General features: G+C 71.6%; 121 protein-coding genes (2 of these 121 cut by a window edge). 60 read left to right on the top strand and 61 right to left on the bottom strand.

Translation table 11 applies throughout. The annotated features are described in order from the left end of the window. The 6 genes from JOD64_RS29380 to JOD64_RS29405 form a co-directional block, all read right to left on the bottom strand. Positions 1-195, bottom strand: partial view of a maleylpyruvate isomerase family mycothiol-dependent enzyme gene (locus tag JOD64_RS29380; RefSeq protein ID WP_204945233.1) — the 5' end (the start) only. Its footprint begins 597 nt before the window's first position; only the first 195 of its 792 coding nucleotides appear in the window; it begins with the start codon at positions 193-195; the stop codon falls past the left edge of the window. A gap of 111 nt (positions 196-306) precedes the next feature. Further along, entirely contained in the window at positions 307-1,803 is a 1,497-nt protein-coding gene (locus JOD64_RS29385; RefSeq protein WP_204945234.1) for an MFS transporter, read from the bottom strand. Positions 1,804-1,836: 33 nt separating this feature from the next. After that, positions 1,837-2,466, bottom strand: a complete 630-nt coding sequence (locus JOD64_RS29390; RefSeq protein WP_204945235.1) for a TetR/AcrR family transcriptional regulator — start codon at positions 2,464-2,466, stop codon at positions 1,837-1,839. 140 nt (positions 2,467-2,606) lie between these two features. After that, a complete protein-coding gene (locus JOD64_RS29395; RefSeq protein ID WP_307813786.1) occupies positions 2,607-3,521 on the bottom strand; it encodes a Gmad2 immunoglobulin-like domain-containing protein in 915 nt (304 codons plus the stop codon). After that, positions 3,518-4,966, bottom strand: coding sequence for an ATP-binding protein (locus tag JOD64_RS29400; RefSeq protein ID WP_204945236.1), 1,449 nt, complete (start codon positions 4,964-4,966; stop codon positions 3,518-3,520). The genes JOD64_RS29395 and JOD64_RS29400 overlap by 4 nt, the downstream gene beginning before the upstream one ends. 14 nt (positions 4,967-4,980) lie before the next feature. After that, the gene (locus JOD64_RS29405; RefSeq protein WP_204945237.1) at positions 4,981-5,661 is read right to left on the bottom strand and encodes a response regulator; all 681 of its coding nucleotides are present in this window, start codon (positions 5,659-5,661) and stop codon (positions 4,981-4,983) included. 217 nt (positions 5,662-5,878) lie between these two features. Between JOD64_RS29405 and JOD64_RS29410 the strand changes: the two genes are divergently transcribed. After that, the gene (locus JOD64_RS29410) at positions 5,879-6,235 is read left to right on the top strand and encodes an L-rhamnose mutarotase (protein WP_307813788.1); all 357 of its coding nucleotides are present in this window, start codon (positions 5,879-5,881) and stop codon (positions 6,233-6,235) included. Positions 6,236-6,300: 65 nt separating this feature from the next. Here the strand turns inward: JOD64_RS29410 and JOD64_RS29415 are convergent, their stop codons facing one another. After that, positions 6,301-6,870 carry an AMIN-like domain-containing (lipo)protein gene (locus JOD64_RS29415; protein ID WP_204945239.1) on the bottom strand — a complete coding sequence of 190 codons (570 nt, stop codon included), beginning with the start codon at positions 6,868-6,870 and terminating at the stop codon, positions 6,301-6,303. Positions 6,871-7,114: 244 nt separating this feature from the next. Here JOD64_RS29415 and JOD64_RS29420 point away from each other — a divergent pair, with 244 nt between their 5' ends. Together JOD64_RS29420 and JOD64_RS29425 are read left to right on the top strand one after the other, a co-directional pair. Further along, the gene (locus JOD64_RS29420) at positions 7,115-8,296 is read left to right on the top strand and encodes a snapalysin family zinc-dependent metalloprotease (protein WP_204945240.1); all 1,182 of its coding nucleotides are present in this window, start codon (positions 7,115-7,117) and stop codon (positions 8,294-8,296) included. 181 nt (positions 8,297-8,477) lie between these two features. Next, the gene (locus JOD64_RS29425; RefSeq protein ID WP_204945241.1) at positions 8,478-9,152 is read left to right on the top strand and encodes a hypothetical protein; all 675 of its coding nucleotides are present in this window, start codon (positions 8,478-8,480) and stop codon (positions 9,150-9,152) included. Between the two features lie 25 nt (positions 9,153-9,177). On the opposite strand, the gene JOD64_RS29430 is transcribed toward JOD64_RS29425, so the two are convergent. Further along, entirely contained in the window at positions 9,178-10,023 is an 846-nt protein-coding gene (locus tag JOD64_RS29430; protein WP_204945242.1) for a DUF3152 domain-containing protein, read from the bottom strand. A 137-nt stretch (positions 10,024-10,160) separates the two neighbouring features. Between JOD64_RS29430 and JOD64_RS29435 the strand changes: the two genes are divergently transcribed. Next, positions 10,161-10,661 carry a SigE family RNA polymerase sigma factor gene (locus JOD64_RS29435; protein WP_204945243.1) on the top strand — a complete coding sequence of 167 codons (501 nt, stop codon included), beginning with the start codon at positions 10,161-10,163 and terminating at the stop codon, positions 10,659-10,661. Continuing rightward, on the top strand, positions 10,658-11,413 hold the full coding sequence (locus JOD64_RS29440) for a hypothetical protein (protein ID WP_204945244.1): 756 nt from the start codon (positions 10,658-10,660) through the stop codon (positions 11,411-11,413). Before JOD64_RS29435 ends, JOD64_RS29440 begins: the two co-directional genes overlap by 4 nt. A 40-nt stretch (positions 11,414-11,453) precedes the next feature. On the opposite strand, the gene JOD64_RS29445 is transcribed toward JOD64_RS29440, so the two are convergent. Further along, positions 11,454-14,285 (bottom strand): ATP-binding protein, encoded by a 2,832-nt coding sequence (locus tag JOD64_RS29445; protein ID WP_204945245.1) that lies wholly within the window; start codon positions 14,283-14,285, stop codon positions 11,454-11,456. A gap of 205 nt (positions 14,286-14,490) precedes the next feature. Here JOD64_RS29445 and JOD64_RS33640 point away from each other — a divergent pair, with 205 nt between their 5' ends. Next, positions 14,491-14,907 (top strand): hypothetical protein, encoded by a 417-nt coding sequence (locus JOD64_RS33640; protein WP_275581607.1) that lies wholly within the window; start codon positions 14,491-14,493, stop codon positions 14,905-14,907. Here JOD64_RS33640 and JOD64_RS34030 read toward each other — a convergent pair. Then, positions 14,821-15,093, bottom strand: a complete 273-nt coding sequence (locus JOD64_RS34030; protein ID WP_204945246.1) for a transposase — start codon at positions 15,091-15,093, stop codon at positions 14,821-14,823. The genes JOD64_RS33640 and JOD64_RS34030 overlap by 87 nt on opposite strands. A gap of 8 nt (positions 15,094-15,101) precedes the next feature. On the opposite strand from JOD64_RS34030, the gene JOD64_RS29460 reads away from it, so the two are divergent. Together JOD64_RS29460 and JOD64_RS29465 are read left to right on the top strand one after the other, a co-directional pair. Further along, on the top strand, positions 15,102-16,331 hold the full coding sequence (locus JOD64_RS29460) for an RNA-guided endonuclease InsQ/TnpB family protein (RefSeq protein WP_204945247.1): 1,230 nt from the start codon (positions 15,102-15,104) through the stop codon (positions 16,329-16,331). 93 nt (positions 16,332-16,424) lie between these two features. Next, the gene (locus JOD64_RS29465) at positions 16,425-17,183 is read left to right on the top strand and encodes a M28 family peptidase (protein ID WP_372434259.1); all 759 of its coding nucleotides are present in this window, start codon (positions 16,425-16,427) and stop codon (positions 17,181-17,183) included. Between the two features lie 64 nt (positions 17,184-17,247). Here JOD64_RS29465 and JOD64_RS29470 read toward each other — a convergent pair whose 3' ends face one another. Then, on the bottom strand, positions 17,248-17,946 hold the full coding sequence (locus tag JOD64_RS29470) for an SDR family oxidoreductase (protein ID WP_204945248.1): 699 nt from the start codon (positions 17,944-17,946) through the stop codon (positions 17,248-17,250). A 150-nt stretch (positions 17,947-18,096) separates the two neighbouring features. Here JOD64_RS29470 and htpG point away from each other — a divergent pair, with 150 nt between their 5' ends. Continuing rightward, entirely contained in the window at positions 18,097-20,025 is a 1,929-nt protein-coding gene (htpG, locus tag JOD64_RS29475; protein ID WP_204945249.1) for a molecular chaperone HtpG, read from the top strand. 58 nt (positions 20,026-20,083) lie between these two features. On the opposite strand, the gene JOD64_RS29480 is transcribed toward htpG, so the two are convergent. Together JOD64_RS29480 and JOD64_RS29485 are read right to left on the bottom strand one after the other, a co-directional pair. After that, positions 20,084-20,737, bottom strand: coding sequence for a response regulator (locus JOD64_RS29480; protein WP_204945250.1), 654 nt, complete (start codon positions 20,735-20,737; stop codon positions 20,084-20,086). Beyond that, the gene (locus tag JOD64_RS29485; RefSeq protein ID WP_307813792.1) at positions 20,737-21,900 is read right to left on the bottom strand and encodes a sensor histidine kinase; all 1,164 of its coding nucleotides are present in this window, start codon (positions 21,898-21,900) and stop codon (positions 20,737-20,739) included. Before JOD64_RS29485 ends, JOD64_RS29480 begins: the two co-directional genes overlap by 1 nt. A gap of 109 nt (positions 21,901-22,009) precedes the next feature. Between JOD64_RS29485 and JOD64_RS29490 the strand changes: the two genes are divergently transcribed. Further along, on the top strand, positions 22,010-23,440 hold the full coding sequence (locus JOD64_RS29490) for a nitrilase-related carbon-nitrogen hydrolase (protein ID WP_204945252.1): 1,431 nt from the start codon (positions 22,010-22,012) through the stop codon (positions 23,438-23,440). 37 nt (positions 23,441-23,477) lie between these two features. Continuing rightward, positions 23,478-24,140 (top strand): ThuA domain-containing protein, encoded by a 663-nt coding sequence (locus JOD64_RS29495; RefSeq protein WP_204945253.1) that lies wholly within the window; start codon positions 23,478-23,480, stop codon positions 24,138-24,140. Positions 24,141-24,220: 80 nt separating this feature from the next. On the opposite strand, the gene JOD64_RS29500 is transcribed toward JOD64_RS29495, so the two are convergent. From JOD64_RS29500 to JOD64_RS29540, 9 genes are all read right to left on the bottom strand, one after another. Continuing rightward, the gene (locus tag JOD64_RS29500) at positions 24,221-24,580 is read right to left on the bottom strand and encodes a hypothetical protein (protein ID WP_204945254.1); all 360 of its coding nucleotides are present in this window, start codon (positions 24,578-24,580) and stop codon (positions 24,221-24,223) included. Positions 24,581-24,703: 123 nt separating this feature from the next. Further along, on the bottom strand, positions 24,704-25,891 hold the full coding sequence (dinB, locus tag JOD64_RS29505) for a DNA polymerase IV (RefSeq protein ID WP_307813795.1): 1,188 nt from the start codon (positions 25,889-25,891) through the stop codon (positions 24,704-24,706). 768 nt (positions 25,892-26,659) lie between these two features. Then, positions 26,660-27,550: an NmrA/HSCARG family protein gene (locus JOD64_RS29510; RefSeq protein WP_239559719.1), complete on the bottom strand. Its 891-nt coding sequence runs from the start codon at positions 27,548-27,550 to the stop codon at positions 26,660-26,662. A gap of 84 nt (positions 27,551-27,634) precedes the next feature. Then, complete coding sequence (locus JOD64_RS29515; RefSeq protein WP_204945256.1) at positions 27,635-28,075, bottom strand: MarR family winged helix-turn-helix transcriptional regulator; 441 nt, start codon at positions 28,073-28,075, stop codon at positions 27,635-27,637. A 250-nt stretch (positions 28,076-28,325) separates the two neighbouring features. Further along, positions 28,326-28,826 (bottom strand): hypothetical protein, encoded by a 501-nt coding sequence (locus JOD64_RS29520; protein ID WP_204945257.1) that lies wholly within the window; start codon positions 28,824-28,826, stop codon positions 28,326-28,328. Further along, positions 28,823-29,413 (bottom strand): CDP-alcohol phosphatidyltransferase family protein, encoded by a 591-nt coding sequence (locus JOD64_RS29525; RefSeq protein ID WP_204945258.1) that lies wholly within the window; start codon positions 29,411-29,413, stop codon positions 28,823-28,825. Before JOD64_RS29525 ends, JOD64_RS29520 begins: the two co-directional genes overlap by 4 nt. Beyond that, on the bottom strand, positions 29,410-29,637 hold the full coding sequence (locus JOD64_RS29530) for a hypothetical protein (RefSeq protein ID WP_204945259.1): 228 nt from the start codon (positions 29,635-29,637) through the stop codon (positions 29,410-29,412). The genes JOD64_RS29525 and JOD64_RS29530 overlap by 4 nt, the downstream gene beginning before the upstream one ends. Continuing rightward, entirely contained in the window at positions 29,638-29,979 is a 342-nt protein-coding gene (locus JOD64_RS29535) for an ArsR/SmtB family transcription factor (RefSeq protein WP_204945260.1), read from the bottom strand. Positions 29,980-30,061: 82 nt separating this feature from the next. After that, positions 30,062-30,499: a VOC family protein gene (locus tag JOD64_RS29540; RefSeq protein WP_204946319.1), complete on the bottom strand. Its 438-nt coding sequence runs from the start codon at positions 30,497-30,499 to the stop codon at positions 30,062-30,064. A gap of 95 nt (positions 30,500-30,594) precedes the next feature. On the opposite strand from JOD64_RS29540, the gene JOD64_RS29545 reads away from it, so the two are divergent. Continuing rightward, entirely contained in the window at positions 30,595-31,569 is a 975-nt protein-coding gene (locus tag JOD64_RS29545; RefSeq protein WP_204945261.1) for a helix-turn-helix transcriptional regulator, read from the top strand. Here JOD64_RS29545 and JOD64_RS29550 read toward each other — a convergent pair. The 4 genes from JOD64_RS29550 to JOD64_RS29565 form a co-directional block, all read right to left on the bottom strand. Further along, a complete protein-coding gene (locus JOD64_RS29550) occupies positions 31,464-32,045 on the bottom strand; it encodes a GNAT family N-acetyltransferase (RefSeq protein ID WP_204945262.1) in 582 nt (193 codons plus the stop codon). The two genes, JOD64_RS29545 and JOD64_RS29550, sit on opposite strands and share 106 nt — an antisense overlap. Beyond that, entirely contained in the window at positions 32,042-32,563 is a 522-nt protein-coding gene (locus JOD64_RS29555; protein ID WP_204945263.1) for a GNAT family N-acetyltransferase, read from the bottom strand. Before JOD64_RS29555 ends, JOD64_RS29550 begins: the two co-directional genes overlap by 4 nt. Before the next feature lie 82 nt (positions 32,564-32,645). Continuing rightward, entirely contained in the window at positions 32,646-34,220 is a 1,575-nt protein-coding gene (locus JOD64_RS29560) for an FMN-binding glutamate synthase family protein (protein ID WP_204945264.1), read from the bottom strand. A gap of 117 nt (positions 34,221-34,337) precedes the next feature. Next, positions 34,338-35,468 (bottom strand): peptidoglycan recognition protein family protein, encoded by a 1,131-nt coding sequence (locus JOD64_RS29565; RefSeq protein WP_204945265.1) that lies wholly within the window; start codon positions 35,466-35,468, stop codon positions 34,338-34,340. 213 nt (positions 35,469-35,681) lie between these two features. On the opposite strand from JOD64_RS29565, the gene JOD64_RS34035 reads away from it, so the two are divergent. Further along, positions 35,682-36,770 carry a mechanosensitive ion channel family protein gene (locus JOD64_RS34035; RefSeq protein WP_204945266.1) on the top strand — a complete coding sequence of 363 codons (1,089 nt, stop codon included), beginning with the start codon at positions 35,682-35,684 and terminating at the stop codon, positions 36,768-36,770. A gap of 212 nt (positions 36,771-36,982) precedes the next feature. Beyond that, complete coding sequence (locus JOD64_RS29575; protein ID WP_204945267.1) at positions 36,983-38,272, top strand: MFS transporter; 1,290 nt, start codon at positions 36,983-36,985, stop codon at positions 38,270-38,272. Between the two features lie 44 nt (positions 38,273-38,316). On the opposite strand, the gene JOD64_RS29580 is transcribed toward JOD64_RS29575, so the two are convergent. From JOD64_RS29580 to JOD64_RS29610, 7 genes are all read right to left on the bottom strand, one after another. Then, positions 38,317-38,703: a VOC family protein gene (locus JOD64_RS29580; RefSeq protein WP_204945268.1), complete on the bottom strand. Its 387-nt coding sequence runs from the start codon at positions 38,701-38,703 to the stop codon at positions 38,317-38,319. Positions 38,704-38,733: 30 nt separating this feature from the next. Next, positions 38,734-38,955: a hypothetical protein gene (locus tag JOD64_RS29585; protein ID WP_204945269.1), complete on the bottom strand. Its 222-nt coding sequence runs from the start codon at positions 38,953-38,955 to the stop codon at positions 38,734-38,736. Between the two features lie 130 nt (positions 38,956-39,085). Further along, the gene (locus JOD64_RS29590; protein ID WP_204945270.1) at positions 39,086-39,505 is read right to left on the bottom strand and encodes a YchJ family protein; all 420 of its coding nucleotides are present in this window, start codon (positions 39,503-39,505) and stop codon (positions 39,086-39,088) included. A 47-nt stretch (positions 39,506-39,552) separates the two neighbouring features. Beyond that, positions 39,553-39,705: a hypothetical protein gene (locus JOD64_RS29595; protein ID WP_204945271.1), complete on the bottom strand. Its 153-nt coding sequence runs from the start codon at positions 39,703-39,705 to the stop codon at positions 39,553-39,555. A gap of 187 nt (positions 39,706-39,892) precedes the next feature. Continuing rightward, on the bottom strand, positions 39,893-40,993 hold the full coding sequence (locus JOD64_RS29600; RefSeq protein ID WP_204945272.1) for a magnesium and cobalt transport protein CorA: 1,101 nt from the start codon (positions 40,991-40,993) through the stop codon (positions 39,893-39,895). Between the two features lie 108 nt (positions 40,994-41,101). After that, the gene (locus JOD64_RS29605; protein ID WP_204945273.1) at positions 41,102-41,713 is read right to left on the bottom strand and encodes a class F sortase; all 612 of its coding nucleotides are present in this window, start codon (positions 41,711-41,713) and stop codon (positions 41,102-41,104) included. Positions 41,714-41,800: 87 nt separating this feature from the next. Further along, positions 41,801-42,286: a hypothetical protein gene (locus JOD64_RS29610; RefSeq protein WP_204945274.1), complete on the bottom strand. Its 486-nt coding sequence runs from the start codon at positions 42,284-42,286 to the stop codon at positions 41,801-41,803. Between the two features lie 379 nt (positions 42,287-42,665). Between JOD64_RS29610 and JOD64_RS29615 the strand changes: the two genes are divergently transcribed. The 5 genes from JOD64_RS29615 to rnhA all read left to right on the top strand — a co-directional run bounded on the left by JOD64_RS29615 (position 42,666) and on the right by rnhA (position 48,520). After that, positions 42,666-43,937, top strand: a complete 1,272-nt coding sequence (locus JOD64_RS29615) for an MFS transporter (RefSeq protein ID WP_307813799.1) — start codon at positions 42,666-42,668, stop codon at positions 43,935-43,937. A 63-nt stretch (positions 43,938-44,000) separates the two neighbouring features. Then, entirely contained in the window at positions 44,001-45,236 is a 1,236-nt protein-coding gene (locus JOD64_RS29620) for a lycopene cyclase family protein (RefSeq protein ID WP_204945275.1), read from the top strand. A 64-nt stretch (positions 45,237-45,300) separates the two neighbouring features. Continuing rightward, positions 45,301-46,047 carry an ABC transporter ATP-binding protein gene (locus JOD64_RS29625; RefSeq protein WP_204945276.1) on the top strand — a complete coding sequence of 249 codons (747 nt, stop codon included), beginning with the start codon at positions 45,301-45,303 and terminating at the stop codon, positions 46,045-46,047. Position 46,048: 1 nt separating this feature from the next. Further along, positions 46,049-47,950, top strand: coding sequence for an FtsX-like permease family protein (locus tag JOD64_RS29630; protein ID WP_204945277.1), 1,902 nt, complete (start codon positions 46,049-46,051; stop codon positions 47,948-47,950). Positions 47,951-48,046: 96 nt separating this feature from the next. Next, positions 48,047-48,520 carry a ribonuclease HI gene (rnhA, locus tag JOD64_RS29635; protein ID WP_204945278.1) on the top strand — a complete coding sequence of 158 codons (474 nt, stop codon included), beginning with the start codon at positions 48,047-48,049 and terminating at the stop codon, positions 48,518-48,520. A gap of 7 nt (positions 48,521-48,527) precedes the next feature. Here the strand turns inward: rnhA and JOD64_RS29640 are convergent, their stop codons facing one another. From JOD64_RS29640 to JOD64_RS29650, 3 genes are all read right to left on the bottom strand, one after another. Beyond that, positions 48,528-48,686, bottom strand: coding sequence for a hypothetical protein (locus tag JOD64_RS29640; RefSeq protein WP_239559722.1), 159 nt, complete (start codon positions 48,684-48,686; stop codon positions 48,528-48,530). Between the two features lie 141 nt (positions 48,687-48,827). Then, on the bottom strand, positions 48,828-49,715 hold the full coding sequence (locus tag JOD64_RS29645; protein WP_307813802.1) for a pentapeptide repeat-containing protein: 888 nt from the start codon (positions 49,713-49,715) through the stop codon (positions 48,828-48,830). Positions 49,716-49,786: 71 nt separating this feature from the next. Continuing rightward, positions 49,787-50,884 (bottom strand): DUF5919 domain-containing protein, encoded by a 1,098-nt coding sequence (locus JOD64_RS29650; protein WP_204945281.1) that lies wholly within the window; start codon positions 50,882-50,884, stop codon positions 49,787-49,789. Positions 50,885-51,065: 181 nt separating this feature from the next. Here JOD64_RS29650 and JOD64_RS29655 point away from each other — a divergent pair, with 181 nt between their 5' ends. Beyond that, on the top strand, positions 51,066-51,674 hold the full coding sequence (locus JOD64_RS29655; RefSeq protein WP_204945282.1) for a hypothetical protein: 609 nt from the start codon (positions 51,066-51,068) through the stop codon (positions 51,672-51,674). 19 nt (positions 51,675-51,693) lie between these two features. Here JOD64_RS29655 and JOD64_RS29660 read toward each other — a convergent pair whose 3' ends face one another. Beyond that, positions 51,694-52,500 carry an SDR family oxidoreductase gene (locus JOD64_RS29660; protein WP_204945283.1) on the bottom strand — a complete coding sequence of 269 codons (807 nt, stop codon included), beginning with the start codon at positions 52,498-52,500 and terminating at the stop codon, positions 51,694-51,696. Between the two features lie 69 nt (positions 52,501-52,569). Here JOD64_RS29660 and JOD64_RS29665 point away from each other — a divergent pair, with 69 nt between their 5' ends. Next, complete coding sequence (locus JOD64_RS29665) at positions 52,570-53,988, top strand: RtcB family protein (RefSeq protein WP_204945284.1); 1,419 nt, start codon at positions 52,570-52,572, stop codon at positions 53,986-53,988. Between the two features lie 52 nt (positions 53,989-54,040). Here the strand turns inward: JOD64_RS29665 and JOD64_RS29670 are convergent, their stop codons facing one another. Then, on the bottom strand, positions 54,041-54,466 hold the full coding sequence (locus JOD64_RS29670) for an archease (RefSeq protein ID WP_204945285.1): 426 nt from the start codon (positions 54,464-54,466) through the stop codon (positions 54,041-54,043). A 97-nt stretch (positions 54,467-54,563) separates the two neighbouring features. Between JOD64_RS29670 and JOD64_RS29675 the strand changes: the two genes are divergently transcribed. Continuing rightward, complete coding sequence (locus tag JOD64_RS29675; RefSeq protein WP_204945286.1) at positions 54,564-55,166, top strand: MBL fold metallo-hydrolase; 603 nt, start codon at positions 54,564-54,566, stop codon at positions 55,164-55,166. On the opposite strand, the gene JOD64_RS33310 is transcribed toward JOD64_RS29675, so the two are convergent. Both JOD64_RS33310 and JOD64_RS29685 read right to left on the bottom strand, forming a co-directional pair. Further along, the gene (locus JOD64_RS33310) at positions 55,078-55,635 is read right to left on the bottom strand and encodes a B3/B4 domain-containing protein (RefSeq protein ID WP_204945287.1); all 558 of its coding nucleotides are present in this window, start codon (positions 55,633-55,635) and stop codon (positions 55,078-55,080) included. The genes JOD64_RS29675 and JOD64_RS33310 overlap by 89 nt on opposite strands. A 7-nt stretch (positions 55,636-55,642) precedes the next feature. Then, positions 55,643-56,254: a LysE family translocator gene (locus JOD64_RS29685; RefSeq protein WP_204945288.1), complete on the bottom strand. Its 612-nt coding sequence runs from the start codon at positions 56,252-56,254 to the stop codon at positions 55,643-55,645. 62 nt (positions 56,255-56,316) lie between these two features. Between JOD64_RS29685 and pdxR the strand changes: the two genes are divergently transcribed. Beyond that, entirely contained in the window at positions 56,317-57,798 is a 1,482-nt protein-coding gene (gene pdxR, locus JOD64_RS29690) for a MocR-like pyridoxine biosynthesis transcription factor PdxR (protein ID WP_204945289.1), read from the top strand. A 148-nt stretch (positions 57,799-57,946) separates the two neighbouring features. Next, entirely contained in the window at positions 57,947-58,978 is a 1,032-nt protein-coding gene (locus JOD64_RS29695; RefSeq protein ID WP_204945290.1) for an extracellular catalytic domain type 2 short-chain-length polyhydroxyalkanoate depolymerase, read from the top strand. Between the two features lie 41 nt (positions 58,979-59,019). Here JOD64_RS29695 and JOD64_RS29700 read toward each other — a convergent pair whose 3' ends face one another. The 3 genes from JOD64_RS29700 to JOD64_RS29710 all read right to left on the bottom strand — a co-directional run bounded on the left by JOD64_RS29700 (position 59,020) and on the right by JOD64_RS29710 (position 62,130). After that, complete coding sequence (locus JOD64_RS29700) at positions 59,020-60,441, bottom strand: DUF6297 family protein (protein WP_204945291.1); 1,422 nt, start codon at positions 60,439-60,441, stop codon at positions 59,020-59,022. Further along, entirely contained in the window at positions 60,438-61,055 is a 618-nt protein-coding gene (locus JOD64_RS29705; protein ID WP_307813804.1) for an ABC transporter ATP-binding protein, read from the bottom strand. The genes JOD64_RS29700 and JOD64_RS29705 overlap by 4 nt, the downstream gene beginning before the upstream one ends. A gap of 103 nt (positions 61,056-61,158) precedes the next feature. Next, positions 61,159-62,130: a helix-turn-helix transcriptional regulator gene (locus tag JOD64_RS29710; RefSeq protein ID WP_204945293.1), complete on the bottom strand. Its 972-nt coding sequence runs from the start codon at positions 62,128-62,130 to the stop codon at positions 61,159-61,161. 44 nt (positions 62,131-62,174) lie between these two features. On the opposite strand from JOD64_RS29710, the gene JOD64_RS29715 reads away from it, so the two are divergent. Genes JOD64_RS29715 through JOD64_RS29735 form a run of 5 tightly spaced genes read left to right on the top strand, consistent with a single transcriptional unit; the run spans position 62,175 to position 66,199 of the window. Further along, the gene (locus JOD64_RS29715) at positions 62,175-62,654 is read left to right on the top strand and encodes a hypothetical protein (protein WP_204945294.1); all 480 of its coding nucleotides are present in this window, start codon (positions 62,175-62,177) and stop codon (positions 62,652-62,654) included. Next, on the top strand, positions 62,654-63,115 hold the full coding sequence (locus JOD64_RS29720) for a hypothetical protein (protein ID WP_204945295.1): 462 nt from the start codon (positions 62,654-62,656) through the stop codon (positions 63,113-63,115). The genes JOD64_RS29715 and JOD64_RS29720 overlap by 1 nt, the downstream gene beginning before the upstream one ends. 10 nt (positions 63,116-63,125) lie before the next feature. Continuing rightward, positions 63,126-63,656, top strand: coding sequence for a PH domain-containing protein (locus JOD64_RS29725; protein WP_204945296.1), 531 nt, complete (start codon positions 63,126-63,128; stop codon positions 63,654-63,656). Between the two features lie 60 nt (positions 63,657-63,716). Beyond that, positions 63,717-65,243, top strand: a complete 1,527-nt coding sequence (locus tag JOD64_RS29730) for a flavin-containing monooxygenase (RefSeq protein WP_204945297.1) — start codon at positions 63,717-63,719, stop codon at positions 65,241-65,243. Positions 65,244-65,287: 44 nt separating this feature from the next. Next, positions 65,288-66,199: an SDR family NAD(P)-dependent oxidoreductase gene (locus JOD64_RS29735; protein ID WP_204945298.1), complete on the top strand. Its 912-nt coding sequence runs from the start codon at positions 65,288-65,290 to the stop codon at positions 66,197-66,199. Between the two features lie 12 nt (positions 66,200-66,211). Here JOD64_RS29735 and JOD64_RS29740 read toward each other — a convergent pair whose 3' ends face one another. The 3 genes from JOD64_RS29740 to JOD64_RS29750 all read right to left on the bottom strand — a co-directional run bounded on the left by JOD64_RS29740 (position 66,212) and on the right by JOD64_RS29750 (position 69,383). Continuing rightward, positions 66,212-67,672, bottom strand: a complete 1,461-nt coding sequence (locus JOD64_RS29740) for a cryptochrome/photolyase family protein (protein ID WP_204945299.1) — start codon at positions 67,670-67,672, stop codon at positions 66,212-66,214. Positions 67,673-67,755: 83 nt separating this feature from the next. Continuing rightward, a complete protein-coding gene (locus tag JOD64_RS29745) occupies positions 67,756-68,943 on the bottom strand; it encodes a low temperature requirement protein A (protein ID WP_204945300.1) in 1,188 nt (395 codons plus the stop codon). Positions 68,944-68,963: 20 nt separating this feature from the next. Beyond that, positions 68,964-69,383, bottom strand: a complete 420-nt coding sequence (locus JOD64_RS29750; protein ID WP_204945301.1) for a hypothetical protein — start codon at positions 69,381-69,383, stop codon at positions 68,964-68,966. 184 nt (positions 69,384-69,567) lie between these two features. Between JOD64_RS29750 and JOD64_RS29755 the strand changes: the two genes are divergently transcribed. Together JOD64_RS29755 and JOD64_RS29760 are read left to right on the top strand one after the other, a co-directional pair. Continuing rightward, entirely contained in the window at positions 69,568-70,656 is a 1,089-nt protein-coding gene (locus tag JOD64_RS29755; RefSeq protein ID WP_184186362.1) for an S-(hydroxymethyl)mycothiol dehydrogenase, read from the top strand. Continuing rightward, a complete protein-coding gene (locus JOD64_RS29760; RefSeq protein WP_204945302.1) occupies positions 70,653-71,282 on the top strand; it encodes an MBL fold metallo-hydrolase in 630 nt (209 codons plus the stop codon). The genes JOD64_RS29755 and JOD64_RS29760 overlap by 4 nt, the downstream gene beginning before the upstream one ends. Positions 71,283-71,371: 89 nt before the next feature. On the opposite strand, the gene tsaA is transcribed toward JOD64_RS29760, so the two are convergent. Then, complete coding sequence (gene tsaA / locus JOD64_RS29765) at positions 71,372-71,800, bottom strand: tRNA (N6-threonylcarbamoyladenosine(37)-N6)-methyltransferase TrmO (RefSeq protein WP_204945303.1); 429 nt, start codon at positions 71,798-71,800, stop codon at positions 71,372-71,374. Between the two features lie 434 nt (positions 71,801-72,234). On the opposite strand from tsaA, the gene JOD64_RS29770 reads away from it, so the two are divergent. Beyond that, on the top strand, positions 72,235-72,960 hold the full coding sequence (locus JOD64_RS29770; protein WP_204945304.1) for a hypothetical protein: 726 nt from the start codon (positions 72,235-72,237) through the stop codon (positions 72,958-72,960). Between the two features lie 66 nt (positions 72,961-73,026). Here JOD64_RS29770 and JOD64_RS29775 read toward each other — a convergent pair whose 3' ends face one another. After that, positions 73,027-74,397, bottom strand: a complete 1,371-nt coding sequence (locus JOD64_RS29775) for an alpha/beta hydrolase family protein (protein WP_204945305.1) — start codon at positions 74,395-74,397, stop codon at positions 73,027-73,029. 445 nt (positions 74,398-74,842) lie between these two features. Between JOD64_RS29775 and JOD64_RS29780 the strand changes: the two genes are divergently transcribed. The 4 genes from JOD64_RS29780 (at position 74,843) to JOD64_RS29795 (ending at position 78,628) form a co-directional block, all read left to right on the top strand. Next, the gene (locus JOD64_RS29780) at positions 74,843-75,154 is read left to right on the top strand and encodes a MazG-like family protein (RefSeq protein WP_204945306.1); all 312 of its coding nucleotides are present in this window, start codon (positions 74,843-74,845) and stop codon (positions 75,152-75,154) included. 1,011 nt (positions 75,155-76,165) lie between these two features. Next, complete coding sequence (locus JOD64_RS29785) at positions 76,166-76,753, top strand: hypothetical protein (RefSeq protein WP_204945307.1); 588 nt, start codon at positions 76,166-76,168, stop codon at positions 76,751-76,753. A gap of 188 nt (positions 76,754-76,941) precedes the next feature. Beyond that, positions 76,942-77,916 carry a pirin family protein gene (locus JOD64_RS29790; RefSeq protein ID WP_204945308.1) on the top strand — a complete coding sequence of 325 codons (975 nt, stop codon included), beginning with the start codon at positions 76,942-76,944 and terminating at the stop codon, positions 77,914-77,916. 43 nt (positions 77,917-77,959) lie between these two features. Next, entirely contained in the window at positions 77,960-78,628 is a 669-nt protein-coding gene (locus tag JOD64_RS29795) for a hypothetical protein (RefSeq protein ID WP_204945309.1), read from the top strand. A 321-nt stretch (positions 78,629-78,949) separates the two neighbouring features. On the opposite strand, the gene JOD64_RS29800 is transcribed toward JOD64_RS29795, so the two are convergent. Both JOD64_RS29800 and JOD64_RS29805 read right to left on the bottom strand, forming a co-directional pair. Continuing rightward, on the bottom strand, positions 78,950-79,564 hold the full coding sequence (locus JOD64_RS29800) for a DUF1345 domain-containing protein (RefSeq protein ID WP_204945310.1): 615 nt from the start codon (positions 79,562-79,564) through the stop codon (positions 78,950-78,952). A gap of 90 nt (positions 79,565-79,654) precedes the next feature. After that, positions 79,655-79,927, bottom strand: a complete 273-nt coding sequence (locus JOD64_RS29805) for a DUF2795 domain-containing protein (protein WP_204945311.1) — start codon at positions 79,925-79,927, stop codon at positions 79,655-79,657. Positions 79,928-80,085: 158 nt separating this feature from the next. Here JOD64_RS29805 and JOD64_RS29810 point away from each other — a divergent pair, with 158 nt between their 5' ends. The 7 genes from JOD64_RS29810 to JOD64_RS29840 all read left to right on the top strand — a co-directional run bounded on the left by JOD64_RS29810 (position 80,086) and on the right by JOD64_RS29840 (position 84,700). After that, a complete protein-coding gene (locus tag JOD64_RS29810) occupies positions 80,086-80,496 on the top strand; it encodes a DUF2267 domain-containing protein (protein ID WP_204945312.1) in 411 nt (136 codons plus the stop codon). Positions 80,497-80,714: 218 nt separating this feature from the next. Continuing rightward, complete coding sequence (locus JOD64_RS29815) at positions 80,715-81,740, top strand: TerC family protein (protein ID WP_204946321.1); 1,026 nt, start codon at positions 80,715-80,717, stop codon at positions 81,738-81,740. Between the two features lie 71 nt (positions 81,741-81,811). Next, positions 81,812-82,411 carry a sulfite oxidase-like oxidoreductase gene (locus JOD64_RS29820; RefSeq protein WP_204945313.1) on the top strand — a complete coding sequence of 200 codons (600 nt, stop codon included), beginning with the start codon at positions 81,812-81,814 and terminating at the stop codon, positions 82,409-82,411. Positions 82,412-82,418: 7 nt separating this feature from the next. Next, complete coding sequence (locus JOD64_RS29825) at positions 82,419-83,180, top strand: ferredoxin reductase (RefSeq protein ID WP_204946322.1); 762 nt, start codon at positions 82,419-82,421, stop codon at positions 83,178-83,180. 35 nt (positions 83,181-83,215) lie between these two features. Further along, positions 83,216-83,509 (top strand): DUF6510 family protein, encoded by a 294-nt coding sequence (locus JOD64_RS29830; RefSeq protein WP_204945314.1) that lies wholly within the window; start codon positions 83,216-83,218, stop codon positions 83,507-83,509. 77 nt (positions 83,510-83,586) lie between these two features. Next, positions 83,587-84,237, top strand: coding sequence for a hypothetical protein (locus JOD64_RS29835; RefSeq protein WP_204945315.1), 651 nt, complete (start codon positions 83,587-83,589; stop codon positions 84,235-84,237). 1 nt (position 84,238) lies between these two features. Then, on the top strand, positions 84,239-84,700 hold the full coding sequence (locus JOD64_RS29840; protein WP_204945316.1) for a hypothetical protein: 462 nt from the start codon (positions 84,239-84,241) through the stop codon (positions 84,698-84,700). A 1-nt stretch (position 84,701) separates the two neighbouring features. Here JOD64_RS29840 and JOD64_RS29845 read toward each other — a convergent pair whose 3' ends face one another. Together JOD64_RS29845 and JOD64_RS29850 are read right to left on the bottom strand one after the other, a co-directional pair. Next, on the bottom strand, positions 84,702-84,998 hold the full coding sequence (locus JOD64_RS29845; RefSeq protein ID WP_204945317.1) for a hypothetical protein: 297 nt from the start codon (positions 84,996-84,998) through the stop codon (positions 84,702-84,704). 114 nt (positions 84,999-85,112) lie between these two features. Continuing rightward, positions 85,113-85,457, bottom strand: a complete 345-nt coding sequence (locus JOD64_RS29850) for a winged helix-turn-helix transcriptional regulator (protein WP_204945318.1) — start codon at positions 85,455-85,457, stop codon at positions 85,113-85,115. 71 nt (positions 85,458-85,528) lie between these two features. Here JOD64_RS29850 and JOD64_RS29855 point away from each other — a divergent pair, with 71 nt between their 5' ends. Then, the gene (locus JOD64_RS29855; RefSeq protein ID WP_204945319.1) at positions 85,529-86,293 is read left to right on the top strand and encodes a group II truncated hemoglobin; all 765 of its coding nucleotides are present in this window, start codon (positions 85,529-85,531) and stop codon (positions 86,291-86,293) included. 21 nt (positions 86,294-86,314) lie between these two features. Here the strand turns inward: JOD64_RS29855 and JOD64_RS29860 are convergent, their stop codons facing one another. The 3 genes from JOD64_RS29860 to JOD64_RS29870 all read right to left on the bottom strand — a co-directional run bounded on the left by JOD64_RS29860 (position 86,315) and on the right by JOD64_RS29870 (position 88,659). Further along, a complete protein-coding gene (locus JOD64_RS29860) occupies positions 86,315-86,722 on the bottom strand; it encodes a pyridoxamine 5'-phosphate oxidase family protein (protein WP_204945320.1) in 408 nt (135 codons plus the stop codon). 221 nt (positions 86,723-86,943) lie between these two features. Beyond that, the gene (locus tag JOD64_RS29865; protein ID WP_204945321.1) at positions 86,944-87,693 is read right to left on the bottom strand and encodes an SDR family oxidoreductase; all 750 of its coding nucleotides are present in this window, start codon (positions 87,691-87,693) and stop codon (positions 86,944-86,946) included. Between the two features lie 54 nt (positions 87,694-87,747). Next, positions 87,748-88,659: a TIGR03620 family F420-dependent LLM class oxidoreductase gene (locus JOD64_RS29870; RefSeq protein WP_307813808.1), complete on the bottom strand. Its 912-nt coding sequence runs from the start codon at positions 88,657-88,659 to the stop codon at positions 87,748-87,750. 130 nt (positions 88,660-88,789) lie between these two features. On the opposite strand from JOD64_RS29870, the gene JOD64_RS29875 reads away from it, so the two are divergent. The 10 genes from JOD64_RS29875 to JOD64_RS29920 all read left to right on the top strand — a co-directional run bounded on the left by JOD64_RS29875 (position 88,790) and on the right by JOD64_RS29920 (position 100,610). After that, positions 88,790-89,398 (top strand): TetR/AcrR family transcriptional regulator, encoded by a 609-nt coding sequence (locus JOD64_RS29875; RefSeq protein WP_204945323.1) that lies wholly within the window; start codon positions 88,790-88,792, stop codon positions 89,396-89,398. Between the two features lie 93 nt (positions 89,399-89,491). Next, positions 89,492-90,211, top strand: a complete 720-nt coding sequence (locus JOD64_RS29880; RefSeq protein WP_204946323.1) for a VOC family protein — start codon at positions 89,492-89,494, stop codon at positions 90,209-90,211. 158 nt (positions 90,212-90,369) lie between these two features. After that, positions 90,370-90,897, top strand: coding sequence for a GNAT family N-acetyltransferase (locus JOD64_RS29885; RefSeq protein ID WP_307813810.1), 528 nt, complete (start codon positions 90,370-90,372; stop codon positions 90,895-90,897). A 113-nt stretch (positions 90,898-91,010) separates the two neighbouring features. Continuing rightward, positions 91,011-92,690, top strand: coding sequence for a S1 family peptidase (locus tag JOD64_RS29890; RefSeq protein ID WP_204945325.1), 1,680 nt, complete (start codon positions 91,011-91,013; stop codon positions 92,688-92,690). Then, a complete protein-coding gene (locus tag JOD64_RS29895; RefSeq protein WP_204945326.1) occupies positions 92,687-94,963 on the top strand; it encodes a serine/threonine-protein kinase in 2,277 nt (758 codons plus the stop codon). The genes JOD64_RS29890 and JOD64_RS29895 overlap by 4 nt, the downstream gene beginning before the upstream one ends. Positions 94,964-94,993: 30 nt before the next feature. Next, positions 94,994-96,424, top strand: a complete 1,431-nt coding sequence (locus JOD64_RS29900) for a vWA domain-containing protein (RefSeq protein ID WP_204945327.1) — start codon at positions 94,994-94,996, stop codon at positions 96,422-96,424. Next, the gene (locus JOD64_RS29905) at positions 96,421-97,518 is read left to right on the top strand and encodes a GlnX family signal transduction membrane protein (protein WP_204945328.1); all 1,098 of its coding nucleotides are present in this window, start codon (positions 96,421-96,423) and stop codon (positions 97,516-97,518) included. Before JOD64_RS29900 ends, JOD64_RS29905 begins: the two co-directional genes overlap by 4 nt. 35 nt (positions 97,519-97,553) lie before the next feature. Next, entirely contained in the window at positions 97,554-98,903 is a 1,350-nt protein-coding gene (locus JOD64_RS29910; RefSeq protein WP_204945329.1) for an ABC transporter substrate-binding protein, read from the top strand. Positions 98,904-98,926: 23 nt separating this feature from the next. Beyond that, positions 98,927-99,247 (top strand): CU044_2847 family protein, encoded by a 321-nt coding sequence (locus JOD64_RS29915; protein WP_204945330.1) that lies wholly within the window; start codon positions 98,927-98,929, stop codon positions 99,245-99,247. Positions 99,248-99,308: 61 nt separating this feature from the next. After that, positions 99,309-100,610 (top strand): NAD(P)/FAD-dependent oxidoreductase, encoded by a 1,302-nt coding sequence (locus JOD64_RS29920; protein ID WP_204945331.1) that lies wholly within the window; start codon positions 99,309-99,311, stop codon positions 100,608-100,610. Between the two features lie 24 nt (positions 100,611-100,634). On the opposite strand, the gene JOD64_RS29925 is transcribed toward JOD64_RS29920, so the two are convergent. The 3 genes from JOD64_RS29925 to JOD64_RS29935 all read right to left on the bottom strand — a co-directional run bounded on the left by JOD64_RS29925 (position 100,635) and on the right by JOD64_RS29935 (position 103,680). After that, positions 100,635-101,735, bottom strand: coding sequence for an AI-2E family transporter (locus JOD64_RS29925; RefSeq protein WP_204945332.1), 1,101 nt, complete (start codon positions 101,733-101,735; stop codon positions 100,635-100,637). A gap of 58 nt (positions 101,736-101,793) precedes the next feature. After that, on the bottom strand, positions 101,794-102,588 hold the full coding sequence (locus JOD64_RS29930) for a spermidine synthase (protein ID WP_204945333.1): 795 nt from the start codon (positions 102,586-102,588) through the stop codon (positions 101,794-101,796). A 114-nt stretch (positions 102,589-102,702) separates the two neighbouring features. Further along, positions 102,703-103,680 (bottom strand): DUF2267 domain-containing protein, encoded by a 978-nt coding sequence (locus JOD64_RS29935; protein WP_204945334.1) that lies wholly within the window; start codon positions 103,678-103,680, stop codon positions 102,703-102,705. 199 nt (positions 103,681-103,879) lie between these two features. On the opposite strand from JOD64_RS29935, the gene JOD64_RS29940 reads away from it, so the two are divergent. Next, complete coding sequence (locus JOD64_RS29940) at positions 103,880-104,194, top strand: hypothetical protein (RefSeq protein WP_204945335.1); 315 nt, start codon at positions 103,880-103,882, stop codon at positions 104,192-104,194. Between the two features lie 126 nt (positions 104,195-104,320). Here the strand turns inward: JOD64_RS29940 and JOD64_RS29945 are convergent, their stop codons facing one another. Continuing rightward, the gene (locus JOD64_RS29945) at positions 104,321-104,653 is read right to left on the bottom strand and encodes an STAS domain-containing protein (protein ID WP_204945336.1); all 333 of its coding nucleotides are present in this window, start codon (positions 104,651-104,653) and stop codon (positions 104,321-104,323) included. A gap of 220 nt (positions 104,654-104,873) precedes the next feature. Here JOD64_RS29945 and JOD64_RS29950 point away from each other — a divergent pair, with 220 nt between their 5' ends. The 5 genes from JOD64_RS29950 to JOD64_RS29970 all read left to right on the top strand — a co-directional run bounded on the left by JOD64_RS29950 (position 104,874) and on the right by JOD64_RS29970 (position 109,290). Beyond that, positions 104,874-106,640 (top strand): PP2C family protein-serine/threonine phosphatase, encoded by a 1,767-nt coding sequence (locus JOD64_RS29950; protein WP_204945337.1) that lies wholly within the window; start codon positions 104,874-104,876, stop codon positions 106,638-106,640. Next, complete coding sequence (locus JOD64_RS29955; protein WP_204945338.1) at positions 106,637-107,674, top strand: cobalamin B12-binding domain-containing protein; 1,038 nt, start codon at positions 106,637-106,639, stop codon at positions 107,672-107,674. The genes JOD64_RS29950 and JOD64_RS29955 overlap by 4 nt, the downstream gene beginning before the upstream one ends. A 118-nt stretch (positions 107,675-107,792) precedes the next feature. Next, positions 107,793-108,140, top strand: a complete 348-nt coding sequence (locus JOD64_RS29960) for an STAS domain-containing protein (protein WP_204945339.1) — start codon at positions 107,793-107,795, stop codon at positions 108,138-108,140. A 68-nt stretch (positions 108,141-108,208) separates the two neighbouring features. Beyond that, entirely contained in the window at positions 108,209-108,655 is a 447-nt protein-coding gene (locus JOD64_RS29965; protein WP_204945340.1) for a response regulator, read from the top strand. 113 nt (positions 108,656-108,768) lie between these two features. Beyond that, positions 108,769-109,290 (top strand): ATP synthase subunit B family protein, encoded by a 522-nt coding sequence (locus JOD64_RS29970; protein WP_204945341.1) that lies wholly within the window; start codon positions 108,769-108,771, stop codon positions 109,288-109,290. 18 nt (positions 109,291-109,308) lie between these two features. On the opposite strand, the gene JOD64_RS29975 is transcribed toward JOD64_RS29970, so the two are convergent. Together JOD64_RS29975 and JOD64_RS29980 are read right to left on the bottom strand one after the other, a co-directional pair. Then, a complete protein-coding gene (locus tag JOD64_RS29975; RefSeq protein WP_204945342.1) occupies positions 109,309-110,163 on the bottom strand; it encodes a hypothetical protein in 855 nt (284 codons plus the stop codon). A 493-nt stretch (positions 110,164-110,656) separates the two neighbouring features. Further along, positions 110,657-110,682: the end of an OsmC family protein gene (locus JOD64_RS29980; RefSeq protein WP_030332593.1), read on the bottom strand. 400 nt of this gene lie beyond the right edge of the window; 26 of the gene's 426 nt are visible here — the last part of the coding sequence; its start codon lies off the right edge, out of view; it ends in the stop codon at positions 110,657-110,659.

Here is a 110,682-nt window from a genome sequence, read left to right on the forward strand (position 1 = left end):
GGTGCGGGCAGCGTCCAGCGACGCCAGGTTGATCTCGGCGCCGCTGCCCAGGTGGCTCAACACCTGGGACACCTGCCACTCGCTGGCTCCCGACGGCCGGAGCAGGTCGTCTTCCTTGAGGTCCCGGACGAGCGCGGCGAGCTCTTCGTGGCCCGCACGCAGAGCTGTGATGATCTGGTCAGCAGGGGTCGACATGGATCTCCTCAAACGGACTTTCGACGATGGTCGGGACGTTACCGGAAAGCGGCCGCCGGCCGGCCCACCCCAGGGTCGGGGCGGGGCCGGCCGGCGAACGCGTCAATCAGGTCAGCCCATGTGCACGGTGTTGCCGGTCGGGATGTCCTCCTTGCGCACCTTGACCAGGATCAGGGTGGCCAGTCCGGCGAGCACGATCAGTGCCGCGCCCCAGGCGAACGCCACGCGGTAGCCGTGCACCAGCGCCTCGACCTGGTTGACCGGGTTCGGCGCGCGGCCGACCAGGTACGCGGCGACCGCGCTGGTGTACAGGGTGTTCAACAGCGCCGTGCCCAGGGAGCCACCGATCTGCTGGGTGGCGTTGAGCGTGGCGCTGGCCGCGCCCGCGTCGTGCTCGGGCACTCCCACCAGGGCGAGGCTGGACAGCGGCACGAAGGTGAAACCGAGACCCATACCGAGGATGACCTGGGCGGGCAGCAGGAGGGTCAGGAACGAGGTGTCCACGTCGATCTGGGTCAGCACCAGCATGCCCACGGCGGCGAGGACGGCGCCGCCGACCATCAGCGGCTTGGCACCCACCCGTGGCATCAGCTGGCTGGCGCCACCGGCGGCGATCAGCACACCCGCGGTGACCGGCAGCGACGCGAGCCCGGCTTCGAGGGGCTTGTACTGCAACACCACCTGGAAGTAGAAGGTCAGGAAGAGGAACGCGCCGAAGAGGCCGGCACCGATCAACGTCGACGTGAGGTACGCCCCACCCCGGTTGCGGTCCAGGATGATCCGCAGCGGGAGCAGCGGGTGGTTGGAGCGCAGCTCGATCACCACGAAGGCGGCGAGCAGAATCACGCCCGCGGCGATGAAACCGAGCGTCGCGGTGGCGTCCCAGCCGTCCTCGGCGGCCTTGGTGAAGCCGTACACCAGGGAGACCAGGCCGGCGGTCACCACGATCGCGCCGGGCACGTCGTAGCGGGTGTTGCCGTGTGCCCGGCTCTCGGGCACCAGCGGGAGCGCGAACGCGATGGCGATGGCGGCGACCGGGATGTTGACCAGCAGGCACCAGCGCCAGTCGGCGTACTCGGTGAGCACACCGCCGAGCAGCAGACCGACCGCCGACCCACCGCCGGCGATCGCGCCGTACACCGCGAAGGCCTTGGCCCGCTCGGTGGCCTCGGTGAACAGGACGGTGAGCAGCGCCAGCGCGGCCGGGGCGAGCAGCGCGCCGAAGGCACCCTGCAGTGCGCGGGCGGCGAAGAGCATCTCACCGGTGGTGGCGAGGCCACCCAGCGCGGAGGCGAGCGCGAAACCGGTCATGCCGACCAGGAAGGTGCGCTTGCGCCCCCAGTAGTCGGCGATGCGGCCGCCGAGCAGCAGCAACCCGCCGAACGCCAGCGTGTAGGCGGTGATGACCCACTGCCGGTTCGCGTCGGTGATGCCCAGGTCGACCTGGGCCTGCGGCAGCGCGATGTTCACGATGGTGGCGTCCAGGACGACCATCAGCTGCGAGACCGCGATGACCGCCAGCGCGATCCAACGCCGCGGGTGCGGCGCGCGTGTCGTCGACGTCCCGGCGCCGGGTGCGCCGGGTGCGGTCGAGGTGGTTCCGGGCATGGTGAAGCCTTCCGTGTTGCGAATGTCGGTGAATCAGGCCTGAGACGGGCGGTCGGGCTGGTAGCGGAGCACCGGGATCAGCACCTGGTCGACGACCTGGGTGAGGAACGCGTCGTCGGCGGGTAGGCCGTGCGCGACGATGCGGGACATGGTGAGCGCGGGCGCCAGATCGTGGAACAGCTCCCGTTCACCTGCCTCCGGCGGGATCTCCCCGCGGGCGGCGGCACGGACCAGGATGGCGGTGCTGGCCACCCGTCCGGCCGGCAGCACCTGGTGGCGCACCAGGCGTTCCAGCTCGGGGTTGGTCCGCATGGCGAAGGTCAGCGCTTGCATCAGGTCGCAGTCGGCCACACAGATCGCGACCGTGGCGCGCAGCAACTCGATCAGGTCGCCGCGCAGGGAGCCGGTGTCGGGCGGGTTGTGCACGCCCACGTGCCGGTCACGCAGGGCGGCGACGACCAGCTCGGCCTTGCCGTCCCAGCGCCGGTAGATGGTGGCCTTGCTGACGTGGGCGCGGGCGGCGACGGCGTCGATGGTCATCCGGTCGAAGCCGACCTCGCGCAGCAGGTCGATTACCACTGCGAACAGGTCGCTGTCGGTGCACCGTGGCACCCGGGCTGCCGGAACCCCGGCACCCGCGCCCACCTGCTGACCACCCAGCATTTCCGAACCCCCCCGCGAAACGATGTCGTACTGACACTAGTTCGCGGCCGCCCGAACGTGCAGGTTTTCGTGAGTTGCGTCGCACTGAGTTAACGAAACGATTGCGTTTCCATCGGGGGTCCGGCAGGTAAACCTGGTGGTCAACCACCGGGCGCGAGGAGCACCGGCACCGCCATCGTGTTGATCCGCGTGCCGTCGCGGGCGGACACCTCGTACACCTCGACCGTGCCCTTCTGCTCCCGGACGGTGCGCCAGCCGACCGCCACCCGGTAGCCGCCCCGGCAGCCGCTGCCGCAACTGGCGGTGCCGAAACCGGTGGCCACCTCCCGGCCGGCGGCGTCCAACACCCGGACGCTCACCGTGGCCTCGAACACGTCGGCGGTGCCGGTGACGACGAGAGGGGTGGACACCCGCTCACCGGGAATCGGGCCGGTGACCACGATCGGCGGCAGCAGGTCCGCGTAGTCCGTCCGGTCGACCGGGGCGGCTCCGTCGACCCGGACCTGACGCACGGTGGGGAACTGGGTGAGCGTCCACACCACCTGCGCCTCGCGCAGCCGCCGCTGCGCCGGGTCGTCGGCGGACGGGACCCGCAGCGTCGCCAGGCCGTCGGTGATCCGGGTGACCTCGACGCCGGCCGGGACGAGGGTGGTCAGCCCGGTGGCGGCCTCCGCCGCTGTTGGCCCGGCGGCCAGCTCGGTCAGCGCCAGCCGGGACGTCGCCACGGTCGCCGGCCGCGCCCGCCTGGTCGGTACGAGCTGCCCGGCACGCACGAACCACAGCTCGACGGTGACCGTCTCAGGGGTGGTGGTGCCGGCCGGTGCCGGCGGGGTTGTCGTGGGTGCCCGGGGTAGGTCCGATGGTGGTGTGGAAGTCGGATCCGGACGTCCGGACGGCGGGGCGCTCGACGGTGTGGCGTTCGACGGTGCGACGCTCGGCGGCGCGGCGGTGGGTGCGGGGCCGAGCGCACCGGAGCGAGGGCCGCCACACGCGGTGCCGAGCAGCGCGGCGACGAGCACCGGCGCGATCGCACTGGCAACACCTCGCCGGCTCACCGCACACCGCCCGCCGCCGGGCCGACGCTGGTGTCCCGTTGCTCGCCGTCGTCGCTCGGTGGTTCGGCGGGACCACGGGCCGGCAGCTCCAGGCGGAAACGGGTGCCGGTGCCGGGCCCGCTGCGTACGCTCAGCGCCCCGCCCAGCAGGGCGGTGTGTTCCCACGCGATGGCCAACCCGAGGCCACTGCCCGGTGCGGAGCGCGACGGGTCGACCTTGTGGAACCGGTCGAACACGCGGGGCAGGTGCTCGGCTGGGATGCCCGGCCCCTGGTCGCTGACCTCGAAGACGACCAGCGGGTCCGCATCGGTCACGGTGGCCCGGATCTCCCCGCCGCCATGCTCGATCGCGTTGGTGACCAGGTTCGCCAGCACCCGCTCCAGGCGACGCGGGTCGGTGCGGAGCGTGACCTGATCTCCGCCGACCCGCACCCGCTGCGACCAGCCCCGCGTGCTGACGATCCCGTGCAGCAGCGCCGCCGCGTCGACGGGCCCGACGGCCGGCTGCTCGCGCCCGGCGTCCAGCCGGGAGATCTCCATCAGGTCCTCGACCAGCCGGCGCAGCCGGACCACGTCGCCGACCAACAGTTGGGCGGCCGGTCGGGCGTCGTCGGGCAACTGGTCGAGGTGCTCGCGCAGCAGCGACGCCGCGGCCACCAGCGCGGTCACCGGGGTACGCAGCTCGTGCGCGACGTCGGCGGTGAACCGCCGCTCGCGGGCCTGCGCGGCCGACAGTGCGGCAATCTTCGACTCCAGTGCCTCGGCCATCTCGTTGAACGACGCCGCCCAGACGCTGAACTCGTCGTGCCCGCGTACCGGCAGGCGGGTGGCGAGCAGGCCCTCGGTTAGTGCGCGGGCCGCCCGGCTGGCTCGACCCACCGGCTCCAACGTGCGGCGGGCCAGCGCATGACCCACTCCGGCGGCGAGCAGCACCACGAGCACCCAGCCGGCCACCAGCGCGGTGCGCAGCTGGCCCAGGTCGGTGGCGACGTCGTCCTCCACGGTGAGCACGTACAGCTCGGCCGTCGAACCGGGAATGCGCCCACCGACGACCAGCAGCCGAGGACGTTGCGCCGGCGCGGAGCGCTGGAAGCCGAGTTGCCCGTCCGCGACCGTGGCCCGCAACCGGGTGCCCAGCACCGGGGCGTACGCAGGGTGCGAGGGACGGCTCGGGCCGTCGACGAGCACCACGTGCCGGCCGCTGGCCTCGAAGCTGCTGAGCAGTTCCGTGCTGCGTTTCTCGGTCAGCGGCAGGAACTGCCCGGCGAGGACGAGTTGGTAGCGGGCGTCGGCGGCGGCCTCGTGCAGCGACGCGTCCCACCAGGACTGTCGCAACAGCAGCCCGGTCCCGCCGGCGAGCAGCCCGGCCGAGACCCCGGCGACCAGAACGAACGCGATCGTCAGCCGGCGCCGCAGACGGCCCGGGGTCACCGCGCGTCCGGCCATCGCCGACCCTCCCGTCAGCCCGTGGACAACTTGTAGCCGGCGCCGCGCACCGTATGGATCAGCCGTGGCCGCGCCGGGTCGTCCTCGATCTTGGCGCGCAGCCGCTGCACCGCCACGTCGACCAGTCGGGAGTCGCCGAGGAAGCTGTGGTTCCAGACCAGGTCCAGTAGCAGCTCCCGGGTGAAGACCTGGCCGGGTCGGCGGGCCAGTTCCAGTAACAGGCGGAACTCGGTGGAGGTCAGTGCCACCTCCCGGCCGTGCCGGTGGACCACGAAGCTGCCCGGGTCGATCGTCAGGCTGCCGACCTCGATGATCGTCGACGCGACCGGCGCGTTCACCCTGCGCAGAACCGAGCGGACCCGGGCCACCAACTCCGGCAGGTCGAAGGGCTTACGCAGGTAGTCGTCCGCGCCGCACTCCAGCCCCACCACCACGTCGATCGTGTCGGTGCGCGCGGTCAGCATCAGGATCGGCACCTGGCTGGTGCGCCGGATCTCCCGGCAGACCTCCAGGCCGTCCAGACCGGGCAGCATGACGTCGAGGACGATCAGATCGACCGGGTGGGATCTCCATGCCGCGAGGGCCTGCCGCCCGTCGGCGGCGGTGTCGACCCGGAAGCCGGCGCGGCGCAGACCGAGGGCGGTGACCTCCCGGATGGAGGTGTCGTCCTCGACCACCAGCACACGGCCCTCCATCACCCGAGGGTAGACCCGTCGCCACGCTGCGCAGTCCTGGCGAAACGGTCGGTGTCGACGGCCCGGCCGGCCCCTCTGCCGGGCACCGTCCACCCGGTACCGACGAGTGAGCTTCGGCAACCCTGAAGGCGAAAACCAGCGACGGCGGAACTAACCTCACTCGGTCCGCACCAGCTCAGTTCACACGAGAGGGCCCGACGTGCAACGTCATGGCTGCGTGATCCGACTCCGCCCGGAACAGCGGGAAACCTACCTGCGGTTACACGCCGCCGTCTGGCCGAGCGTCGAGCAGACGCTACGCGAGGCGAACTTCCGCAACTACACCATCTTTCTGCACGGCGACCTGCTCTTCGGCTACTACGAGTACGTGGGCGACGACTACGACGCCGACCTGCGGTTCATCGCCGCGGACCCGCAGACGCAGGAGTGGTGGAAGCTGACCGACCCGTGCCAGGAGTCGATCGCCGAGCCCGGATCGGGGGACTGGTGGGCCCCGATGCGGGAGATCTGGCACCTGACCGACGAGACGGTCGCAGAGGCACCTGACCAGGCCCGACAGGCCGCCAACAGCTGAGGCTCGCCCGGCCGGACGGCAGTCACCGTCCGGCCAGGCCCGCCCGGGACGTGGCATCGCTGTCGTCACTCCTGCCACTGGTGGGCGACGTCGAGCACGATCCGACTGTGTGTCCCGGGTCCGGCGAGCACGAAGGTGCGGAACGGCAACCGCGCACGTACGCCGACCGCGAAGGTGCTGTAGCCCTCGAAGCTGCCGCCGAAGACGACGTCGCGCAGCGTCGGATAGCGCAGCAGGTTCGCGACGTGCGCACCGACCGCGTACGGCACGGTGCCCTGGTGGGCGTCGTCGTACGCGGGGGCCCGCAGGGAGACCCGCAGCAGCGCGCCCCCGGCGGTGTACGGCGACAGCGCCAGTCCTTCGCCCTCGGTCCAGGTCTCGCCGTAGGCGACCGCGTAACCGTCGACCGGGCCGGCGAACTCGAACACCACCCGGTCGTAGCAGTCGTGCCGACCGGTCCGCACGTCGATCAGCGGGGCGCTGCTCAGCGCACCGGCCGACTTCTCCGCGCTGCCCCAGGTGATCCCGCAGTAGGCCGACCCGGTCGTGGTGCCCGCGGCGCTGCTGCTGCCCGCGCCGGCGATCAGCCCGGCGAGTACGACCGCCAACGCTGTCAGTGCGCTCCTGATCCTCATCGTGGTTCCTCCGTTGCGTCTCGGGGCCACGTCACGGCAGCGCTGCCGGTGACCCTCTGCTGTCACCGTGGTCCTGCGTCGGCACGGGCACTTCGCTGCGGTGTAACCGCTGGGTAACAGCCGTCGACCTCGCCGGTATGACGCTTCCGCTATGCCGAACATCGATCGCCGTCACATTAGCATTCACGTACATCGATGACCGGTGGCCGCCACTGGCCGCCGGACGACCTCAGGGGAGTGCGTGATGTTCCGACCACAACTGAGACGCGCGGCGCAGGCCGTGCTGGTGGCGGTGCTGGTGGCAGCCGGTGTCCAGCTCGCCACCGGCGCCCCGGCCGCCGCGGTGCGGACCGTCTACTACGACGCGAGCCGGACCGGCGAGTTCCGCACCAACTTCGACCAGGCTGCGCAGATCTGGAACAGCCGGGTCAGCACCGTCCGGCTCCAGCCCGGCACGCCGGCCAGCATCACCATCTACGTCGACGACGGCTGGCCCCGGGCACAGCCGACCGGCCTCGGCTCGGGACGGATCTGGATGGGCCGCACCGCCGTCAACCAGGGGTACGACCGCAACCGCATCGCCGCCCACGAGATCGGCCACATCCTGGGCCTGCCGGACCGACGCACCGGCCTCTGCTCCGACCTGATGTCCGGCAGCAGCGCGCCGGTCTCCTGCCGCAACGCGAACCCCAGCTCCGCCGAGGCGAGTCGGGTGAACGCGCTGTTCGCCGGCACCCTGGCCGCGCCGGCCAGCACGACGTACACCTGGAACGGCGCCGCCGACGTCGGCCCGACGGTGGTCGGCGGCCGGCCGGCGACGGAGAACTACCCGTTCATGGTGTACGTCTCCGGCTGCACCGGCACGCTGATCACGGGCAACTGGGCGGTCACCGCCAAGCACTGCTCGACGCCGTCGTCGGTGCGGGTGGGCAGCGTCAACCGCAGCAGCGGCGGGACGGTGGTGCGGGTGACCCGCGCGGTCAACCACCCGAGCGTCGACGTCAAACTGCTGCAACTCGCCAGCTCGGTCGCGTACGCCCCGGCACCGATCCCGAGCACCTCCGGCGCGGTCGGCGCCGCCACCCGGATCATCGGCTGGGGTCAGACCTGCGCCCGCCCGGGCTGCGGATCGGCCCCTGCGGTCGCCAACGAATTGGACACGTCCATCGTGGCCGACAGCCGGTGCTCCGGCATCAACGGCCCGTACGAGATCTGCACCAACAACACCAACGGCAACTCGGGCGCCTGCTACGGCGACTCGGGCGGCCCGCAGGTGCGCCGCGTGAACGGAGTGTGGAACCTGATCGGCGCGACCAGTCGGGCCGGCAACAACAACTCCACCTGCGCCACCGGCCCGTCCATCTACGTCGACCTGCCCTCGATTCGATCCTGGATTTCCACCCAGGTCGGCGGCCTGCCCGTCTGATCCACCAGGGACACCGGGGCGGAACGCTCCAGCAGGGACACCGGAGCGGGGACGCTCCACCAGGGACACCGGGGCGGGGACGCGAGCACGGGGCGTCCCCGCCCCGGCCCGGCGGGGTTACCCACGCGATCCCACGATGCGATACGGTGCGTGGCATATCGCCGCATCGGAGGTGACCCCCGTGCCTGCCGTCGTCGCCCTCGTGCTGACCCTCGCCCTCGCGCCCGCACCGTCCCCGGCGGCCACCCCTGGCCCGGTCGGTGGCCTCCTCGGTGGTGTTGGCCAGATCGTCGACGATCTGCTGACGGGCGGCAGCAGGCCGACCGCCACCCCCACCCTCGCGCCCACCCCCACTCCCGCGTCCACGCCGAGCCCGCCAGTGGGCACCGAGCAGCCCAGCCCGGTGGCACCCGTGGCACCCCCCGCTCCCGCTGGGTCGGCGGCCGGTGTCCCCGCCCCGGCGGCACCCGCCGCACCCGGTCGCCCCGCCGCTGGCGAAGACACGGGCACCCGTGAGGCCGCCGTGCCCCTGCGCAACGGCGACGCCCCCGCCCCGGCCGCCCCGGCCGCGCCGCCGACGCTCGCCAGCCCCGCCCGCGACAGTTGGCCGCCCGTGTCGTACCTCCTGGTCCTGGCTCTCCTGGCGCTGCTGGCCCTGGCACTGGTACGCCGCCGGGCCCCGGGCCCCTCCGCCGCGTCGGTGCCGGCCCCCGCACCGGCACCGACACCCGCCCCCGCGCCACCTCCCGGCCCTGCGCCGGACAATGTCAGCCGGCTGCCGACCAGCCTCAACGCCGTCTACGAGCTGGGCCGGCTCGACGAGCGGCTGACCCAGGAGCGCGACCGCCGCACCTGAGGCGACGGCCGGCGGCCGTCGGGGCTCAGTGCGCCGGGTAGGAACCCTCGCGCCGCGGGATCTCGTCGTCGTAAGCCCCGACCGGCCCGCTGTAGCGGCGCTTGCCCTCGGGATACGGCCAGGCGTTCGCGGTGCAGCCGTGCAGGCCCAGCGTCTGCTGCTGCATCACCGGCGCCGGCTGACCCCGCCCCGGGCACCGCTCATGACCGAACCCGAGCCGGTGCCCCACCTCGTGGTTGACCATGTACTGCCGATAGGTGGCCAGGCTCGCGCCGTAGCCCGGCACTCCGCTGACCCAGCGTGCGACGTTGAGCACCACTCGGTCACCGTTGCGACACGAGGTGTAGCCGTCCGGCTGGTCCTGGCACAGCGTGTCGCGGGTGCCGGGGGTCGCCAGGTAGATGGTGAAGTCTGTCGTCTCATCGGCACCCACCCGGCGCAACCGCCACGTCCCACCGGCCGTCCACCCGTGTGGGTCGTTCAACGTCGCGGACACCGCCGTGGCGATGTCACCCACCGCCATGCCCCGGATGTCGCGCTCCACGGCCACCCGGTAGCGCAGTAACCGGCCGCCGGTCGCGCGTCCGGGTGCCGTCTCGGCGGACGCCACCGACCAGCGGTTGCCACCGGTGGCGGGGTAGCTGACCGGGGTGACAGGCGCGGAACTGGACGCGACACCAGCGTTCCCGGCGCTTGCGGGTGGCCGGCCGGAAGCGGTGTCCGAGGGCGGCCCGCCAAGCAGCGGTCCGGCGCCGACGGGAACGGTCGGGGACTGCCCGGCGGCCGGCAGCCCACAGCCGGTGAGCAGCGCCACCACCAGCAGCAACGCCGCTGAGGCGGTACTCCACCGGCGGGTAACCTTCGTCGACATGTCTCTCCCCTCGCGCGCCGATCGGCGGCGGCGCGGAGAAGAAGACGGGCGACCGCGGCGAAAAGTTGTTGTGACTTGGCTCAACCTTCTGCCGGTCTCGCCCGTCCTTGACGGTGTGGCACGGGGGAGGGTTCAGGGTGGCGCGCGGTGACGCGGAGTTCGTCGAGTTCGCGCGGGCGGCGACCGCGCGATTGGTGCACGCCGCGTTCCTGATGACCGGCGACCACCACCAGGCTGAGGACGCCGCACAGACCGCCCTGGTCCGCACCTACGCCTCGTGGTCGCGGATCCACGACGACGACGCCTACGGGTACGCCCGCCGCACCCTGGTCAACCACCTGGTCGACGGGTGGCGGCGGCCGATGCGGGAGTATCCGACCGACGAGGTGCCCCAGCAGCGGCGCGGCGACGTGGCCGACGAGGTGGCCACCCGGCGCTGGTTGGTCACCATCCTCGGCGCGCTCAGCCCCCGCGAGCGGGCCATCGTCGTGCTGCGCTACTACTTCGACCTTCCGGAGGCGCAGGTGGCCCGCGAGCTCGCCGTTTCCGTCGGCACGGTCAAGAGCACCAGCTCGCGAGCCTTGGAGAAGCTGCGCGCCGCCGCGCCGCAGACGGCTGATCAGGAGGCGCGCCGGTGAGCGAGGACCAGCTCCGCCACGCCATGCGGGCGACCGAACGACCCGACGCCATGCTCGACCTGGCGACCGTGATGCGTGAGGGGCGGCGTCTGCGTACCCGTCGTCGGGTTGCCGGAGCCGGGGCGGCGACGCTCGCGGCCGGCCTGACCGCCGTCGTCGTGGTGGCGGTCAGCGCCCGGCCGGACGATCCCTCGCCGGCCGAGCGTCCGCCGGCGGTCGCCGTCGCCACACCCCCGACCGGTGTGTCCCCGACGGTGGGGCCGAAGTCGCTGGAGCCCACGCCAACACCGGGGACGACCGGTGACGAACCGCCCCCGAAGCCTCTGGGCCAGGTGATCGACAGCGGGGTGCGGCACGGCACCGACGAGCGGGTGTACTTCGTCGTCGGGGTGTCCGTGCCCGGCCAGCCCAGAGTGTCCGTCGGGCTCGCCGCAGGTCGCCGCGCCCTGGACGGCACGTTGACCACGGACATCCTGGTCAATGACGTCGGCGGAGTTGACCGCAGCCCGGGGTTCCACCAGATTGGCTACGACGAGCGGTCATCGTCCGCCCCGGTGCCCACCTTCGGCTACTTCGTCGGCCCCGCCCAGCGGATCATCGGCAACGTCGACGGTCGGCAGGTCGACGCCCGACTGGCCCGGTGGAGCGTCGACAAGCAGGTGGTGATCTTCTGGTTCGACCCGACCGAGCTGACCCCGGGGGAGCGGCTCGACGGCATAATCGCCCGCGACGGCGACGGCCGCCGACTCTGACGCGCGGCTGGCCGCTCAGGCCGGGTCGGGCAGTGCCAGCTCAGGCCGGGTCGGCCACGTGTCGATCGATGGTCACCGTCGTCCCCTCGGCGCTGGAGACCAGGCGGACGTCGCCGTAGGCGTTCATCAGCAGTGCGCCCCGGCCCCGGTCCATCGCCGGCCGGCGGTCCCGCCACGTGCCGAAGTCCCGCACCGAGATCCGGATCAGCCCTCCGCCCACCTGGACCCGCACCCGCACCTCCGGACGGCTGGGCCGCTGCGCATGTTCGACAGCGTTGTTCATCGCCTCGGACGCGGCGAGCAGAAGATCCTCCAGCACGTCCGGGTCGACGTCGAGGTCGCCCAGCGTCAGCCGGACATCCCGGCGCATCGCCGAGGCCGAGGTGGGTGCGGACGGGTACGTCCATCCGACGTCCAGAATGTCGCCCAACCCGTCCCGGTCGGTCCGGGTCTCCGCGGCCACGGGCACATCCGTGACGGCTGAGTGCGAGGGGTGAGCCGGGTTTGCGAGCGCCGCAGTCGCGATCAGAGCTGGCTTGACCGCCGGGTCCGGCGCGACGGTGGTGACCGCGTCGGGGAGCGCGGGCGACGCCGCGGCGTCGACTGCCGGTGGGGTCGCGTCGCCGGCCGGGTGGATGCGGGCCCGCCGGATGGCTGCACGGATCCGGGCGATCAGCTCGGCCGCCGCGAACGGCTTCACCAGGTAGTCGTCGGCACCCAGGCTCAGGCCCTCCACGCTGGCCTGCCCGCCGGCACGGGCGGAGAGCACCAGCACCGGCAGCGCCCGGGTCGCCGGGTCCGCGCGTAGCCGGCGTACCAGGTCGAAGCCGTCCAGCACCGGCATCATCACGTCGGTGAGGACGAGGTCCGGTAGTTCGCGGCGCACCTCGTCGAGGGCCTGCTGGCCGTCGGTGACGGCCCGCACCCGCCAGCCCTGCCCGGTGAGCAGCCGGCTGAGGTACGCCCGCATGTCGGTGTTGTCGTCGGCGACCAGGATCCGCGCCCCGGCCAGCTCGTCCATGGCCGGTCCGGACGCGCGGTCGGGCTCGGACAGACTGCCGCCCGGCTCGGTGAGCCAGCCCATCGCCTCCTCCACGGCGGCGCGGGCGGCGTCGCCCCGCCCGTCCACCGCTGGCCCGTCCACCGCCGCGCGGTGCGCCGCCGACCAGGGCAGCGCCACGGTGAAGGTGCTGCCGACGCCCACTCGGCTCGCCACCCGGACCTCACCGCCCTCCAACCGGGCCAGCTCATGCACCAGCGCCAGGCCGATGCCCGTGCCCTCGTGGCTGCGTGAGCGGGCGCCCCGCACCCGGTGGAAGCGTTCGAAGAGCTTCGGCAGCTCCGTTTCGGCGATGCCGATGCCGGTGTCCGCGACGGTGAGGCGTACCTCCTCGTCGTCGGCGGCCAGGGCGACCCGGATTCGGCCGATGAACGTGTACTTCAGGGCGTTGGACAACAGGTTCGTGACGATGCGTTCCCAGTTGACCGGATCGAGGGCGACCGGCCGGGGCAGCGGCGGGCAGCTCACCTCGAGAGTCAGCCCGGCCCGCTCGACGGCGGCCCGGAACACGCCGGCGAGTTCGGCCGTGAGCGCGGCCAGGTCCACCACCCGGGCGTCGCTGCGGGCTCGTCCGGCCTCCAGGCTGGAGAAGGTGAGCAGGCTGTTGACCAGAGTCAACAGCCGGGTGGCATTACGCCAGGAGGTTTCCAACCGCTCCCGCTGCGCCGATGCCAGCGGCGCGGTGGCGTCGGTGAGGGCGTCGGCCAGCGGGCCGAGGATGAGGGTCAGGGGGGTACGGAACTCGTGACTGACGTTGGCGAAGAACTCGGTCTTCACCCGGTCCAGCTCGGCAAGCGCCTCGACCCGGCGCCTCTCCTGCTCGTACTCCTGGGCGTTGCGCAGGGCCACGGAGATCTGCTGGGCCACGAGTTGGTCGAAGGACCGGTACGCCTCGTCGAGCCCTCGGCTGGGACTGACCCCGACCAGCAGGACACCGAGCGGCTGAGACCCGTCGCCCGAGGGCAGCGGTAGCGCCAGCGCGGTGCGGACCGGGTCATTCCACGGGCCGCCGGGCAGTGGCAGCCGGTCGGCGACGTCGGACACCTGGGCCGGTCGGCCCTGGGCGGCATCGGGCAGCCCCCAGCCGTACGCGACGGGGCCGGGGTCGGCCAGCTCGACGATGCCCGGCAGTGCTCCCGCGTACCCCTGGTCGCCGCCGGTGCAGGCGATGCGGCGCAGGAGGGCGCCGTCGCGCAGGTAGATGGCGGCGAACGGCACGTCCAGCGGATGGCCGGCGATCGCGTCGATGAGCCGAGCGCCGGTGGCGTGCACGTCGACGGTGCGACCGTCGCCGAGAACGGACAGGTCACGCAGAAGGCGCAGGCGGCGTTCGCCGACGACCTGCTCGGTGACCTCGCTGCAGACGGTCAGCACGCCGACGATGCGGCCGTCGTCGTCGCGGGCCGGGGCGTGCGAGACGCTGAAGTACGCCTCCTCGCGGTAGCCGGCCCGCTCCAGCAGCAGCCGCAGAGCGGGGACCCAGCTCGCGACTCCGGTCGTGGTGGCCTGCTGGATCAGCGGGGCGAGCACGTCCCAGCCCTCGGCCAGGGTCACCCGCACGTCGTCGCCGAGCGCGGCCGGGTGCTTGTCGCCGATGAGCTGCGAGTACGCGTCGTTGTAGAGCTGGGAGTAGCTGTCTCCCCAGAGCAGCAGCATGGGGTACCGGGAGGAGAGCACCATCCGGACCGCGACGCGCAGGCTCTGCGGCCAGCCGGTCACCGGGCCGAGAGGGGTGCGGGCCCAGTCCAGTTCCGCCATCAACCGGCCGGTGTCACCGCCGCCGCTGAACAGGTCGACGCTGGGTGCTGTCACGCTCGATCCGGCCCCATCGCAGCCCCCGTTCCGGGCCTGACGACCCCTGCTGGCGTTACCTACCCATCCTGGCACCTCTACTCACCTGTGCTGCCGCCGGTACCTACCGTCGAAGCGGTGGCGCTTCGGGACGAACGACCGATGCCCTATACATCGAAGTCTGTAAGTGTCTCGGTTATCTCTCCAACCACCCCGAGGAGCCCCCATGAGAGGCAGAACGCTGAGCGCGGGAGTCGCGCTCGCCGTGTTCGCCGGGATGACGGTGACGCTGGCCGCCCAGCCGGTGACCGCGTCGCCAACGACCGCGACGACGGTGGCCCGGCCGATCGCCGGGACCGCCGCCGCCTTGGCAGCACCGGACATCTCCGTCACCAACGTCCAGGCGCACCTGACCCAGTTCAACTCCATCGCCACCGGTAACGGCGGCAACCGACGGGCTGGCTCAGCCGGCTACACGGTCGCGGGCCAGTGCTCCGCCCTTCAGGGCGGGGGTGAGGGCCCGCGCTGGGAGGGCCGTCAAGGCCCGAGCAGTGCCTTAAACCGGGCGGTTCTGCTGCTCGATGTACTGACGCACGACGCTCAGCGGTGCCGCGCTCACGGAGCCCACAGAGTACGAGATTGACCAGAGCGTGTTGGCCCGGTGGGTGGTGACGGACGAGGTCGGGGAACTCGTGGCGCATCCGCCGACACGCCCGTGAGGGTGTTGACCAGCTTCGCCAGGGCCAGCTTGGGCGGGAAGTCGAGCAAAAGACACAGTGTCTACCAGTGCGGATGCCTTCACGGTCTGCCATGGATCGACATGGGACACTCGGTGTCGTGCAGCTTCGTTACAACTTCCGGGTCTATCCGGACGCCGTTCAGCGCGCCGCGTTGGCGAGAGCGTTCGGGTGTGCCCGGGTGGTGTTCAACGACGGGCTGCGCCTGCGTCAGCAGGCACGCGAGGCGGGCGAGGAGTACGTCTCGGACGCCGACTTGTCCAAGCGGGTCATCACCCAGGCCAAGACCACGCCGGAACGGGTGTGGCTGGGCGAGGTGTCCGCCGCGGTCCTACAGCAGGCACTCGCGGATCTGAACATGGCGTACCGCAACTTCTTCTCCTCGATCACCGGCAAGCGCAAGGGCCGCAAGGTGGCACCGCCCCGGTTCCGGTCGAGCAAGGACAACCGGCAAGCAATCCGATTCACCAAGAACAGCCGGTTCAAGGTCCTCGACAACGGCCGACTTCGGCTGCCAAAGATCGGCGACGTGCCGATTCGGTGGTCACGTAGCCTGCCGTCCGAGGCCAGCTCGGTCACGGTGATCCGGGACGCGGCCGGGCGGTACTTCGCCTCGTTCGTCGTGCACACCACCGACGCGCCGCTGCCGGAGACGGACTCCGAGATCGGTATCGACCTGGGCCTGACCCACTTCGCGGTCATGTCCGACGGCACAAAGGTGACCGCACCGAAGTTCCTGCGCCGCGCGGCCCGAAAGCTCAAGCGGTTGCAGCAAGACCTGTCCCGCAAGACCAAGGGCAGCAACCGCCGTAAAAAGGCCGTGGTCAAGGTGGCCCGCGCTCATGCACGGGTGGCCGACACCCGACGGGATTGGCAGCACAAGCTCTCGACATCGATCATCCGCGACAACCAAGCGGTGTACGTCGAGGACCTGTGCGTGGTCGGTCTCGGCAGGACCCGGCTCGCGAAGTCCGTGCACGACGCTGGATGGTCGTCGTTCACGGGCATGCTGGAGTACAAGGCTGCCCGGTACGGGCGCACCTTCGCCCGAGTGGACAGGTTCTTCCCGTCGACCCGGATGTGCTCCAACTGCGGTCGGGTCAACGACAAAATAGCGTTGAACGTCCGAGCGTGGGCCTGCCCGTGCGGCGCAGCCCACGACCGGGACGTCAACGCCGCGAAGAACGTCAAGGCCGCCGGGCAGGCGGACTTCAACGACCGTGGAGCGCAGATAAGACCAGCATCCGTGCTGGCACCGCGCCGCGAAGCGGTAACCCACCCAGACGCCGCGTGTTCCACACGCAGCGTGGAGGGAATCTCCGTCCTTTAGGGCGGAGAGGATGTCAATACAACTTCGACATGGTTCGGCTCGACCAACGGCGGCTACTTCATCAACCGGGTCACCTCGACCACGGCGGCGCCGCTGAAGGCGTACTGGGACTCGTTGGGTCTGCAACCGGAGGAGAACGTCGAGGGCCAGGGCCGCTCCGACGACTACTACTTCCAGCAGGCGGGCATCCCCACCTCGGGCTACGCGGCGGGAGCCAGCGCCCGCAAGAGCAGCGCCCAGGCGGCCAAGTGGGGCGGTACCGCCAACTCCGCATACGACCCGTGTTACCACCGGGCCTGCGACACCACCGCCAACGTCAGCGCCACCGTGCTGAACCGGGCGGCCGACGGTGTCGCGTACGCCCTGTGGCAGCTCGCCGTGGGCGGCACCGGCGGCTGTGCCGGTGGCCAGGTGATCGGGAACGGCGGCTTCGAGAGCGGCAGCACGCCGTGGACCGCGTCGTCCGGCGTGATCACCACTGCCAGCGGTCAGCCGGCCCGGACCGGGTCGTACAAGGCGTGGCTCAACGGGTCCGGCCGCACCCGGACCCACACCCTGTCGCAGTCGGTGACCGTCCCGGCCGGCTGCGCCACCTACACGCTGTCGTTCTGGCTGCACATCGACACCGCCGAGACCACCGGCTCCACGGCGTACGACCGGCTGACCGTGCGGGTGGGTTCGACCACGCTGGCGACGTACTCGAATCTCAACGCCGCCGCCGGTTACGCCCAGCGCAGCTTCAACGTGGCCGGCTTCGCCGGGCAGACGGTGACGCTGACGTTCACCGGCACCGAGGACTCGTCGTTGCAGACCAGCTTCGTGATCGACGACGTGACGTTGCAGGCGAGCTGACGCCCCGCGTACCCGAAGACGGGCCGCCACCGGTCTTCCCGGTGGCGGCCCGTCGCGTCGTGGGTCAGGGGAGCTGAGGGTAGAGCGCGGCGACGCCGCCGGCCAGCCCGGCCTGCACCTGGCGGCTGAGGTCGTCGGCGAGGATCTCGTACGCGTCGGCCTCGATGCCGTCCACGCCGATCTTGGCGATCGTCGCCGGGTCGGACTTCGGGCCGGTGATATCGGCGGCCATGTCGGTGTCCAAATAGCCGACGTGCAGGCCGGCGACCCGGACACCCCGGTCGGCGAGCTGGACGCGCAGCACGTTGGTCATCGCCCACTCGGCGGATTTGGCGGCGCTGTAGGCCGCGTGGGTCGGGGAGCCGAACCAGGACAGCACGGAGAGCACGTTGAGGATCGTTCCGCCGCCGTTGCTGGCGATGACCGGCGCGAACGCCCGGATGGTCGACAGGGTGCCGATGTAGTGGGTCTCCAGCTCCAGCCGGACGAGGTCCAGGTCGCCGTCGAGGAGGTCGGTCCGGGTGTCGATGCCCGCGTTGTTGATCAGCAGGTTCACGCCGCCGGCCAGCTCGGCGGCGGCGGCCACCGAGGCGGGGTCGGTGATGTCGAGGCGGACCGGAGTCACGCCGGGTAGGTCGACGCTGTCGGGGTTGCGGGCGCCTGCGTAGACGGTGGCGCCGCGGGCGAGGAGTTCGGCGGCCAGGTGCCGGCCGAGGCCACGGTTGGCTCCGGTGACGAGGGCGGTGCTTCCAGCGATCTTCATGGCGGTGACGCTATCCGGCCTGACTTCTGTATGCCAAAGTCAGCTATCTCACGGGGGCGGCTCGCCCGGATCGGGAATACCACCGGGACGCGGTCACCAGCCGGCCGGTGACGACTCGTATCCTTTCCGCGAACCTCCGCACGAGCCGAGATGGGAGACGGTGTGAGCAACCAGGCCGAAACGTTGGAATTCCAGGCCGAGGCGCGTCAGCTCCTCCAGTTGGTGGTCCACTCGATCTATTCGAACAAGGACGTCTTCCTGCGCGAACTCATCTCGAACGCGTCCGACGCACTGGACAAGCTGCGACTGGCCACGCTTGTCGACAAGGACCTCGTCGCCGACACCGACGACCTGCACGTCGCCCTGGAGGTCGACCGGGACGCCCGCACCCTCACCGTGCGCGACAACGGCATCGGGATGACCCGCGACGAGGTGGTCCAGCTGATCGGCACCATCGCCAAGTCGGGCACCGCCGAGCTGCTGCGCCAACTGCGCGAATCCGCTGACGCCCACGCCTCGCAGGACCTGATCGGCCAGTTCGGCGTCGGCTTCTACGCCGCGTTCATGGTCGCCGACCGGGTCACCCTGCTGACCCGCAAGGCCGGCGAGACCGGCGGCACCCGGTGGGAGTCCACCGGCGAGGGCACGTACTCGATCGAGGGGGTCGACGAGGCGCCACAGGGCACCACGGTGACCCTGCACCTGAAGCCGGCCGACACCGAGGACAACCTGCACGACTACACCGCCGAATGGACGATCCGAGAGATCGTCAAGCGATACTCCGACTTCATCGCCTGGCCGATCCGGATGACCGTCGAGCGCCCCGGCGCCGACGACGCCCCCGCCACCAGCGAGGTGCAGACCCTCAACTCGATGAAGGCACTCTGGGCGCGGCCCCGCGACGAGGTCGACGCCGCCGAGTACAACGAGTTCTACAAGCACGTAAGCCACGACTGGGCCGACCCGCTCGAGGTCGTGCACATGAAGGGCGAGGGCACCTTCGAGTACGAGGCGCTGCTGTTCCTGCCCAGCCACGCCCCACTGGACCTGTTCTCCCCGCAGGGCCGTCGCGGCGTCCAGCTCTACGTCAAGCGCGTGTTCATCATGGACGACTGCGAGGCGCTGGTCCCGACCTACCTGCGCTTCGTCAAGGGTGTGGTCGACGCGCACGACCTGTCGCTGAACATCTCCCGGGAGATCCTCCAGCAGGACCGGCAGATCCAGATCGTCCGCCGTCGCCTGGTGAAGAAGATCCTCGCCACGGTCAAGGACCTGAAGGCCAACCACGCCGAGCGGTACCGCACCTTCTGGACCGAGTTCGGCGCGGTGGTCAAGGAAGGGTTGATCGACGACACCGACAACCGTGACACACTGCTGGACATCCTGTCGGTGGCCTCCACCCACGACCCGGTCGAGCCCACCGACCTGGCCGGTTACGTCGCCAGGATGAAGGACGGCCAGACCGACATCTGGTATGCCACCGGCGAGACGCGGGCCGCCATCGAGAACTCCCCGCACCTGGAGGCGTTCCGGGCCAAGGGTCACGAGGTGCTGCTGCTCACCGACCAGGTCGACGAGGTGTGGGTCGAGCGGGTCGGCACGTACGACGGCCGGCCGCTGCGCTCGATCGCCAAGGGCGAGATCGACCTGGACACCGACGAGGAGAAGCAGCAGGCCGAGGCCGAGCGCGAGCAGCAGCGGCAGGAGTTCGCGGCGCTGCTCGACTGGCTGGGCACCACCCTGACCGACAGTGTCCGGGAGGTTCGCCTGTCGTCCCGGCTGACCACCTCACCGGCCTGCGTCGTCGGCGACGCCCACGACCTCACCCCGACCCTGGAGAAGATGTACCGGGCGATGGGCCACGAGATCCCCACGACCAAGCGGATCCTGGAGATCAACCCCGGTCACCCGCTGGTCTCCGGGCTGCGCAAGGCCCACGAGCAGGGCAGCGACTCGGCGGCCCTGACCGAGACCGCCGAGCTGCTCTACGGCTTGGCGGTGCTCGCCGAGGGCGGTGAGCTGACCGATCCGGCCCGCTTCACCCGGACGCTCGCCGATCGGCTGGCGCGCACCCTCTAGCAGGCGTTCCCTGTGTCGGCCGGCGGGCCGCCCGATCTTCTCGGGCCCCGCCGGCCGGTCACTGTCCGGGAATCACCAGGCCGGATTCGTAGGCGATCATCACTGCCTGGGCGCGGTCGCGCAGGTGCAGTTTGGCGAGCAGGTTGCCGACGTGCGTCTTCACCGTGTGCTCGCTGAGGTGGTGGTGGGCGGCGATCTCGGCGTTGGACAGGCCGGCCGCGATCAGGCGCAGTACGTCCGTCTCGCGGGCGGTCAGCGCGGTCACCGCGGCGGCCCGGGCGGGGTCCGGGTGGCCGCGCCGGTGCAGTTCACCGATCACGCGGGCGGTGACGCCGGGGGCGAGCAGCGCGTCACCGGCGGCGACCACGCGGACCGCGTTCACCAGGTCGGCTCGTGGGGCGTCCTTGAGCAGGAAGCCGCTGGCACCGGCACGCAGGGCCGCGTACAGGTAGTCGTCGGTGTCGAACATGGTCAGGGCGAGGACCCGGCTCGGTGTGCGTGCGCAGACGTGGCGGGTCGCGGCGACACCGTCGAGGACGGGCATGCGCATGTCCATCAGGACGACGTCGGGACGGTGTTCGAGGGCGGCCTGCACGGCGGCCGCGCCGTCGCAGGCCTCGGCGACCACCTCGATGTCCGGCTCGGCGCCGAGGATCGTGGCGAACCCGGCCCGGAACAGGTCCTGGTCGTCGGCGAGCACGACGCGCAGCATCAGAGCACCGCCGGTGCCGGGAGTGGGAGAGTGGCGGTGACGGTGAAACCGCCGCCGTCGGAGGCGGGGCCGGTGTGCAGGGTTCCGCCGCACGCCTGGGCGCGCTCGCGCATCCCGACGATCCCGTATCCGGGCAGCACGGCGGAAGCCCGGTCGCCACGGCCGTCATCGGTGATCGAGAGGGTCAGGGACTCCGCCGTGTAGTCGAGCAGGACGCGGACCGATCCCGCCTCGGCATGCCGGACCACATTGGTCAGCGACTCCTGCACGATCCGGTAGACGGCCACCCCGACGTCTGCGGGCGGTTCGAACGGCGGCCCAGCGGCACCGCCGAGCGGCCCAGCGGCACCGCCGAGCGGCCCGGAGACGAGTTCGGACGGCGGGGACGAGACGGTGAGTACGGCGTCGAGGCCGGTGGCGCGGACGCGTTCGACGAGGACGGGGAGGTGGGCCAGCCCCGGCTGGTCGAGTGGCTGGTCGGCGGCTTCGTGCAGGCTCCCGACCGCGCGGCGGAGCTGGACGACCGCGTCCCGCCCGGTGGCGGCGATCGTCGCGAAAGTGGCGTCGGCGCGGTCCGGGTGCGGGCGTACCAGGAGTGGGCCCGCCTCTGCTTGGACGATCATGACACCGACCGCGTGGGTGAGGATGTCGTGCAGGTCACGGGCGATACGGGTGCGCTCGCGCAGCACGGCCGCCTCCCGTTCGCCGACGACGCGACGATCGCGTTCGGCCAGGGCCATGGCCTGGCTACGGCGGGCGCGGGCGCTGGTGCCCAGGGCGTACGCGAAGACGTAGGCGACCGACAGGTAACGCAGCACCTCCACGTCCGGGTGTGGATAGAGCAGCGACAGCATCAGGCCGGCGGCGGTGACCACGATGCCGAGCAGACGGATCGGCAGGGAGGCACGCGCCGCGAACGTGTACAGGCAGACCAGCGGGCCGACCGGCAGCAGCGGCGGCGCTCCGAGCGAGGCGGAGGCGGTCGTGGCGACACCCACGACGAGGGCGACCCGGAGCAGCGCGCGGTCTCGCCACAGCACCGGAACCGACGACAGGACCGCGAGCGGCAGCACCCACCAGGCACGGGGGCCGTCGGCCAGGGCGGGCAGCACGGTCGCCGCGACGGCGGCCACGGCGACGGCGAGATTGACGTACCGCTTCACGTCGGCAGTATCGTCCGGCCCGGCGCTTGCGCGCCTCCCTCCACAGGACCAGATCAACCCCAGTTGGTACGGCGATCCGCACCGGCCGCCCCCACCGCACGATCGACGCATGATGATGATCGTCGCCACACTCCTGAGTGGCCTGCTCTGGCTCGGTGGCTCCGGGCTGCACCCCGTGGCCGCGCTGACCTGGCTCGCCCCGATCCCGCTGATCCTCGCCTCGTTGCGGGTACGTCCGAGAACCGCGCTGGGCGCGACGGCTCTCGCCTGGCTGATCGGTCAGCTCGGCCTGCTGGGGTACTACCTCGGCACCCTGCGACTACCGGTCCCCGCGGTCGCCGGCGTGGTCCTGCTCGGCCTCGGCCTGGCCGGTGGCACGGTCCTGCTCGCCCGGGCGCTGCTGCTACGCGGACGGATCGTGACCGCGGTCCTCACCGTGCCGGCCCTCTGGGTGCTGGGGGAGTACGGCGCGTCCCGGCTGCTTCCGAACGGTGCCTGGTGGAGTCTCGCCTACACCCAGGCCGACGTCCGCCCGGTCATCCAGCTGACCGCGCTCACCGGCGTCTGGGGCGTCACCTACCTGCTGCTCGCCGTCCCCATCGCCCTCGCCGCTCTGCTCGGCGGTCTGCGGCCCACCCTGACGACCCAACTCGGACACCCGCGGCGCGCTCTCACCTGCCTGCTCGCTCTCCTGCTCAGCACCGGCGGATGGTCGGCCTGGTCGCTGAGCCGTTCTCCCGACCCGGCCGGGCTGCTGACCGTCGGCCTTGTCGCCCTGCGCCAGCCCGAGGACGGGCTCCCGCTCGACGAACCGTCCGGCCGTGACCTGCTCACCCGTTACGTGCCGCGGGTCGCGGGCCTGGTCGCCCGCGGGGCACGGGTCGTCGTGCTGCCGGAGAAGGTGTTCGCCGTGACCGACTCGACGCTGCCCCTGCTCGTGGACGCACTGCGGCAGACCGAGGCCCGGGTCGTCGTCGGTGCGGTGCTGCGGCGGGCCGGCACGGCGAGCAACGTCGCGCTGGTGCTGGACCCGGACGGGACCATCACGACGTACGAGAAACAGCATCTGGTCCCGGGCCTGGAGGAATGGCTGACGCCGGGTGACGACGACGTGATCGTGGACGGGCGGTTCGGCGTCGCGATCTGCAAGGACCTCGACTATCCCGGCCTGGTCCGGCGGTATCGGGCGCGGGGTGCGACGGTGCTGCTGGTCCCCGCGCTGGACTTCACCTCCGACGGCTGGCTGCACGGCCGGATGGCCCTGGTCCGTGGCGTGGAGAACGGGCTCACCGTGGTCCGCGCCGCCGCGCTCGGCCGGCCGACGGTGACCGATCCCGGCGGCAGGATGCTGGGTGAGGCCACCGCTGGTGACGCGGAGTTGCTGGTCACGTCCGTTCCGACCACGGGGTGGGGCACGGTCTACTCGCGTACGGGAGACTGGTTTGCGCTTCTGTCCCTGGTCTTGTTGGTCGTCTCCCTGGGTGGGGCGCGGCGGCGGCGCTTGACGTCGGCGCCCAGGGTGTCAGCCTTCAATTCGTGATTTCGAAAATCGTCCAAATGATGAGTGGAGCACGGTCATGCCTGTCGACACTGTGATCTTCAGCGGGGATGGCCCGCACGCCGACCCCTGGCACCCGTTGGCGGAAACCAGCGCCACGCTCGCCACGCTGATCGGTGACCCGGGTTCCGTGACGATCGTGACGTCCGTCGACCAGCTTGACGCCGCCCTCGACGGTGCACGTCTGCTGGTGGTGAACGCCAGCGCCAACCGGTCGACCCCGATCCCCGAGGATGAGGACTTCGCCCGCATCCTCGACGGCTTCCTGGCCCGTGGTGGCAGCCTGCTCGCCACACACAGCGCCACGCTCGCGTTCCCCCAGGTGCCGAGCTGGCGATCCGCGGTCGGCGCCGCCTGGGAACACGGTCGGAGCTTCCACCCGCCGATCGGCCCGAGCCTCGTTCGCCGCAGCGGTGTCGAGCATCCGATCAGCACCGGGCTCGGGGACTTCGAGGTCTTCGACGAGCGCTACACCGACCTGGAGTTGATCGACGGCGTCGACGTCGAGCCGCTCTACGTCCACGACGAGGGCGGCGCCACCCACCCGCTCGTCTGGGCGCGCACCGTGGGGAGCAGCCGGATCGTCTACAGCGCGCTCGGCCACGACGCCCGGTCGTACGAGTCGCCGGAGCACGTGGAGCTGCTGCGACGCGTCGTCTCCTGGCTCCGCCACGACAGCTGAACGCCCGGCCGGGTCACCGGCCGGGCGTTACCGGGTGTGGCGCGGATGCGCCCGCGTGTCCGTGCCCCGAGGGGCCGCCGTCACGCTGCGGAGGCGGAGGCGGACGCCTTCGGCCCCCGGTGCGACGCCACCGGGCCGGCGTTCCAGCCCCAGCGCGGCGCTGGCACCGCACTGTCGCCGGGTCGGCCCGCGCCAGTCTCGTCGTGGGCGTCCTCGACCGGCGCGGGGGTGCTGCGCGACATCCGCAGCGACTGTTCGGCTCCCTTGCGGGCCGCGCACGGCCAGGACTGCCCGGCGCACTGGAGGTTGCGGCAGAGACCCTCGTCGTCCGGCTCGTGGGCAGCCAGCACGTCGATCGCCAGCTGCCAGAGCAGCGGGTCGGTCACGTCGTGCGGGCGCTCGGCGTGACGGCTCGGTCGGTTGCTGGTGTCGTCGGACATCTGGGTCCCCCCTTGTCGGCTTGTGCACCCCAAGGGTCACCCGTCAGCGGCCGGCTAAACCGCCGACCTGCTGTGATGTGTCTCCGGTCGCAGTTCGGCGTCCGGACGTGGCGCACGGACCGGTCAATCGGGCAGCAGCGGCATCTCAACGCCCGGATCTCGGCCGAGCAGCACTGCCCGGGTGAGCGCCGTCGATCCGAATCGGTCGCGGACCGCGTCCACTGCGGCGTCCAACTCCGCGCCCGGATTGCGAAGGAATGGCAGCTCCGGCTGCACCGGGTTGTCGTCCAGGTTGCCCACCGAGACACCGATCAGGGTCACACCACGGCGATCGATCTCGGGCAGCGCGGCCCGCAGCAGCGCTCGCGCGGCGGCGAGGAGCGACGTCGTGTCGGCCGTCGCCTTCCCGATGGTGTGTGAGCGGGTCGCCCGGGTGTAGTCGCCGAAGCGCAGGCGCAGCAGCACCGTGCGACCGGCCCGCCCGGCTGCCCGCATCCGCCGGCTGACCCGATCGACCAGGCCCGCGAGGATGGCATCCAACTCCACCAGAGCATGCGGGGTACGGCTCAGCGCGTGCTGCGCGCCCATCGAACCGCGGCGGCGGCCGACCTGCACCGCCCGGGGGTCGCGATTGTGGGCCAGAGCGTGCAGGTGCCGGCCGGCGCCCGACCCGAGCAGTGACACCAGCGCGGCCTCGCCGAGCCGGGCCACCTCCCCGACGGTACGGATCCGGTGTTCCCGCAACTTGGCGGAGGTGACCGGGCCGACGCCCCACAGCCGCTCGACCGGCAGTGGGTGCAGGAAGGCCATCTCGCCGTCCGGTGGGACCACCAGCAGCCCGTCCGGCTTCGCCACCCCGCTGGCCACCTTCGCCAGGAACTTCGTTCGGGCCACGCCCACCGTGATCGGCAGGTGGACCCGTTCGCGGACCTCCCGGCGCAGCCGCTCGGCGATGTCGGCCGGTGGCCCGACCAGCCGCCGCAGGCCACCCACGTCCAGGAACGCCTCGTCGATGGAGAGCCCCTCGACCAGCGGCGTGGTCTGCCGGAAGATCTCGAAGACCGCGCGGCTCGCCGCCGTGTACGCCGACATCCGGGGCGGCACCACGATCGCGTCGGGACACAGCCGGCGTGCCTGCTGGCCGCCCATCGCGCTGCGGACGCCGCGCGCCTTCGCCTCATAGCTCGCCGCGAGGACCACGCCGCCACCGACGATCACCGGCCGCCCGCGTAGGCGCGGGTCGTCGCGTTGCTCGACCGACGCGTAGAACGCGTCCAGGTCGGCGTGCAGGATGTGGGCGTCGGGCGACACGTACATATGTTCGCATGGCACTCGGCCGCAGAGGCAGTGAGCTGGGTCGGGACCGATGTGACTGCGGACGTTAGCTGGCGAGTCGGCTGGCCCGCCATCTGCGTATGGATCAGTGGCCGGCGGCGATGTCCTCGAACGGATCGCGCGGGCTAATGATCTCAGCCGACGCTGGGCGAGCCGGCGCCGTTAGCCCTGACGTCTCGACCCGCGAACGGTAACCCGCCAACCGCATCGATCGTCATCACGACATCTGGTGTTGAAACCGCCCGGGGCGGGCGCCGGCTGGAAAGCGCGGCGCGGAGCAAAGCAGGTTGCCGCAGCTGATGGCCCCAGATCCGGATTTGCCGTGTTGGGTGCGTACACAGCAGCGATGCCTTTACTCTTTCGAGTGGCGATGCCGGTGGAACAGCCGGGCGATCAACGCACTGACCCGAGCCAAGGTCCGACGTTGATCCTCAACCAATTGTATGCGTAGGGGCAGGCGGATAGTGCTCGGTCGTCACTCGCAGAGCCGCATCTGGTGACGAACACCCGGCCGCGGGCAGGTGTTGACGAAGCACCTGCCCGCGGCCGGGGCGGCGCCTTCCCCCTACAGCCGGATCGCGGTGGTGCACGGCCGGCGGCATACTCTCTTACGGCCCGGCCCCCGGCAGGTTGACGAATGTCTTGGCGAGCCTGATCGGCGGCAACGGCTGCGTCCGATCGAGGGATTGAGTCGGGGCCTTGCCCGCGGACACGCCGGCCTGGGCGTTCATTGCGGCCGGAGACTCAGGAACCAACCACGTTCGTGGGCGCGGTCCAACCGATGGCCCGGATCCACTCGGCCAGGTCCAGGGTGGCCGGCTCGATCGCCCGCACCACCGCGAGGTCCGAAGGGTGTTCCGCCGCTTCCGCGAACTGGCGGAACATCGCCCTGTCGAGCTCGTTGGGAAGAACGCTCAGCGGCAGGGCCTCGTACCGTGCCGGGAGTCCGGCGCGCGCGCCGAACGCTGCGGCGATCTGGGGGCCTGTCAGCTCGTCGGCGACGAGCTCGATGGCTCCGCCGGGCACATCCGCGGTGTCGAGCAGGGTCGCGGCGGCGATCCGGCCGATGTCGCTGACCGAGATCATCTTCACGGCGACGTCCTCCGCCAGCGGCAGCCTCAGCACGATCTCTCCGTGCTCCAGGCTCGGCGCCATCACGCTCGCGAAGCCCTCCATGAAAGCGGCCGGGCGAACCATCGTGGCCCTCAGGCCAGACTTCCCCAGGTGCTCCTCGATCCAGTGCTTCGAGTCGTGGTGTGGCACACCCGTCTCCCGATCCGCCCCGAGCACCGAGTTGAACACGACGTGCGGGACGCGTGCCGCGACCGCCGCGTCGACGAGCGCGGTGCCGACGCGGATCTCCGCCTCGACCTCTTCGAGGCTGTTCGCCTCCGGGGTCATGAAGTAGAACGCCTCGACCGTCGCCAGCGCGTCGACCAACGACGCCGGGTCGTCGATCCGGATGGCCGCCAGCTCGACGCCGCGGGCGGCCAGCGCCTGAGCCCGCCCGGACTCGGGGTTACGCACCAAAGCCCGCACCCGCGCCCTGCGGTCCAGTAGCGCGTCGACTACCGCCCCACCCTGTTGCCCCGTCGCACCGAAGACTGCGATCGTGCCGTTCACCTGCGTGTTCATCGCTATCACCCTTCACTGGTTCATGCCATGAACGAAACTAGTTCATGGCATGAACATCGTCAAGGTGCGGGGTGTAGCGGGACGTCACGGTGTGATGGGTTGCTTCGAGGTGGGCGAAGAGAGGTCCGAGGTGTCCACGAGGGCGGTGGCCACGCGCTCGAAATCGCGCTGGTCGTCGGCGTCAAGGCTCCCCGCGATCTCGGGCAGACGCTTAGCGACCTCGGCGTACACGGCCTCGCCGAGAACCCTCCCCGCGGGCGTCGCACCGAGCATGACGACCCGTCGGTCCTGCGCCGAGCCCGCCCGGCCGACCAACTCGCGCCGCGCGGTGCGATCTACCAGCTGGCTCAATGCGTTCTTAGTCATACCCAACGACGCGGCGAGGTCAGCCATCTGCCGCGGCTCGTTCCTGATCGCGCAGAGCAGCGTGGCCTGCGAAGGGGTCAGGTCGAACTCGGCGCAGATCTGCGCGTACTTGCGTTGGATCAAAACCGAGAGCCAGAAGAGCTTGTCGCCATAGTCCACGCCGATCTCCCTCGTCCGATGACGAACGCCCAGCCTACTCGTCACGGGCCGGCGGACCACGCCACCTACCAGGAGATGCATGCCCCTCCGAGCCGGCCCGGCAGTCCTCCCCAACCGCCTTGATCGACTCACCCTGACCATTCAACCTCGGGACGCGCGGCGAGAGATCGCTGCCTGTTTTGCAGCGGCGCGCATCTGCCGCGATCCGCGCGCCAGCCGGACGCTCGTAGCGACTGAACGTGGACGCCGCTCAGTAGCCGGCGAGTTGCGGGGCCAGCGCGACAGTTACGAAGCGGATCGCTCGGCCCAGCAGGCACGTCGCGGCGAAGGCGACCGGGCGCATGGGTGTGCGGCCCAGGTAGACGCTGGCGGCCAGCAGCGGTGGAAATCCGGTGATGGCGCTGACCAGCAGCATCCCGGTCGCCTGGCGAGGGCGTTCCAGCACCTCGACGAGCCGCGCACCGGCCGCCTTCGGTCGCGCGAGCAGCAGGCCCAGTCGGCCCGGTCGCCCCGGCGCGGCGGATGGGCGTCTGCTGAGCCGGCGTTGCAGCCAGGCCGAGCGGATCGCGCCCCGCGCACCAAGGAAGATCAGGATCTTGCCGACGGTCTGACCGGCAGCGGCGGCCACGCCGAGCGCCAGGGGCGGCGCGCCGGTCGTCGCCACGGCCGCGATCAGATACGGCTCGGCCGGGGTGAACGGCAGGAAAGCCGACAGGAGCCCGACGGCCGCAGCCGCCAGGGCGGCGATCATGGCTGGGTGTGCGACGGGTCCGTTGGCAACCTGGCGGCGCAGACCAACGAGACGACCTTCACCGCGGCGACCCCGAGGGCGAACGCGACGGCCGCGGCCATCGGCGCGAAGATCGCCAGAAGCACCACCGCGGCGGTGTTCAGCGCCTTCGCCGGCGGAGACCAGTTCCACAGGTAGATGCGCCGATCGACGCGGGCGAAGTAGTTCGGGCTCAGCAGCGGCCAGCGCAGGAACATCAGGCTCAGCAACTGGTCGATGACCATGAACTGGACGAGAAACACCGCGATCGGCAGGGCTGTGGCGGGCCGCAGCACGACCAGTGCGGCGGCGCAGGCCGACGTGCAGGCACGGTCGGCGACGATGTCGAAGACCGCACCGGTGCGTGTCTCCTGGCCCAGGGCTCGGGCGGCGACACCGTCGAGGATGTCACCGATCCAGTAGATCAGGTAGGCGGCCACCAGCAGATGGACACTGCGGTGGGTCAGCGCCGCCACGGCGAGCCCGACGGAGACGGCCGTCCGCACGGCGGTGACGGCGTTGGGAACGTTGAGGAGCGTGACCGGCGGACTGAGGCTGAGGGTGGTCACTCGGCGTCCTTGAGGATGCGTTGCATGTCCGTGGTGCGCCGGTTCAGGTCGGCCAGCTGTGCGCTCACGTCGGTGAGCAGACGCTGTGTCTCGGCGGCCTGCTCGGCGTACTGCCGCTGCATCTCGGCGGACACGGCGGTCCGCGTGCGGACGCCCGCATACCAGATGACCGCGATGAGCAGGGCGGCGACGACTACGAGGAAGACCGAGGCGGTGATGTCCATCTAATTGTTTCCTTTCGGTACGGCGTCGCCGTCACCGGCGTTGCTCAGGGTCGTGACGGCGACCGCCACCACGTCGGGCGTGAGGTGCAGCGAGAACGGCGAGGCCTCGTAGTACTTGAGTGCCTTGCCGTCCTCGGACAACTCCAGATGCGCGGTGACCAGCCCGGCCTTCTCCAACTTCTTGAGGTGCACCTGCAGCAGCGCGCGGCTGATGCCCAGATCGCGGGCTAGCTGTGAGACGTAGGCCCGTCCACCGGTCAGTGCGGCGAGCACACGCAGTCTGTGCGGACTGGCCAGAGTGGCAAGGACCTCGATCAGCCGATCGCCGCTCAGCTCTCCCATAGCTCGCCTTGGCTCATGCCAACAATTATTGGCATGCGCCAAGGCGAGTGTCAACTCGGGGTGGATCGGCGTTCACGCCCGATCAGTCGAGGCAGAACTCGTTCCCCTCGGGGTCGGCCATGACGATGTGACCAGCCGCCAGTGGGGGAGCGGGCTCATGGCGATCGAGCCGGGTGGCGCCGTGCGAGCCGAGCCGGACGGCCTCCGCCTCCAGGGCCGCCATCCGCTCGTCGCCCTCCAGCCCCGGAGCGGCTCGCACATCGAGGTGTACGCGATTCTTCGCCTGCTTGTGCTCCGGTACCCGTTGGAAGAACAGCCGGGGCCCCGAGCCCTCGGGGTCCACCACCGCCGACGCGTCGTTCCGGTTCTCCGGCGGCACCCCCATCGCTTCCAGCGCCTGCTCCCAGGACTCGAAGTCTCCGGGCGGGGCCTGCACCTGGTAGCTGAGCGCCTCGGCCCAGAACGCCGCCAACGCGGCAGGGTCGGCGCAGTCGAACGTGATCTGCACGCTGCGGGCCATGTCAGCTCCCTGTTTGCTGCTCTGATCGGTCATGGTCTGCACCCTCTCGGAAATAGCGGACAGGAGCGTTCCGCTATTCGTGCAACGATCGGTTGGTGACTGTCGAGGCGACGACCGAACGGGTGCTGCGGTTGCTGGCGCTGTTGCAGCGGCAGCCGTCCCGCACCGCCGCCGAACTCGCCGCCGAGCTGGGGGTCACCGGCCGCTGCGTACGCCGCGACGTGCAGCGACTGCGCACGCTCGGCTACCCCGTGCACGCCACGGCGGGCGTCGGCGGCGGCTATCGACTCGGCGCGGGCACCCGGCTGCCACCACTGCTCCTCGACGACGAGGAGGCGATCGCGACCGCTGTCTCCCTGCGGCTCGCCTCGGGGGGCACGGTCGCCGGGGCGGGCGAGGCGGCACTGCGGGCTCTCGCGAAGCTCGATCAGGTGATGCCGTCGCGGTTGCGCGCCGAGGTGCGGGCGGTGCACGGCTCGACGGAGACCCTGATCGGTCCGGTGGCCCAGATCGACGCGGAGCTGCTGATGACACTCGCACGGGCCTGTCGAGACGCGGTCCGGGTCCGGTTCCGGTACGCCGGCCGCGACGGCGGGGAACACGAGCGGACGGTCGAGCCGGTCCGGATGGTCACGACGGGCCGCCGCTGGTATCTGATGGCCTGGGACGTCGACCGCGACGACTGGCGAACGTTCCGCCTGGACCGGATGCGCGCGGCGGTGGCGACGACGTGGCGCTTCCGGGCGCGCGTGCACCCGGATCCGGTCGCCTTCGTGCGGCGGTCGGTGACCGAGGCGCCGTACCGGCATCTCGCCCGGGTGCGCGTGCACGCCCCGGCCGACCGGGTGCGCGACGTGGTCCCGCCCCAGGTGGGGCGGGTCGAGGACGATCGCGACGGGTGGTGTGTGCTGGTCGTCGGCGGGGAGAGTCTGGACTGGGTCGCCGCGCACGTCGCCCGGCTGAGTTACGACGTGGAGGTGTTGGAGCCTCCGGAGCTGAGCGAGGCCGCCGCCGAACTCGCCCGCCGCCTCGCGGCGATGGCCGGGCCGCCGTCACCGCGCAGCGTGTAGTGGCGCAGCGACACCGGGCCGCCGTCCGGGGCGGTCCACGGTGCTGTGCTGGTGCCGGTGCACCGCCAACCGGTGCGCTCATAGAGGGCGGCGGCCGCGGTGCTGCCGGACGCCACCTCGAGCACCAGATCGGTCCCACGCGCACTCGCCCACTGCCGGGCCCGGGCCAGCAGAGCGCTGCCCAGCGCCAACCCGCGGGCGGCCGGTATCACGAAGAGGCGAGCCACTTCGGCGGTGGGCCGGGCAAGCGGCCCGTTCGCCGGGCCGGGCACCCGGTGCACCGCGACGTGCCCGACGACTGTCGCGTCGGCGTCGACGGCGACCCAGGCGCGGGCCGGGTGCGGTTCGCGTAGCCACCGGTGCGGGTCGGCGGGCCAGTTCAGGGGGTACCCGTCGACCCGGTGAACCTCCCTGAGCCCCGCGACGCAGCCGTCGAGGTCGGTGACGCGTCGCCGGCGGAGGTGGGGTTCGGTCACAACTCGTCGAACGGGCGGGCGTAACGGAACTCGCCGCGGATCGACTCCCGCCACGCGTGCATCGGTCGGGCCTGGAAATACTCAGGCCCCCACGGCTGCGGCGGGGTGACGCCCAGCTCGACGGCGGGCCGGAACCCGAACCGCGGGTAGTAGTCGGGATGACCCAGCAGCACCACCAGCGGCTCGTCGTGGGCGTCGGCCGCGCCGAGCACCGCGTGCATCAGCGCCTTCCCGACGCCGCGCCGCTGCCAGTCGGGCAGCACACCGAGCGGTCCCAGCCCGAGCGCCACCGGCTCACCGGCCACCAGAGCGCGGGTGGCCACCACGTGCCCCACCACCAGGCCGTCGGGGTCAATCGCCACCAGGGAGTACGCGGGCAGCCAGCCCTCGTCGGCGCGCAGCGCGTCGACCAGGGTCGCCTCGACCGGTACGCCATCGCCGTCGGCCTTGGCGAAGGCGGCGGAGTGCACCGCCCGGATGGCGTCAGCGTCGGCGGGTGTCTCGCGTCTGATCAGCACCGCGCCACCCTAAGGCGTGCCCGGGTGCCGGCTCCACGTGTTTATCGGGCGTCGACTGCCCGCCCGCCAGGCCCGGCGAGGCTCACCCGACGGCGGTTGCCGACGGCGGGGCGCTGCCGCCCCGTGGTGCCTGCGCCGTCATCAGTCGAACGATCTCCGCCTGGTCTGCCGACGAGGGCAGCCCCCATTCCGGCCGGTAGCCGTACACCTCGTGCAGTGGGGTGGAGCCGGTGCGGCCGTCCAGGATCTCCACGGCGTCCGTGCCGATCAGGCCGGGATGCTCCACGCCGCAGGCCTCGGCGACCTTGGTCAGGTCGCGGCGCAACGTCCGCAGGTAGTTGGCCGCCCGGACCGACTTCGACGTCGGGTCCACGCCCCGGGTGAGCCACGTGTTCTGAGTGGCGACACCGGTGGGACAGGTGTCCGTGTGGCACTTCTGCGCCTGGATGCAGCCGATCGACAGCATCGCCTCGCGACCGACGTTGACCATGTCGCAGCCGAGCGCGAAGGCGACGACGGCGTTGTCCGGCAGGCCGAGCTTGCCGCTGCCGACAAAGACCACCTGCTCGTGCAGGTCGTGCTCGGCGAAGACCTTGTACACCCGGGAGAAGCCCTGCTGGAACGGGAGCGAAACGGAGTCGGTGAAGATCAGCGGCGCGGCGCCGGTGCCACCCTCACCGCCGTCGATCGTCACGAAGTCGACGCCCCGGCCGGTGTCGCGCATCAGGGTGGCCAGCTCCTGCCAGAAGCCCAGGTCGCCGACCGCCGACTTGATGCCGACCGGTAGGCCCGTCTCGGCGGCCAGCAGTTCCACCCAGTCGAGCAGGCTGTCACAGTCGGAGAACTCGGCGTGCCGGGACGGGCTGACGCAGTCCCGCCCGGCGGGGATGCCCCGGGTGGCGGCGATCTCGGCGGACACCTTCGCTCCGGGCAGCAGCCCACCGAGGCTCGGCTTGGCCCCCTGGCTCAGCTTGATCTCCAACGCCCGCACCGGTGCGCCGGCGGTCAGGTCCTTCAGCCGATCCAGACTGAACCGGCCCTGCTCGTCCCGGCAGCCGAAGTACGCCGTCCCGAGCTGGAAGACCAGGTCACCACCGTTGCGGTGGTACGGCGACAGGCCTCCTTCGCCGGTGTTCTGCAGGCAGCCGGCGAGCGCGGCCCCCTTGTTCAGTGCGGCGATGGCGTTGCCGGAGAGCGAGCCGAAGCTCATCCCGGAGATGTTGACCACCGACTCCGGTCGGAACGCGCCGGGCCGCCCACGGGCCGCGCCGAGCACCTTCGCGCAGGGCAACCGCACGTCGTGCCCGGCGGTCGGCGTCGACGGCGGCACCGCCCGGCCGAACGTGCGGTGCTTGATGATCGGGTACCCGGGGGTGTGTTCGATGTCGTTGTCCGTGCCGAAGCCGAAGTAGTTGTTCTCCTGCTTGGCCGACGCGTACACCCAGCGGCGCTGGTCGCGGGTGAACGGCCGTTCCTCGTCGTTGCCGGCCACGATGTACTGCCGAAGCTCCGGCCCGATCGCCTCCAACAGATAACGGGCGCGGCCGAGCACCGGAAAGTTACGCAGCAGCGCATGGTCGCGCTGGATCAGATCCCGCGCGGCGAGCGCCGCGACGGCGGCGGCGACAGCGGGTACGGTTCGACGGGCCCATCTCATGCCCGGCACTCTTTCCGCCCACGCCGTGGGCCAAACCGGCGCGCGTCTGTTTGCGCTGGTGATATGCCACGCGGCGGTGCGGGTACGCCCCGCACCGCCGCCGTCGTCCTCGTCGGATCAGCGGTGCTGGTACGACTGGCGGACCGAGCCGCCGACGATCGTGCACCACGTGCTCGTGCTGAGCTTGCCGTTGCGGGGCAGGCCGTGCAGCGCCTGCAGGTCCTGCACCGCCGTCCGGGTGGCGTGGTCGTACGCCCCGGTGACGGTGACCGCGTACCCCTTGGTGGCGAGGATCTCCTGCACGGCCGTGACCGGCGCGCCGGTGGCGTGCTGGTCCAACTCCGGTGCCAGCGTCTCCCAGGTCGGCGGGGTGAGGGTGGCGTCCACGTCGACTGGAATGCCGTTGCGGGCCTGCCAGTCCTGCACGGCGGTCACGGTGGCGGCGTCGAACGTGCCACTGACCGTCACCGCGTAGCCCCGGTAGGCGAGCAGGTGCTGCACCACCCGGACCGAGGGGGAGTTGACGAAACGCCACAGGTCCGGCCAGCGGCGTGCCGGCACGTCACCCAGCTTGGTGCCGAGGGCCGCGTGGACCCGCCGCCGCAGGTCCGGGAACTGCCGGTAGAAGGCGGCGCCCGGGCACTCGGTGGTGCGGAAGTCCCAGTGGCCGAAGATGTCGTGCGCGTGCAGCCCGTACTGGCGGCAGATGGTGACGCAGAGCTTGACCAGCGAGTCGGTCAGCGCCTCCGGCGGCGTCTCGGTGACGTAGGTGCCCTCGTTCTCGATGCCGATGGCCCGGCCGTTCTCGCCCGGGCAGTGCGCAGAGATCATTTGCCGGTCGCCGGCTTCGAGTCGCTCCAGGCTGCCCCGGCGGCCCTCCAGCACGTAGCCGCCCCGACTCACCGTGAAGTGCTGGCCGGTGTCCGACCAGCCGTTGCCGTCGATGTGCAGGTCCTGGCAGTCGTGGGCCAGCTTGACGGCCTGCTCGCGCGAGTAGTCGGTGACGTTCGGGAACGCCATGTGGTGCACGATGATCTTGTTGGTGGCGGTGGCGCTGACCGACAGCGGGTCCTTCGGTGGGCGGGCGGCCCACTCGTCACAGCTGATGATCCAGTCCAGGTCGGTGCCCGGGGCGGCGTGGGCCGCGCCGGGGAAGGCGAGTTCGCTCCCGACGACGGCGACCGTGGCGGCGCCGAGACCGGCCCGCAGCAGCGTGCGGCGATCCACTTCGGAATGATCGACGTGCATTGACATCTCCTCCTGCGGCCGACGGCGGGGATGAAAAGTAGCTCCAGTGGCCGCACGTGCTCCGGAGGATATTGCCAAAACTCACCCGCGCGCTAGAGGGCCCGGTGCGCGAACTGGCCGGTCGGCCCGTGCGGGGTCGGCGTTTCCGCGCACCCGGTCGGGGGTAGGTCCGGGAACGACCATCCCGGCTGCCCCGCGTAAAGGAATGACCACATGAGTGACAACGTCAGCGACGCGGTGGGCGACGCCCTCCGCTCGGTGATGCTCTTCGTGCCCAAGGCCGTCGCCTTCCTGGCGATCCTGGTGGCCGGATGGCTGATCGCCAAGGCCGTGTTGAAGATCGTGGAGAAGGTCCTGGAGCGGGTGGGCTTCGACCGTGCCGTCGAACGCGGGGGCGTTCGCCGGGCCTTGAGTCGCTCCCGGTACGACGCCAGCGACATCGTCGCGAAGCTCGTCTACTACGCCGTACTGCTGTTCACCCTCCAACTCGCCTTCGGCATCTGGGGACCGAACCCGATCTCCGACCTGCTCGGCGCGGTGATCTCGTGGCTGCCCCGCGCCTTCGTCGCGATCGTCATCGTCGTGGTCGCCGCCGCCATCGCCAACGCGCTCAAGGACATCATCAGCGGTGCGCTCGGCGGCCTGTCGTACGGCCGGGTGCTGGCCAACATCGCCTCGGTGTTCATCCTCGGCCTCGGCGTCATCGCGGCGCTGAACCAGATCGGCGTGGCCACCGCGGTCACCACTCCCGTGCTGATCGCCGTGCTGGCCACCGTCGGCGGGATCCTCGTCGTCGGGGTCGGCGGTGGCCTGATCCGTCCAATGCAGAGCCGATGGGAGGGGTGGCTGACCCGTGCCGAGCAGGAGTCGCAGCTGATCGCCTCGCACGCCCGCGCCTACCGGGACGGCCGCCGCGACGCCGAGGCCGAGCAGGCCCGACTCTCGACCGTCACCACCGGACCGGGTGCTGACCCGACCCGGCCGTCGACCGTCGGCTCCGATCCCGAGGCCACCCAGGTGGTGACCCGGCCCGCCGACGCGGACGCAACCCAGGTGGTGACCCGGCCCGCCGACCCCGAGGCCACCCAGGTGGTGACCCGACCCGCCGACGATCACACGGACACGACCCAGGTGGTGGGCCGAGGCGACGACGCTGACACGACCCAGGTGGTCGGCCGAGGCGGTGGCGACGCCGACACGACCCAGGTGGTGAGCCCCGGCGGCGCGGTGCCCGGCCAGCGCGCCAGCGACGACAGCGAGGCCACCACGGTCATCCCGCCGCTCGACCCGAACCGACGCTGACACACGGCGGCACCAGCGGGGTGGGGCCCCTCCGGGGTCCCACCCCGCTCACGCGCTGACCGGCAGGTCGAAAACGCTGGCCGGCGCCAGCGCCGCGCGTCTAGCATCGCGGCATGACCTGGCGACATTGATCCCGCAGCGCAGGCCGATCCCGTGGGCCACCACGGGCACCGCACGACCGGTGTCCGTCTCCACTCCCACGGGAAGGTTTCATGATCCACCTCGCCTCGCGTGTGCCCGACCCGGCGGTCCGCCGGCTGACGGCCACCCTCTACGGGTACGCGTTCCTCAGTGACGTCGTCCTGCTCTACCCGCTGTACGTGGTGTTCTTCGCCGACACCGGGCTGTCGGTGGGGCAGATCTCCTCGCTCTTCGTCGTCTGGTCGGCCGCCGGCATCCTGTTCGAGGTGCCGTCCGGCGCGTGGGCCGACGTGGTGTCCCGCCGCCTGCTGCTGTGCCTCGCTCCGCTGGTGACCGCCGCCGCCTTCGCGCTGTGGGTGCTGGTGCCGTCGTACCCGGCGTTCGCGGTTGGTTTCCTGCTCTGGGGCGCCGCCGGGGCGTTGGTCTCCGGCGCGCTGGAGGCGCTGGTCTGGACCGAGCTGGACCGGCTCGGCGCGGTCGGCCGCTACGCCCGGGTGCTCGGCCGTGCGCGCACGGCGGGTGTGCTGGGCGTGGTGTCCTCCGGAGTGCTCGCCGGCCCGGTGTTCGCCGTCGGCGGGTACCCGGTGGTCGGCGCGGCCAGCGTGCTCGCCTGCCTGCTCGCCACAGTGGTCGCCACCCGGTTTCCGGAGCACCGTCCACCGGCCGCCGACGTGGCCGGGGAACGCGAGCCCGGGACCGCCCCAGCCGCCGGCCCGGACGACGATGGTGACCTGGGTTGGTGGGACACGTTGCGGGCCGGGGTGGCGCAGGTTCGCACACGCCCGCCGGTACGGGCCGCCGTGCTGCTGGTCGCCGTCGTGGCTGCCGACTGGGGTGCTCTGGACGAGTTCACCCCGCTGCTGGCCCTGGACATCGGCGTCGGAGCGCAGGCCGTGCCACTGCTGCTCCTGCTGCTCTGGGCAGGGGTGACCGTCGGCGGGCTGCTCGCCCCGGCGGGGGAGCGGTTGAGTCACCGGGGTTACGCCGCTCTGCTGGGCCTGGTCGGCATCGCGCTGGCCGGCGGCGCCCTTCTTGAGCACCCGGCCGGGTTCGTGCTGCTCGCGGTGGCGTTCGGGGCCGCGCAACTGGCCACCGTGCTGGCCGACGCGCGGCTCCAGGCCCGGATCACCGGCAGCAGCCGCGCCACCGTCACCTCGATGGCGGGGATGGCCACCGACGTGCTGATCATCGGGACGTACGCCTGCTTTGGCCTGCTCGCCACGGCGGCCGGCAACGCGGTGGCGTTCGCGGTGACGGCCGGGCCGTACCTCATCGTGGGGCTGGTGGTGCTGACCCGCCACCGGCGCACCGCGGCGGTGCCCGGCGGTGTCGCCGCGGCCACCGCGAACGTTCCCGACTGACCAGTGCCCGGCGGCGGCCGGTGTGGCCGCCGCCGGGAGCCCGCTCAGGAGGACAGGTGCAGGAACGACCACTGGTGGCCGTCGAGGTCCCGGAAGCCGCGCATGTACATCGGCCCGTTGGCCACTCCCGGCCCGAGCGACTCCCCACCGGCGACCGCCGCCCGGTCGACCAGTTCGTCGACCTGCTCCCGGCTCGGCGCCGACAACCCCACGATGACCTCACGGCTGGTGGCGGTGTCCGGGGTGGCGACCCCGGTGTACGTCTCGAAGGCCGAGCGGACGTGCAACATCAGCCGCGTGCTGTCGGAGATGGTGAGCGCCAGGCTGTCCCCGGCCGGCTCGGACTGGTCGCTGGTGAAGCCGAGCGCCCGGTAGAACTCGGCGGCGGTGCTCAGGTCACGCACCGGCAGGTTGATGAACGTCATGGTCATCGGTGGTCTCCGTTCGACTCGAGCAGTTCCTTACGCGGCGAGCCGTTCCCGCCAGTACGCCTTGAGCTCCGCGGCCTGCTCGGCCCCGGTCAGCTTCTCGTGCAGGACGTTGACCCGGGCCTTCGACTCGCCGACAGCGTCGAAGCCGACGACGATCCGGGTGGGGCCACCGGCCCAGTCCGCTCGGAAGCTGCGGGGCGCGGTGGTGGTGCGGACGCGTACGTCGACGTCGGGAAGCGCCGAGTGGGGCATATGGCGCCACGTCCCGAGGGCTCAGGCCCCGTTGCCTCCGCGTTGCCGGCGGCGTGAGCGCCGGGAGGGAGGTGCGGCGCAGGACTACGCCGAGGTCATCCTACGCCCACTCCGGGTGTCGGCGCAGCCGTCAGGGCTGGTCGCCGTCGAGGTAGACCCATCGGCCGTCCTCGCGAACGAACCGGCTGTGCTCAGTCAACGCGCCGGGCCGGCCCGCGTCCCGGTAGTGGGCGTGGAACGTCACCGTGCCGGCGGTGTCGAGCAGGCCACCCCGCTCGGTCTCGACGATCTCCAGTCGGGTCCACCGCTGCCCGGGGTCCAGTTCGAGGAGGGCGGGGCGCGTCGAGGAATGCCAGCTGCGCAGCAGGTAGCCGGTGTCGCCGAGGGCGAAGGCGCTGAACCGGGAGCGCATCAACGCCTCGGCCGTCGGTGCCTCCGCGTCGCCGTGGTGAAACGGGGCGCAGCAGTCCGCGTACGCCCGGCCGGAGCCGCACGGGCAGACCCGTACCGTCGTCGTGTCCGCCCGCCGTCGTGCCGCACCCTTACCCACCCCGCCATCCTGCCGCACCGCCAGCCGGCCCCGGAGACCGACCGTCGCTACTTCAGTGACACCGGCCGTTTCGCGACCCGGTCGTCGCCGGACGACAGGCCACGTAGGTGCCGAACCAGCCAGGGCAGCAGGTGCCGGCGGGTCCAGGCCAGCTCCGCGCCGAGCACCTCGCCGCGGCGCCGCCGTGCTGCCGGCGGCAACGGCCGCGTCCACGAGCCGTCGAACCCGGGCAGACCCGCGGTGTACGCCAGTGCGGCGGCGATCCGCTCGTGCCCGGCGCTGTTGGCGTGCAGCCGGTCGTCGCTCCACAGCCGGGGATCGGAGGCGATCGGGTGGGCGCCCAGATCGAGCAGGGTGGCGCCGGTCTGCGCGGTGGCGACCCGCAGCTCAGAGCCAGCCGGAGCGGCGGAACAGGCGGTGCAGGGCCAGGGCGGTTACCGCCATCAGGGTGAGGGCAAGGACGTAGCCGTAGCGCCAGCCCAGCCCGGGCAAGTTGTCGAAGTTCATGCCGTAGATGCCAGCGATGCCGGTCTGGGTGGCCGCGATGGCAGCCCACGCGGCGATCTTGCGCATGTCGTTGTTCTGCTCCACGGCCAGCTGGGCGAGTCGCGACTGGACGATCGAGGTGAGCAGGTCGTCGTACGCGGCCACCCGGTCGACCGCTCGGCTCAGCCGGCCGTCCACGTCGACGAACCAGCGGTGCAGGGTGCGTGGCGGGCCGTCCGGGTCGAGCAGCGTACGCAGGGGTGCCTGCAAGGGCAGGACTGCCCGTTTGAACTCCACCACCTCCCGCTTGAGCTGGTAAATGTGCTGGATGTCGGCTTTCCGGTCGCGAGCGAACACGGCCTCCTCGACCCGTTCCAGGTCGCGCTCCACGTGCCCGGCCACCTCCAGGTAGGAGTCGACCATCCGGGCGCAGACCGCGTACGCCACCGCCCACGGTCCGGCGGCCAGCAGTGTGGGGCGACGCTCGATGTCAGCGCGGACGCTGCGCAGCGCCCCGGCGGCGCCGTGCCGCACGGTGATGGCGAACCGGTCACCGATCAGCACCATCACGTCCCCGGTGTCGATCACCTCGGAGGTGTCGGTCAGCTCCTCGTGCTCCACGTACCCGGCGGTGCGCAGCACCAGCAGCGTGAGCGGCCCGTGGCGTTGCACGGTGGGCCGGTGCCCGTCGGCGAGCGCCTGCTCGACGGTCAGTTCGTCGAGGCCGAAGGTCCGGCCCACAGCGGCGAGCACGGCCGGGCCGGGATCGTGCAACCCGAGCCACACGAACGCGTCGCGGACGTGCCGCGCGCGGGCGTACGCGTCGGCGTAGTGCCGCTGGCCGGGCTCGCGCCTGCCGTTGACGTAGACAGCGCAGTCGACGACGGCGTCCGGGTTGGACCGGGGCGGGGTGGGGGAGTTTCCCTCGACCCGGCCGAGCAGTCGACGGGTCAGTGCGCGTACGCCTCGACCGGCCCGGTCCCGTACCGGTCGCTGATTCACCGCGTGCCTCCCCGTCGCTGGCGCACCTCCCCGATCAAGGTGCCCGCAGGGATGGTGTCACCGCATTCTGCCGAGCAGGGTCCGGCTTCCGACAGGCGGGCGGGCCGCTCAGGCGGTGCGGGTGGCGAAGACGACGACGTTGTCGACGTAGTTGCCGGTCGCGGCGTCGAACCGGCCTCCACAGGTGATCAGGCGCAGCCCGGCGGCGTCGGCCGGGCCGTAGACCAGCGCGGTGGGGAAGCGATCCTTGGGGTACGCGCGGACGTCGTCGACGGTGAACGTGGCGACCTGCGCGTCGGCGCGGGTGATCAGGATCTGCTCGCCGGCGCGCAGCCGACCGAGGTCGAAGAAGACCGCCGGACCGGCTGGGGAGTCCACGTGTCCCACCAGGACGGCGTTGCCGGTCTCGCCGGGGCTGACCCCGTGCCGGTACCAGCCGGCGAGGGTGGGCCGATCCAGTGGCGGCACCTCCAGCACCCCGGCGGCGTTCGCGCCGATCGGGATGACCTCCGCGCGTACGCCGATGGTGGGGATCTGCACCCGGACCGGCGCGGCGCGTGACAGCGGTGCCAGGTCCGGTGCGGGGTGGGTGCGCCTCGGCGCGTCGGCCGGCGGTCGTGGAGGCTGTGCCGGGTCGGCGGTGAGGCCGACGGTGATCAGGCCCAGCCCGGTCACGCCGAGCAGGGCGACCACGGCCGGTAGGGTCCGCCGCCACCACACGTGGGCACCTCCGTACGGGATCGTCGGGGTGCCCGCGCCGGTGTCACCGGTGCGGGCACCCGTCCTCAGGGATGGAGCAGTCGCCGATCAGGCGACAGTGGACACCGGACGTCGCCGGCGGATCAGGATCACCGCGCCGGCCAGGGCGGTGCCGAGCAGCGTGCCGCCGGCGGCCAGGGTGCCGGTGTCGCGGCTGTCGCCGCCGGAACCGGCGGGTGCGCCGCCGATCGGGGTGACGGTGAATGATTCGGTGCCGGCCGAGCTGCCGTCGCCGCAGGTCGCCGCCACCGTGTACGTACCCAGGGTGAACCCGGCGGTGAAGAGTTCGGCGCTCAGTCCGCCGCCGGCGGCGGCCGTGGTGGATCGGACGTTCTGGTCGCGGTTGGGCCCGGTGACCCGGAAGATGGCGTCACCCGACTTCGGGTTGCAGGTCGTCGCGGTGAGCACGACGGTCCCACCGACCGGGGTGGTGGCTGGTGACACCGTGGTGTCGGCCAGTGCGGCGCCTGGCAGCAGGAGCGTGCCGAGGCCCACGCCGAGCGCCGCCGAACAGAGTGCTGTTGAGACCTTCATACGCGTCTTCCCTCACTTTTCGTCCGCTGACTGCGTGGGACGTCGTTCGGGTGGCCAACTCCGTGACTAGCACCGGTGTGCCCAACACTAGGTGGGTTGGGTCCTCGATCAGGTGAAAATGAGAATTCCTCGTTGCCGTCACGTGTCCACCCGAAGGCGGGGAGAGCTGCGGAAAGGCCCGGACGACCCGACCGGCACCGGTGCTCCGATCGATGTCTCTGGGGTCGGGCTGTCGCCGCTGGGTCGATGGCGAGGTATTGCCGGCAACGGCGCAAATGCACCTCCCGCCCACGACCGGCTTCTGCCGCTTGGTCCTGTCCCCGACGTTGTGCGGATCTTGAGCGACGTGCGTCGACCGCCGCTGGTAGGTTCGCAGGCCGTGAGACGGGAACGGGACGCGGAGACTGGCCTGGGAACGGGATTCGCCCGGCTGTGGGCGGCCAGCACCCTCTCGGCCCTGGGCAGCGGCCTTGCCACCGTCGCCGCGCCCCTCTTCGTCGCCTCGCGTACCTCCGATCCGCTCGTGGTGGCCGCGGCGTCCGCCGTGGCCTGGCTGCCGTGGTTGTTGTTCGCCCTGCCCGGCGGGGTGCTCGTGGACCGAATGGACCGGCGCCGCCTCATGATCGTCATCGACCTGGTCCGGGTGGTCGCGCTCGCCGTCCTGGCGACGGCGATCATGACGGATCGAGCGGGCGTGGCGCTGCTGTACGCGGTGCTGTTCATGGTCAACACCGGGGAGATCGTGTTCCGCGCGGCCAGCCAGGCCATGCTGCCGACCGTGGTGCCCCGGCACCGCCTGGAACGTGCCAACGGTTGGCTCGGGGGCGGCACGACTCTCATGCACGGCATGCTCGCCGGCCCGCTCGGTGGCTTCCTGTTCACGCTCTCGGCGGGCAGCCCGTTCCTCGTCAACGCCGTCACGTACGCCCTCAGCGCGCTGCTGGTAGCGCTGATCGGCGGCGACTTCCGGGCCGCCGCAATCGACACCGGCGTACGCCGCTCGATGCGCGGCGAGATCGCCGAAGGGCTGCGCTGGCTGGCCCAGCAACGGTTGTTGCGCACGATGGCCGTGCTGATCGGCCTTCTCAACGTGACCCTCACCGCCGCGCTCGCCGTGCTCGTGTTGCTCGCCGGCGAGCGGCTACGACTCGGGTCCGTCGGCTACGGGTTGCTGTTCACCTGCATGGCCTGCGGTGGGGTGCTCGGCGCGCTCCTCGGCGACCGGATCATCGCCTGGATCAAGCCCACCTGGACGATCCGGATCGGTCTGCTGATCGAGGCGGGGTTGCACCTGGCGTTGGCCGCTTCCCGTAGCACCATCATCGTCGGAATCGCGCTCTTCGCCTTCGGCCTGCACAGCGCACTGTGGAACATCGTGGCGAACACCCTGCGCCAACGACTCACCCCGGCGGCCCTGCAGGGGCGGGTGGCCAGCACGACCCTCTTCGTGGCGGCGGGTGGCAACTGCGTGGGTGCCCTGCTCGGCGGGTTGCTCGCCGCCCGGTTCGGCATCACCGCGCCGTACTGGGTCGGGTTGGTGGTGGCGATCGGCGTCTCCGCCGCCACCTGGCGGGTCTTCGACCGCGCGTCGGTGGCGCGCGCCTACGCCGACCCGAGCCCGGACGAGCAGCGGCCAGCTCCGGTGGCCTGAGCGTTGGGCGGTGACTCGGGTGGCGGCGCGCAGCCGGGCGCGACCGTGTGGCAGCGTGGTGCGATGACCGTTGCCGCGCCGCTCGACGTCGACCTCGCGCTGCTCGGCGGCGGCGGCGCGGCGTCGTTGCTGCTCGCCGCACTGGACCGGCACGGCGTCCGCGACCTGCGGATCGCCGTCGTCGACCCGGTGCGCCGGCGCGGTCAGGACCGCACCTGGGCGTTCTGGGGCCACCCGGACGCCGACCTGGACCCGCTGCTCAGCGCGAGCTGGCAGCAGGTCGAGGTGGCCACGGCGGCGCGGCGCCGCCTCCTGGACCTGACCCCGCTGCGGTACGCCATGCTCCGCTCCGGCCCGGTCTACGACCGGGCGGCCGTTGCCGCGCGCCGGTTGGACGTCACCCGGATCGTCGCTCCCGCCGGCACGCTGACCGACGACGGCACGCGGGTGGTGGTGCGCGTCGGCGACGGGCAGACCGTACGGGCCGGCTGGGTGCTCGACTCCCGCCCCCGTCCACCGGCGCGGGCAGGGCGGACGACCTGGTTGCAACACTTCCGCGGCTGGTGGCTGGAGGCCGACCGGCCCACGTTCGATGCGGCGCGTGCCGTGCTGATGGACTTCCGCACGCCGCAGCCGCCCCGGGGCGTCTCCTTCGGGTACGTGCTGCCGGTGAGCGACCGGTACGCGTTGGTCGAGTACACCGAGTTCTCGCCGGTGCTGCTCAGCGACGCCGGGTACGACGCCGCCCTGGCCGGCTACCGGGACCTGCTCGGGCTCGATCCGGCCCGGCTACGGGTGCGCGAGGTGGAGAACGGCGTGATTCCGATGACCGACGCGCCGTTCCCGCCCCGGCCCTCGCCCCGCGTGGTCCGGCTCGGCACGGCTGGTGGTGCGACCCGACCGTCCACCGGCTTCACCTTCTCCGCCATGTACCGCCAGGCCGACCAGGTGGCCCGCGCCCTCGCGGCGGGCCGAGCGCCGGTGCCCGCGGCCGCGTACCCGCGCCGGCACCGTTGGATGGACGCGGTGGCGCTGCGGGCGCTGGACCGGGGCGGGGTGGGCGGTCCCGAGTTCTTCGACCGGCTCTTCGACCGCAACCCGGCCGAGCGGGTGCTGCGCTTCCTCGACGGCGTCACCACCCCGGCCGAGGAGGTCGCGATCATGAACTCGACCCGGTTGCTGCCGATGATCGCCGCCACCGCTGGCGACGCGGCGCACCGCGTCCGCGACCGGCTGCGCCCCAGCCGGCCCGCGCCGGCGATCCCGGCGGCGGTGACAGACGCCGGCAGGTCCGGGTAGCCCTACCACGGCTCGGGGGACAGCGGCAGCGACGCGGGCCCCGTCCGTTCCTAGCCTCGAAGGTATGGAGACATCCACTGTCACGGTGACCGCCACGGCGGTGGCCCTGCGCGGGATCAGCCGGACCTACGGCCGGGGATCAGCCGCCGTGCGAGCAGTCGACGACGTGACGATCGACTTCCCGCGCGGCGGCTGGACGGCTGTCATGGGACCGTCCGGGTCCGGCAAGTCGACGCTGCTGCACTGCGCGGCCGGGCTGGAACGCGTCGACGCGGGACAGGTCCTGCTCGGCGGGACCGACATCACCGCCGCCGGCGACCGGGAGTTGACGGCGCTGCGTCGTACCCGGGTCGGCTTCGTCTTCCAGGGCTTCAATCTCATCGGCTCGCTGACTGCCGAACAGAACGTCGCCCTGCCACTGCGCCTGGCCGGCCAACGTCCGTCGCGGTCGGTGGTCCGCGACACGCTCGCCGCGGTGGGCCTGGCCGACCGGGCCCGGCACCGGCCGCGTGAACTCTCCGGCGGGCAGCAGCAGCGGGTGGCGATCGCCCGCGCGATGGTGACCCGGCCCGAGGTGCTGTTCGCCGACGAGCCGACCGGCGCGCTGGACTCGACCGCAGCCCGCTCCGCGCTGAACCTGCTGCGCGCGATGGCCGACGGCGGTCAGAGCATCGTGATGGTGACCCACGACCCGGGCGCGGCCGCCCGCGCCGACGCGGTGGTGTTCCTCCGTGATGGTCGCGTCGTCGACCGGTTGGTGGGCGCCGGGCCGCGCGCGGTCGCCGACCGGCTCGCGACGTTGGAGCAGTGACATGCTGGGCATGAGCCGGGCCGGTGTGGCCGAACGTTTCCCCGTCCTCGTCGGCGCCGTGCTGTCGGTGTCTCTCGGTGTGGCGTTGGTGCAGTCGTCGCTGCTGCTGCTCATCTCGGCGGCGACGCTCGACCCGCCGGAGGGCCTCGACCCGGCCGAGCGGATGACGTTCGACGACAACGCGACCGCGGCGGTGGCGGTCCTCGGCGTGGTGATGGGTGCCGCCACGTTCCTCGGCGGGTTCATCGTCAGCTCGACGTTCGCGTTCACCGTCACGCAGCGCCGCCGTGACCTCGCCCTGCTGCGCCTGGCCGGCGGGAGCCGTGGGCAGGTACGCCGCCTGTTGCTCGGCGAGGCGTTACTGCTCGGCGGCCTCGGCGCGGCGATCGGGATTTTCGCCGGGCTGGGGGCGATGGCGATTCAGACCCGGCTGCTCGTCTCCGCCGGCTTCGTGCCCCACGGGTTCACCGGCGAGTGGCGGTCCTGGATCCTGGCCGTCTCCGTGGGGACGGGCGTCGTGCTGGCCCTCGGAGGTGCGCTGGTCGCCTCCAGGCGGGCCGGTCAGGTCCGCCCGTTGGAGGCGCTGCGGGACACCGGCGCGTCCGCGCGCGTCATGACGGTGAGCCGGTGGATCGCCGGCCTGCTGTTCACCGGCGGCGCGGTCGCCATGATCATCGTCGCCCCGCACGCCGGGGCGGCCGGTGGGCAGGCCGTCGTGATGAACATCGCCATGCCGGCCGTGGTGGCCCTCGCCGCGTTCTCGCCGTTCCTCGTGCCGCTGCTCGGTCGTCTCGTCCCCACCGGGGCCGGGGTGGCGGCCGGACTCGCCCGGGCGAACCTGCGCGACGACCGCCGGCGCAGCGCGTCGGTGGCCGCGCCGCTGATCGTGCTCGTGGGGCTGGTCTTCGGCAACGCCGGCGCCGGCACGTCCATCCACACCTCGGGCGTCGCCGAGTTGCGGGAGAAGACCCGGGCGGACCTGGTGGTCGAGGGGACCGGGCCGATCGGTGCTGCCGTCGCGGCGGTGCCCGGCGTGGCGGCGGCGTCCACCGAGGCGTCGATCCCCGCGATCGTCCGTACCGGACACGGCGACGACGCCGAGTCGGAGGGCGTGTCGGCGCTCGTCGTGGACCCGGCGTCCTACCTGACCGCCCACCCCGGCAGCGACGCGGTCGCCCGGCTGCACGGGCGGGGAGTGGCCGCTGGCCCCGGCGGCGGGGTGCCGGACCGGGGCACGGTACGGGTCAGCCTCCCCGGCACCGACCTGGGCGCACTGCCGGTGCTCGCGTCGGTTTCGGAGACGCTCAGTGGCGGCGCGGGACTGCTCCTGCCCCCGGACGTCGTACCGCCAGCCCTGCTGGCCGACGCACCGACGAGGTCGTTCGTGTCCCTGGCACCCGACGCTGACCCGGCGGCCGTGGCCGCGGCACTCGCGGCGCTCGGCACGGTGTCCGATCGGGACTCCTGGCTCCGCGCCGACGCGAAGGAGCGCGCCTCCACCAACGACAGGGTGATGCTGATCGTGCTCGGCCTGGGTGGGCTGTACGCGCTCATCGGCGTGGTCAACTCGGTGGTGATCGGGGCGGCCACGCGACGACGGGAGTTCGCCACCGCTCGTGTCACCGGGTTCGGGCGCGGCCAGGTGGTCGGCGCGGCGCTGCTGGAGGCGGTCGCGGTCGCGGCGGCCGGCATCGTTCTCGGCGGGCTCGCCGCCGGATCCACGTTCGTCGGCGTGCTGGGCATCACCGATGCCGTTACCGGGACAGCCACCCTCGACCTGCCGTGGACGCTCGTCGCGGTGGTCGTCGGGGCCGCCCTGACGGCCACGGCGACGGCGAGCCTCGTCACCTCGTGGGTCGCCACCCGCCCGGCACCGATCACGCTGATGGGCGCCGAAGAGTAGCCGTTCGCACCATTTCATCACGGTAGGTCCATGCGGTCCGGCGCGGCGGCCCCCCGAGCACGGGGTGTGACGTCACCGACCGGTAGGTTGCCGGGCATGGTGGAAGCGGCAGCCGGCAGGGGCGTGCAGATCTGGACCGACGGGGCGTGCAGTGGCAACCCCGGACCGGGCGGCTGGGGTGCGCTGCTGCGCTACGGCGACCACGAGCGGGAGTTGTGCGGTGGTGAGGCCACGCCGACCACCAACAACCGGATGGAACTGATGGCGGCCATCCAGGCGCTGGAGAGCCTGAACCGGCCGGTCACCGTGGAGTTGCACACCGACAGCACGTACGTGCGCAACGGCATCACCAGTTGGTTGGCGTCGTGGAAGCGCAACGGCTGGCTGACGGCCGCGAAGCAGCCGGTGAAGAACGCCGACCTGTGGCAGCGGCTGGAGACGGCCTGCGAACGGCACGAGGTCACCTGGCTGTGGGTCAAGGGGCACAACGGCCACCCGGAGAACGAGCGGGCCGACGGGCTCGCCAACAAGGGCATGACCGAGGCTCGGGGCGCGCTGACCAGCCGCTGAGCCCGGATCAGCGGGTGGCGTCGGGATGCCCCGGCATGCTCGACCCGCCGCCGCTGCTGCCCGACGAGCCACCGGCGACGCCCGAGTTGTCGGGCTCGGTCACGATGTCCGGCCGGACGTCGGTGTCCGCCGGTGCGGGGACCTCGGTGTCCGTCTCGACCTGCACCAGTGGCTCCTGGCCGACCTCACCTTCGCTGTCGCCCGGCTGCTTACCTTGGCGATTTCGGTAGCCCACGCCGTGCCCCCCGTCGATACCGATCCGCGTCGGCGCTGGCTACCCGGCGTCGTCCCGGCCGAAACCTCGCGCTCAGCGGCGCCGGCTCCGGCGGGCGGGGGCGCTGGTCCGGGACGGTTGGCGTAGCGGGGTGAGCGGCAACGCCGTCCAGTGCGTCGGCCGGGTGAGCGTCGCCGGCAGTTCGGTACGCGCGTCACCCCGGGCGGCGTCCAGTTGGGCCTGGTGCAGGAAGAGGGTCGTGCGCAGATCCGCGGCCCGCAGGTCGGCCCCGCGCAGGTCCGCGCCGGTGACGTCGGCCAGGCTCAGGTCGGCCCCGCGCAGGTCGGCACCGATCAGCAGCGCCCCGCGCAGGTTGGCCCGGCGCAGGTCGACCCGGCGCAGGTCCGCACCGAACAGGGGGGCACCCCGATGGTCGGCACCCTCGGGGGAGCGGACCGCGTCGCTGGCCCGGGACAGCAGCGGGTTGACCCGGTCCCGATGCGCGACGACGTCCAGCGTGCGGAGCTGCGTCGGGTCACCCTCGGTGAGCGTCGCGGTCTCGGCACGGGCACGCTCCAACTCGACGCTCAGGTCGACCGGCAGCCGCAGCGCCACCGCCTCGGTGAGGTACCAGAGCAGCTCGTGCAGCGGCCGCAACACGGCGAACGCCTCCGCCATCGCCGGCAGTGTCTCCGGCGCGTCGCGCCAGTCCCGTCCGCCGAAGGTGACCTGGGCGACCTGCTGACCGGCACCGAAACAGTCGAACACCGTACAGCCGGGGAACCCGCGTTGCCGCAGGTCGTCATGGATGCCGCAGCGGTGGTCCGGGCCCAGGTTGGGGCAGGGCCGCCCGGCCGGCTTGTCGATGGCGAAGTCCGCCGACGCGGCGAAGGCGGGCACCACGCAGCACAGCCCGAAGCAGCGCCCGCAGTCGGCACGAAGCTGCGGCGGCCTGGAGGACGGTGCGGGGTCGGGCGACACGCGGATGGTCCTCCAGACAGTCAGGGACGAACCCATTGTCTCTCGCGTCGCGTTGACCGGCCAGGTCGGGGTCACCGTCCGTGTGCGTCGCCGGCCGCCGCGGCCCGGGGTGCCGGGGTACGCGGGCCGTCCGGAGCCGAAACCAGGCGGTAGATCTCCCGCTCCCCGTCGCCGTGCCCGTACTTCTGGTCGAAGTGCCGTTTCACGGCGGCGGCCGGCGTGCGGTCCCCGTCGTTCGGCTCGGCCAGCGTGAACACCGCGGGGGCCGCCCCGGGTGCGCGGGGTGGCAACGCGGCCCGCATCGTCAGCGGCGCGGTCACCCGAAACCCACGGCAGTCGACGTAATGCTGCCCGTCCACCGTCGCGTACGGCACCCGCACCTCGACCACGTCCGAGTCGTCGTGACGCAACGTGACCGTGACCGACCAGTACCGCTCCAGAACCAGGGTGGCCTGCTCGTGCTCCCAGAGCTCCTCGAACCGGGCGTGCACGAACCCGCCCCACGGGCTGTCCATGTCCACCTCGAGCTGAGGCACGTTGAACGACAACTTCCCGATCGGGAAGAACGAGATCAGCGCACGCCCGTCCCACTGGTAGAGCTGGATCGACGGGGACGCGTCGTAGAGCCGAACCTGCAAGCGGTGCCGCAGCCGGGAGTCGAGGGCGTCGGCGAAGGCGGCCAGGTGGCGCAGGTTGGTGCGGATCTGGCGCGGGACGTCCACCCGTTGCCGTTCCAGCTCCTCGGAGCGCTGCTGGGCGGCGGTGCAGTCCGGGTCGAGCAGGAGCAACTGCACCTGGGCACCGTTGGCGAGCGCTGCCCGTATCGCGGTCAGGGTCTCCTCGCGGTACCGCTGCTCCAGCAGGATCGTCCAGGTGTCGAGGATGCGCACCCGGCGACCGGAGCGGTGCAGCCGCGTCACGAACGTCTGCTGGTCGAAGCTCAGGTGCTCCTGCACCCGCGCCTTGCGGGCCTCCTCGAACAGCGGGTCGAAGATGACGTACGAGATGGCCGCGAGCACCACGCTGGACCCGAGGTTGAGCAGCAGGTCGCTGAGGAAGCCGGTGCTGAGCCAGGCGGCCACCAGCATGAGGGTGGCGATCGCGAGCAGCGGCCCTCCGACGACGAAGGTGCGTCGTTGCCGCCCGCCCCGACCAGCCCACCCGGGCATCCGCTCTCCCTCCGTCGTCGGCTGGTCTCGCCGCCGCCCACTGATCACCGGAATGCGGAGGATACGTGCCCGCTTTGCCGCTCGCTGTCCCGTTCGGGACCTGCGGGTTCACCGACTGGACCATCTCTGCCGCTCTTAGGGTGACGGTAACGGAGTCGGGCGACTGCGGAGGGTGGGCGCGATGGACGACGGTGAACGTGAAAAGGCGCTCCTCACTGCCCTGACCACCGAGCACTACGCGTTGCAGACGTCCCGGGCCGGCACCATCGCCGAGGCCACCGGCCGCGCCACCATCTTCCTGTCCGTCCTGTCAGCGGCACTGATCGGCCTCGGCTTCGTCGCCAGCAACGACAAGGTGGTCCGGCCCTACCTCGCCGCGGTCCTGCCGACGTTGGTGATCATCGGGGTGCTGACGTTCCTGCGGTTGGTGGAGACCACCGTCGAGAACTCGTTGGACCTGCGGCGGATCCAGCGCATTCGGGCCTACTACCAGCACCGGTTCGCCGGCGAGCAGGACTTCTTCGCCGACGCGGTGATGGCCGACGACAGCATGACCAGGGCGTGGAAGCTGGTCGGTACGACGCCGGGGCGGTGGGAGTTCCTGCTCACCACGGCCGCACTCGTAGGTGCGGTCAACGCGGTACTGAGCGGGCTCGGCATCGCCCTGGTGGCCGCGGCGGCGGGGGTCGGCGGCGCGCTGACGATCCTCGTCGGGGTGCTCGTCGCGTTGGTGGCGTTCGGCGTGCAGTACGTGTACATCGTCCGGGCGTCGGCCGCGCCGATGCGCTGACGGCGCCGGCTGACGGTGCTCAGACCGCCCGCCAGTCATCGTTGGTCAACGCTGCGGCCTGGGGACCCATCAGCAACATGCCCCCGTCGACCGGCCAGGACGCGCCGGTGACGTAGCTGGCGGCGGGGGAGGCGAGCAACGCGACCACGGCGGCCACCTCCCGGGCGTCGCCGGGCCGCCCCAGCGGCACGCCGGGTCGTTCCTGGGTGAACGGGTCGACATCCTCCTGACCGGTCATCGGCGTGGCTATCTCGCCCGGGGCGACGGCGTTGACGGTGATCCCGTCGGCGGCCAGCTCCTGCGCCATCACCCGGGTCAGGAGCCCGAGCCCGCCCTTGGCGGCGCAGTACGCGGCGGAGCCCACCCGGGGCGCGTGCTCGTGCACGCTGGTGATGTTGATGATCCGTCCGCCGGCACCGGTGGCCCGCATCCGTCGCGCGGCCCGCTGGGCGCACAGGAAGGGCGCGTCCAGGTCGAGGGTGAGCACCTCGCGCCACTGCTCCCACCCGGTGTCGACGAACGGCGTCGAGGCACCGGTGCCAGCGTTGTTGACCAGCACCCCGATGCCACCCAGCCGGTCGGCCAGCTCGTCCACCACCGCCGCCGCGTCCGGCAGTCGGGTCAGGTCCACCTCGGCGACCTCGCAGCGCCGCCCCGTCGCGCGGACCTCGGTGGCCGTTCGCTCGGCACCGTCGGGGTCGCCGTACCAGGTGACGCCGATCTCGAAGCCGGCCTCGGCCAGGGCGATCGCGCAGGCCTTGCCGATGCCGGAATCCGCGCCGGTGACGATGGCGATCCTCGGGTAGTTCTCGTATCGCTGCGGCATGCTCCCGCACTACCCGGACCGCACCGGCTCAACCGGGTGTACCGGCGGACGCGGTGGGTAGCCGAAGGCATGGAGCTGGTTCAGGAGTCGCCGTACCGGTTCCGAATCGACCGGGAGGCACCGATGCGGGTGCCCGGGGTGGTCTTCGCCGCGCCGGAGCTGCTGCCCGACGTCGGCGCGGACCGCTCGCTGGACCAGGTGGCGAACGTGGCCACGCTGCCCGGCATCGTCGAGGCGTCGTACGCCATGCCCGACGTGCACTGGGGTTACGGCTTCCCGATCGGTGGCGTCGCCGCCACCGACATCGCCGCCGGTGGCGTGGTCTCGCCCGGCGGCGTGGGCTTCGACATCTCCTGCGGGGTACGACTGCTCACCGCCGAGCTGGACCGGGCGGAGCTTGCCCGGGTGCTCGACGCGCTGATGGACGGCCTGGACCCGGCGGTCCCGCGCGGCATGGGCCGGGGCGCGGTCTGGCAGCTCGCCGACCGGGCCGAGCTGGACGCGGTGCTGCGCGGCGGCTCCCGGTACGCGGTCGAGCGCGGGCACGGAGTGCCCCGGGACCTGGCTCGCTGCGAGGACGGCGGCGTGGTGGCCGACGTCGACCCGGCGCAGGTCAGCGACCGGGCTGTGCAACGCGGACAGGGTCAGGTCGGCAGCCTCGGCTCCGGCAACCACTTCCTGGAGGTGCAGGTCGTCGAGGAGGTGTACGACGAGCCGGTCGCGGCGGCGTTCGGGCTGCGGCTCGGGCAGGTCTGCGTGATGATCCACTCTGGGTCCCGGGGGCTGGGTCACCAGATCTGCACCGACCACGTGCGGATCATGGAACGGGTGATGCCCCGGTACGACATCGAGGTGCCGGACCGGCAGTTGGCCTGCGCACCGGTGGAGTCGCCGGAGGGGCGGGCCTACCTGGGCGCGATGGCCGCTGCGGCAAACTACGCCCGTGCCAACCGGCAGCTCCTCGCCGAGTCGGCCCGCCGGGTCTTCGCCGGGGTCGCCGGTACCGGCCTCGATCTGGTCTACGACGTGTCGCACAACCTCGCGAAGATCGAGGAACACGAGCAGGACGGCGGCGCCCGGCAGCTCTGCGTGCACCGCAAGGGCGCGACCCGGGCGCTGCCGCCGGGGCACCCGGATCTGCCGGACGACCTGCGCGACGTCGGCCAGCCGGTGCTCATCCCTGGCTCGATGGGCACCTCGTCGTACGTGCTCACCGGCGTCGCCGGCAACCCGGCCTTCGCGTCCACCTGTCACGGCGCCGGCCGGGTCCGCAGCCGGGGCGAGGCCACCCGGGCCTCCCGTGGGCAGGACGTGCGGCGTGTCCTGGAGGGACGGGGTGTCGCCGTACGCGGCGCGTCCTGGAAGGGGTTGGCCGAGGAGATGCCGGACGCGTACAAGGACGTCACGGCGGTGGTGGAGGCTTCCCGGGGTGCCGGGCTGTGCCGGCTGGTCGCCCAGCTCACGCCGCTCGGCGTGGTCAAGGGCTGACCGCACGCCACCCGTCCCGACGGAACGAGTAGGGCCGTGGTGACCCGGGCGCTCAGACGTCCAGGGTCACCGCGCACGACCAACCAGAGCCGTCCGGGCCGACCCGCAGCGCGTGCAGGGACACCGCCTTCGGCACCGCGCCGACCAGCTCCACCGCGTCCGTGCTGGTCGACGGCCAGCGCGCCCGCAGGCCGCCGTCCTCGGTCCGCACATCGCAGTCCAGCGGCAGGGTGCCCTCGGTGTCCAGTCGGAAGATCACCTCGTCCAGCAGGCCGACCAGCATCTCCCCGTCGTCGCCGGGCGGCAGCTGGAACTCGGTCTCCCCCTGCGGCCGGGCGCCGCTGGTGTCGGCGAACGTCTCGACCAGCGCGGCGACCGCCTCGGCCAGGCACCCGTCCCGGTCCGGCGCCCACGCCTCGATCCGTACGTCGGCGGTGTGCGGCACGCTGCGGTGCCCCCGTTGCGTCGAGCGCTGCATGCCTCGATCATGCCGGCCCACGGCCCCGCCCACTGCCGGATGCGCCCCCGGTCCGCACGGGACCGCGACCTGCCGGCCGACGACGTACCGTCGCCGGATGCGGATCACCCGATTCACCCACTCCTGCGTCCGCGTCGAGCACGACGGCGGGGTGCTGGTCGTCGACCCGGGCACGTGGAGCGAGCCGAACGCCCTGGTCGGCGCGGACGCCGTGCTGATCACCCACGAGCACACCGACCACGTGGACGTGCTGCGGTTGGCCGGCCTCGGCGTCCCGGTGTACGCCCCCGAGGGTGCCCGGCTGCCCGACCTCGCCCCGCTGGACGTGACCCGGGTCCGGGCCGGGCAGCGCTTCACGGCGGCCGGTGTCCCGGTCACCGCGTACGGCGGCCGGCACGCCACCATCTTCGAGGGTCAGCCCGACTGTCCCAACCTCGGCTACGTGATCGGCGACGGGGTCTACCACCCGGGCGACGCCCTGCACGTGCCGGACGAGCCGGTGCACACCCTGCTCGTTCCCGCTCAGGGGTCCTGGCTGCGCCTCGACGAGGCGATCCGGTTCGCCCGGGAGGTGGGCGCCGCCCGCGCGTACCCGATCCACGACGCACAGATCAACGAGCGTGGGCTGGCCAGCGTCGCCGGCTGGTTCGGCGAGACGATCCCCGGCTACCGCCACCTCGTCCCCGGTGACACCGCCTGACCGTCCGCGCCACCGGCGGCCGTGGCGTCAAAGCGGGGCGTGGCGTCGAAGGGGGGCTCAGGTACTCCTCCTCGCCGTGGGCCGGCCGGACCACCAGGTCGCCGTCGACCCGGTCCAGGTCGGGCGCCGCCACCGGGATCGCGTACGCGGCCGAGGCGGCGTTGCAGAGGTCCACCAGTGGGTGCAGCCGGGGCAACTCGTCGTCCAACCGCAACCGGCGCAGCAGCGCCTCCGCGGCGCATCGGTACCGGGTGGGTCGCAGCCCCATCGCGGCGTACGCCCGCCGCCACGCCTGGATCTCCGGGAACCCGCTCTCGGAGCCGTTGGCCAGCCGGTCGCGGGCGACGGCGGTGTGCGCGGCGATCCGCTGCGCCACGTCGGCCGTGGAGGTGATGCCGGTGGCCAGGACCACGCCGGCCACCAGGTCCGGGTACGCCGCGCGGAGCTGCGCGGAATGCTGGAACCGCACGGGACTCCTATCGTTCGGTGAGGGCGAGCGTCACGCCGAGCGCGACGAACGTGCCGGCGACGGACCGGCGCAGCCAGTCGGTGACCCGCGGCCGGGTCAGCACCCGGTCGCGTACCCGGGCCGCGAAGACGCCGTACCCGCTGAAGATCACGAAGGTGAGCAGCATGAACACCGCCCCGCAGGCGAGCATCGACCGGGTCGAGCCCGGCGCGGAGGTGTCCACGAACTGCGGCAGGAACGCGACGAAGAACAGCGTCGGCTTCGGGTTGAGCAGGTTGACCAGCACCCCGGAGAGGATCACCCGGGCCGCCGAGCGGGGCGGCGTGGTGGTCGTCGCCGCGAAGGCGCCGCGGTCCCGCACGGTCGACCAGGCCAGGTAGAGCAGGTAGCCGACGCCGAGGTACCGGAGCACCTCGAACGCCGCCGCGCTCGTCTGCAACAGCGCGGCCAGACCGGTCATCGCCGCTAGCAGGTGCGGCACCACTCCCAGCGTGCAGGCGAACGCGGCCAGCACGCCGGCCCGGGCGCCCCGGGACAGGCCGGCGGAGAGAGTGAAGAACACCCCGGTGCCCGGGGTGACCACCACGACAAGCGTGGTGATCAGGAACGGGATTGTCACGGTCGACCTCCGGTGGGCTCGGCGGGGATGCCTGATCTCCACTCTGGTGCCAAGATGGTCCGGTGAGCAGGGCCAAACCGAGGGCGCCCGAGAGGTCCATAACGGCCGGGTCGGATTTTCTGCACCTGACCATCGCCGACGCCCCGCCCGGCGGGCGCGCCGACTGGCTCGCCGCCCGCCTGCGCCAGGCCATCGCCGAGGGGCGGGTGCCGGTCGGGGGTCGCCTGCCCGCCACCCGGTTGCTCGCCGCCGACCTCGGCGTCTCCCGGGGCGTGGTTACCGAGGCGTACCAGCGGCTGACCGAGGAGGGGCAGGTGACCGGTCGGGGCCGGGCCGGGACGGTGGTTGTCGCCGCACCGCCCGCGCCGGCCACGCCGGCACCCGCCCCGGCCACCGCGCTGGCGCCGGCCGCGCTCTTCCCGCCGGCTCCGGGCACCGACATCTTCGACGCCGTACGCGCGGCGAGCGCGACCATCGACCTGACGCCCGGCGTACCCGATCTGGCTGCCTTTCCGCGCGCGGACTGGCTGCGCGCCGAACGGACCGTGCTGCGCCACCTCGCCGCGGCCGACTTCGGCTACGGCGACCCGTGTGGCGCCCCCGCGCTGCGCCGGGCCGTCGCCGCCTGGCTGGCCCGCAGCCGGGGCATCGCCGTCGACCCGGTCGACGTGATCGTCGTGGCAGGCGTGTCCCAGGCGCTCGGGTTGCTCGCCCAGGCGCTCGGCCCTGCCGGCATCGACCGGATCGCTGTCGAGGACCCGGGCTCACTCGGCGTCCGGCAGCACCTGAACAACTGGGGGGTGGACACCCCACCGATCGCGGTGGACGACGCCGGGTTGCGTGTCGACGAGCTGGCCGCCAGCGGCGTGCCGGCGGCGATGCTCACCCCCGCGCACCAGTTCCCGACCGGCGTGGTGCTCGACGGCGACCGTCGCCGCCAGCTCCTCGACTGGGCACGGTCCGGCGGTCTGATCATCGAGGACGACTACGACGCCGAGCACCGCTACGACCGGCCGCCGGTGCCCGCGCTGCGTGGGCTCCTGCCCGAGCAGGTCTGCTACGCCGGCAGCGTGTCCAAACTGCTCGCCCCGGCGCTGCGGGTCGGCTGGCTGCTCGTGCCGACCCGCCACCGGGAGGCGGTGGTGGCCGCCAAACGCAACGCCGACCTGGGCAACGCGGTGCTGCCGCAACTGGTGCTGGCGCAGCTGATGACCTCCGGCGGGCTGGAGCGGCACCTGCGGCTGCTGCGCCGCCGGCACATCCACCGCCGCGACGCGATGATCGCCGCGCTGGCCCGGCACCTGCCGACCGCCACGGTGCACGGCGCGGCGGCCGGGCTGCATCTGACGATCAGCCTGGACGACGCCGTGGTGGACACGGAGTTGGCGGCCGCCGTGCTGGCGCGCGCGGTGAAGGTGCAGCCGCTGTCCTGGCACTGCCAGCGGCCGTACCGGCCCGGTCTGGTGCTCGGCTACGCGGCCCGTACGGCGACCGAGATCGAGAACGGCGTCGCCGCGATCGCGGCAGCCGTGCGCTCCGGCTAGGCCGGGGTGGACATTGGTGGCGCCGAATGGGCGGGACGTACACACCGGCGTCGGCCGACGTGTTGGTTCCGCTCATACCCCGTGTGGTCCACGTCACGGTAGCTTCTGCGCACGCCGACGCCCGCCGGCGCTCCCGAGGAGAGCGTCCATGCCCACACCGCTGAAAGCCGCCACCACCCTCGCCGCCATCCTCCTGCTGATCCTGACCACCGCGGCGCCCGCCCACGCCGCCAATCCGTCCACCAAGCCCCCGGTCTCCGGGTCGTTGGGCACCTACAACGTCTCCGGCGTCTACGTCACCGGGGTCTCCTCCGGTGGCTACATGGCCACGCAACTGCACGTCGCCTACTCGTCCCGGATCCGTGGAGCGGCCGTCTTCGCCGCCGGGCCCTACTACTGCTCCCAGAACACCGTCGCCCAGGCGCTCTACGGCTGCGGCGACAACCTGTACCCGACCAACGTGGCCGCCCTGCAGACCTACACCCGGACGTGGGCGTCGTACGGCTGGGTCGACCCGGTCGGCAACCTGTCCGGCGACCCGGTGTACGTGTTCCACGGCAACAACGACACCACCGTCAAGAAGTCCGTCACCGACGACCTGGTCCGGTACTACCAGCACTTCGGGGCCAGCGTGCAGTACGACAGCGGCTCAGCCGCCGGCCACTCCTGGGTCACCCCGTACGGCACGCTCGGCTGTACGGCGACCGCCTCGCCGTACCTGAACAACTGCGGCACCGACCCGCAGAACGCCCTGCTGCGCAAGTTGCTCGGCGGGGTGAGCGCACCGAACACCGGTGCGCTCGGCGGCACGCTCATCCGGTTCAGCCAGAACACGTTCGCGGTCAACGGCTGGGCCAACGGGTTGAGCATGGACGCGAACGGCTTCGCGTACGTCCCGTCGTCCTGCGCGGCCGGCCAGTCGTGCCGGCTGCTGGTCGCCCTGCACGGCTGCGCGCAGTCCTCCGGCGCGGTGGGCACGGCCTTCGTCGACCGGGCCAACCTCAACCAGTACGCCGACACCAACAACCTGATCGTGCTCTACCCGCAGGCGGGCACCGCCCTCAGCAACCCGAACGGCTGCTGGGACTGGTGGGGTTACCTCGGCGCGACCAACTTCCCGATCAAGGGCGGCGCGCAGGTCGAGACCATCATGAACATGGTCCGCCGGTTGGACGGCTGAACGGCGCCGAGGTGCCCTGGGCTGGCCGGTCGGTCGACCGGTCAGCCCAGGAACAGCTGAACGAGGACCAGGACGGCGAGCAGCGCCGGCCCGCGTGAGCCCTGACGCAGCAGGTCGATCGGGATCATCCCGAACGGTGTGTTGACCGTCGCGCCGCCGTAGTTGATCGGCGGGCGGGTGCCGGACCGGAACGCGGCGAGCACCACTCCGAGCGCCAATGTCGGTGCCAGCCAGGCCGGCCCCGGGTCGACGGTCGGCAGGGTCAGCAACCACCACAGGCCCGCGCCGATCGCCGGCACGACCACGTGGATCCCGCGCAGCAGATTGTCGCTGCCGCCGAGCGCCCGACGCAGCCCGGCGGAGCGGCTGATCGACCGCAGGCCGCCGGTCAGCCGGTTGGCGGCGAGGTAGGCGAACACCACCTGCGCGGCGCCGGCCAACCCGGGCAGGGCGAGCGCGGCGGCGTACTGCACTCCGATCAGGGTCGCCCAGATCAGCACGGCGCTCGGGTGGCGGCGCAGCCGGCGTACGTCGGCCTGCAGCAGCGCCCACCAGCCGGGGCCGGGCAGGAACCGGCGGCTGCGAACCCGGCCGATCCGGCGCCAACGCCGGCTCTCCACCAGGCTGGCGAGCATGCTCGGGTCCAGCAGGATCGTGGCCGTGGCGGCAGCGTTGGCGAACTGGGCGCCGGTGGTCAGCGTGGCCCGGTCGACGCGGGGCAGCGCGCGTACCGCGAGGATCGTGCCCAGGCCCGCGAGGGGCACCGCGAGGGCGAACAGCGCGATTGTCGGCGTCGTCGTCGGCCGGGGCAGCCCGTCACCGAGGTGACCGGTGAGCACGACCACGGTGGTGAGGACGGCGGCTGCCACCATCGGCACCGCACCGGCCAGAGTCGGCCACCGTCGGCTCGCCCGGCTGCTCTGGGCGACGACGCTGAGCGCCAGCGCGGCGGCACCCCACCCCGCGCCGGCCGCGGCCGCCCAGCCCAGTGCGGCCGGGTCGCTGACACCGCCGAGCGCCGCCACGGCCACGCCGAGCGCCGCGGTGCCCGCCGCGGCGCCGAGCAGCAGGAGGACGAATCGCGGCGCCAGCCAGGCCCGCCGGTCCACCGGCGCGCTGGTCGCCCAACTCTGCATGGCCGGTGTGACCAGCAGCGGGCCGAGGGCGCGCAGGCCCCGCCAGGCCAGGCCGGCGCCGGCCAGCAACGCGGCGACCGCCAGCCACCACCGCACGCCCGGCTCGGCCTGCCCCACCGTCGGGGAATCCAGCATGTCGCGGCTGGCGCTGATCGCGAACCAGCCGTACATGCCCACGAACAGGACGATGACGTACGCGTCACCCAGCACATCGCTGAGGGAGTGATCATGGTGTCGGCTGCGGGCCCGGCGCAGGTGCGTACGCAGTTGTCGGGCGGTGGGCACCCCGGTCATCGGGTCGGCGATCGTGGCCGGTGGGGCGGTCACCGGCCGATCTCGATGCGCTCGTCGACCACCGCGTCGATCAACTCCGGGTCATGCGAGGCCAGCAGCACGGCGGTGCCAGCGTCCCGTTCCCGGCGCAGCCGGTCGGCGAGCCACTGCCGTCCGCGTACGTCCAGCCGCTGCTCCGGCTCGTCCAGGATCAGCACCCGGCGTGGCCGGACGAAACACGACGCCAGCGCCAGCCGGCGGCGCTGCCCGCTGGACAGGGTGACCGGCAGTTGATCGCGGGCCGGTTCCAGGCCCAGCTCGGCGAGGACCTCCCCGACCGGCTCGGCGTTACCCCCGTGGGCGTACGCGACCAGCTCCAGGTGCTCGACCACGGACAGGTCGGGGAAGAAGTCGATGTCGTCCAGGGCGGCCGCCACCAGCGCCCGCACCTGAGGGTCGGTCTCGTCGGCCCGTCGGCCCTGCACCAGCACCTCGCCGGCGTCCGGCCGGTCGGCGCCGACCACACAGCGCAGCAGGGTGGTCTTGCCGCTGCCGTTGGGGCCCAGCACCACCGCGATCTTGCCCGCCGCGAGCGTGAAACTCACATCGTCGAGCACGACCAGGTTGCCGAAGTTACGGCTCAGTCCCCGTACCGCAAGCGCGTCCACGATCACAGAGTCTCCCAGACCCGTGCCAGGGGCCAACGCGAGCGACCCACGTCACGCCCGATCATGGTGTGGCTGGTGGCTTGTCGACGTGGCCGTCCAGATATCAACCGTAGAGCGCGGCGAGCCCGGTCGCCGTGGCGGCCAGGCGCTCGCGCAGCGCGACCGGGGTCAGCACCTCGATGTCGGCGCCGAGGCGCAGCAGGTCGCCGTGGGCATGGGTGAGCGACTCGATCGGCAGCACCGCGCTCACCCAGCCCCGCGCGTCCGGAGGGCCGGCGCTGGCATCCATCGCGGTGACCACGGGGTCGCTGCCGATCTCGCGCAGTCGCGCCCGCCCGGCGGGGGAGAGCCGGACGGTGGCCTCGTCGCGGTGCAGTCGGGCCCGGAACTGCGCCACGTGCGCCCGCCACCACGCCGACAGGTCGAAGTCGGCGGGTCGGTCGAACTCCTGCGTCAGCGGAGTCAGCGCGAGGATCTGGTTGACCCGGTAGGTCGCCGGCGCACCACGGCCGGGTTGGTCGGCCACCACGTACCAGCGGCCACCCTTGAGCACCAGGCCGTAGGGCTCCAGCACCCGGGTGACCTCCCCACTCCAGCCGCGGTAGCGCACCTCGATGCGGTGCTGGCGCCAGACCGCTTCGGCCGTGCGGGCCAGCTCGGGTGAGGCGTCGCCGTCGGCGTACCAGCCGGGGGTGTCCAGGTGGAAGCGTTGCTGGAGTTGGGTCGCCCGGTCGCGCATCGGCGCGGGGAGCGCGGCGTGCAGCTTGAGTTGCAACGCGGCCACCACGTCGCCGTAGCCCAGCTCGTCGGCGGGGCCGGGCAGACCGGCCAGGAACAGCCGATCGGCCTCCTCGGCGGTCAGCCCGGTCAGTCGGGTCCGCCAGCCGTCGACCAGTTGGTAGCCGCCGGCGTGGCCGGCCTCTCCATAGAGGGGGATGCCGGCGGCGTGCAGTGCCTCGACATCCCGGTAGATCGTGCGGGGGGAGACGGTCAACCGCTCGGCGAGTTGTGTGGCGGTCAGCCGGCCGTGTTGTTGGAGCAGCAGGAGGAGGGAAAGAAGCCGAGAAGCCCGCACTTCACTGACACTAGTTGTCAGGGGACCGGTTCTACCGTCCCGGCATGGCATTTCGCGACAAGGAACTACGAACTCCCGGACCGGTGCTGGTGGACGGTCGGCAGCTCAAGCGCTACCACATAGACCAGTTGGAGCGGCCGCTCGAGGCGGCGGTGGAGAAGGCCGCGTACGACATGTTGCCCGTGCTGCTGGGCGAGTTCGTCGACGACGGCACCCCGGCCGCCGGGTGGGTGGTGCTGCACCGGGGCGGGGACACCGGCGCCTATCTGCTGGCGTACACCTGGGTGTGGGACAACGCGTTGGAGGTCCGTGTCGCGGCGGCCGGGCAACCGGCGCTGAACTGCCCGGACGACGACCCGACCCACTTCGTCGAGGTACGTCGGCCCGCCGTCGGCTGCGTGTGGGAGCTGGCGGTGCTGGAGCACGAGCGGGCCGCCTGGGTCCACCACATGCTTGCGCCGGACAGGCCGAACCTGGCTGGATATCTATTCGACACACGAGCGGAAGGGCCGGTGGGCCGCTGATGGGCGACTTCGACTTCTTTGTGGGCACTTGGAATGTGGTCAACCGTCGGCTGCGTAAGCGGCTGGTGGGCTCCGACGAGTGGGAGGAGTTCCCGGGTGTTTCGGTCGCGCACGGCTTCTTCGGCGGTGGTGGCCACTTCGACGAGATCACCTTCCCGACCAAGGGTTCCGCCGGCGCCACGGTCCGGATCTTCGACCCGGCGCGGGAGGAGTGGTCGATCTACTGGATGAGCAGCGTCGACGGAGTGCTGGGGCAGCCGCCGATGGTGGGCCGCTTCGTCGACGGGGTCGGCCGCTTCTACGCCGACGACCAGCACGAGGGGCAGCCGGTGCGCTGCCGGTTCATCTGGTCGGACATCAGCGCGACCACCGCGCGCTGGGAGCAGGCGTTCTCCATCGACGGTGAGCAGACCTGGGAAACCAACTGGATCATGATTTTCACCCGAGCAGCGGAGGACTAGCCTCCGAGCCATGCGGAGATGGTGGCGGATGGACCCGTGGGGCGCTCGGCAGGTGTTCACCGGGTTCATGCTGCTGGTCGGGTGCGCGATGGCCGCGACGACGGTGGTCTTCGCCGGGCGGGCGCTGATCCGGGGTGAGATCGACGTCCGGGCCGCCCTGGGCGTGATCGGCGCGCTCACCTTCATGGGCGTGTGGTCGACTTTCGTCCTCCGGCTGCACCTGGCCGGGATCTACGTCAATGACCGGGGCGTCCGGCTCCGGCACGTGTTCTCCACACGGACCCTGCCCTGGTCGCAGGTGACCGGGTTCGAGGCGAGTCCAGCGTTGTTCCTCGGCGAGCCCACGTCGCGCCTCGCCTGCTGGGTGCGGACGACCGACGGGGCGTTCGAGTCGGCGGTGCAGCGGCGCTCCCGGCGCGTGGGCTGGCGGAAGGACAACGGGCCGGTGCTCGACGCGGCGGACTTCGACAGGTTGCTCGTCCGGCTCGCCGACGAACGTGCCCGAGCCCGACTCGACGGCGGGGGAGTGGTCTCGCGCTAACTTTCGGCCGTCCGGGGGCGGTGTTAATGTCCGTCCACCGCCCCCGGATGGAGGAACTCGATGGCCTCCGATTACGTCGACGTGCTGATCATCGGCGCCGGCCTGTCCGGCATCGGCGCCGCCTGCCACCTGAGCCGTGACTGCCCCGACAAGACGTACGCGGTGCTGGAGGCGCGCGACGCCGTCGGCGGCACCTGGGACCTGTTCCGCTACCCGGGCATCCGCTCCGACTCGGACATGTTCACCCTCGGTTACTCGTTCAAGCCGTGGACCGCCCCGAAGGCCATCGCCGACGGCACGACCATCCGCGAGTACGTCCGGGAAACCGCCCGGGAGTACGACGTGCAGCGGCACATCCGTTTCGGCCACCGGGCGCTGCGCGCCGAATGGGACAGCGGCACCGCCCGGTGGACGGTGCACATCCAACGCACCAACACCACCGACACTGCCGAAATCGTGGTGCTGACCTGCTCGTTCCTCTTCGCCTGCACTGGCTACTACCGCTACGACGAGGGTTACACCCCACCCCTGCCCGGTGTCGACACGTACACCGGGAGGCTGGTGCACCCGCAGCACTGGCCCGACGACCTCGACCACACCGGCAGGCGGGTGGTGGTGATCGGCAGCGGCGCGACCGCGGTCACCCTGGTGCCGGCGCTGGCCCAGCGGGCCGCCCACGTGACGATGGTGCAGCGCTCACCGACGTACGTCATGGCGTTGCCCTCGCGCGACCGGCTGGCCGACGCTCTGCGGCGCTGGCTGCCCGCGAAGGCCGCGTATCCGGTAGTGCGCTGGAAGAACGTGCTGCTGTCCACCGTCACCTTCCAGCTCAGCCGGCGTGCGCCCGGCCTGGTCAAGCGGACGCTGCGCCGGGCCGCGCGGGACCGGCTCCCGGTGGGGTACGACCTCGACCGGCACTTCTCGCCGCGTTACGACCCGTGGGACCAGCGGCTCTGCGTGGCACCCGACGGTGACCTGTTCACGGCCGTGCGGCAGGGCGACGCGTCGGTGGTCACCGACACCGTCGACACCTTCACCGCGCACGGTGTCCGGTTGACCTCCGGCGCGGAGTTGCCCGCCGACATCGTGGTCACCGCGACCGGGCTCAACCTGCTCGCCCTCGGTGGCCTGACGCTGCGGGTGGACGGCACCGACGTCGACCTCGCGAGCACCGTCGCCTACAAGGGGATGATGGTGTCCGGCGTGCCGAACTTCGCCCTGACCCTCGGCTACACCAACGCGTCGTGGACGCTCAAGGCCGACCTGGTCGCCCGCTACGTCTGCCGGCTGCTGCGCCACCTGGACCGCACCGGCCAGCAGATCGTCACCCCGCTCCCACCGCCCGACGCCGAGCGGGTGCCGCTCATCGACCTGCGCTCCGGCTACGTGCTGCGCGCCGTCGACGCGCTGCCCAAGCAGGGTGCGACCACGCCGTGGCGGCTGCACCAGAACTACCCCCGCGACGTGCTGCTGATGCGGCACGGCCGGCTCACCGACAAGGGTGTGCAGTTCTCCCGAGTCGGAGAGGTGGCCGCGCCCGCTGGCTTGCACCGTCCCGTTCGGACCCGACCGGCCGCTCGTCGGTAACCGCCAGGAGATCGTCGGCAACCGCCAGGAGAGGAGCACCGATCGTGCAGAGGTTCGACTTCACCGGCGCGACGGCCGTGGTCACCGGGGCGGCCAGCGGCATCGGTGCGGCGCTGGCGCACGCGCTGGCCCGCCGGGGCAGCGACCTGGTCCTGCTGGACCGCGACGCCGAGCGGCTGCACACGGTCACCACCGCGATCCGCGCCGACCACCCGGGTCGCCAGGTGTACACGTACCTGGTGGATCTCGCCGACGTGACGGCCACCGCCCAGGTGGCCGCGGAGATCGGCCAGCGGCACCCGCGCGTACGACTGCTGGTGAACAACGCCGGCGTGGGCCTCGGCGGTCGGTTCGACCAGGTGACGTTCGACGAGTTCAGCTGGGTGATCGACGTCAACTTCCGGGCCGTGGTGCAGCTGACCCACGCGCTGCTGCCGATCCTGCGGGCCGAGCCGGGCGCGCACCTGGTCAACATCTCCAGCCTGTTCGGGCTGATCGCGCCGGCCGGGCAGACGGCCTACTCGGCGAGCAAGTTCGCGGTGCGCGGCTTCACCGAGGCGTTGCGCCACGAGTTGGTCGACGACGGCATCGGGGTGACCTCGGTGCACCCCGGCGGGATCCGCACCCGGATCACCGAGAACGCGAGGATCGGCAGCGGCGTCTCACCCGAGGAGTACGAGGCCGGCCGGGCGCAGTTCGAGAAGCTGCTCACCATCGCGCCGGAGCGGGCCGCCGAGGTGATTCTGCGCGGTGTCGAACGGCGTCGGGGCCGGGTGCTGATCGGCTGGTCGGCGAAGCTGCCGGACCTGCTGGCCCGGGTCCTGCCGGCCTCGTACAACCGGCTCCTGGTCGCCGGCCTGAACCGGGGCGTCGTCCGCCCGGCGCCGCCCACCCCCGGCATGCCCGCGCAACGCCCCGCCGACGACGCCGCCGACCCTGCCCGGGAGGTGGCGTGAGCGGCGGCGCGGTCACGGTGGTGTGCTGCCCCGCTTCTCCTCCTGTGCCAGCACCGCCTCGCGGTGCTCCGGGTCGTCGCGGCGGGCCAGTTCGGCGGCGAGCCGCGGATCGGTCACCAGCCGGTCCCGGTTGCGGTGCAGGAAACTCTCGAAACCCCCGGTGTACGGGCAGGCCAGGTCGCCGAGGGCCCGCTCGGGTGTGTAACGGCACCCGGCGCAGTAGTCGCTGATCTCGTCGATGTCGGTGCCGTCGACCGCGTACGGGCGGGTGTCCACCTGGGCCAGGTCGGCGTACTGACTCATGCCGATCACCGTCGCGTTCATCACCCAGTCGGTGCCATCCACGAAGCAGCGCTGGAACCAGTCCACCAGCTCGGTCGGCCGCCAGCCGCGCTGCAACGCGTAGTTGCCCAGCACCAGCAGCCGGGGTGTGTGGTGCGTCCACGCCCGGTCCCGGACGGCGCCGAGGACGTCGGCCAGGCAGCGGGCCTCGACGGCGTCCGCGTCCAACTCGGCGAACCAGCGCGGCAGCGGCTCTGTCGCGGTCAACCAGTTCGCCCCGCCGAACCGCGGCTCGACGTACCAGTACAGCTGCCAGAGGAACTCCCGCCAACCGAGCAGCCCGCGGATGAAAGGCTCCACCGCCGTACGCGGGGCCGTGTCGGCTCGCCACGCCTGCTCGGCGGCGCGCACGGCCGGCTCCGGGTCGAGCAACCCGAGGTTGAACGAGGACGAGAGCACCGAGTGCGCGAACAACGGGTCGTCGCCGCTCATCACGTCGGCGTAGCGGCCGTACCCGGGTAGCCGGTGGGTCAGGAAGTGCGTCAGCCGCGCCTGCGCCTCGGTGTGGGTGGCCGGGTGCTGCCGAGGGCCGTCCCGGCCGACGAACCGCACCCCGTCGGCGGCCCACCGGTCCAGGTCGCGACGGACCTCCGCGTCGATGTCGTCCTCGACGATCGGTGGGGGTGGCGGTGGGGCCACCGGCACGGCCCGGTTGTCGGCGCGGGCTCGGCGTCCCGGCCCCGTCCCGCCGGCTAGGGCGGTCAGCACGTCGTGGCGGCGGCGGGCGTGCCGGTAGAAGTCGGTCATCCGCAGCGGGCCACGCCGCGCGTGGTCCGCCCAGTTGGCGAAGTCGGCCTGACTGGTGATGAAGCCGCGTGGTGGAAGCACCGTCAGCCCGGGCACCGACTGGGCGAAGCGCAGCGCCTCCCGGGAGTGCGGATGGCACACCTCCACCGGCTCGGCGACCCGCGTCAGCGCCTCCCGGAACGTGTCGGTGCGCAGCAGCAGCGCCTGATCGCCCAGCTCAGCGGCCCGGTGGCGCAGCGCGGAGAGGATCAGGTGCGCCTTCTGCCGGTGCATCGGCCGTCGGCGGAACAGGTCCCGGATCTCCACCAGCAGCACCGGCTGGTCGGGGTCGTCGAGGAAATGTGGCCCGAGTTGGTCGGCCAGCAACCATCGGCGGCGATGCATGGCGCAATTCTGCCCACTTCCCGGCCGACGCGCCCAATGGTGGGCCGCACGTTTCGACGCCGAGTCCCCGCCGGGACGCCGAGTCAGGCCGGGTCCGCCCCGGTCACCGCCGTGCTCGCCCCGCCGTCGTGTCGACGCACCAGCACGGTCAGCGTCACGAGAGCGACCAGCAACGCCGCGAGCACGTACACCGGGACCGGGCCGAGCGGAGCGAGCAGCGCCAGCAACGCGACGACCGGGAAGGCGACGACCACCGCGCCGTGTTGCTGCCGGCGTACGTGCAGCACCCAGACCGTGAGCAGGAAAACGGCGATCGGGGTGGCCACCGCGTACCCGGCGGTGATCCCGGAGAGGTGCGTGAGGTGCCGCTCGACGTCGACCCAGACCGCCAGGCCGGCACCGACCGCGGCGATCGCCGCGAAGATCAGGTAGTGGCCGTAGCCCCAGACCAGGGAGTACGGCAGCCGGGTGGGTGCCTCGATCGGCCGGTCGAAGTAGAGCCACCAGAGTGCGAACACGATGACCGCTCCGGCCGCCGCGAGCGACCAGAGACCAGGCTCCCCGGCGTCGAGCCCGGTCTGGATCGCTATCGAGATGGCCAGGACCGCTTCGCCGAGCACGATCAGGGTGAACAGTCCGTATCGTTCGGTGATGTGCTGGGGGTGCCACGGGGTCATTCCGGGGCGTTCGGCCACCGCTGGCACCAGCACATCGGCCAACGCCAGCAGCACGAACGACGCGACACCCCCCTGGTCGGGCAGCATCAGCCGCAGCAGCCAGCCGAGCTGCACCACGGTCACGCCGATCGCGTAGCGGCGCGCCGCCGTCCGGTGCCTGGGGTCACCGGCGGCCGCTCGGCTCCACTGCACGACGGCGGCCAGCCGCATCACCACGTACCCGTAGGTGATGACGCCGAAGTCGCCGTCGGCGAAGGCGCGCGGCACCCCGGCCGCCAGGATCAACGCCCCAGAGATCTGCACCAGCGTGGTGATGCGATAGACGTCGTCGTCGGTGTCGTAGGCCGAGGCGAACCAGGTGAAGTTCACCCACGACCACCAGATCGCGAAGAACACCATGACGTAGCTGGCCGCCGCGTGACCGAGGTGGCCCTCAGCGACGTCGTGGTGCAGACTGCTCGCCGCCTGCGCCACAGCGACCACGAAACACAGGTCGAAGAAGAGTTCCAACGGGGTGGCCGCGCGGTGCGGCTCGTCGCGGCGACGGGGCCGCATCGGCCGGTAGAACGGCCGCACCGAACGCGAAGCGGTCAACGCAGCTCCTCAGGCTGGGCTCACTGACGCCGACGGCCGTGGGTCAGCCCCTCCAACACCAGAGTCAGCCCGGCGCCGACCAGCCAGACGTCCTTGGCGATCGCGGAGCCCTGCTGGGTCGGCCGAATACTGCCGGGCTCCCGCATCCCCGGCGTCTTCAGGTACAGCTGCACGAGGCCCGCGCCGAACGCCGTCAGGCCCAACCCGACCAGGGGCGCCGGGACGAACGGCGCGAGCAGCGCGGCCCCCAGCGCGATCTCCGAGTACGACAGCAGCTTGGCGAAGCGCGGTGGGTCCAGCTGGGCGAGTTGCGGCATGGCGGCGACCGCCATTCCGTGCATGCCCTCCGCGGCGGCGCCCTCCAGGTTGCGCTTGCTCAGACCCGAGTTGAGAAAGTACGCGCCGATGCTGACCCGCAGCGGCAGGTGCGCGAGCTTCATGGTCACTCCCGATGGCCGTGGTCGAATGGGGCCCGCGTACCCCGGACTGCCCGCGATAACCCGCCGGGCCGGCTGGGCTGGCCGTGGTGGTCGCGGTAGGTTCGCCGGGGGCCCACCGCCGAGCCCGTGGCGCACCTGCCCACCCGGCGCCCGGCCCTGCCGCACACCACCAGCAGGAGGCGAAGTGAGCCAGGAAGTCCGGGGAGTCATCTCCCGCAGCAAGGGCGCGCCGGTCGAGGTCACCACCATCGTGGTGCCCGATCCTGGTCCCGGTGAGGCGATCGTCCGGATCCAGTCCTGCGGCGTCTGCCACACCGACCTGCACTACCGCGAGGGCGGCATCAACGACGAGTACCCGTTCCTGCTCGGTCACGAGGCGGCGGGCATCGTCGAGCAGGTGGGCGAGGGGGTCACCGACGTCGCCCCGGGTGACTTCGTGGTCCTCAACTGGCGTGCCGTCTGCGGCGTCTGCCGCGCCTGCCGCCGGGGTCGCCCGTGGTACTGCTTCAACACGCACAACGCCAAGCAGCGGATGACCCTGACCGACGGCACCGAGCTCGCCCCGGCGCTGGGCATCGGCGCGTTCGCCGAGAAGACCCTGGTGCACGCCGGGCAGTGCACCAAGGTTGACCCGGCCGCCCGGCCGGCTGCTGTGGGTCTGCTCGGCTGCGGGGTGATGGCCGGGCTGGGCGCGGCGATGAACACCGGCAACGTCACCCGCGGCGACTCGGTCGCGGTGATCGGCTGCGGGGGAGTGGGTGACGCGGCGGTCGCCGGTGCGGCCCTCGCCGGCGCCACGACGATCGTCGCGGTGGACACCGACAGCCGCAAACTGGACTGGGCCCGCAAGTTCGGCGCCACGCACACCGTCAACGCCTCCGAGACCGACCCCGTCGAGGCGATTCGTGCCGCCACCGGCGGCTTCGGCGCCGATGTCGTGATCGACGCGGTGGGTCGACCGGAGACCTGGAAGCAGGCGTTCTACGCCCGGGACCTGGCCGGAACGGTGGTGCTGGTCGGCGTACCGACCCCGCAGATGCAGATCGAGCTTCCGCTGCTCGACGTCTTCGGACGCGGTGGCGCCCTCAAGTCCAGCTGGTACGGCGACTGCCTGCCCAGCCGGGACTTCCCCATGCTCACCGAGCTGTATCTGCAGGGCCGGCTCGACCTGGACGCGTTCGTCACCGAGGAGATAGCGCTCGACCAGGTCGAGAACGCGTTCGACCGGATGCATCACGGCGACGTGCTCCGCTCGGTGGTGGTGTTCCCGTGACCGCCCGGATCGACCACGCGGTGACCGCGGGCACGTTCTCCCTGGACGGGCAGACGTTCGACGTGGACAACAACGTCTGGGTGATCGGGGACGACAGCGAATGCGTCGTGCTGGACGCGCCGCACGACGTGGCCGCGATCCTCGCCCTGGTGGGCGACCGGCAGGTCCGGGCGATCCTCGCCACCCACGCCCACGACGATCACGTCCGGGTCGCACCCGAGCTGGCCGAGGCCACCGGCGCGCCCGTGCTGCTGCACGCCGCCGACCGGGTCCTCTGGGACATGGTCCACCCGCACCTGCCGCCGCACGGCGAGCTGCACGACGGGCAGAGCATCGAGGTGGCCGGCACCACGCTGCGGGTGCTGCACACCCCCGGGCACAGCCCCGGTGCGTGCAGCTTCCACGCCCCGGACCTGGGTGTGGTGTTCACCGGCGACACGCTCTTCGCCGGCGGTCCCGGTGCGACCGGCCGCTCGTACAGCGACTTCGACACCATCGTCCGGTCGATCCAGACCCGCCTGCTCACCCTGCCGGGGGAAACGGTCGTGCACACCGGGCACGGCGACGACACGACGATCGGCGCGGAGGCTCCACATCTGCCGGAGTGGCTGGCCCGCGGTCACTGACTCCTGCTGGTCGGTGGGCGTGTCGGCGTTTGCCGTGCGGTGCGTGCCGGCGTGTGTCGTGGCGGTCTGTTGGGGCGTGGTCGGCGGGCTCAGCGCTCGTCGGCCGCGCCCAGCACCGGTTTGACGTCCAGGATCGGGGTGCCGTCCAGCGCCTCCAGGTCGGCCACCTCGACGCGGAGCCCGTCCACGGCAAGGACCCGCACCCGGTGCAGCCCGATCGGGTTGGGCCGGTGCGGGGACCGGGTGCTGAACACCCCTGTCTCCGGACGGCTCACGTCGCCGCGGGGGTGCACCGCCAGCACGTCGCGCCGGGCGCGGTCCAACCAGGTCAGCACCAGCAGCTCGGCGCCGATCCGCAGGTCGCGCAGCGCCTGTTCGACCTGAGGGTCGAAGACCAACCACGCCGCCGGCGCACCTTCGTCGCCCTGTCGGGGCGCGCTCCCCGCATCGGTCAGCGGCGAGGTGACCCGCCCCACCGGATGCAGCACGTACGCGCCGTCACTCGCTGTCTCGACCACGGGTTGCTCCCCTCCCGGAGGGTCCCAACCTAGCGCCGCCGCGACGCTGGGGCCCGACGACAATCCCACCCCCGGTCGTCCGTCAGTTGTGCCCCGCTCGTCCAGTTCGGCGGGCTGTCGGCGGATTGTCCGTTTCTGCGACGTTCGGTGGGAGATCGACTTCTCCCCGGCACTGCGGCATCTGGGTACCGGGACACCACCAGATCGCCGATATGGAGTGGATCAGTCCCGTCGGCGGCGAGGACACGACCCGGTCGTCCGATTCCCGGGAGTGGCCGGGACCGCACCTTGCCGAGGCCTCGACATTTCCGGAATGCCCGACAGGTGAACCCGGTTGTGTCCCCCGTACCGTCGGAGCCCAAACCCTTTCCGCGGTCATTCTCCCGAGGAGCGTTCACCCCGGAGCGCTCCGCACGATCGAGAGGGCCACCATCGTGAAGGTCGACTTCACCCGATGGCTCCCCGCCATCGCTAAGGACTCGTACCGCAAGACCGCGCTGAGCGTGGTTGGTGTGGCCGCCCTCGGCGGTCTGGCGCTCGCGCCCACCGCGGCTGCCGCGCCGGTCACCACCGGACCACACCAGGGGGCTGTCGCCGCCATCGACCTCGCCACCGGCAAGACTGCCGGCAAGGCCGCCGCTCCGACGCGCCAGGAGGACCAGCCGGTCGAGTCGGGGCTGACCACCGGCTCCGCCACCGGCAAGCCGCCGGCCGGTAAGCCCAGCCGCGACCAGCTGATTCCGCACGGCATCGAAGGCGCGCAGTCGCGCGTTCCGCTCGACGACGCGCAGCTGGCCAACGCCCGGGCGATCGTCGACGCCGCCAAGAAGACCGGCGTCGGTGACCGGGGTGCGGTGATCGGCGTCGCCACCTCGCTGCAGGAGTCGAAGCTGTACAACCTCGGCCACCTCGGCGCGTACAACGACCACGACTCGCAGGGCCTGTTCCAGCAGCGTCCGTCGTCCGGTTGGGGCACGCCCGACCAGGTCACCGACCCGGAGTACGCGGCCACGGCGTTCTTCACGGCACTCAAGAACATCGGCGGCTGGCAGGACCTGCCGCTGACCGCTGCCGCGCAGACCGTTCAGGTGTCCGCCTTCCCGTACGCGTACGCGCAGTGGGAGGAGCAGGCCGCGGACATCGTCCAGCAGATCTGGTGACACCCGCGACACCCGCCGGCCGGCCCTCGTTCGAGGGCCGGCCGGCTTCGTCGTACCCCCGGTAGGTCAGCAGGCGGGGTAGAGCCGGCGGGTGCCGACGCCAGCGGCGTACGCGTCCCGGTCGCTGAACCGGCAGCCATAGTCGGGGCGGGCCACCACCGCCGGATCGGTGACGTTGTCGCCGGCCGGGCGCTTGCCCGCGCGTACCCAGGACACCAGGTCGTCCCAGGCGGCGCCGGCCTCGGCCGGGCTGAACTCGCAGTGCTGCGTGGTCCGGATGGCCCGCTGCACCACCACCTTGGCGCGACCGTTGCGCGCCACGTCGGTGGCGTACGCGCGCTCCATGCTGAACGGTACGAACAGGTCGCCGAGGCCGTGCAGGCTGAGCACCGGCGCGGTGGGCCGACCGACGATCCGCGGCACCTCGGTCAGCGTCGGGAGGAGCCGCTGCATGACGTTCTCCGGGGCGACCCGCTGCACGGTGGCGTTGACGTCGACCGGGCTGTTCGGGGTGTAACGGGTGAGCAGGTTGGTGGAAAGCTGACCGGGCCGCTGGGCGGGGGAGTTGCCGCTGCTGGTGGGCACGCTGATCGAGAAGAGGAAGTCCTTCCAGACCGCGAACGCCGCGTCCGTACCCGGGCGTGCACCGCCCGAACGGTTCACCGTTATCGCCCGCAACTGCTTTCCCCGGTCGGTGGTGGTGTCCGGCCCCGTGGGGGTCAGCCCGGTCAGACCGAGCGCCACCTGGATGCGGGGCACCGCATTGGTCAGGTAGTCAGTCGGCGTGGGGTAGGCCGGCACACCGGCGAGCGCCTGCGCGACCAGGTTGTAGTCCAGGTAGAAGTCGAGCAACGTCTGATCGCCGAGCACCCCGCACATCGGCAGCGCCCCGTCGTAGTAGCCGGGGTACTGCTCCAGCGAGCGACCGATGACGTACCCACCCATCGACACCCCGGCGAGGTAGGTGTGGTGCGGCCGGCGGACCGTCCGTCCAAAGTGCTCGGAGAGATCCTTGGTGCCGAGCACCCCGGAGCGGATGTCGAAGCCGTTACGGTCGTACGAGGACGACGCCCAGGCGTACCCCTGCTCAAGGAGACGCTGACGCAACCCGAAGGCAGGCGGCTCCGGCGAGAGCACCGTGCCCTGGCCGCGGTAACCATGCGCCCACAGCACCAGGTCGCCGTTCCACCGGGCGGGAACCTCGATGATGTACCCGGCGTGGCGGTGCACGCCCTGGCGTACCGTCGTCGACTTGCCGCCCACGACCAGCGGGGCCAACGGCGGATTCTCGATGGTGTACCCGGGCAGCGGCTGGTCGCCACCCGGGTCGCGACCGGTGGCGTTGGCTGGCGCGGCACCTGCCAGCCCGACCGCGAGGGTCAGCGTCGCGGTGGCGGCGAGTAGGCGACGGAGGGTACGAACGGGTACGGACAGCATCGATGCTCCCCATCGGACGGACGTCGCCCGGGGGCGACCAGGCGGGACGGTTGCCTACCGGCCGGTAGCGACCTGAACCTAGAACCGCCGTCGACCAGTGTCAATGGCTGTTCTGACCGGCCAGTCAAGCGCGACTGTCCGGCAGGTCAGCCCAGGCCGTACGCCTCGACCGGTGGTCAGGTCCCCTCACACCCGTCCACCGACCAGCCGATCGCGCTCCCGTGCTGTCGCTGTCGTGCGCCCGTGCTGTCGTGCCTCTGCGCTGTCGTGCCTCCGCTGCCGTGCGCCCGTGCTGCCGTGCGCCCGTGCTGACATGGGCTCGGGCTGTCGTGCTTTTGCGCTGTTGCGTGACCGTTCCCGTCGGCACGCACCTGCCGTTGGCTGCCAGTGCCCCAGCCGCCCCCGGGTGCGCGGGCCGGCAGGCCGGTCGGGTTGACTGGTCGGCGTGAACGAGTCGATCTGGGAGGCGGCCCGCGCGTCGCGCAGCTGGTTGGACGCGGCGAACGGCACTGGGCAGACCGAACTGACCTGCCGCATCCTCAAACTCACCGAGGAGGCGGGCGAGGCGTCAGCCGCCTGGATCGGTCTGCTCGGGCAGAATCCGCGCAAGGGCGTCACCCACACGCGCGAGGACGTAGCAGCGGAGCTGGCCGACGTAGCCTTCACTGCGTTGGTGGCCATCGAGAGCCTAGGGCTGGACGCGGGGACGGTCTTGGACGCCTGCGCCGCAAAGGTGCGCTCCCGCCTAGCGGGATGACAGTGGTCCAGTCCTGCCACCTGTGACTCACGGGGGCGATCTGTCTCGCGCGTAGTCCGTGTCGCCCCGTGAGTTGTCTCGCGCCGTCAGGCTTCTCGCACCGTCAGGTGTGTAGCGCGGCCAAGTGCGGTCGCGCGGTCAGGCGTCTCGCGCGGTCAGGTGTGTAGCGCGGCCAAGTGTGTCGCGCGGTCATCTGTCTCGCGCCGTCAAGTGTGCGGGGGTTGTCCGTCTCGCGCGGTCATCTGCCTCGTGCGTCAGATTTTCCGCGGTCGGGTGTGTCGCACGGCTATTCGCCTCGCGCAATCAATCAAGCGTCGATTACTTGGCCGCGCCTCGACTGTCTGGCGGCCTTTGCAGCGCGGCGCACCCGCGTGGTCGCCGACACGAGTTGCTGACTCGGGAGTAAATGGGCGCTTTGTCCGGTTGTATGCGTCGCGGGCTGGTCGTCATCTGCATGATCGACTCAATATCGCCGATGTTGGGGTATCCGCCACGCCGGATACCCCAACATCGGCGATACGGAGTGGATCATGCCCGATCGAATGCGCGGAGGCCTCGGTCGCTGGCCATTCTGGGAAGTTTGCCCGCTATGGGGAGTGTCTGGCCTGTGACCGGTCGCATCCGTGGCCCGGAATCATGGCCAGGCCGGGGTCGTTACATACCCTGACGATCGCAGCACCACCCGCGGGTTGGGGTGCTGGCCGCGGGGTTGGAATGCCGGCCCCGGCCCGGTCGTTGCAGTCCCCACGAACGACCGCCCGGCACCACCTCGACGAGGTGCCGATGGGCGGGCCACCCCCCGGAATGACCCCGGCCCCCCGGTCGTTACACCCGGACCCGGCGCCGCAAGCCCCCCGCTTGTAGGCCGCCGATCCCGGCGCCATCGCTAGGCGCCGACCCCCTTTTAAGACTTTCCCCGCGTTTGTGCAGCGCCGGACGAGGTGCTCACACCCGGCACACCTTTCCCCTTATGGGTGTGTGGGTGTTCCTACCCCCGAAGGAGCTACCCCCATGAACACGATCATGCGTAAGAGCGTCCTGTCCGTTGCCGGTCTCGCGTTCGCCGGTGGTGTCTTCGCCGGTCCGATCGCCGCCCACGCCAACCCGGCTGTGGATGCCAAGCCCGTCGCTGTGGCCGTGCAGGCCGACAAGCCCGACATGAGCAAGTTGATCCCGCACGGCACGCAGGGTGATCAGTCGCGCATCACGTTGAACGACGAGCAGACCGCCAACGCGAAGGCGATCATCGCCGCGACGAAGAAGGCTGGTCTGCCGGAGCGGGCCGCGGTCATCTCGATCGCCACCAGCCTGCAGGAGTCGAAGCTGGAGAACCTGGGTCACCTGGGTGACATGAACGACCACGACTCGCTGGGCCTGTTCCAGCAGCGCCCCAGCTCGGGTTGGGGCACCCCGGAACAGATCACCGACCCCGCCTACTCCACCACCGCGTTCCTCAAGGGCCTGCGGCAGATCGACGGGTGGCAGGACATGCCCCTGACCCAGGCCGCGCAGACCGTCCAGGTCTCCGCTTACCCGGACGCCTACGCCCAGTGGGAGCAGCAGGCCGCCGACCTCGTCGGCCAGCACTGGAACAGCTGACCACCGCACCACCCGAACGACACTGCCGATGGCCGGCACCCCCAACCCGGGGTGCCGGCCATCGGCATACCCAGACCCCCGCAACCGCGCCAGCCCCGTCCGCCCTGCTCCAGCACTCGGTGAGCCCTGGTCGATGACCCTGCCGGAAGCGCTGCGGCGACGGGTGGACGTGAGCGTACAGTCGTGCGGTGGAGCGTACTGAATCAATGCTGGCGCAGACCCGACCACCTGGCGTGGCCGACGTCGATCCCGGCAGTGTGCTGTTGCCCGGCCACGATGTGCCGTTGGGGCGGTACACGACTGTGCGGCGGCTGCTGCCGCAACGCCCCCGCCGGATGGTCGGCGCCTGGTGTTTCGTGGACCATTTTGGGCCCGACGATGTGGCGGAGCGGCCGGGCATGGAGGTGCCGCCGCACCCGCACACCGGCCTGCAGACGGTGACCTGGCTGCTGGAGGGTGAGATCCTGCACCGGGACAGCCTCGGCAACGTCCAGCCGATCCGGCCCGGTCAGCTGAACGTGATGACATCGGGGAACGGCATCGCCCACTCCGAGCGGTCACCGGCCACCCGTCCGCCGGTGATGCACGGCGTGCAGCTCTGGGTGGCACTGCCGGACCCGGCGAGAGCGGGGTCCGCCGATTTCGCCCACCACGCCGACCTGCCGCGCTGGCGTGACGGTGACCTGGACGTCACCCTGCTGGTCGGCGAGTTCGCCGGGCGGCGGTCGCCGGCGGTCGTGCACACGCCGCTCGTCGGTGTGCAGCTGGAGCTGGGTGGCGAGGCGCCGACCACGCTGTCGCTGCGGCCCGATTTCGAGTACGCCGTGCTGGCGATGTCCGGTTCCGCTGAGGCCGCCGGGGTGGGGTTCGAGCCAGGGGCGCTGCTCTACCTGGGCTCGGGTCGCCGCGAGGTGACCGTGCGTGGCGGGGCCGGGGCGCGGTTGCTGCTGCTGGGCGGTACGCCGTTCGAGGAGCCGTTGGTGATGTGGTGGAACTTCGTCGGTCGCTCGCACGAGGAGGTCGTTGCCGCCCGGGAGGACTGGATGGCTGGTGACCGACGCTTCGGTGTGGTCGCCGACGATCCGGCGCCGCCGCTGCCAGCGCCCGCCCTGCCCACCACCCGCCTCAAGGCCCGCGACCGCACTGGCGGCCTGCACGGCTGAAGGGGCACGTGTGTGACCGACAGCCGCGCGGGTAGTCGCCGACATGCCGACCACTTTGATCACTCCGGTGGAGGACCGGAAGCGCCTGGCGCGCCGGCTCGCCGGTAGCGGACGGGGCTTCGCCGAGCAGTACGGCTTCCGGGTGACCAACAACCCGGCGAGCCTGTTCCAGGTCCTCTACCTGGCAGTGCTGCTGGCCCGCCGTGGCGACTTCCGGCGGGCGTTGGACGGCGCGCGTGCGTTGCGCGACGAGGGATGGGACAGCGCCGCCCGACTGGCTCGTTCGCTGCATGAGGACCGGGTGCGGGTGCTGCGTGCCAACGGCCAGCGCGGTGACGTGGACGCGTTGGCCGACGTGTTGGGTGACCTGGCCCGGGTGGTGGTCGAGCGGTACCGGGGCGATCTGCGCCGGCTGCGGGCGGTGGCGCATCACGACCCGGCCCGGGAACGGACACTCCTCGCTCAGCTTCCGGGCGTGGACGATCAGGTCGTCGACCTGTTTCTCCGCGAGGCACAGGCGCTGTGGCGGGAGGTGGCCCCGGTCGCGGACCGGCGGGCGTTGGCGGCGGCGCGTCGGCTCGGGCTGGGCAGGTCGGCGGACGATCTGGCCGGTCTGGCCAGCGGCGAGTCGGAGCAGTTGGCCTGGCTGGTGGGGGCGCTGGCGCGGGTCGACCTGGAACACCGGTACGCGGAGGTGACCGGTCGACCATGACGTGCCCTGGCCCACACTTCGCCGAAATCTAACCAAACGGAGGATGTTCTGTCGTATGGTTGGACCCGGCAGTGCTGGCCGCTCGGTTCGAGCGGGCATCCACCGCCTGGTGACCGCGACTGGTTCAGACGCGGTTCACCGCCTGGGCAGGTTTGCGTGGCGCCCTAGGTCGCGGTTCGTGACCAGGGGCGCCCGCCTGTCCCGGCGGTTTTTTCGGCCCCGCCCCGTGTCGCTTTCCAGGGCAGACGCCGCACCTCACACCAAGCACCGCCGCGCAGCGCGTGCCAGCCCGGCCGGTCAGCGCCAGGCCCGCGCCGCCACTCAGCGCGCCAGCCCGGCCAGCAGGTTCACGGTCACGGCGATGATGAAGGCGCCGAACAGGTACGACACCATCGAGTGCCGCAGCACCGTGCGACGCATCTCGTTGCTGGTCAGGTTGGTGTCGGAGACCTGGAACGTTGCCCCGATGGTGAACGCGACGTACGCGAAGTCGGAGTAGCGCGGCGGTTCGGGCTGGTTGAAGTTCACCCCGCCGTCCGGGCCGGTGTAGTAGATCCGGGCGTATCGGGCGGCGAACACGGTGTGCACCACGAACCAGGAGAGCACCACGCTGAGGACACCCAGGCCGCTGTGTACTTCGCGACTGAGGCCGGGTGGCGCGCTCTGCGCGCTGGCCACGACCAGCCCGACGGCGAGCAGGCTGGCCAGGCAGGCGACGAGCAGCAGCGCGTCCCGGACCGCCCGGTTCGGGTCCTCGTGGACGGCCAGCCGGGCGGTCCGTTCGGCGTCCATCGGCCAGATCTTGTGCCAGACCAGCACGAGCCAGCTCAGCGCGCCCACGTCCCAGCCGGCCAGCGCGGCGAGGGGCAGTGGCAGCAGCAGTGCGAAGAGGCAGCCGGCGATGACGCCGACCCCCGCCACCACGGCCAGTTGCATCGCCGCAGCCGGGAATCGCATGCCCGGGGGCCGGGATGGCTGGCCGGCGCGGGTCATCCGCGGGTCCGGGCTGTGGCCGCCACCGCCGGGTCAGATGCCGCGCAGGTGTTGCGAGACGCGGTTGTGCTTCTTGTCCCGGGCCTGCGCGGCACGCTGGGAGGGGCCCACCTCGGGCGCCGCCTCGATGCCGGCGGAGCGGGCCACTTCGTTGCCGTTGGCGTAGTCCACCGGCGGCAGGGCGCGCAACGCCTTCAGCACGTCCGGCGGGGCGCCTTCCCGCTCGGCCTCGCGGACCACGTCGTTCTTCTCGGCCGGGTAGTCCAGGCTCGACAGGTACTGCAGGACGTCGGCGTAGCTCGCCATGGCATGGGCTCCCTCGGGGCATCGATGTGGTCACGACCGGCGGCGGTTACCCGCCCGCCGGCCGGTCACGCCCGCCCCGGCGGAGGAATCCTGGCGCCGTTTCCAGCCGGCCGCCGCGGGTACCCGCAGGCGCCGACGTGAGTCCAAGGGAGTACGCGATGAACTACGACACCTTCATCGACCAGGTTTCCCAGCGCACCGCGACGTCGTCCGAGCGGGCGGTCGAGCTGACCCGGGCCGTGTTGGAGACGTTCGCCGAGCGGCTGACCGGTGGTGAGGTTTTGGACCTGGCCGCCCAACTGCCCCAGCCGCTGCAACTGGTGCTCAAACCGAGCCCGAGCACCGAACAGGCGGACAGGTTCGGGGCGGCCGAGTTCGTCGCCCGCGTCGCGTTGCGCGCACACGTGGAGGAGCCCGCCGCTCGTGACGCCGCACGAGCGGTTTTCACCACTTTGCGCGAGGCGATCACCGGCGGTGAGTTCGATGATGTGGTCACCCAACTGCCGCGTGACTATCGGGGCCTGGTGGAGCAGGCGATGGCCCCGGGCGCGACGTTGCGCCGCGCCTGACCGCGCCTCTTCCCGGGGCGCGCACAGCGGTTGATCAGGGCAACCATCGATGTCCCGCTTGGCATGGCGATTCGGCCTGGCCTAACCTTGTCGTGCGAGGGGAGTACTTCCCACGAATCATTCCGGTCAGTACGGCGCGCCCGGCGCGCCTCGGGTGGTTGCCCATCAGGTGATGGGTGAAGGAGACCTCGAACATGACGGTGTTCGAGGAGACCCCAATGAGCGAAGTGTCGTACCTGTCCGCCGCCAGTGACCTGTCGTCGGTGGGCACGCCCACGCTGTGGGCGGTGACCATCGTCGGCGTCATTCTGCTGCTGGTGCTGGATTTCCTGGTCACGCGCCGCCCGCACGAGGTGTCCATGCGGGAGGCGATCGGCTGGTCGGCGTTCTACATCGCGCTGCCGCTCGCGTTCGGCGGTTGGCTCTGGTCCCGCTACGGCTCCGAGCAGGGCGTGCAGTACCTGACCGGTTACCTGGTGGAGAAGTCCCTCTCGGTCGACAACCTCTTCGTCTTCATGTTGCTGCTGGCCGCGTTCGCGGTGCCGGCCGTGCTCGCCCAGCGGGTGCTGCTCTACGGCATCGCCGGCGCGCTGGTGCTGCGGGCCGTCTTCATCGCGCTCGGCGCGGCGGCGTTGCAGACCCTCGACTTCGCCTTCCTGCTCTTCGCGATCATTCTCATCGCCACGGCGGTGAAGCTGCTGCGTGACGCCATGTCCGGGCATCAGCAGGAAGTCGACATCAACAAGATGCGCTCGGTGAAACTGCTGCGCAAATTCATGCCGGTGGTCGACGACTACCACGGCACCAGGATGACCGTCCGGCAGGGCGCGAAGCGGGCGCTCACGCCGTTCGCCCTGGTGGTGGTCGCGGTGCTGGCCACCGACATCGTCTTCGCGGTCGACTCGGTGCCGGCCGTCTACGGCATCACCGAGGACCCGTACCTGGTCTTCGCCACCAACGCGTTCGCCCTGCTCGGCCTGCGGGCGCTCTACTTCGTCCTGCACGCGGCGCTGAGCCGGCTGGTGCACCTCAGTTACGGCCTGGCCATCATCCTGGCGTTCATCGGCCTCAAGCTTGGTCTGCACTGGGCGCACGGCATCTGGGACAGCGTGCCGCAGATCCCCACCCTGGCCTCGCTCGGCGTGATCATCGGTGTGTTGGCGGTGGTCACCCTGACCAGCCTGCGCGCCACCCGGGGTGGCGACGTGCCCGAGGAGCGTGAGGTCGTCGCGGAGCGGCACTGACCGCGCCCGGACGGCAAGGAGGTACGCCGGAAAGCTCCCGGACCGGCCGACGCGGGTGGTACGACTGTGCAATGGGAATCGTGTCACCGGGCTTTCAGGGTCGGCCCCGAACACAGGAGCCGGCCCTGCCACCCGGTCAATACCTGACCGAGGACTTTCCGGTGCTCTCGGCCGGGCCGACGCCCCGGGTGTCCCTGGACACCTGGGAGTTCGTCATCGCCGCCGAGAACGGCAGCGAGTACCGGTGGTCGTGGCAGGAGCTGATGGCCCTGCCGCAGGAGACGCCACTGGTGGACATCCACTGCGTCACCCGCTGGTCGAAGCTCGGCACGACCTGGCAGGGCGTCTCACTGGACACGCTGCTCGACGGCGTCGACACCGGAGCGCACTTCGCGCTCGCGCACTCCTACGGCGGGTACACCACCAACCTGCCGCTGGACGACCTGCGCGGCGGCCGGGCCTGGGTGGTGCACACCTTCGACGGCGCTCCGCTGCCCGCCGAGCACGGTGGGCCGGCGCGGCTGCTGGTGCCGCACCTCTACTTCTGGAAATCCGCCAAGTGGGTGCGCGGCATCCGGCTCAAGACGATGGACGAGCCGGGGTTCTGGGAGACCGCCGGATACCACGACTACGGCGACCCCTGGCGCGAACAGCGGTACCAGGGTGACTGAGCGCGCCGTGGCGACGAGCACTCCGCGGACGGCCAATCGGTGGCAGGTCGGCCGCCTGGTGGAGCGCCGGGTGGAGACACCGACCGCGCAGACCCTGGTGCTGGAGGTGCCGGACTGGCCGGGGCACCTGCCCGGGCAGCACGTCGACCTGCGGCTGACCGCCCCGGACGGTTACCAGGCGGCACGGTCGTACTCCGTTGCCGGGCCCGTGGTGGACGGCCCGGGTGGCCCGCGCATCGAGGTGACCGTCCAGCGGGTGCACGACGGAGAGGTGTCCCCGTACCTCATCGATGTCTTTGGTGACGGCGACCCGGTGGAGGTCCGCGGACCGCTCGGTGGGTGGTTCATCTGGCGGCCGGAGGAGACCGCGCCGGTGCAGTTGGTCGCCGGTGGCTCCGGCATCGTGCCGCTGATGGCGATGATCCGCGCCCGACGGGCAACCGGCAGCAAGGCGCCGTTCCGGCTGATCTACTCGGTGCGCACCCCGCGCGACGTCATCTACGCCGACGAGCTGCGCCGCCGGATCCGCGACGACTTCGGCCTGGACATCGCGTACGTCTACACGCGCGAGGCACCCGAGGGTTGGCGCGGCGAGCCGCACCGGATCGGCCTTGCCGATGTCAACACGCACGGTTGGCCGCCGGACCTGCAACCGCTCACCTACGTCTGCGGCCCGACCGGGTTCGTGGAGACCGTGGCGGACCTGCTGGTGGGGCTGGGCCACCCGTCGCGGCGGGTCAAGACCGAACGTTTCGGCCCCACCGGCTGACCGCCCGCTCGCTCACGCAAGGTCGAGGAGATCCAATGACCGAGATGTCGTACCTGGACGGCAATATGCTCGACGGCCCGATGCACGAGTTGTTCACCGTCGACCTGAGCACCGCGGTGGGTCGCTGCGAAAACTGTGGGATGACCGGCTCGATGGCCAGCCTGCACGTCTACTCGCACGCACCCGGCCTCGTCGCCCGCTGCCCGTCCTGTGAGGCGGTGATGCTGCGTCTGGTCCGTGGGCCCGACCGGGCCTGGCTGGACATGCGCGGCACGACCTATCTCCAGGTGCCGATGCCGATGGAGCAGACGTTCCCCGGTCCGCTCTGACGGATCGCTCAAGCATGACGTGTCGGTAGGCCGTCGACGGCCTTGTGGCGCTCGGGTGGCGTCACGATACTGCGGTTGTGTGGGCAACCATCTCGACTCTGCTGGCCACCTACCTTGTCCTGCGGCAGTTCGGTGTCGCCGAGGAGCGTGCGGCGGACTGGGCGGGCGCCGCGGCGGTGGTGGTCGCCGTGTTGGTGCTCTGGCGTGCGGTGCGTCACAACGTGCCGTCGACAATGGAGCCCGTGCCGCGTTCGACGCTGGCACGTCGCGTGCTGGCGCTGGTCGCCCTGACCTGGTTCGGCAACGCCATGGTGGGCGGGCTCGTTGCTGGTTTCGTGCCGTTGACTCCGCCCGGCGGTTCTCCTGATGACGCAACCGCCCTTGCCGCTCGCCTGCACACGACCGTGGCGCTGCCCATCATCCTGATCATCATCTTTCAGATCGGACGTCTGTCCGCGATGTGGCTGGCCGTCGGGAAACCCCTCCGGTGGCTCGCAATGATCTCCGTGGCCCCGGCCCTGGTCGCGATAGCGCTGCACCCTGCGTTGGTCGCCTTTTCCGACAACCGCGGCACGATCCCAGTGGGAAGCCTCGCCGAGAGACTTCCCAGCCTGGGCGTCGTAACCGTCTTGATCTACTGCGCCCTGACGCTGGGCAACCTGAGCAGGCGAGAAGAGCTGAGCCAGCAACCCGCCTCCGCGTTGTCTGCCGACGCCAGCCAGGATTGATGTGTTCACCGGTACTGGCCGACGTCCCGTCGCCGAGGAACCACCGTGCACCGGTCGATGGCGGGATACGCCGCCAGCGGTCCGGCTGGTCGTGTCGATCGCCGTGCTGGTCTTCGCCTACGGCAGCCTGGTGCACGTCGTCCAGTTGCTCATGCCCCAGTTCGGGCCGCAGCTCGCCCTGCCCGGGTGGCTCACCGTCTATTTCGCGTCGCTGACGCTCTGGGACCCGTTGGCGGCGCTGCTCTTGGCCGCTCGCCGGGTGGAGGGCCTGGCGCTGGGCTGCGTTGTGTTGACGACGGACGCGGCCGCGAACTGGTACGCCAACTACGTGCTGGACGCGGCGGTCGGCGTCACCCCGGGCCGGATCGGGCAGGCGGTCATCACCGCGCTCGCCGTCGCTCTCGTCGCACTCACCCCGTGCTTGGCCCCGTGGTTCGCCCGGTCCAAGGTCCAGCGCCGCTGAGTCAGCCCGGTGGTGGCGAGACGATGGTGCGGCGGAACGGGGTCCAGCCGACGAACCGCGCGAACATCGCCTGCGGGCCGGGCGCCTCATCGGGGTTGAGTCGGTAGAGGTCGCGGGTGGCCTCGTGCAGTTGCCCGCACAGGTAGATGGCCAGGCCGATCAGGTCATGCTCGTGTTCGGCCTTGAGCACCAGCCGGGCGGTTGCGCAGGGCCACGGGCCACCACAGGCCCGGCAGCACCACATCGGCCGCAGCGGGGTGTGCGGCGGCGATCCAGTCGGCCGGGGCGGTCCGCTCATCGACGTCACCATGAATCAACCTCCGTGAACGTGGGGGAGGGGCCGCCGCGGTACCCAGGTGAAGCGGGCCGGACGCGGCCGGCACGTGCGTGACCGGCCATTGTGGCCGGACCGTCAGGCGGCAGAGGATCCGTCGATGGGGGTACCGGTACGTGCGGCCCGCGCGGCGCCCCAGTCGTACAGCGCCTGCAAAACCGGGGCCAGGCTCAGTCCTTCCTCGGTGAGCCGGTACTCGACATGAGGTGGTGTGGTCTCGTGGTCGTGTCGCAGGACGAGCCCGTCGGCCTCCAACTCGCGCAGACGCTGGGTCAGCATCTTCTCGCTGACGCCTGGCATCCGGCGGCGCAGTTCGCCATAGCGGTGTACGCCCTCCTTGAGATGGGCCATGATCACCGGTCGCCATTTTCCGCCGACAACGTCGACGGCGAGTTCCACCGGGCAGTGGTATCGCTTGGGCATCGTGGTCTCCCTTGGCACGAACCAGATGGTGCGTACTTGATCTGCGCCCCTGCGGGTGTTGGGCTGTAGCCATGGTCATCGAGTACATCAGGTACCGCGTGCCGCAGGACCGGCTGGACGGCTTCGAAGCGGCGTACGAGCGGGCCGCTGGCGCGCTACGTGCCGCGCCGCAGTGTGTGGACTACGAGTTGAGCCGCTGCCTGGACGACCCCGCCAGCTACCTGCTGCGCATCACCTGGACCTCAGTGGACGAGCACCTGTTGGGGTTTCGGGGCAGCCCGGTGTTCGGGCAGTTCTTCGCCGCGATCAAGCCGTACGTCGAGGACATCCAGGAGATGCGGCACTACGCCCGGACGTCGGTTGCCGGCCCTGGTGGCGCCGCGCCCCCGAACTTGTACGAGTGGGCCGGCGGCACCGACGCGTTCATGAAGCTCTGTGATGCCTTCTACCGCCTGGTCCTCTCCGACGACCTGCTCGCGCCGATGTTCGCACACATGCACCCCGACCATGCCCGGCATGTAGCGGTATGGCTTGCCGAGGTCTTCGGCGGACCGGCAACCTACACGTCGGAGCACGGCGGCTACCGCCACATGCTCAGCCAGCACCTGGGCAAGGCGATCAGCGAGGCGCAGCGTCGGCGGTGGGTCAACTTGATGATGGACGCTGCCGACGAGATCGGCCTACCCGATGATCCGGAGTTTCGCGCCGCCTTCGCGAGCTACCTCGAGTGGGGCACCCGGTTGGCGGTAAGCAATTCTCAACCCGACGCAGACCCGATCCGGCAGGCGCCGGTCCCACGCTGGGGCTGGGGGGTGGCCCCGCCCTACCTGGGATGACCCACAGGCAACGGAGATGGCCTACTGCGCGGTGCCGGTGAGCAGCCACCGTCGGACGGGGATCTCCAGGAGAACCCGCTCGCTTCCCGGATCGACAGGCGCGCTGACGTCCCAGCCGCCGTACTTGCTGGCGAACGCCTCGACGACAGTGCTCGGGAACCCGCTCCGGTGCACTCGGGCCGAGCCCTCCGCCACGACGGGTGCGTCCCCGCCCTCCAGGGCCAGGGACACCCGTGGGTCGGCCATCACGTTGCGGACCTTGACGCTGCGGCCGTCGCAGCCGATCCACCAGATTCCGACGAGGTGGACGAACCAGACCGGCGTGAGGTGCGGGGAGCCGTCGCGCCGCAACGTACACAGCCAGACGTTCAACTCTCGCGCCAGTCGCACCTCGACGTCGGCCGGAGGAACCGAGGGGGTTTGGTCCACCCGACCAGTGGATCACACGGGTGATGGTTGGGGCGGTCGGTGGCATGATCGACACCACTTCGCCGAGGTTGGTGTGTCAACCGCCTCGGATACCGCAATGTCGGCGATCTGGAGTGGACCTTGCCGGAGGGGTGGGTCGGTCTGGGCCCACCGCGACCGCCCCCGGTGCCGGCCGACGTCTCATCGCCGGCCGGCACCGCCCTTCCGGTGAACCGGGCGGGTCAGAGCTGGTTGCCGCCACCGTCGACGAAGACCTCGGCGCCGGTCATGAAGCTGCTCTGGTCGGAGGCGAGGAACAGCGCCACGTTGGCGATCTCCTCCGGCTGGCCCATCCGGCCCATCGGCACGCCGGCGGCGAGCATCTCCAGCAGCGCGGGAGCCTCCTCCGGGGTGGCGGCCAGCCCGGCGACGCCCGGCGTTTCGGTCGAGCCCGGAACGAGGGTGTTGACCCGGATCCCGCGGCCGGTCAGCTCGGCGGCCCAGGTGCGACCGAACGAGCGGACGGCGGCCTTGGAGGCGGCGTAGACCCCGAACGCGGGGGTGCCCTTGGTCGCCGCGGTCGAGCCGGTCAGGATGACCGAAGCGCCGTCGTTCAGCACCGGCAGGGCCTTCTGCACGGTGAACATGGTGCCTCGTACGTTGCGGTCGAAGATGTCCGCGTAGTGCTCGACGCTGATCGCACCCAGGGGTGCGAACTCACCTCCGCCGGCGTTGGCGAACAGCACGTCCAGACCAGCGCCGCGGGCGGTGACCGCATCGATGACACGGTCGAGGTCGTCGAGGTTGCTCACGTCGCTGCGGATCCCCGTGGCGTTCGGGCCGATGGCCCTGACGGCCTCGTCCAGCTGCTGCTGGCGGCGGCCGGTGACGAAGACGTGGGCGCCTTCGGCCGCGAAGCGGCGGGCCGCTGCCAAGCCGATACCGGTGGTACCACCGGTGACGAGGGCGGTCTTGCCGTTGAGCTGTGCCATGTGTCGTACTCCTTGAACTTGATGGTTGGGTTGGGGTTGGGTTCGGCGCCCGGGCTAGTCGGTGCCCGGCGTGTGAGGGGTGAAGCGGGGTAGCAGCGTGGCCAGTTCCCGCCACTGCTGCCGCGGCAGGTCGGCGTTGGCGTCGGGCCGCAGGACGTGCAGGGTGACGTGATCGGCGCCGGCGTCCAGGTGCGCCTGGATGCGGTCGGCGACGTCGTCGAGGTCTCCCCAGGCGACGAGGGCGTCGATGAGCCGGTCACTGCCGCCCGGGATCAGGTCTTCCTCGCCGTAGCCGAGGCGGGCCAGGTTGGAGCGGTAGGCGGGGAAGCCGATGAACATCCCGATACCGTCCCGGGCGGCCGCCCGCGCCCGGCTCGGGTCCCGGTCCAGGACGACCGCCAGGTGCGGGGCGACAAGTGGGGCCTCGCCCACGCGTGCCCGTTGCGCCGCCGAGTACTCGGGGGTCACGAGGAACGGGTGCCAACCGGAGGTACGCGCGGTGGCCAGATCGACCATCTTCGGACCCAGCGCGCCGAGAAGGCGCCGGTCGGCCGGGATCGGGTGGGATGCGGCGTCGAGGCCGTCGAGGAAGCGACGCATCGAGGCGGTGGGTTTGCCGTAGTCCTGCCCGGCGTTGGCGGCGGAATGGGCGTTGCTGACACCGAGGCCCAGCACCGCCCTTGGGCCGTACGCCGAATCCAGCGCGGCCCACCGGCTCCCCAACGTGGTCGGGTCCTGACCCCACATCGACAGCACGCCCAGGGCGACGGTGGCGCGTGGTGCGGCGGCGAGCAGGTGCTCGACGTCGTCCAGCGCACCCGGGCCGTCGAGGCCCGGGATCCAGAGGGCGGGAAAGCCGAGCTCATCCAGCTCGGCGGCGGCCTCGCGGACCTCGGGTCGGGCTGCCCCGCGCAGCTCCATGCTCCAGATTCCGACCGGGCCGAGCGTGCGCTTCACGTTGTTCACGGCGACTCCCTTCAGCCTTCTGTACCGCTCGGTATGGAAGTAACCTAGCAGCGTCCACCGCCATTCCCCAAACTTTTGTACCGATCGGTTTGGGTGGCGGTAGGCTTGGCACCGCGAGGGGGTGGACGACATGACACAAACCGGACGACCACGGGGTTTCGACACCCAACAGGCCCTGGACCGGGCAATGGAGGTGTTCTGGCGGCATGGCTACGAGGGCGCGTCACTGACGGAGTTGACCGCCGCCATGGGCATCAACAAGCCCAGCCTCTACGCCGCATTCGGTAACAAGGAGGGCCTGTTCCGCAAGGTGGTGGCCCGATACGCGGACGTCGAGATGGCGTACGCGCGCGACGCGCTGGACCAGCCCACCGCCCAGGAGGTGGCGGCGGTGCTGCTACGGGAAAACGTGGTAGCGCTGACCCGACCGGACCGTCCCGCCGGATGCCTCTCCGTCCAGGGCGGCACGGCCTGCGGCACCGAGAACACGGCCATCTCCGAATTTCTGGCGGCCAGCCGGCTGACCGGTGAGCAGGCCCTGGCGGCCCGCTTCGCCCGCGCCGTCGATGAGGGCGACCTGCCACCGGCGGTCGACCCCACCGCCCTGGCCCGTTTCCTCAGCGTCGTCACCGAAGGCCACGCCGTGCACGCGGCAGCCGGTGTCGGGCGCAGCCAACTGGAACAGTCGGCCGAGATAGCCCTGCGCGCCTTCACCGCCGCGGCGTACCTCACCGCGTGACCCGAAACTCGGGTGCGGTCGACCTGGCACACCCCTAGGCTCCCGCTCCAACGGCTGACACGGCCCCCGGTCGGATGGGAGATGAGCGGAGCGATGACGGCACACCTGTTCGCGATCAGCTTCGACGCGAGCGAGCCTCGGCGGCTCGCGCAGTTCTGGTCCGGGCTCCTGGGGCGGGAGATCGTCGACGATCCACACGACGGCGTCCTGCTCCCGCCCACCAAGGACACCGGGTTCCACATCCGCTTCGCCGCGAACCAGCAGCCGAAGGTCGTCCAGAACCGGATGCACTTCGACCTGACGAGCAGCTCGCTGGAGGACCAGCGGCAGACGGTGGCCAGGGCACTGGAACTCGGCGCGCGGCACACCGACATCGGGCAGGGCCCGGAGATCGATCATGTGGTGCTCGCCGACCCCGAGGGCAACGAGTTCGACGTCATCGCGCCGGGCAACAACTTCCTCGCCGGCTGCGGGTTCATCGGTGCGCTGGCCTGCGACGGATCGCAGCAGGTCGGATACTTCTGGAGCGAGGCGCTGGGGTGGCCGCTGGTCTGGGACCAGGACGAGGAGACCGCGATCCAGTCACCGAACGGCGGCACGAAGATCACGTGGGGCGGTCCGCCGTACATGTCGAACGGAGGCAGGGATCGGGTGCGGTTCGACCTCGCGCCAGACCCCGACGTCGACCCGCAGGTAGAGGTCGACCGTCTGCTCTCGCTCGGAGCGACCCGGGTCGACACCGACGCGGCGGCCGGCCGGTTGGTGCTGGCCGATCCCGACGGCGCCGAGTTCGGCCTGCTGACATCTCGTTAGCCCGCAGCCGCTGCGGATCCTCACGATCGTGCTCGATCAACGATGTAGTGGCCACGGGCGCGGCCGGATGCCACTACAACCTGGTTCGGGTGTGATCCTGCCCGACTCGCCGGCACCAGTTGGACAACGGCGGCACCGGTCGGTCAGAGTGTTCGGCCGTGAGATACCTGCGTACCGGTGGTCCGGCCGCGATCCGGCGACCCCGGCCCACCGACACCGACGAGTTCGTCGCCGCCGTGCGGCGCAGTCGGGACCTGCACCACCCGTGGTTGGCCGCGCCGGCCACCCCCGAGGAGTACGACAGCTACCTGAGGCGGATCCGGCGCCGCGACAGTGCCGGTTACCTGATCTGTGACCGGGCCAGCGGCGAGATCGCCGGCTACGTGAACATCAGCGGGATCGTGCTGGGTGCGCTGCGCGGTGGTTACCTGGGGTATGCGGCGTTCCAGCCGTACAGCGGCACCGGGCACGCCTCGGCGGGTGTCGCCCTGGTGATCGACCACGCGTTCCACTCGGTCGGGCTGCACCGCCTGGAGGCGAACATCCAGCCGGGCAACGAGCCGTCCCGGCGAGTGGCCCGCAAGCTCGGTTTCCGGCTGGAGGGCTTCTCGCCGGACTACCTGTTCATCGACGGCGCCTGGCGTGACCACGAGCGTTGGGCGATCACCGCGCCAGCGGCGACCTGACCGCGACGACGCTCGTCATACCGGCCGACAATTCGGCGCGAAAAGCCGCAATAGCGCATAGACGCAATGACGGCGGTCAACGGATATGATCCGGCTCCATTACCCTTAGCTAAGTGACGTTCAGCCATGGCAACGAGCGATGGCCGGTCCGTGTCCGTAGTGAGCACGGCGAGGTTCTGGGCGCCGGGATGGCGTTGGATGAGCGCCGCGTCCTGACCTGCGCCCACGTCGTCAGCGCCGGCGGCGACACGGAGTCACCCAGCACCGAGCCGACCTGGCCGGTCCATGTCGACCTGGTCGGCCAGTCGGTCAGCCGGACGGTGCCGGCCCGGGTGGTGCCGGGTTGCTGGTGGCCACCCACCCACGACGGGCGGGGCGACATCGCGTTGCTCGAGCTGGAGGAACCCGCGCCGCAGGGCCCCTTCGCGCCGCTGCGCCGGATGCGGCGGACCTGGGACCGCCGCGTCATCATGTACGGCTTCCCGGAAACGCTGGAACACGGCGTATTTGTCGAGGCCCGGCTCACCGGCCGGTCCGGGGCGGGACGGGAACGGATCCAGATGGTCTCGGCGACCACCGGCCCCCAGGTCAGCCGCGGCTTCAGCGGCGCGGCGGTCGTCGACGCCGACACCGGGCACGTCGTCGGAATGGTGGTCAGCACGTACCAGGATGGCGACCACGACCGGGACGTGATCGGCGGCGGCGACCCGGGCAGCGGTCTGTCGTGGATGATCCCGGTCGAGACGATCCTGAGCCGCCTTTCCTGGATCCGCGACCAGGTGCCCGGAGAGTCGTCGGTCGACCTCAGCTTCCGCTCGGCCGAGGAGACTCCGGCGGACCCGAGGGTCGCCCGCCAACTCGTGGACTTTTTCGGTCGCCAGCTGCCCGGCAACGTGCTGGTCATCGTCATCAACCACCGCGATTCCGGCGTCGCTGCGGCGGTGCGTCAGGCCGCCGTGCTGTCCAGTCGGGAGCTTCGACCACCGATCGACCCGCACCAGGACGTCGTCGCCCCGCCGATCGGCAGCATCGACCTTGCGGTGGATGCCGCGGACAAGAGCACGAAGGACGTGTCCCAACGGATCGCCGACTGGGCCGGGGCGGCCGACGCCGCGACCACGGTGCCGGACATCGACCGGGCCATCGAGACGACGCCGCGCTCGATCATCATCAACAACATCGACGAGGCCGCCGAACCCGAGACACTCCTCTCCGAGGTGGTGCTTCCTCTGGTCGACCAGGCTCCCACGCGGGACCTGCGGATGCTGCTGACCTTCCGCGGCGAGTCGATCCCGCTGCGCACCACTCTGCTGGCGAGTCGCGTCGCTGGCCTGCAGACCGCCGAGGAGGCCGCCCGCCGGGCGTACCGGAGGGCAGCCGTCGTGGTCGCCGACGTGCCCCGGCCGCAGCCCGTGGCGACCGAGCTGCGGATCCAGCTGACCAAGCTGCGGGCCGCGGCCGCCACCACCGACGGCGACACCCTGGCCGCCCTCCTTGCCTCGACCGAGCGGGCCACCGACCGGGCGCTGCGCAGGGCCGAGTCGATCCGGCGGGAGATCGTGGCACGGGAGGATCTCTGGTCCGAGCTTCGCGGCCGGCTGGGCGCCTATCTCGCGATGGCCGTGCAACACGGGTTTTCCGAGGATGCCGCGCTCGGCACGTCGTACCGGCACGCGCACGAACTGCTCCTGGCCGCGCCGTGCGACCTGGCGGTCGCCGAGGTGGCGGTACGCCAGTACGCCGAGGCGGTCGCACAGCGAGTTGGCGGTCCGCGCGGAGGGAGCGGTTCTTGACACCATGCAACTGGCTAGGCTGCACCGGCACCGTCGACGAGACCGGTTTCTGTGACCTCTGCGGTCTGGCGCCACTCCCCACCGACAGCGCCAAGCCTGCGGCGGCCACGTCCAGGTCGGCCACCCGGGACGTCTGGACGGTGGCCAGTCTCGTCTCCCTGCCGGTGCTGACCTTCTCGCCCGCCGACGCGGCCACCGAACCGCTCCGGGTGCCCGACGAGTTGCGGGTCTGCGCCAGGAATCACCCGGTCGGTCGCAGCCGGGGTGGTCGACCCGGTCGGGACCGGGGTTTCTGCCCCTACTGCCCGACCCCGACGCCGTTCAACTTCCTTCCCGGCCTGCAACCGGGCGATCTTGTCGCCGGGCGGTACAAGGTGGTCCGCTGTGTGGCCCGCGGCGGTCAGGGCTGGGTCTATCTCGCCCACGACACCCACAAGGATCAGATCGACGTCGCGTTGAAGGGTGTGTTGCACGCCGAGGACGAGGCATCCCTGAAGGCCGCGGTCGAGGAGCGGCAGTTCCTCAACACACTGGACCACCCGAACATCGTCCGGAGCACCGACTTCGCCACCCACGACGACCCGGTCGCGGGTCCGACCGGCTACATCGTGATGGACTACCTCGACGGCATGTCGTTGCACAAGCTGCAGGCCGCCGCCAAGGACCCTCGGCAGCCGGATGTCGCGCTGCCGATCGACCACATCCTCGCCTACGGTCACGAGATCCTCGCCGCGCTCGACTATCTGCACCGGCGCGGGCTGCTCTACACCGACATGAAGCCCGACAACGTGATGCGGACCGCCGACCGGATCAAGGTGATCGACCTGGGCGGGGTCCGCAAGGCCGACAGCGGGTCCGAGCGGATCGTCCACTCCGTCGGCTTCTCGGTGAGCAAGACGGAATACCAGACCCGGGGGGCGAGCGAGCGCTCCGACCTGTTCGCCCTCGGTCGTATGTTGGAGGAGCTGTACCGGCACCGCACGCCCGGGCCGGACACGCCCGGTGCAGACCCGGACGCCCTCGGCATCGAGTCGTTCCGCCGGCTCGTCGCCCGGGCGGTCCGCCCGGACTGGGACCGGCGGTTCGCCTCCGCCGTCGAGATGTCCGAGCAGCTCCTCGGGGTGCTGCGGGAGATCCTGGCGGGCCAGCCGGACCGGCGTCAGCCCGAGCCGATCTCGCTCTTCCAACCCGCCGCCCAACTGCTGGACGCGGGCCTCGGGCTGGTCCCACCACTGCACACCTGGATCGGTGCGGTCGACAGCACCATCCTGGACGACGGCCGTCCCACCTCCGTCGACGTGGCCCTCGGCCTGCCGGTGCCGCGACCCGACCCGGACGACCCGGCCGTCAACGTGCTCCGCACTGTCGACGCGTCGGACGCGCAGGCGCTGCTGGGTGAGCTCGCCATGGTCGAACAGACATCGGTGGAGATCGAGTTGAGTCGGTGCCGGGCACACCTCGCGCTGGCCGATCTCGCCGCGGCCGCCGCGGCGTTGTCCGCCGCAGAGACGTTGCCCAGCACCCAGCCCGACGTCGACTGGCGGATCGCCTGGCACCGTGGGCTGCTCGCGCTCGCCGACGACCGGATCGACGTGGCGGGGCGGCAGTTCGACGTGGTCTACGGCGACATCCCGGGGGAGGTCGCCCCGAAGCTCGCGCTGGGCTATTGCGCCGAGCGGGGCGGCGACGACGCGCGGGCGGCCCGCTACTACGCAGCGGTCTGGTTGCGAGACCCGTTCCAGGCCAGCGCCGCGTTCGGGCTGGCCCGGCTCCGCCTGGCGGCGACCGACCGGGCCGGGGCTGTCGCCGTACTCGACGAGGTTCCGGCGCTCTCCCGGCACCACGACGCCGCCCGGGTCGCCGCGGTGCGTGTTCTGTCGTCCCGGTTGCCCGGCGGCCCACCCACCGCCCGCGAGGTCGACCAGGCCGTGCACCGGCTGACCGGGCTGGATCTCGACGGCGAGTCGCGTGACCGGCTGACCACGGCGATCCGGGAGATGGCGCTCGACCTGGTTCGTGCCGGAGCCGCCGCCGACCTGACCGGCGGCCCGGCGCTGGGTGAGCCGCCGACCGAGCGTGTCATCCGTGAGTTGCTGGAGAACTCGTACCGGGCCCTGGGCCAGCAGGCGCAACACGTCGATGTCCCCGAGCCCGTGGCGGTGCGGTCAGGCCGCTCTCGGCTGGTCGGTCGCACCGGCGACGCCGCCCGTCGCGCCGCGCACGACGTGCTCATCGACCGGGCGAACGCCGTCCGACCCCGCACCCGATGGTGACCGAACCGACCCGGAACGGAGCATGAATCGGTGGACACCGCTATCCAGTTCGGCCTCGAAGTCAACCAGAACAAATACCTGCGTGTGGGTGGCCGGGAGATGCACGCCGTCCTCTCGGTGACCGGGGAGCGGACGACGGGCGAGGACGACACGCCAGCCCGGTCGGATCCGTCCCGGCTGGTCGAGGTGCTGGTGATCGACTGTTCCGGGTCGATGGCGGATCCACCGACCAAGATGGCGGCGGCGCAGCAGGCCGCCGCCGCGGCGATCAACGTGTTGCCGGACGGCGTCCGGTTCGCGGTGATCGAGGGGACCGGGCAGGCCAGAGTGGTCTATCCACCGGCGGAGACGCTCGTGACCGCCTCGCCGGCCACCCGGAAGGAGGCCAAGGCGGCGGTCGCCCGGCTCAGCGCCAGCGGCGGGACGGCGATGGGCAGTTGGCTCGCGGCGGCACGGGACCTGCTTCCGCAGTCCTCGTCGACGATCAATCACGTGCTGCTGCTCACCGACGGCATCAACCAGCACGAGACCGAGGAGGAGTTGGAGCGCACCCTGCGGACCTGCGCCGGTCGGTTCGTCTGCGATCCCCGAGGCATCGGAGAGGGGTGGCACCCGCCGGATCTGCTCCGGATCGCCGCCGCGCTGAACGGCACCGCCGAGGCCGTACGGCGACCGGCCGACCTGGTAGCCAGTTTCCGGGAGTCCATTCGTGTCGCGCTGACCAAGCTCCTGCCGGACGTGCGGATTCGGCTGCGGACCGTGCCGTACGCGAAGGTGATCTTCTTCAAGCAGGCCCGCCCCACCATTCAGGACCTCACCGAGTACGCCACGAAGGTCGACGAGCGCACGTGGGAGGTCGCCACCGGCTCGTGGGGTGCGGAACGCCGGGAGTTTCATGTCTGTCTGGGTGTCGAGCCGCCCGACGACATCCTGGAGCAGGACCGGTTGGCCGCCCGGGTCGACCTGGTGGTCGACGGGGAGCTGCGGGCCGCCACGGCGACCGTCCTCGTGCACTGGACCGTCAACATGGCCAGGTCGGCCCGGATAGATCTCAGCGTCTCCCAGGTGACGGGGCAGGAGGACGTCCGGCAGGCCATCAATGCCGGCTGCGACGCGTACGACCGTGGCGACCGGATCGAGGCACACGCTCAGTGGGCTCGGGCGGTGGCGCTGGCGACGGCGACGCGGGACGAGGTCGCCCTGGACCAGCTGCGGCACCTGGTGGACATCGAGCCCGGTGGCCTCGTCCGGCTCAAGGAGAACCTGAGCCAGACCGACATCAAGGTCAGCATGATCGAGTCGACGCAGAACCCGGTGCACCCACCGGTGCAGCGGGGCACGGCGGTCGCGGACCAGATCTGCGGTGCCTGCGGGGAGACGTCACCGCCCGGCGCGGGCCGTTGCGAGAATTGTGGTCGGCGGTTCGCGGGCGACGACCCACCAGCGGAAGTGTTGGTATGACGGCGGTCGTGGGTACCTCGCCGCTGGTCAGCACCACCCGGCAAACCCTCGTGCGTCTGCGCGGGTGGCTGCTTGGGATCACCGCGGTCACCCTGGGCACCAGTCTGGCGATCTTCCTCGGTGTCGCCGGGAATGCCGACGTCGCCGCGGACCGGTCCGTGCCGGCGATCCTCGCCAGCTACGACGCGCAGGACGCGCTGCGCAACGCGCACCTCGCCGCGGTGCGCAACCTCGCCGAGGGTGGCGAGGTCCTCGGCGGGCCCGGGGTGGATTACCAGCGCCAGATCGCCGGTGCCGGCCAGTACCTCACCCTGTTGGCGGAGAACAACGCGGCCGGCGACAAGGGCACCCAGGCGATCCAGACGATCGAGGCGTTGCTGGTCACCTACACCGGGCTCATCGGCCAGGCCGATGCGCGCTACCGGGACGCCAGTCTGCGGGCGCTCGGGGTGGCCGCGCTCCGGGACGCGGCGAGCCTGTTGGACGACATCCTGGTCCGGCTTGAGCGTCTGCGGGGCATGCAGTTGCGTGCCTTGGACAGCCAGGTGCACAACGTCTGGACCAACAAGCTGACCGCGGCCGTCTGGTTGCTGCCGTTGGTGGGGCTCGGCGTGCTGTTGATCCGGACGCAGGTGTACCTGACCCGCCGCTTCCGCCGGACGATGAATGTTCCCCTGCTGGTGGCCACGGCCGCGACGGTGGGGATGGTGGCCCTCACCTCGTTGAGTCTCGGTTCGGCGAGCCAGTTGGACCGGGCCCGCGCGGGAGTCGAAGCCGTGCACGGCAGCCGGCAGGGGCAGCTCGAGGACGTGCGTTTCCGGGCCGCCGACGGCTTGGCGAGTGCCGTGCGGGAGCAGTGCAGGGCCGCCTGCGCCGACACCATCGCGGAAATCGGCACGCGGTCGCCGTCCCCGTCCTCGACGCCGGGGCTGGCGGTCATCGCGGCCGACGTCGCCATCACCGCCGATGCCGTCGGCGCGGCCGACAGTCGCTCCGTCGAGCTCGCCCTGCCCCTGCTCGCGCTCGGCATCGCGGTGCTGGTCCTCGCGGGCTTCCGACCCCGCCTGGCGGAATATGGAGAGCGGTCGACATGAAGCGGTGCCCACGGAGGTCGCGAACGGTGTTGGCGATGGCCACGGCGTTGCTGGCTGGTGTCGCGTTGAGCGGATGCGCTGCCGAGCCGGCCGCGGAGCTGACGGTCCTCGGTTCCTGGACCGACGAGGAAGAGGCGGAGTTCACGAGGGTTCTGCACGACTTCGAGGCCGCGTCGGGCATTCGGACCCGTTACCAGGGGCACCGGGACGTCAGCCAGGTGCTCCAGGTGGGGATCGAGCGAGGTCGCCCGCCCGACGTCGCGATCCTGCCCCGCCTCAACGACCTGCAACGGTACGTCAACGCCGGCCAACTGGCGCCGCTGAAAGGCGCCTTCACGACCGACCCGGCCGCCGCTCCGCAGCTGATCAAGCTCGCCCGCAAGGTCGGGCCGGACGGCAACCCGGTCGGTGGCGAACTCGCCTACGCGGTCACGATCGCCACCCACCTGAAGAGCGTGGTCTGGTACGACCCGGCAGAGCTGGCCAAGTTCGGCGAGCATCCGCCACGGACGTGGGAGGAGATGGTCAGCCAGACCCAGCGCATCGCCGATGGTCAGCAGGTGCCCTGGTGCCTCGGAATGAGTGCCCCGCCGGTCTCCGGCTGGCCGGGCACCGACTGGATCGAGGACATCCTGTTGCACGACTCCGGCCTCGTCGCCTACGAGCGCTGGACCCACGGCGACCTCCCCTGGACCGCACCGGAGATCAGGGCCGCCTGGGAAACCTGGGGTGCCCTGCTGCGGGTCTCGGCGGGGGAGACGGCCCGAGCCAGCCTCTACACCAAGTTCCAGGTGGCGGGGAAGGGGCTGTTCCCGCGCGAGGAGCCGGCAGCGTCGTCCGCCAAGCGGGGTTGCCATCTGGACCACCAGGGTTCCTTCGTGATCCGCGACTACCGGCGGCACCTGGCAAAACTGGCCAGCTCGACGAGGGCCGCGTCGCCTGCCCCGTCGTTCACCTTCTTCCCGACACCACCGCCGGCCACAAAGACGGACAACTCGTCGCTGCAGGAGGTCTCCGACGATGTCGCGGCCATGTTCCGCGACACCGAGCCAGCCAGGAAACTGATGAGCTACCTCGCCTCCGGGCAGGCGCAGGTGGCCCGGCGTGCGCAGACCCAGGACGTGGCCTTCAGCCGGCGGACGACGGCCGCCGACTACCAGGACCCGGTCACGAAGGCGGTCGCGGCGCGGCTGCACACCGGCACCCTGTGCTGGGACGGGTCGGACCTGCTGCCGGCGGCGATGGCCACGGCCTTCGAGCGGGCGGTCCTGGTCTACCTGGAGGCACCGGAGCGTCTGGACGTTCTGCTGACCGAACTCGAAGCGGTCCGAGGGAAGTTGTCGAAGACCGAGTGGATGGATCTCCAGTGCGTGCCGACCGCGTGAGAGGGCAGTGAACGATGACGGAGTTGCGCAGATTCGACCTCGACGGTGGCGGGTCGGTGGTGGTCGAGGTCGACGGTAGGGCCGGTGTGACGCCGGCTGGCAACGCCGGCAAGGTGGTCCGCGAGGCGCGGGCGACGTTCGACCGGGCGCTCTCCGAGGTCCGCGACGCCGCATCCGCCGCGCTCGGCCAGTTCCAGTCGATGGCTCACCGTCCGGACGAGGTCGAGATCACCTTCGGAGTGCAGTTGACCGCGGAGACCGGCGCAGTGATCGCCCGGACCGGCGTGCAGGGTCAACTGACGGTGACGGTGCGCTGGCACCGGCCGCACGCGGAGACCCCGTAGCCGAACCGGACGGCCCGGTTCGGCGACGTTTGTCCCGGGCTTCGACGGGAAACGGCCCGCAATGACGAAACCTCGTGTGGTGATCGTGGGAGCCGGGTTCGCTGGTTACCACGCGGCGAAGACGTTGAGCCGGATCGCCCGGGACCGGGCCGAGATCGTGGTGCTGAACTCCACCGACTACTTCCTCTATCTGCCGCTGCTGCCCGAGGTGGCGGCCGGCGTGGTCGAACCCAAACGGATCGCGGTGCCGCTGACCGGGACGCTCAAGGGCGTACGGGTGGTGATCGGCGAGGCGGACCACGTCGACCTGCAGAACCGCTGGGTCGGCTTCACCCAGGCGGAGGGGGACAAGAACCGGCTGGCGTACGACCGGCTGATTCTCGCCGTGGGCAGCGTCAACAAGCTGCTGCCCATCCCGGGGGTGACCGAGTACGCGCACGGCTTCCGCGGCCTGCCCGAGGCCGTCTACCTGCACGACCACATCGTCCGTCAGATCGAGCTGGCCGAGCAGGCCGAGGACCCGGCCGAGCAGCAGGCCCGCTCCACGTTCGTGGTGGTCGGGGCGGGCTACACCGGCACCGAGGTCGCCGCGCACGGGCAGTTGTTCACCGATGCGCTGCACGCCCAGCGGCCCCGACTCCCCGTCCGCCCCCGCTGGATGCTGCTCGACGTCGCCCCCCGGGTGCTGCCGGAGCTGGACAAACGGATGTCGGACACCTCGCACAAGGTGCTCAACCGTCGTGGTGTGGACGTCCGGATGGGCACGTCCGTGGCCGAGGCGACCTGCGACGGGGTGAAGCTCACCGACGGCGAGTACGTGCCGACCTGCACGCTGGTGTGGTGTGTGGGGGTACGCCCCGACCCGTTCGTCAACGAGCTGGGTCTGCGTACCGACCGGGGTCGGCTGGTGGTCGACGAGTTCCTCAACGTCCCCGGCTACCCGGAGGTGTACGCCTGCGGCGACGCCGCCGCAGTGCCCGACCTGGTCAATCCGGGTCAGATCTGCGGGATGACGGCCCAGCACGCGCAGCGGCAGGGCAAGCGTGCGGCACAGAACATCGCCGCGTCGTACGGCTTCGGCCGGCGCAAGCCGTACAAGCACCACGACCTGGGCTGGGTCGTCGACCTGGGTGGCAAGGACGCGGCGGCGAACCCGTTGCAGGTGAACCTGGCCGGGTTGCCCGCCAAGGCGGTCACCCGGGCGTACCACCTGATGGCGATGCCCGGAAATCGCACGCGGGTCAGTGCCGACTGGGCGCTGGACGCCGCGCTGACCCGGTCGGCGGTCCAGTTGGGGTTGGTGCCGGCCAACGCGGTGCCGTTGGAGAGCACCACACCCGAGGTCGCGACCCGAGCCCGCTGAACTCGCAGTGCGCCCTTCGGCCGGTCAGCCCGGGTGGGCGGGACCGGCTGGTCGGCGTGACCGCGCGGTCGGACCGGTCGGCGGGGTGGGCCGGAGCCGGCGCGGGCCGTACTCGCGCAGCATGGTCTGGACGATGCCGGCGGCGGGGATGGCCAGCAGCGCGCCGAGCAGCCCGGCCAACTCCGCCGCGAGCAGCACGCTGATCAGGACGGTCAGCGGGTTGAGCCGGACCGCGCGGGACAGGATGAACGGCTGGAGCAGGTGGTTTTCCACCTGCTGGTAGACGACGAAGAAGACCAGCACCACCACCCCGGCGGTGGGGGAGTGCAGGAAGCCGGCCCCGGCCGCGATGATCGCGCCGAGGGTCGCACCGACCAGCGGTATCAGGTCGGCCACCGCCACCAGCAGGGCGATCACGGCGGCGAACGGCACCCCGGTGAGGGCCAGCACCACGAAGGTCAACACCCCGCAGATCACGCTGATCAGCAGGTTGCCGGTGAGGTAGCCGGTGACGGTGCGGGACACCTCCCGGCCTACCCGGTCCAGCCGCTCACCCCGGCCGTCCCCGGCCGCGTCGAGCACGCCGCGGGTGATCCGCGGCGCTTCCAACACCATCAGGTACGCCAGCACGATGACCGTCACCAGCCCGGCCACCGTCTCGACGACGCCGCGCAGCACGCCGACGGCGGGTTGGCGTAGTCGGGAGCCGAGTACGCGCAGCTGGTCGGAGTGCTCGCTGACGTAACGCCGCGCGCCGGTGCGCTCCAGCAACTGGCCCAGGGGGCCTCGGCCGGCGCGGGCGTCGTGCAACAGAGCGGGCGCCCGGTCGGCGAACCGGCCCAGCTCCCCGAACAACGGCACCAGGATGAGCGCGGCCAGGATCGCCAGCAGCACGAACGCGGCGAGGAACACCAGCAGGGTCGCCAACGACCGGCGCCGCACGAAACGGCGTTGCACCCGGTCGACGAGGGGCTTGAGCGCGACGGCGAAGAACGCGGCGACCACGGCCCAGACCAGTACCCGGCGGGTGGCGTAGACGAAGGCGAGCGCGAACGCGGTGGCCAGCACCAGACCGATCACGATCAGGGTCCGGCGGGCGGTCGCCCGATCGTCGGCGTTGCTCATCCGCAGCGCCTTCCCCGCACCCGTCGTCGAAAACCCGGCATTGCGGACGGAACGGCGATCAGTGGCGTCCGGGTTCGTCCGCGTCGGTGACGGGGTGGGCGCCGGCGACGAACGTGTCGAGCGCGGCGGCGTGCAGCAGACCGCCGGGCACCGGGTCGCGCAGGGCGGCCACCGCCAACCGCCCCACCGGCAGCCCAGCGGGCCGCGACGTCGCGGCCAGCACCAGGTTGCCGTACCGCCGGCCGCGCAGCATCCGCCGGTCGCCGAGCACGCACACGTCGGCGAAGACCGCCCGCAACGTGGCCACCTGCACCCGGGTGCCCACCAGGGGCGGCAGGTCCGTCACGTTGACCAGGTACGACCCGTCCGGGCGCAGGGTGCGGGCCACCTCGGCGGCGAACTCGACGGTGCGTACGTGTCGAGGCATCCGGGCCGCCCGGTAGATGTCGGCGATCACCAGGTCGTATCGACCGGCCGGGGTGGCGGTGAGCGCGTCCCGGGCGTCGGCGACCTCCACCCGCACCTCCGGCGGCAGCGCCGGCAACTCCCGGGCGACCAGCTCGACCACCGCCGGGTCCCGCTCGACGACCCGTTGCGGGGAGCCGGGCCGGGTGGCAGCCAGCCAGCGAGGCAACGTCAACGCTCCGCCACCGAGATGCAGAACGCTCAGCGGGGCGCCCGCCGGGGCGACCAGATCCACCGCCGAGGCGATCCGCCGGACGTACTCGAAATGCAGGTGCCGGGGGTCCTCGACATCCACGTACGACTGCTCGACCCCGGCGGACAGCAGTGTCCGCCCGGTCCGGCGGACCGGGTCGGCGACCAACTCCAACCGGTCGGCGGCGCGGTTCATATCCGGCACGCTAGCCGAGCCCACGCCCCACCCGGACCGTGGCCCGGCACGGCGGACGGGCCGGCGGAGCGGGGTCGCCCCCGGCCCGCCGGCCCGCCGATGTCGCGGTGGCCGTCAGCCGCCAGCCATCCCGGCTCCCACCTCGTCGATCGCGTCGTCGATCTGACGGGCGAGGTCCACGTCGAGCGCGGTCACCCCGTTGGCCTGGGTGGTCCGCACGGTCAACACGGCGGCGGTGTCACCCGGACGTCCGATGCTCGGGCCACGGCCGGTGTCCTGACGCATCCGGTCCAGCCGGTCGAGCACCCGGTCCAGGTTGTCCGGAGGCAACGCGATCACCCGGTAGAGGCCCTGGCTGTCGCCGGTCCAGTACGGCAGGTCGTCGAGCACCGCACTGATCTCGTCCGGGTCCAGGGTAGGTGTGGTGGTGGAGGCGCCCACGAGACCGCCACCGGCCTCCGGCGGGTTCAGCAGGTCACGCAACCCGTCGGGTACGTGCAACGACTCGACCAGGTCGCCGTCCTGCTCGGCGAGTGCGGCGAACGTCGCCTCGGCCTGGTACCGGGCCTGCTCCGGGGTGTTGCCGCTGATCCGGCCCACCTCAGCCAGGAAGCCGGCCAGGTCATGGTGCCGCTCGACGCCGTCGACGGGCAGCACGTCGTGCAGTGACGACGGCACCGCCGCGAGCAGTCGTTGCCGCTCGGCCGTCTCCAGGGCGAAGGCGAGGACCAGCACGGTCGCCTCGGTGCCCACCTTGGCCGTCTTGAAGTCGACCCCGGCCCGCCGACGGACCTCGTCGACCAGGTCGTGGTAGCCCATGCTGTTCACGCCGGCCGCGCCGCTCGGCGGGGACGGCTGAGGCCGTGGATTGTCGGCACTGCCGATCTGTGGTGGTGCCGGCCCGCCACGCGTACTGTCCGGTTTGTGAACCCCGGCGGCCGGTGGTCCGGCCCGCTTGCCCCCCTCAAGGCTCTTGAGTTGCTTGGAAGCGCTCAGGCTGGCACCGATCTCGCTGGGCTGGCGACTCTGTTCGCGGGCCTGCCGGGCCAGAGTCCGACGCCTCTGGTTGTCGCCCTCCATCTGCTTGCGCATGGTGGCACCCTTCCGCTGGGGATCGTGACTGCGCCACTCGCCTTCCCGCCCTCCGGGGAGCCGAAACAGACGCCGCCGGCCGGGTCGGCCCGGTGTCCGCGGCGCTTCATCCGGCGGGGGTGAGGGGTGCTCACCCGCTCAGCACGCACGATCGGGGCAGGACCGAGGTTCTTCCGAGGTACGCGGAAGGAAGGTCGTCATGAAGCAGATCGTCGAGATCGTTCCCGCCCGAGCCGGCTGGTACGCCCGCTGGCAGCTCGCACCCGAGATCACCAGGTGTTACCCGGTGAGTCTGTGGGCGCTGCTGGAGGAGGCCGACGGAACTGGCCGTGAGGTCATCGGCATGGACTGCATCGGCCAGTGGCCTGGCGCGGACGACAACGAGGCGGGTGGGCAGTTCGTCCGCTACCTGTACCAGACGCCCGATTCGGGTGAGCCCGAGGACGTCGACCCGACCCCGACCGGCGAGCTGCGTGAGGACGGGCCTCGGCTCCAGCCGATGACGGCCCCCTAGACATTCCTCCGGCCCCCGACCCCAGGTCCCAGGGTCGGGGGCCATCCCCGTCTGTTCGCAGGGTCGGGGGCCATCCCCGTCTGTTCGCAGGGTCGGGGGCCGTCCCCGTCTGCCGGGGGTGGCCTCTCAGCCGATGGCGCGCAGGTCGTCGGCGGCGTGCTCCACGGCCAGCAACTCGGTCAGACCCGTGCGATCCAGCAGCCGCTGCAGGTGTCGGCCGACCCCGGTCAGCCGGATCGTCCCGGCGGCGCGGTGCACCACCAGCAGCGCGCTGAGCCCGGAGGAGTCGCAGAGGGTCACGCCGGTCAGGTCGATCAGCACCTGCTGGTCGCCGCGCAGGTCGGCCGCCGCGGCGATCAGTTCGGGCGCGCTGTCGTAGTCGAGCTCGCCAACCAGCCGTAGTCGGACGTGTCCGGCATCGAGCCGGGTTGCCTCGATGGTCAACAACTGGTCGGACATCCCACCATGTTCCCAGTCGGGCGATCCGCCGCAACTCGGGGGGCGACGGCGCGTACCGGGAGTGGCCGCCCGGTGCCGCCCCGGCGGTGGCGGCGGTGCCCGCCAGCGGCGCTGAGATGCCGCTTTCCAGCTACGCGCGTAGGGTGGGCTGGAGAGTTTTGACCATGGACGCCGGTTCCGGCACGGGTTCGGGTGGATGACAAGGAGTGAGGCTCAGCTGGTGACTGCTTCCGACGTCAGGGACTGGGACCCGGGCGACGGACGGCTCTCGACGCCGAGCACGACACGGTCTCCGGCGTGGTCCGCCGACCTCCCGCCCCACCCCACCGCGGCCATGCCGCCGCTGCCCTCCGACCGGGGTTCCGCCGTACCCGACCTGTTCGAGGTCGTCGAGCACTTCCGTGAGGGCCTGGTGGTCTGTGACGCCACCGGTGTCGTCCGGCACGTCAGCCCGGTGGCCGAGCGGTTACTGCCCGGTGTGACGCCCGGCGAGCTGCTGAGCGCGGCCGGGGTGCCCGGTCTGAGCGAGGGCAACGCCGGCGGCTTCAGCTATCGCGGGCGACGGCTCACCGCCCGCCAGGTGCCCCTCTCCGGTGCCCGCTGCTGCTGGTACGTCGAGGACGTCACCGACAGCGTCGGCCGTGCCGACGCGCTGCTCGCCGAACAGGCACGCTCGGCCTTTCTGGCCGTGGTCGGTGACAAGCTGGGCAACCCGCTGCACCCCGACCGGGCCGCCGCCGCCGTCGTCCGCCTCGCCGTGCCGACCCTGGCCGAGGTGGCCGTGCTGGTCCTCGCCCCGCGCGCAGGTCGGGCCCGTTGGTGGCGGACCGCGCGCGCCGACGACGAAACGCCGATGGTGGACAGCGGCGCGCTGCCCGCCGGCGAGCTGCCAGCCGCCATCGCCGACGGGCTGACCGGGATCGAACCGCACGCGGTGGACTGGTTGGTCGAGCAGGCGGTCGACGCCGGTCTGCTGCCCGGCCTCGCCGGCACCGGCAGCGCCGCCCGGGTCGTCCCACTGCCCGGTCGTGACGCGCCGGTCGGTGTGCTGCTGGTCGCCCGCCGCGCCACCGGTTGGTACGACGACGCCGACGTGGAGCTGATCCGCGCGTTCGCGGCCCGCGCCGGAGCGGCGTTGACCACCGCTCTGCTCTACCGCGACCAGGCGGAGGTCGCCGACACCCTCCAGTCCAGCCTGCTGCCGGTCGAGCCGGCCGAAGCCGCGGGCGTGCAGTGGGGCACCGCGTACCGGCCGGCGCAGGCGGGACTGCGCATCGGGGGCGACTTCTACGGCTCGCACCGACTCGCCGACGGGGGCTCGGTGTTCTTCCTCGGCGACGTGTCCGGCAAGGGCGTCGAGGCCGCCGTCCTCACCGGCCAGTTACGTCAGTGTCTGCAGGCGTTGCACCGGTTGGAGTCGCACCCCGGGCGGTTGCTGCGGCTGCTCAACGACGCGTTGCTGGAGACCACCCGGGCGCACGGGCAGGGCCGCTTCGCCACGATCGTGCTCGGTGTGGCCCGCCCACAGCGCGACGGGGGCCTCACCCTCACCCTGGCCGGCGGCGGGCACCTGCCGCCGCTGGTGCTGCGCGCCTCCGGCGAGGTGGAGTCGGTGCCGCTGCGGGGCATGCTGATCGGGGTGGTGCCCGACCCCCGCGTCGGCGAGGTGACCGTGCGGCTGGCACCGGGTGAAACCTGCCTGCTCTACAGCGACGGGGTGACCGAGGCCCGAGGTGGCCGTCGCGGCGATGAGCAGTTCGGCACGGAACGGCTGGTCACCGCGCTGACCGGCTGTCAACGGATGCCGGCGCCGGCCTTGGCCGAGCGGGTCGAGCAGGTCACCTGCGACTGGTTGGCGCACGGCGACCACGACGACATCGCGGTGCTGGCGCTGCGGGCGGCCGGCCCGAGCGGGCGCGGGTCGCGGCACCTGCACTCGGTGCCCACACCGGCCGGCCCCGACCAGCAGGAGGAGATCGACGCGTGAGCACCGCTACGGCCGCCGCCGACCCGACCGACGCCTACGTCGGCTATCTGGACTGCCTCGCCGACGCCGACGAGTACGCCGCCATCGACATGGCGATCGGCCTGCTCGACGCGGGCGTACCGGCGGAGCGGGTGCTGCTCGATCTGGTCGCGCCCGCCCAGGCCGAGGTGGGCGAGCGGTGGGCGCGCAACGAGTGGAGCGTCGCTCAGGAGCACGCGGCCACCCACATCAGCGAGCAGGTGGTGGCGGCGGTGGCCGCGCACGCCAACCCGCGCCCGACCGGCGGACGGGTCGTGGTCGCCTGCATGGACGGCGAGTGGCACGCGCTGCCGCCCCGGCTGGTCGCCGAGGTGCTGCGGTTGCGCGGCTGGCAGGTGACCTTCCTGGGCGCCAGTGTGCCCGCGGCGCACCTCGTGTCGTACCTGCACCGCTACGACGCGCACGCGGTCGCGTTGGCGTGCGCGCTGCCGATGCGGCTGCCGCACGCCCACCGGATGATCGAGGCTTGCCGCCGCTCGGACGTGCCGGTGGTGGTCGGTGGGCGCGGGTTCGGGGTGGATGGCCGGTGGGCGCGTCGGCTCGGCGTCGCCTGGGCGCCCGACGCGCCCTCGGCGGCTGAGCTGATCGCCGACGAGCGCACGCTGCGCGGGGTGCCGCCGGCGCAGCTCGCCCACCTGGCCGACGACGAGTACGCGAGCCTGGTACGGCGTCGTGGCGAGCTGATCGACAGCGCGTTGGCGGACGTGCTCGACCAGGTGCCGGCCGCGCGGGCCTACACCGCCACACAGCTCGACGCGACCGTGAGCGACCTGGGTCACATCGTGGACTTCCTGGCCGCGGCCGTCTACGTCGACGACCCCTCGTTGTTCACCGAGTTCGTCGAGTGGCTGTCGGTGATCCTGCGGAGTCGCGGCGTACCCGCCACGGCCGTCGCCCGGCCCATGGAGCACTTCACCGTCGCGCTGCGTGACTTCCCCCGGGCGGGGCGTGTGCTGGCCCTGGGGCGCGCCGCGCTGCCCACCGCCGGCCCCTGAAACGCCCACCCGGCGGCCCCGCTGTCGATCACCGCGCCCTGCGGTGGCTCGGGGTGCGCCTGCGTATACTTGTCGCACTGCAAACGTCCCACCCGTGGGTGGAGCGAGGGGGAGAACGGTGACGTTCAGCGTCAGCTACGTCGAACGCGACGACGGCGGCGCCTGCCTGCGGCTCAAGGGCGAGCTGGACCTGAGCACCGCCCCCGAGCTGAGCGCCGCGATCGACGGGCTCACCGCCGCCGGCGAGACCCGGGTGCTGCTCGACCTCACCGACCTCACGTTCTGCGACTCCACCGGGATGGCTGTGTTCGTCCGGGGGGATAATCAGACGGCGGCCGCCGGAGGGTGGCTTCGGCTCACCGGCGCCAACGGCCGCGTCGAGCGGGTGTTGCGGGTGACCGGTCTGGCCGAGGTCCTGCACTACGAACCTGAGTCGGTCGACCCCGCGTCCCGCAGTGCTTCCTGATGGGCTAGATTTCCCCGCCAACGCGGTGACCGTCCGGTCCCGTCCCCGCCGACCCGAGGCAGGTAGTGATGGGCGCAGACAGCCCACAGCCAGTACGCATCCTGGTGGTCGACGACGACCCGGGCGACGTGCTCATGATCGAGGAGGCGTTGGCGGACTCCGACGTCGACAAGATCATTGACGTGGTCAGTGACGGTGAAGAGGCGATGGAGTTCCTCCGCGCCGAGGGCCGGCACGACCAGGCCCGCCGGCCGGACGTGATCCTGCTCGACCTGAACATGCCGCGGATGGACGGTCGGCAGGTGCTCGGCGCGGTGAAGCAGGACGAGGATCTGCGGACCATCCCGATCGTCGTGCTGACCACGTCCAACGCCGACACCGACATCGTCGGCAGCTACACGCTGCAAGCCAACGCATACGTCACCAAGCCGATCGACCTGGACGACTTCAACGACGTGGTCCGCCGCATCGACGAGTTCTTCGGCCGGGTGGTCGTGCTGCCCAAGCGGGTCTGACGCGCACCCTACGCGCGCATGCTGAACATTTTTCCCGAACCTCCTCGGTGGCGGTGGACGCGGCCGAGGATCCAGGTGGGGAAGTAACAGCAGCTGCCTGGGGGGGCGACAGTATGAGGTTCTCCGTCGTTGAGACCGGTTACGACCAGCGGCAGGTGGATTCCTGCCTGGACGAGTTGGGGATCCGGTTGTCCCGGCTCGCGGCGCGGGCCGAGGGCGCTGCGGGAGCGGCCCGGGAGTGGGACGAGATCCGCCAGGAGGCGGCCTGGCTCAGCGGGCTCCTGCGGCGGCTGGACCTCGGCGACGCCGTCGTCGGCCGGTACGGCGGGGACGCGGTGCGGCGCGAGGCCGCCGAGATCCTGGCCCAGGCCCGTGTCGCGCTGGATGAGGCCCGCGAGGAGGCACGGCAGGTGCGGGAGCGGGCGTACGCGGAAGCCGTGCAGGCCCGGCGCGACTTCGAGGTGGCGCTGTACGCCCGTCGGCGGCGCGAGGCGCGGGTGGACGAGATCCTCAACCAGTTGACGGTGGATCAGGTGCCCGCCGACACCCCGACCGCGGCTGCCGGCGTACCGGACAGCCGGGTGGGAGTCGGCGGGCTGGACGCGGGCGCGGAGCCCCCGCCCGGCCGTCGCTGACGCCAGGGGGCGCCTCGCTCAGGTGGTGAGGGCGGCTACGACGGTGGTCGCCCGATCCTCGTGCTGGGCGTACGCGTCGGGGTAGGCGGAGATCTGCACGGCCTGGGCGGCTGCGGTGACGCTCATGTCCTGCCAGCCCGGGATCTCGTTGAGCGCGCTGTAGAAGGCCCGCGCGGCGTACGACGGGCGCATCAACTGGGCCACCGTCCCCCAGCCGCTGCTGGGTCGCTGCTGGAACAGCCCGACCGAGTCGTGGTCCGAGCCGCTGCCCTGGTTCGGGTACTCGGCCGACTCGGGCAGGACCGCGCTTGCCAGGTTGTAGAGGTTGCTCTCCTGCATGGCGGTGGACAGTGCCACCACCAGGGCGCGGCGCGGCATCTTCATCTCCAGGCCGACATCCACGATGGTCTTCGCGTTGTCCATCTGCGCCTGGTCGAGACCGGCAACCGGTCGGGGTCGGCGTGGCTTGACCGGCTTCTTGGGTGCCTTGCGTGTGGCGGTGTGGGCGGGCGTGGGCGTGACCGTCGGGCTGGGGAGGATCCGTGCGGGGACGGCCTCGCGGTCCAGCGACCGGGAGGCGCGCTCCTGCGCGATGGCGGCACGGTCGGCCACCGCCTCGGCGAGCGGCTCCACCGTGCGGGGGGTGGGGGTGTCGTCGCTGCCTCGGGCGGTGGCGACCGCGACGAGGCTTAGGCAGCAGGTCACACCGGTGGCCAAGGCCACCCGGAGCGGGGTCGAGCCCAGCAGGGGGCGTCGCGGCGCTTCCAGGGCGCGGTGACGGCCTATCGTCCGTTCGGTTGATGCGGCATCGCTCGACAGGGTGCTCGGGCGGGCGTTGGTCAGCTTCTGGTCGGCGGGGTCGTCGGGGTGCACCCGCCGAGGTTAAAGAGCTGACCGGTCGATGCCATCGGCCTGTGCGGTGGCATGCGCCACAATTTGCCCCGATCATGCCGACTTCGAGGGGCAAAAGTGGCGCTAGCCTGACCAACCTCGCGGAACGGGCCCGACCGTTATTCCCGATTCGCCGGGTGAATGCGGTCGTCCGGTCGTGCCCTGAACTGACCCGCCGTCGCTTTTCCGGGTTCGGTCATTCGGCTGGGTGTCACCTCCACCGAACGGCCGACTGCACGTCACCCACCCGCTCCACTCGCCCGGGCAGGTGCGTGAGGTCGAGGCAGATCAACTCCATGTCGCCGACATCGCGGCATCCCTGCGCGCGGATACCGCAACATCGGCGATACGGAGTTGATCTAGCGCCAGGCGGGCGGGCGGCGCCAAGAGGGCGGCCAGCGCCGGGCGGGCGGGCGGTGCCGGGCGGGCGGCCAGCGCCGGGCGGGCTGGCGGCGGGGCCTGGGCGGGCCGGACCTCAGTGTCGGCCGTTCTCGGCCGGCG

Source organism: Micromonospora luteifusca (assembly GCF_016907275.1).
GTDB classification, from domain to species: Bacteria; Actinomycetota; Actinomycetes; order Mycobacteriales; family Micromonosporaceae; genus Micromonospora; species Micromonospora luteifusca.

Coding starts and splice junctions, on each gene's coding strand:
- JOD64_RS29500 (WP_204945254.1), bottom strand. CDS start 24,580: ATGTCCGACGACACCAGCAACCGACCGAGCCGTCACGCCGAGCGCCCG.
- JOD64_RS29740 (WP_204945299.1), bottom strand. CDS start 67,672: ATGCATCGCCGCCGATGGTTGCTGGCCGACCAACTCGGGCCACATTTC.
- JOD64_RS29560 (WP_204945264.1), bottom strand. CDS start 34,220: ATGAGATGGGCCCGTCGAACCGTACCCGCTGTCGCCGCCGCCGTCGCG.
- JOD64_RS29490 (WP_204945252.1), top strand. CDS start 22,010: ATGATGATGATCGTCGCCACACTCCTGAGTGGCCTGCTCTGGCTCGGT.
- JOD64_RS29905 (WP_204945328.1), top strand. CDS start 96,421: ATGACGGCGGTCGTGGGTACCTCGCCGCTGGTCAGCACCACCCGGCAA.
- JOD64_RS29715 (WP_204945294.1), top strand. CDS start 62,175: ATGGCATTTCGCGACAAGGAACTACGAACTCCCGGACCGGTGCTGGTG.
- JOD64_RS29920 (WP_204945331.1), top strand. CDS start 99,309: ATGACGAAACCTCGTGTGGTGATCGTGGGAGCCGGGTTCGCTGGTTAC.
- JOD64_RS29540 (WP_204946319.1), bottom strand. CDS start 30,499: ATGGCCCGCAGCGTGCAGATCACGTTCGACTGCGCCGACCCTGCCGCG.
- JOD64_RS29815 (WP_204946321.1), top strand. CDS start 80,715: ATGAGCGAAGTGTCGTACCTGTCCGCCGCCAGTGACCTGTCGTCGGTG.
- JOD64_RS29820 (WP_204945313.1), top strand. CDS start 81,812: ATGGGAATCGTGTCACCGGGCTTTCAGGGTCGGCCCCGAACACAGGAG.
- JOD64_RS29585 (WP_204945269.1), bottom strand. CDS start 38,955: ATGCCCCACTCGGCGCTTCCCGACGTCGACGTACGCGTCCGCACCACC.
- JOD64_RS29830 (WP_204945314.1), top strand. CDS start 83,216: ATGACCGAGATGTCGTACCTGGACGGCAATATGCTCGACGGCCCGATG.
- JOD64_RS29665 (WP_204945284.1), top strand. CDS start 52,570: ATGGAGCTGGTTCAGGAGTCGCCGTACCGGTTCCGAATCGACCGGGAG.
- JOD64_RS29495 (WP_204945253.1), top strand. CDS start 23,478: ATGCCTGTCGACACTGTGATCTTCAGCGGGGATGGCCCGCACGCCGAC.
- JOD64_RS29940 (WP_204945335.1), top strand. CDS start 103,880: ATGAAGCAGATCGTCGAGATCGTTCCCGCCCGAGCCGGCTGGTACGCC.
- JOD64_RS29965 (WP_204945340.1), top strand. CDS start 108,209: ATGGGCGCAGACAGCCCACAGCCAGTACGCATCCTGGTGGTCGACGAC.
- JOD64_RS29400 (WP_204945236.1), bottom strand. CDS start 4,966: ATGGCCGGACGCGCGGTGACCCCGGGCCGTCTGCGGCGCCGGCTGACG.
- JOD64_RS29880 (WP_204946323.1), top strand. CDS start 89,492: ATGACGGCACACCTGTTCGCGATCAGCTTCGACGCGAGCGAGCCTCGG.
- JOD64_RS29630 (WP_204945277.1), top strand. CDS start 46,049: ATGCTGGGCATGAGCCGGGCCGGTGTGGCCGAACGTTTCCCCGTCCTC.
- JOD64_RS29855 (WP_204945319.1), top strand. CDS start 85,529: ATGGTCATCGAGTACATCAGGTACCGCGTGCCGCAGGACCGGCTGGAC.
- JOD64_RS29660 (WP_204945283.1), bottom strand. CDS start 52,500: ATGCCGCAGCGATACGAGAACTACCCGAGGATCGCCATCGTCACCGGC.
- JOD64_RS29655 (WP_204945282.1), top strand. CDS start 51,066: ATGGACGACGGTGAACGTGAAAAGGCGCTCCTCACTGCCCTGACCACC.
- JOD64_RS29620 (WP_204945275.1), top strand. CDS start 44,001: ATGACCGTTGCCGCGCCGCTCGACGTCGACCTCGCGCTGCTCGGCGGC.
- JOD64_RS29420 (WP_204945240.1), top strand. CDS start 7,115: ATGTTCCGACCACAACTGAGACGCGCGGCGCAGGCCGTGCTGGTGGCG.
- JOD64_RS29750 (WP_204945301.1), bottom strand. CDS start 69,383: ATGAAGCTCGCGCACCTGCCGCTGCGGGTCAGCATCGGCGCGTACTTT.
- JOD64_RS29720 (WP_204945295.1), top strand. CDS start 62,654: ATGGGCGACTTCGACTTCTTTGTGGGCACTTGGAATGTGGTCAACCGT.
- JOD64_RS29730 (WP_204945297.1), top strand. CDS start 63,717: ATGGCCTCCGATTACGTCGACGTGCTGATCATCGGCGCCGGCCTGTCC.
- JOD64_RS29910 (WP_204945329.1), top strand. CDS start 97,554: ATGGCCACGGCGTTGCTGGCTGGTGTCGCGTTGAGCGGATGCGCTGCC.
- JOD64_RS29935 (WP_204945334.1), bottom strand. CDS start 103,680: ATGCGCAAGCAGATGGAGGGCGACAACCAGAGGCGTCGGACTCTGGCC.
- JOD64_RS29480 (WP_204945250.1), bottom strand. CDS start 20,737: ATGCTGCGCGTCGTGCTCGCCGACGACCAGGACCTGTTCCGGGCCGGG.
- JOD64_RS29795 (WP_204945309.1), top strand. CDS start 77,960: ATGCCGACCACTTTGATCACTCCGGTGGAGGACCGGAAGCGCCTGGCG.
- JOD64_RS29930 (WP_204945333.1), bottom strand. CDS start 102,588: ATGAACCGCGCCGCCGACCGGTTGGAGTTGGTCGCCGACCCGGTCCGC.
- JOD64_RS29725 (WP_204945296.1), top strand. CDS start 63,126: ATGCGGAGATGGTGGCGGATGGACCCGTGGGGCGCTCGGCAGGTGTTC.
- JOD64_RS29670 (WP_204945285.1), bottom strand. CDS start 54,466: ATGCAGCGCTCGACGCAACGGGGGCACCGCAGCGTGCCGCACACCGCC.
- JOD64_RS29520 (WP_204945257.1), bottom strand. CDS start 28,826: ATGATCGCCGCCCTGGCGGCTGCGGCCGTCGGGCTCCTGTCGGCTTTC.
- JOD64_RS29415 (WP_204945239.1), bottom strand. CDS start 6,870: ATGAGGATCAGGAGCGCACTGACAGCGTTGGCGGTCGTACTCGCCGGG.
- JOD64_RS29695 (WP_204945290.1), top strand. CDS start 57,947: ATGCCCACACCGCTGAAAGCCGCCACCACCCTCGCCGCCATCCTCCTG.
- JOD64_RS29970 (WP_204945341.1), top strand. CDS start 108,769: ATGAGGTTCTCCGTCGTTGAGACCGGTTACGACCAGCGGCAGGTGGAT.
- JOD64_RS29925 (WP_204945332.1), bottom strand. CDS start 101,735: ATGAGCAACGCCGACGATCGGGCGACCGCCCGCCGGACCCTGATCGTG.
- JOD64_RS29805 (WP_204945311.1), bottom strand. CDS start 79,927: ATGGCGAGCTACGCCGACGTCCTGCAGTACCTGTCGAGCCTGGACTAC.
- JOD64_RS29850 (WP_204945318.1), bottom strand. CDS start 85,457: ATGCCCAAGCGATACCACTGCCCGGTGGAACTCGCCGTCGACGTTGTC.
- JOD64_RS29535 (WP_204945260.1), bottom strand. CDS start 29,979: ATGGGAGAGCTGAGCGGCGATCGGCTGATCGAGGTCCTTGCCACTCTG.
- JOD64_RS29775 (WP_204945305.1), bottom strand. CDS start 74,397: ATGCTGTCCGTACCCGTTCGTACCCTCCGTCGCCTACTCGCCGCCACC.
- JOD64_RS29800 (WP_204945310.1), bottom strand. CDS start 79,564: ATGCAACTGGCCGTGGTGGCGGGGGTCGGCGTCATCGCCGGCTGCCTC.
- JOD64_RS29405 (WP_204945237.1), bottom strand. CDS start 5,661: ATGGAGGGCCGTGTGCTGGTGGTCGAGGACGACACCTCCATCCGGGAG.
- JOD64_RS29565 (WP_204945265.1), bottom strand. CDS start 35,468: ATGCACGTCGATCATTCCGAAGTGGATCGCCGCACGCTGCTGCGGGCC.
- JOD64_RS29845 (WP_204945317.1), bottom strand. CDS start 84,998: ATGAGCGGACCGCCCCGGCCGACTGGATCGCCGCCGCACACCCCGCTG.
- JOD64_RS33640 (WP_275581607.1), top strand. CDS start 14,491: ATGAGAGGCAGAACGCTGAGCGCGGGAGTCGCGCTCGCCGTGTTCGCC.
- JOD64_RS29785 (WP_204945307.1), top strand. CDS start 76,166: ATGAACACGATCATGCGTAAGAGCGTCCTGTCCGTTGCCGGTCTCGCG.
- JOD64_RS29385 (WP_204945234.1), bottom strand. CDS start 1,803: ATGCCCGGAACCACCTCGACCGCACCCGGCGCACCCGGCGCCGGGACG.
- htpG (WP_204945249.1), top strand. CDS start 18,097: ATGGGAGACGGTGTGAGCAACCAGGCCGAAACGTTGGAATTCCAGGCC.
- rnhA (WP_204945278.1), top strand. CDS start 48,047: ATGGTGGAAGCGGCAGCCGGCAGGGGCGTGCAGATCTGGACCGACGGG.
- JOD64_RS29580 (WP_204945268.1), bottom strand. CDS start 38,703: ATGACCATGACGTTCATCAACCTGCCGGTGCGTGACCTGAGCACCGCC.
- JOD64_RS29865 (WP_204945321.1), bottom strand. CDS start 87,693: ATGGCACAGCTCAACGGCAAGACCGCCCTCGTCACCGGTGGTACCACC.
- JOD64_RS34035 (WP_204945266.1), top strand. CDS start 35,682: ATGAGTGACAACGTCAGCGACGCGGTGGGCGACGCCCTCCGCTCGGTG.
- JOD64_RS29810 (WP_204945312.1), top strand. CDS start 80,086: ATGAACTACGACACCTTCATCGACCAGGTTTCCCAGCGCACCGCGACG.
- JOD64_RS29875 (WP_204945323.1), top strand. CDS start 88,790: ATGACACAAACCGGACGACCACGGGGTTTCGACACCCAACAGGCCCTG.
- JOD64_RS29650 (WP_204945281.1), bottom strand. CDS start 50,884: ATGCCCGGGTGGGCTGGTCGGGGCGGGCGGCAACGACGCACCTTCGTC.
- JOD64_RS29675 (WP_204945286.1), top strand. CDS start 54,564: ATGCGGATCACCCGATTCACCCACTCCTGCGTCCGCGTCGAGCACGAC.
- JOD64_RS29390 (WP_204945235.1), bottom strand. CDS start 2,466: ATGCTGGGTGGTCAGCAGGTGGGCGCGGGTGCCGGGGTTCCGGCAGCC.
- JOD64_RS29610 (WP_204945274.1), bottom strand. CDS start 42,286: ATGAAGGTCTCAACAGCACTCTGTTCGGCGGCGCTCGGCGTGGGCCTC.
- JOD64_RS29510 (WP_239559719.1), bottom strand. CDS start 27,550: ATGAACACGCAGGTGAACGGCACGATCGCAGTCTTCGGTGCGACGGGG.
- JOD64_RS29945 (WP_204945336.1), bottom strand. CDS start 104,653: ATGTCCGACCAGTTGTTGACCATCGAGGCAACCCGGCTCGATGCCGGA.
- JOD64_RS29625 (WP_204945276.1), top strand. CDS start 45,301: ATGGAGACATCCACTGTCACGGTGACCGCCACGGCGGTGGCCCTGCGC.
- JOD64_RS29530 (WP_204945259.1), bottom strand. CDS start 29,637: ATGGACATCACCGCCTCGGTCTTCCTCGTAGTCGTCGCCGCCCTGCTC.
- JOD64_RS29575 (WP_204945267.1), top strand. CDS start 36,983: ATGATCCACCTCGCCTCGCGTGTGCCCGACCCGGCGGTCCGCCGGCTG.
- JOD64_RS29430 (WP_204945242.1), bottom strand. CDS start 10,023: ATGTCGACGAAGGTTACCCGCCGGTGGAGTACCGCCTCAGCGGCGTTG.
- JOD64_RS29470 (WP_204945248.1), bottom strand. CDS start 17,946: ATGAAGATCGCTGGAAGCACCGCCCTCGTCACCGGAGCCAACCGTGGC.